Here is a 115,343-nt window from a genome sequence, read left to right on the forward strand (position 1 = left end):
TTCTCCTGAACCTCCGGGAACAAGGCATCATCGTGAAAATGCATAACAAAACTCCAATCAGATGAGAGCTGAGAAAGAAGGGGGACGATCAGAACGGTGCGTCGCCGACTATTCCGGCGCGTTCCATCTTTCGAACTGCAGGCCAATAGTCCTGCACTGCATAGTGTTGCGTTGAACGGTTGTCCCAGATTGCGACGCTGTTCTCGGTCCAGCGCCACCGAACCTGATACTCGGGAATCTGGGCCTGGCTTGCGAGGTAGTTGAGCAAGTTACTCGAGCCAGGAGCGAAGTCGATGCCGTATCGAATGTTCTCCGGTGTGTGGTAATTGACGAGGTGCGTCGCAAACGAATTGACAAAAAGAATCTTCTCGCCGGTCTCGGGATGCGTTCGCACAACGGGATGTTCGGCGTCCGGAAAGCGCTCCTTGAGCTGATGGCGCTGTTCGATCGGCATCCTGGCACCGAAGCTCGATTCGATACTGTGCCGGGCTTTGAGGTCCTTGATCTGGTCCTTGATGCCGGCAGGCAGATTGTCGTATGCCAGTGCCATGTTCACCCAGATGGTGTCACCTCCGACGGGTGGTGTTTCCACACAGCGGAGCACGCATCCCATCGGTGGGTTCACGCGCCACGTCGCGTCGCAGTGATAGGCATTCTCGAAATGCTCCGGCGGACTGTCGAGGTCTTTGTAGATGCGGACCAGCCCGGGATGGTCGGGATCGCTACCCAGCGCGGGATGATCCTCGAGGTCGCCGAAGCGTTGTGCCAGTTCTACGTGCTGCGCCCGGCTGAAGTCCTGGTCACGGAAGAACAGAACCTTGTGCTCGAGCAGGAGCGATTTGATTTCGGCGAACAAAGCGTCGTCGCGAGCGACAACGCCGAGGTCCACTCCGGACAGTTCGGCACCGATGGAGCAGGTCAGCTTCTCGACGGTGATCGACCTGGTGGCCGTATCAATCAGCGTTGCAGTGTTATTCATGACGATTCCCCTTTCGACGGATGGCGTCAGACGGTAAAGACGGAGGAACCGATACTGCGGCCGGATTCCAGATCGTGGTGCGCACGCACCGCATCTTCGAGTGCATACCGCTGATTGATTCCGATCTTGATCCGCCCCTCTTCGACGTGCGAGAAGAGCTCGGCGGCCAATTCGGCGCGCTCCGCCGGATCGGCGATGTAGTCGGCCAAGGCCGGTCGAGTGACAAAAAGAGATCCCTTGACCGCCAACTGCATTGCGTTGATCGGCGGCGTCGGCCCTGATGCGGTTCCGAAGCACACCATCAGCCCTCGGCGTGCCAAGGAGTCGAGTGAGACCTCGAACGTGGACTGCCCGATGCTGTCGTAGACAACCGGCACACCGACACCACCGGTGATCTCCCTGACCCGCGCAACAACATCCTCGCGGGTGTAGATGATGACCTCATCGCACCCGTGCGCCAGGGCAACAGCTGCCTTCTCGTCTGTGGAAACAGTCCCGATCACCTTGATGCCCAGCAGCTTTGCCCACTGAGTGAAGATCAAACCAACTCCACCTGCAGCAGCGTGCAGCAGAACGGTATCCCCTGCCTTCAGCGGGTAGATGCGGCGCAGAAGGTAAGCCGCTGTGAGGCCGCGCATGGTCATCGCTGCTGCCGTCTCGAAATCGATACCGTCGGGCAACGCGATCAGGTCGGCAGCCGGCATGATGCGCTCGGTGCTGTACGCCCCGAGCGGACTGCCGGTGTAGGTCACCCGATCCCCCACACTGAAATCGGCAACACCCGCACCGACCGCCTCGATAGTTCCGGCACCCTCGACGCCCATACCGGCAGGCAATTGCGCAGGGTAGAGGCCACTTCTGAAGTACGTGTCGGCGAAGTTGAGTCCGACGGCGCCGTGGCGAATCCGGACCTCACCAGCCCCGGGCTGACCTACCTCGACCTCTTCCCAACGCATGACAGACGGGGTACCGATCTCATGGAATCGAATGGCGTGTGCCACGATGCTCTCCAATTCTGTGGGCATAGTCGACAAATTCGGTCGAGCTATGTTCGTACGCAACAACTTCCAGAAGTTACTTTCGACTCCGGGGTCGCGATCTGATGTGAACAACACTAGGTGAGATCCGGCTCACATGCTTAACTGTACGAGACACGCAGCACAACATTTCGGGACATTAAGTCAAGAACTAAGGAACCTCGTGAAGCCACTCGCCCGCTATGCGTCGCTCAACCGCTACGTCGACCTGTGTCGCTCGGTCCACATCGATGCCGTCGACCTGATGAGGAGCGTCGGCCTCGCTCCGACAAGCCTGGCCAACCCCGATCAGTGGGTGCCAGCAGCCTCGATTGCCGCGCTCCTCGAACTGTCCGCAACGGAATCCGGGCGCGAAGATTTCGGCCTCCTCCTTGCCGAACTCCGCAGGCTGTCCAATCTCGGGCCGCTCAGCCTGGTCATCAGGGAAGAACCCGACGTCAGGAGCGCACTGGACGTCCTGATCCGGTACGAGCACACCTACAACGAGGCACTGCGCATCCGTCTCACCGAAGTCAGCGGATTGGCCACCCTGCGCATCGGCCTGGAAGTCGGCGATCCTGCGAATTCGAGGCCAACCGCAGACTCGGTCGACACCAGGCAGACCGTCGAACTCGCCGTCGGCGCCACAGTGCAGATCCTGCGGAGCTTTCTCGGGCCTGCCTGGCAACCGGTGAGCGTCGGATTCACACACAGTGCTCCGCAAGACACCAGTACACATCGACGAATTCTCGGCAACGCGGTGGACTTCGATCACGAGTTCACCGGAATCGTGTTCTATGCGAGCGATCTAGATGCCCGCAACGAACTGGCCGATGAGCTACTTCGCCCATATGCACGAGCATTCCTCGACTCGCTTCCCGCCGCGGATTCCTCCGATACCCTCAGCCGCACAAGGGAATTGATCGAAGTGCTGCTCCCCACCGGACGATGCTCCGTCGAACATGTGGCTCGGAGCCTCGGCTTCGATCGGCGAACCCTGCACCGCCATCTAGCAGAATCGGGTGATACCTTCACGGCTGTTCTCAATTCGGTACGCAGTAGCCTCGCGCAACGCTTGGTGTCGAACCCACGCTATTCGTTGACCGACGTTGCCGTGCACCTCGGATTTTCTACTCAAGGCAGTTTCTCGCGGTGGTTTCGCACGCAGTTTTCGATGAGCCCCAGCGAATGGAAAGCCCAGCGCCAAGGGTGAGAACGATCAGCTGACCAGCACAACACCGACCAAGGCGATCAGGGCCACCCAGACCGTCGACAATGCAGCCAACACGAATGGGCGCACTCCGACTCCGCGGATCACACTCAGTCGCACACCGAGCCCGAGGGCAAACATCGCAGCCGCCAACAATGCGGTTTGCACCGTCTTCGCGACGCCGAGAACCTCTTCCGGGAGAATCCCCGTTGAACGCAGCCCCATGAATGCGATGAAGGCCAACGTGAACAGGGGCACCAGCGGCGGCCGCTTCACCTGGAGATTCGAATTGTCGGACATGGCACGTTGACGGATACTCAAGAACGCCATGACCGGCGCCAGCATCAGCACACGCGCAAGTTTCACAATGGTGGCAACACCCAATGCGGTGGCACCGAGAGCACTGCCGGCGGCAACAACCTGCGCAACCTCGTGAATCGACCCACCGGCCCACATGCCCGCGCTGACGTCATCGAGTCCGAAACTCCTCGCCAACAACGGAATTGCCGGAATCATCAACGTTCCGAAGATCACCACCAGCGCTACCGCAGTAAGTAACTCTTCTTCTTTTGCATTCACCACGCCATCCGCGGCGGCCACAGCCGCGGCGCCGCAGATCGAGAAGCCGCACGCAATCAGAATTCGCTGTGTCCACGACAGACCCAAAAGCTTTCCGGCATACATTGTTCCGGCGATGCCAAGAACAACGATCGCCACGACGACGGCGATCACACCCCAGCCGAGCCCGACGATGTCGCTGAACATCAACTGCAGACCGAGCAATGCGATTCCGATTCGCAGCAGTCGTTTAGACGAAAAAGTCAGTCCCGGCTGGAATTTCGCAGGCAGGGTGACAGTATTCGCCACGATCGCGCCGGCGACGATGGCAATCAGCAGCGGACTGACAGCGGAAAAGAGCCGCCCGACCCCCAGCGCGATTGCCGCACCGACGGCGCACAGGGCCACTCCGGGCACGAGCGCAGTGATACTCGCCCACCGCCGCACAGGCGCCGGCGAGGCAACGGCCGGTTTGTCGACCACGGACTTCACATCGCTGTTCACTCGTCCAGAGTCCGTCAGAAATCATTGGTGCGGTAGCTCGATTTCTGCTATCACGGCATATCAATACGATATGTCCGGGTAATTGGGTATAGCCTGAATGCATGACCCGACGCTGGCCGGACCTCACCACACTCGAGCTACTGGTCGGCGTCGATGATCACGGAAGCCTCAGCGCTGCAAGCCGTCTCGCGCATATCGCGCAACCCAACGCCAGCCGTGCGATCAAAGCGCTGGAACGCCAACTCGGTATGCCCCTGATCCACCGAAAATCAACCGGGGCGACGCTAACTCCGCAAGGCACCGTCATCGTCCATTGGGCCCGGCGCGTCCTGGCCAATTCGACACAGCTACTCGACGTGGCCGAAGGAATGCGGACCGAGCGATCGGCGGAGTTGACGGTCTGCGCCAGCATGACTGTTGCCGAACATCTGATTCCGGCGTGGCTGGGCACTTTTCGTGGGTTACACCCCGACGTCACAGTGCATCTGCAGGTCTACAACTCGACGCGTGTCATCGAAGCGATCGACGTGGGAATGTGCGATCTCGGATTTGTCGAATCCCCGACTGTGCCCAGGCACCTACACAGCATCACCGTCGCCCGCGATTCACTCGTAGTCGTTGTCGATCCCGATCACGCATGGGCGCGTCGGCGTAAACCTCTCACCATCGGCGAACTGGCCATGACGCCGTTGCTGGTCCGCGAGCCAGGATCCGGCACTCGGACCACTCTCGATGTTGCGCTTTCGGAATACGAGCGCGCGACGCCCCTGCTCGAGCTCGGTAGCTCGGCCGCCATCCGCACCAGCGTCCTCGGCGGTGTCGGACCGGCAGTGCTGAGCACTCTTGCAGTCAGTGAGCAGGTGAAATCGGGTGACCTTCGGGTTGTCCAGGTGGACGGCCTCGACCTCGCCCGCACCTTGCGAGCCGTATGGCGGCCGCCGCGGCAACTCGAAGGGCCGGCAGGCGACTTGGTGAAGCTGGTGCGGGCGAGTAGTACGCAATTCGGCTGACTATTTTGCCTTTGCTGCAGCCTTGGCGGCTTTCTTGAACTCGCGGACCTCGAGGAGCGTCTGCTCGTCGACCACGTCGGCTATGGACCGCCGTGACCCGTCGAGTCCGTAATCCCCAGCTGCTTCGCGCCAACCGTCAGGCTGGACCCCGATTTGTTTGCCCAGCAGCGCCAAGAAGATTCGGGCCTTCTGATCGCCGTAACCGGGCAGCGCCTTGAGTCGTTTGAGCACTTCCTTGCCGTTCGGATCACCCGACGTCCAGATCGCAGCGGTGTCACCGTCGTACTTTTCGACGATGAACTGGCACACGGATTGGATGCGTTCGCCCATCGACTTCGGGAAACGATGGACTGCCGGCGTCTGCGCGCAAATCTCGATGAACGCGTCCGTGTCCATCTCCGCGATGCGACGGACGTCGAGACCGTCCATGCGATCCGCGAGCTTCTTCGGCCCCAGAAATGCCGTCTCCATCGGAACCTGCTGGTCGAGCAACATTCCGAGCAACAAGGCCAACGGGTCCTCGGAGAGGAGAGCATCCGCTTCGGGGTCGCCGACGAGATTCAGATGAAGTGCCATACATCCGATCCTGCCATGTCAGGCCGGTGTGTCTGCAGCTTCCAGATTCGGCACTGTCCATTTCTTCCAACCGAACACGATCAGCGTCATGGCAGCGGCCACGACAAACACCCACAGATAGACAGCCACCATGGCGATTCGCAGGTAGTCGGGCGAGGGCAACATAAACATTCCCATGCCGATAAAGCGGTCGGTACCCTGCATATCCGCCGCGGGTATCGGCCACGTGTGCGACCAGTTCAGGACGGGTAGGAGGAACACGATCGGCACGACCCAAGCCCAGATCTTCTTCGACGCCATCGCGTAGTGAGAAGCCAGGATCACCAGCGGAACAAACCACACCCAGTGGTGACCCCACGAGAAGGGGGACACGGTTGTGGCGGTGAGCCCGGTCATGGTCAGCCCGAGCAACTTCTGCCCCCTGCGGTGAGCCATCCAGGCAGCTCCCAGTCCGAGACACACGGCCACCACGCTGCACCCGAGAACGAGCACCTTCGACGGCGTCGGCGTATGCGTCAACTGAGCGATCAAACCCGACACCGACTGATTACTCGGTGAGTCGGTACGTCCCACCCGATCGCTGTCGAAGAGCGTGCCGGTCCAGTAGGTCAACGCGTCGTTGTACATCACGATGAAACCCAAAGCCACCGTCGCGGCGAACGTGATCACCGCAGTCACCAAGGCGCGCCACTGCTTCGTGATGAACAGGTACGCCCAGAAGAACGCCGGAGTCAGTTTGACCCCCGCCGCGATCCCGGCGCCGATACCCCGAAGGCGACTTTTTTCGTCCCGGCCCAAATCCCACACGATCAACAGCAGCAGGAAAATGTTGATCTGCCCGAGCCACAGCGTCGTGCGTACCGGTTCCATGAACAGGAAAATGACCGTGGCCAACGCGCTCACTGCATACGTCTTGACGCCGAGGCGGTACCCGAGATATTTCCAGCACAGCACGACCACCGCAAAAAGCGCGACAACATTGAGAACCGTCCACACGACGATCGCCTGTTGAAACGTGAGCACCGCCCACACCGTGAACAGGATCCCCGCGAACGGGGTGTACGTGAACATCATTCCCTGCAGAACCGGACCGTCGTACAACGGCAGTCCCTGCACCACAAAACTGCCGCCGTGGCGGTAGACGTCAAGATCGAGGAAATTGTGGAAAATGCCCCAATAGATCACATCCATCGGAACACCGAACAGAACCATCAGGACTGAAGCAACAGCAAGCACCACGAGAACGACAAAGCCGATCACACCGACTCGCATTATTCGCTGCGGAGTCGCCTGTCGTAATTCAGATGCCCCTGAACTCATCTCCACCACAGCACTTTCCGAAGCATTGACTGCACCCGCCACGTACAACCTCCGGATATGCGCCAATGTCAGGAACTGGTGCACCGAACGCTACAAGAGATGACCGACGCTCACGACTTGGGCGCGCCGTCACAGGCGACTCAGCTTTCGGTGAGACGCGATTCTGTTGCCGCCAACAGGACACACGTCGCGACACCGTCCATGGCTACCTCGAGATCGCCGAGTGAAGGGAAACTCGGGGCCAGACGAATGTTCCGATCATCCGGATCCGTGCTGTACGGGAAGGCAGAACCGGCTGCAGTGAGCGCAATACCGGCATTCTTCGCGAGTTCGATGACGCGCTTTGCCGTGCCGTCGACAACGTCGAGGCTGATGAAGTAGCCGCCCTTCGGCTCGGTCCACGACGCGACCTTCGACGCACCCAACCGATCCTCGAGGATCTTCAGAACCAACTCGAACTTGGGCGCGAGCAATTCGCGATGCTTCTCCATATGTGCGCGAACGCCATCCGCATCACCGAAGAATCGCAAGTGGCGGAGCTGGTTGATCTTGTCCGGGCCGATACTCTTCTTACCGAGGTACTTCTGGTACCACGCAAGGTTCTCGGCAGAGGCACCGAAGAAACTGACGCCGGCACCGGCAAAGGTGATCTTGGACGTCGACGCGAACACCAGCGGACGGTTGGGATGTCCGGCTTCTGCAGCCATCGTCAGAACGTCGTACGACGGTGCGATCTCACCGAACAGTGGGTGAACCGCGTACGCGTTGTCCCAGTACAAACGGAAATCAGGCGCCGCGGCCGGCATCGACGCCAGCTCGGAGACGATTTCTTTCGAATACACCGCACCGGTCGGGTTGGCGTACACCGGAACAACCCACATCCCCTTGATCTGCGGATCCGCGGCAACCAGTTCCGCGATCTTCGCGACGTCAGGACCGTCGTGGTTCATCGGGATCGCGATCATCTCGATGCCCAACGACTCGGTGATCGCAAAGTGGCGGTCGTAACCCGGAGCCGGGCAGAGGAACTTGATCTTCTCTTCGCGCGCCCACGGCTGCGCCGAGTCAGGAGTGCCGTGAAGAAGTGAGAACACCACGTTGTCGTGCATGATCTCGAGGCTCGCGTTGTTGCCGGCAAGAAGGTTGGCAACAGGAATGCCCAGCAGTTCACCGAAAATCGCACGCAGTTCCGGCAGCCCCGTCAAGCCACCGTAGTTGCGGCAGTCGGTGCCACTGCCGTCACGGAAATCACCGTCGCCCGGCAGCGCAAGCAACGCTGCGGAAAGGTCGAGTTGCTCAGGCGAAGGCTTACCGCGAGTCAGATCGAGGACGAGCTTCTGGGCCTGCAGCTGCGAGTACTTCGCGCTCTGACTCTCATGCTCGGAGGTGAGTTCTTCATGGCTCATCAACCCGATCTGGGTTTGGATAGGCATCCGGAGCGGCCTTTCACCGACGAGGCGGGGTCGGGATATGTGAAAAAAATAGAGGACCCCGCGCACCCGGCAGAGCCCGTTGACCCTTGCTGCCTTCCGGCCCTGGGGGAGTTCACAGGATGCGCGCCGCGCGGGATCCAATGAACAGTGTAGACGGCCTTCCGGAACCTTGGGACACCACCCGCCGCGTTTCGGCCGGCAGCCGAATTGCCGCCACATAGCCGCAGGTCAGATACCCGTTTAACGCTTCAGTCGTTCTCTTGGGTATGCTTCTCCACGGAGGATTCGCCTAGTGGCCTATGGCGCTCGCCTGGAACGCGGGTTGGGTTAACGCCCTCAGGGGTTCAAATCCCCTATCCTCCGCCAAAGGAACCCCCTGTGAACTGCTGAGAAGCGGTTCACAGGGGGTTCTTTTTTGCGAGCGTTTTTTGCCGGGTTTCAGGCACGTCGCATGAACGAACCGCCGCCGAAGGGCGGGTCGTCGTCGACCGGTGCCCGGCCAGCTCGTCGCAGCAGATGAGTCTCGGGTACGGCCGGCACCTGATTGAACGCCTCCATTGCCCTGGCGACGCGAGAGTCGCGAAGGAGAGGCGCGCGTAGTTCCTGCGCGGCCGCCGCTGCTGCCGCGCAGGCGGTTCGGTGGGACGCTGTGATCGCGGCGGAGAGTGCAGCGGCGCCGGCCCCGAGGCAACTTTCGGTCAGTTGCAGGTCGGTAATCGCACCGAACGCGTCGACCTCGACGCTGACGGCACCACCTCCGGCATCTGCGCGGGCGCGAACTTTCCCGACCTCGATGTCGACTTGGCGGGCAAGGACAGTCAACTCCGGAAACGAGGATGCGGGCCCGGTCATGGCTGATCGATCTGCACGGGCGCGTTCGGATGATCCGACGCTTCGGGTCGAGGGAAACACGGCGACGACCCGCTCAGGCCCGCTCCTCGTGGATGCTCGTCGAAGACCATCCGATATCCATCCGGCAAAATGGTTTCGGTGCTCGTCGTGTCCCCGGCGGAGTCGTACGTTCGAAACTTCCAGCCCCGCTCAGTCCACAGATTGCGGATCGTATCGCCGAAACCTGGAATGCTCGCAGCGTCAGAAGACTCGAGGAAATACGTCACGCCGTAGTCCACGGATGTGTCCTTCGACAGATTGCTGTCGTTGCACGGGACGGTGCCACCCGGGCTGAGGGTGACTTTTTTGTTCAGCTCGGAATACCGCGTCAGGTAGGCACCCGGCGGCAGTGCCGCGATCGTTTCGGTCAGGTACTCGATCACCTTGGCCTGGGCCTGCGGGCGGGTCAGATTCATGTCGGCTTCCGTCACTTTTCCGTTCTCCGTCGTCGTACACGCCGACAGCAGCACTGCCACCGCGATACTGCTCGAGCCGAATGCTTTACGGCGTCGAGTTGCGTTGGTCATGGCGCTCCTAGTCCGGCGATCACATGGCCCATACCGGCAAGAGCCGGATTGTTGTTTTCCCAGTACTCACTGTGCGCGGCCGGGCTGGGGAGCTCACCCAGCAGACCGGCGTCGATCCCGGTCCCGGGTGCGGATTCGACAACGGTGGCACCGAATCCGATCAATGGAAGATCGTTCGCGGGATTCGCGCCATGCGAGAGACTGCCGAACACGTCCCCAATCATCGGAACCGGATCATTGGCCGCGGCGGTGGCGTATACGTGGCCGCCGACATGTCCGGGATCGATGCCCTCGAGGGAGAGTCCCTCGACCCGGTCCATCCCCACTCCGGGGCTACCCACGAAAAACAGATCGTTCGCGTCGATCGATCGTCCGCCCGAGGCCGCAGCGCCGATCACGGTCGATCCGTAACTGTGTCCGATAACCGTGTTGTGCGAAGGCGTGCCGTCGTGGGATGCACGGAGGCCGTCTTGGAACCGGTCCAGCGATCCGGCCCCACCATCGGCATACCCGTCGAGCCCTGCTTGCGGGATCGTTTGCGGCGCATCGTATCCGTACCAGGTCACCACGGAGGTCGATCCCTCGAGCCCCGCGAACCGTCGCTGGTATTCCGTCGAGTCCAACATCATTTGGGAGCGGTCGATGTCGCCGCCGATGGTTCCCAGGTGGCTGCCGGTGCCAGGTACGAACGTTGCGACGTTCGTCGCGGTGTCGGGATTATTCAGTGCCACGATGGCCCGACCTTCGTCGTCGACACCGAGCAGATACTTCTCCGAATCACCCTCCTCGGCGAGAGTGGGGTCGATCTGGTCGGCGAGGACGCCGTAACCGTCGAGACGCTGCTGCAGGTCCGCGCGTTGCTGCTGCCACCGCTCGTAGTCGCGGCGCGCCTGCTGGTCCGCCTCGTCCACGCTGCCCGCATCCGACGGAATGTTGCGACCCTTGGCCCAATCGGGGTGCCTGCCGTCGAGGTCGGCGAGTTCGGTCGACGTCGACGACTGCAGGTTGCCGAGGTTGATCCGGTTGAAATGATCGCGATCTACGGCTGGCATCCCGTCTCTGTTCCCGATTCCCGGATCGAACGCCGCGAGAGCATCTTTGTCGTTGGGGGACAGCGATTCCCAGAATTCGTTGAACTCCCTCGCACCGACCGGGGGGAACGCGTTGCCGTCGAGGATCGCGGCCACCACCGCGCTCATCGTCTGCTGGGCGCTTGGGGACTGTGCGAGATCAGCGAGGTCTCCTGCTGCCTTCGACAAGGCCGCGGCAGCACCCTCGTCGAGGCTTCCCGCCATGTGCAAGGCCGGAACCAGTCTCGCCTCGAAGCTGTGCGCCTTCTCGTCGAACGCAGCCTGCCCCAAGATGTCGAGTGCAGTGTTACCGCTTCCGTACCGAGGTGCGCTCACTCGACCGTCATCGGCGACAGCCATGCCCTCGGCGATCGCACTGTCCGCAATGTCGATCACCGCCGCCCGCGCCGGCCCCAACGCGGCAGCAGCTTCACTCAACGCGTCGGCTTCGGCGAATACTCCTGTGGTCAGATGTGTCGCGGCAATACTGTCAGCCAAGGCTCGCGCCGACGCTGCAGCCGAGGCTTCGCCTTTCCACTGATCGAGCGCGAAGTCGACCGCGCGATGCGCTGATTCCACAGCGTGCATGAAGTCCCGGTTCTTCTGCTCCAATGCCGTTGCAGCGGCGGCTAAACCAGTCGGATCCCAGGCGCGAACCTGCGAGATCGTCGCCACCTACACGGCCGCCTGGTAGGCGGCCAGCCGGTTCCGGAATGCGACCTCGACAGCGTCGTAGCTGCTCGCACTGGATTGGGCAGCGTCAGCCATCGACGTCAACATCTCCGAGGTAGCGCGGTATCCGGTGGTAATCGGGTCACCGGCCCTCGCGGCGGCCGGGCCGCTCGCCGAATCGGGCATCGCCGCTGCCGCGTCAGCGAGAATTCCCGACACGTCGATGCCGGCAATCACGGCTCCTTGGTTTCTCACCGCGTCGGCCAACGCCCGTAGCGACTCGGCGTCTGCTTGCAGTACTTCGTTCCCCATCTGAGCCCCCCGGCTACGTATCGACGTGCGAAAAGCAGCGTAGCAGCGCATTGCCTGAACCCTGGTCGTTCTTGTCTGCCAGTTCCCGCTCCTCGTGCCCGAAGTGGCCGGGCCGATAGTGATCTGCGACACTGGCCGAAGTCGGTATTGACGGGTTACCGAGACGAGCAGCAACAGGGCGGCACTACATGAGCGTGATTCTCGCGGCGACGGATCAGCCTGCGCTAGCGGAGACCTTCGGCGTCGAACTCGAGCGCGTCGGCCACACCGTTCATCTGTTCGCGTCCGGACGAAACAGCCTCGACGCACTCGGCACCGACAGCTTCGACGTTGCCGTTCTCGATCTTTCACTCCCGGACATCGACGGCTTCGAGGTCGCCCGCCAAATCCGTCTCCGCAGCGAGATTCCGATCATCATGATCGTCGAGTCCCCCGAAGACATCGACGACGCACCACCACAAGTCGCGTCGGATTTCGCCATCAACCCACTCGACGCTCGCAGCCTCGATTCTCGGATAACGAGCCTCCTCCGCAGTACGCCCACCCCACAGACGGACAAGCGAGAGCGCCACGGCGAGTTGACAATCGACCGCCGATCCATGACCGCCACCATCCGCCGTCGACGCCTCGACCTCACGCGAACCGAATTGCGCCTGCTCCTCGAAATGTCGATGCACCCCGGCCACGTCTACTCCCGAACTCAGCTCCTCGCAAAGGTGTGGGGTGAAACGAATTCAACCAAGACTCGCGCCGTCGACGCCAATATTCAGAGCTTGCGGTCGAAAATCGAATCCGACCCGGCCAATCCCAAGTACATCAAGACCGTGCGCGGATTCGGATACAGGTTCGGTCCGATCGACTGACAAGAATCATCGGAAAACCACGGTGTCGGTAGCTCTGGCTAGGTTCGCGAAATGAGCTGGTATCTGCGAGAACTACTGCGTAGTGAAGCTCCCGACTGGCACGGCCCCGGGGACAGTGGTCACGTTCTCGGAAGATGTCCGAATAATCAATCGCCGCCCCGACCCCATCCTGAAGAATCAGTGGCATGACTACAGCCGATATCTCCCCCGCAGATCGCTACCGTGACCTCGCCGCCGGCTTCACCCAGCGGATCGACGCAGTACCTGAGGACCGGTGGGACAACAACTCTCCGTGCGAAGGGTGGACGGCTCGCGATGTGGTCCGGCACGTGATCGACAGCGAACGCGACATGGTCAAGGTCGTCGGCCTCGAATTGGCGCCGGGACCGTCCGTCGACGACAACCCGTCCGCCGCCTGGGCAGCAGTGCGCGATTCGATGCAGGCGATTCTCGACGATCCGGAAAAATCGACCCTCGAATACGACGGACATTTCGGCCGCACCAACCTGGGAGCCACCGTCGACGGTTTTCTGTGCTTCGATCTGGTCATTCACGGCTGGGACCTTGCAGCCGCTACGGGCACCGACACCTCGATTCCGGAAAAGGACGTCGATTGGGTGTCACAGATTGCTGCCGGCCTCGGTGATTCAATTCGTATGGCAGGGGTGTGCGGCCCCGAGATCCCGGTTGCCGATGATGCCGACAAGGCAACCAAACTCCTCGCATATCTCGGCAGGGCCGTCTGAAAAACCACCCCTGACGTGCGGATTGCTTCGATACGCGGGTAATGTCCGTCGCATGCCTGAACGTCGGAAATCAGCCACCAACCCGGACTTGCTGGCCACGGCGCTTTTCGATGTTGCCGCCGAATCAGGACTCGAGAATGCGAGTGTGCGCGAGGTGGCAAAGCGCGCCGACGTCTCGATCGGCGCCGTGCAGCACCACTTCTCGACCAAGGACGAGATGCTCACATTTGCTCTGCGCACTCTGGCAGAGCGAATGCTGAGCCGTCTCACCCAATCCCCAGCCGGAACCGACCCGCACGTTGTGCTGTTCCAGGCTTTGTCACAACTGCTTCCCCTCGACGAGCAGCGCACGCGCGAAGCACACGTCCTCGCCGCATTTGCCATCCGGGCTGTCACCAGCGAATCGTTGGCGGAAATTCGGCGGACGATGCTGTTCACTATTCGCACCGGCATCTGCGCAGTTCTGATCGGAATCAGATTGCCTGAAGCTGAAACCCGCGCAGCGCTGCTCCTCGCAACCGTCGACGGACTCGCACTCGACGCGATAGGCAATCCCGGCATGTATCCGCCGCACTATCTCGAATACGCCCTGGAGAGTCAGATAAAGCTCACCCTCCACGACATGGAAATTCCCGACGCTCTTGTATCCAGGGGCTGACGTGCCGGGATCAGGACGATTTGCACCGAGCCCATCCGGCGATTTGCATCTGGGAAACCTTCGCACTGCCCTCCTTGCATGGCTGTTTGCCCGGACCACCGGTCGCGACTTTCTCATTCGCGTCGAAGATCTGGATCGTGTGCGGCCAGGCGCCATGGAACGTCAACTGAGTGACCTGCGAGCGCTGGGCCTCGACTGGGACGGCGACGTCGTCAAACAGTCCGACCGACTGCCGCGGTACGCGGACGCGATCACGTCACTGACCGATCGCGGGCTGACGTACCCGTGCTTCTGCACGCGCAAGGAAATTCAGCAGGCACCCTCCGCGCCACACGCCCCGGACGGCGCCTACCCCGGAACGTGCCGGAATCTCACTCCTTCCGAGCAAGCCGACAAGCTGGCCTCCGGCCGTAAACCCGCACTGCGCCTGCGTGCCGAGACGACGTCATTCACCGTGCGAGATATGTTGCACGGCAACATATCCGGAATCGTCGACGATGTGGTGCTACTCCGCGGAGACGGGGTTCCCGCATACAATTTGGCAGTTGTGGTCGACGACGGCGCCCAGAACGTCGATCAGGTTGTCCGCGGCGACGACCTCCTGACATCAGCACCGCGCCAGGCCTACCTGGCAACACTCCTGGCCATTACACCGCCGATCTACGCCCACGTCCCCCTCGCACTCAATTCCGAAGGCAAGCGTCTGGCCAAACGGGACGGGGCGGTCACGCTCTCCGATCAACGCGACCTCGGCCGCACCCCAGCCGAAGTTCTGACTCTGATTGCGTCGAGCATCGGATTGGCCGAACCTGGTGAAGTAGTTTCGCCGACGGAATTGGCTGATCGCTTCGATCCACAGAAGGTTCCGGGCGACCCCTGGATCTTCACATCCGTCGATCCCCTGGAGCCCGTCAAGGGATCTTAGACAATAGTTAATCATTGGCAATTGCCGCTGAGTGAAGTACCGTTTCGGCATAGGTGAAGGGAACCAGGACGAGGAGCCCTGGGCAGGTTACAAGCGGGGCTTGCCCTCGACATGACCAAAGCACCCGCTGGAGGGCAACCGCGCGGCAGTGCATTAGTGCGGGAACAGAACGAAAAGGAATCCGCATGGTTCGCGAGCTTCGCGAGGCACTCGACGACCATCAATTCGAAGTGCTGTACCAACCCCAGGTACACCTGGAAACCTCGACTGTTACCGGCTACGAAGCACTCCTACGCTGGCGCCATCCCCTTCGCGGAGTCATCGAACCACAAGATTTCATGCGATCTGCTGAATTGTCCGGCTTGATCATTCCCATCGGATTGCAAACCCTCGACTTGATCTGCGCACACATCTCCCACTGGGATGATCAGTTGAATATCGCGGTGAATTTCTCGCCACGCCAGCTGTCGACCGACAATGCTGCCCGAGAAATAATCGACACCCTTGACCGCTCCGGCACCCCGCACAACAAAGTCATCGTAGAAGTCACCGAACTCGGCGTCGTCGGCCAGAACGCCGCCGCTACGCTGGCGACGCTGCACAAAGAAGGCATCCGGATAGCGCTCGACGATTTCGGAGCCGGCTTTGCGTCCTTTGCGGCTCTGTCGGAACTGCCACTCGATATCCTGAAGATCGACCAGAGCCTCACCTGGGCTCTCAGCGACGCGCAGCACTCGTCCGAGCGAGCATTCATCGTGATGGAGTCCATCGCCGCGATCGCCGACAAACTGGGAATGGAGTCCATCGCCGAAGGCGTCGAGACTGCCGAACAAGCAGCAGCCGTCACTCGCGCAGGATGCACCACAGGCCAGGGTTACTATTTCGGCAAACCCCTCCCCGCCGATGCTCACACCACGGCAATTCAGGAACCGCCGCTCGCAGTCGCATCACCTGCGCAGCATCGACGCTGGCGTTAGACGGAACCCACCGCCACTATGAAAATCACGAATATCACCCACATGGCGATAACCGAGGCACCGACGGCAATACCCGCAATCGCGAGCCCACGCCCCTGCTGGCCTGTTTGTTTAATCTGATTGAGCGCGACGACGCCCAGAATTATCGCGACAATCGCGCCGAGTCCGTAAAAGCAACCGCCGACTATCGCCGTCACCAATGACGCGATCGCAAGGCCGTTCGTTCCCACCGGTTGTACGTACCCACCGAACTGGCTGGGAGGTCCGTACTGCGATGGCTGCTGGTACTGCGGCGGCTGTTGGTACTGCTGGTACTGCGGTGGTTGTTGGTATTGCGGTTGTTGATACTGCGCTTGTGGCTCTGGGGTCGGGGTGTACGACGGCGGTGGATAACCCGGGTACTGCTCGATCGGCGATGGTGTCGCCGGAATCTCCCAATACGACTCCAGTTGTCCCGCAGATTCTCCGTAACCTTCCTGCGGGAGGCTGGGAACCTCGCCATATCCGGGTTCAGGCACGTATTTATCGGGAGATATCTCGCCGTTCTCCCCGGAACTCGTCATGAAACGCAGCCTAAACCACAGGTGACATCAACACACGAGGGCGTAAGTGACACCAACATCTATCGCTTATGGCGGTTAAGGTCGTAATCACTGTCACACTCGAATGCTGTGTCCGGCTTGAACGCTTCGACGCGCATTCACGACTGAGGGGAAACAATGACAACCGGCGGTTACGACCCCAACAAGAATCCGAACGACGGAAACCAATCACCACAAGATCCGTACAGCCAGCCGCAATCACCGCCGCCCGGTAGCTACCCACCTCCCGTCACACCTCCCGGTGGCGGCTACCAGCCGACGGGAGGCTCTCCTGCCGGGCCGCCCCCGGGGAATTACCCGCCTCCCGGTGGATACCCGCCCCCGCAGGGCAACTACCCCCCACCGCAGGGGAACTACCCGCCGCCCGGTGGATACCCGCCGCCGCCTCAGGGCGGGAACTTTCCCCCGCCGCCGCAGTTCAATGATCAGGGCGCTTACGGCGGATCGACGCGACTGCCTTCCGGCGCTCAGCCGGGTGACCTGTGGTTGCGCCTCGCTGCGCGAATCATCGACGGCATCATCGTCGGCATCGTCGCGGCAATTCTCGCAGTCCTGGTCAGTGACGCGGACAGCTTGATTCTGATCTCCGGACTGTTCTCGGGAATCCTGACCTTCGCGTACTTCGTGGGGATGGAAGTAACCCAGGGTTGGACGCTGGGCAAGAAGATGCTCGGCCTTTCGGTGCATGGACCTGCCGGCGCTCCCAAGCCCACACCGCAGCAGTCCGCGATCCGAAATGCGTTCACACTGCTGTCGATCATTCCGATCATCGGCGGTCTCCTCGCGTTTATCGCGTATATCGTCATCGCAGTGACCATCAACAACAGCCCCACCAAACAGGGCAAGCACGACCAACTGGCCGGTGGCACCCAGGTAGTCAAGGGATAACTCAGAGCCCTCGCGAAAGCCCGGCAGTTCCTCGAGGAATTGCCGGGTTTTCTGCTGTGTTCTGGGCAACTGGACGGTCGCCAACTCGCTTGGAGACACCCTGAGGTGCTTGGATTGCGGACGTGACAGCTCAGGATCAGCAAGACTCATCGACTCAAGAGACCAAATTTGCGCACGTCAGCCTCGGTTATTATCCGACGATCGTCGCGCTGTTCACCGCAACGCTGCTGATCTCGAATGTGGCGGCGACCAAGGGGGTCGCCTTCTTCGCGGATTCCGAGTTATCCCTCGGGCCCTTGCAGATCCTGCCCGTCATCACCGACGGTGGCTTCTTCCTCTTCCCACTCGCGTACGTCCTCGGTGACGTTCTCAGTGAGGTCTACGGCTTCAAAGCCACCCGGCGCGCGATCTACCTCGGATTCGGCGCACTGATTCTTGCTGCCGCATGTTTCTGGATCGCTGTGCAACTGCCGTCGGCGGCCTTCTACGAGAACCAGGCCGCCCTCGAAACCGTTGTCGGTGTCATTCCCCGACTCCTGGTCGCCGGCCTGGCCGCCTACCTCGTCGGACAGCTCCTGAACTCCCTGGTCCTGGTCATGATGAAGAAGCGCATGCAGGAGAAGCACCTGTGGGCACGTCTCATCGGCTCGACCGTCGTCGGTGAATTCGCCGACACCCTCATCTTCTGCTCCATCGCGGCCGGCGTCATCGGCATCAGCACATGGGAAGACTTCATCAACTACGTGTTGGTCGGATTCCTGTGGAAAACCCTTGTCGAGATTCTGGTCATGCCGATCACCTACCGCGTCATCGCCTACGTGAAGAAGCGCGAACCGACTTACGCCTGAGTCTGCGGGGCCTTCGGGCCGTAGAACTTTCCGAGCATGTCCGCCTTGAAGTCGTGGAAGTACCCGCCTTCGATGCTGGCTCGGATGTCGTCGACCAGCTTCACGGTGAATCGCTCGTTGTGGATGGTGCAGAGCGTCGACGCGAGCATTTCTTTCGCTTTGAAGAGGTGATGGATGTACGCGCGGGTGTAGTTGGCGCAGGTATAGCAGTCACACTCGTCGTCGATAGGTGTGAAATCACGGCGGAATCGGCTGGTGTTGATGTTGAACCGGCCGGAGCGCACGTAGATCGCGGCATTGCGCGCAACACGGGACGGATTGACGCAGTCGAAGGTGTCTGCGCCGTTCTCGATTGCGACGAAAAAATCGTCCGGTTCGCTGATTCCGAGCATGTGCCGCGGCTTGTGCTCAGGCAGTTCCTCGTTGCACCAACGCACAATTGTGCCGAGGTTCTGCTTCTCGAGGGCGCCGCCGATGCCGTAGCCGTCGAACCCGTACCCGTTCTCGCCTTCGATCGACTCGAGGCCACGGCACGCTTGCCGACGCAGATCCTCGTACTGCGCGCCTTGGATCACGCCGAAGAGAGCCTGATAGGGCTTGTCGGCGCGTTCGGCGGTGAGCTTCTCGTGCTCGTTGATGCAGCGAATCGCCCACGCCTGCGTGCGCTCGACCGATCGCTCCTGGTAACCGCGCGTATTGAGCAGCGTGGTGAGTTCGTCGAACGCGAACATGATGTCGGCGCCGAGTTGATGCTGTATCTGCATCGACACCTCGGGGGTGAACCGATGCTTGCTGCCGTCGAGGTGCGATTTGAACGTGACGCCCTCGTCATCGACCGTCGCAAGACGCTCTTTGCCCTTCGCGATCACGTCGTCGGACTGCACGCCGACGGCTTCCATCGCGAGTACTTTCTTGAACCCGACGCCAAGTGACATCACCTGGAAGCCGCCGCTGTCCGTGAAGGTGGGTCCGTCCCAGTTCATGAATTTGCCCAGGCCACCGGCCTCGTCGACGATGTCGGCACCCGGCTGCAAATACAGGTGGTACGCATTTGCGAGAACCGATTGCGTGCCCAATTCCTTGATCGACTCGGGGAGCACAGCCTTGACCGTCGCCTTGGTCCCGACCACCACGAACGACGGCGTCGCGATATCGCCGTGCGGTGTGTGGATGGTGCCGGTTCGTCCGAGCCGGTCCTCGATTCGCGTCCCCATCGTAAAAATCGACTCGGGACGCTTGTCGACAGCGGGCTCGGGCTGGGTCGGAACTACAGAAGTCACGGACTCAATCCTGTCACAGGACTAAAAATCGCCGTGATCACGGCAGAACGCGCAGCAACAGCATCGATCTTCGATCCGGCCCTGGTCTACTGACCGAACCCGAGCTGTATCGCCGCGCGAGAGTCCCACTCCATACTTCCTCCAGGCATCCTCCGGCTCGACCGGTGTACACCTCCAACCCGCTGACAGGAGCTCAATTGACGAGACAGACCTACAACTTCGTCACCGTCGACGTCACAGAGTCGATCGCCACCGTGACCATCGACAAACCTCCCGCCAACGCGTTCAATCCCAGCCTGATCGCCGAACTTCTGGAGCTACTGCCGGTACTAGCGTCGGACCAGAGCATCCGCGCCATCGTCATGACGGGCACTGGCCGGTTCTTCGTCGCCGGCGCCGACATCACCGTGATGCGCGAGCTGACCGAAGAGACTCAGCGGGCGATGCGCCCGTGGGTCGAGGTACAGCGGATCCTGGAGACGGCTCCCAAACCCGTTATCGCGAAGATCAACGGGCACGCACTCGGTGGCGGCGCCGAACTGACGTTGGCCTGCGACTTCCGCGTTATGGCACAGTCGGCGACCATCGGTTTTCCCGAGATAGGCCTCGGACTGTTTCCGGGTGCGGGTGGCAGCCAACGGCTTCCGCGCCTCATCGGCGCACACCGAGCCAAAGTGCTCATGATCGAAGGCAATCGACTGAGCGCCGAGCGCGCACACGACATCGGCCTGGTCGATGCTGTCGTTGCAGACGACGACCTAGATGCACACTGCGCTGACCTTGCGCGTGAGCTCGCATCGAAACCCACTGCCACCATCGGGATGATCAAACGCATTGTTGACGAGGGAATGTCGTTGCCGCTCGATCAAGCGCTGGACCTCGAATTCGACGCAGTGCTCGAACTGATCAAGACGAACGACGCTGCCGAGGGACTTCAGTCATTCCTCGACAAGCGCTCCCCCATCTTCACCGGACGCTGAAAGCTCCCCCTTTACCGAGAGGCCATCATGCTCAACAGATTTCAAAAGAAATGGGTGGGCGCGATCGCTACTCTCGCCGCCCTGTCGATCGCCGTCAGCGGATGCACCCGTCCCGCTACCGACAACTCCGCGGAAAGTGGTGGCCTGGTACGCATCGCTGTTGGTGTGGACCCGTCGTACGCTCCGATCTTCTTAGCTGACCACGAGGGCATGTTCGAGGCCGCTGGTCTCGACGTCCAGGTCATCCAGACGGAAGGCGGAGCAGCGGGTGCTCAGAACGTTGTAGCCGGAACTTCGGAGCTATCCGGCAATGCCGACTCGACAGCGCTGTCCGTCATGGCTGCCAACCCGAGCCTGCGGGCTCTTGGTGTCTTCCAGGAATCCGACCGGTACTTCCAGGTTGTGCTGCGCAATGGCCTCGAACCGAAGTCGATCAAGACCATGGGCGTCTTCCCCGGTATCGGTCTCTACTTCACGAACCAGTACCTCGCCAGCCTCGGCATCGACCCCGCGACCGTCACACTCGTGAGCACCAGTCCGCCCGAGCAGCCCGCGTTACTGGCGCGTGGCGATATCGACGGCTTCCTGTCCTTCGACCCGTGGGTGACACAGAGTTTGAATACCGGTGGACGCGTAGTTGCCACGACCGGTGATTTCGGCGCCAAGTACGCGCAGTGGATCATCGCGTCGGATAACTGGTTGTCCGCGAACGAAGAAACCGCAGGCAAGGTGTTCAAGGTGATCTCGGAAGCGTCGGCAATCGTGAACTCGGATCCAGATCGGGCGGCAACCGCAATTGCCTCGGCTATCCAGATGGACCCGGCCGAGGCTGCCGACCGGGTGGCCCAAATCGATTTCGGCGGGCGCGGATTCACCGATGACGATGTGGAGCGGGCAAACGAACTGGTTGCGTTCTTCCGCGAGCAGGGCAAGATCTCCGCAGACATCGATCCGTCGGCTGTACTTCTCTCGGGATGGGTCGAGCAGAACGCAGCCTGAGCGGCGTGTGAGAACGGGTCCGGTGGGCAGACCGGAATCATGTCGCCCACCGGACCCGAGAACTACGTTCGACACCAGTCGGTTCGGCGATATCTTTCGATTGAAACGGAGTAGTTGTGGTGCATCCCCCGGTACGGGTCGTAGAGATTTCCAGTCCGTTTGCGCGATTCGCCGGGCGCATCCTGGTCGGGCTGGGTTTCGAGGTCATTCTGGTAGAACCACCCACCGGTGACCCGAGTCGCGCCGAGTCCCAGGGTGATTCGTACCTGCATTGGCATGCGGGAAAGAAGTCGGTGGTTCTCGATCTGGGCGACAGCAACGACCGCGCCGAATTCGACACACTACTTCGCAGCGCGGATGTCCTGCTCGACGGCAGCGCGACCGGCGTTCCGCTAGAGCGCCGAGGCTCCCTCGTGCATGTCCGGGTGACGCCATTCGGCACATCGGGTCCCCGAAGTGAGTGGCAGGCAACCAACCTGACCGTAGCAGCGCTCGGCGGAATGATGGCTCAGGTCGGTGATCCCGAACACCCTCCACTCCTGCTCCCCGAACTCCAGGCTGAGCAGCTCGCCGGAATCAACGCCGCAATCGGCGTGCTGCTCGGACTGCGTTCGCGGTCCACGGGCCAGAACCCGTTGCTGGAGATCAGTGCTCAGGAATGTGTTGCCGCCGCGCTGGAAGCGGGCACTCTTGCCTACATTCACGAGGACCGTGTCCCGCCGCGTCCTGGCCGCGTACATCCACTCGTTCCGCACGGACTGTTCCAGGCCGCCGACGGTTATGTCGGTGGCGGCCTCGGCGGTAGCCCCCGTATGTGGGACGGCATGCTGGCCTGGCTGATCGACAACGACGCCCAGGACGATCTCGACCAACCCGAGTGGTCCGACGCGGTCTACCGAAAGACACACCAGGAACACATCTTCGACGTTCTGTCAGCCTTCATCTCAAAGTGGCCGAAGGAAGAATTTGCAGTCAGCGCCCAGTCTCGCAAGTTGCCGTGGGCAGCGGTCGACCGGCCCGAAGAACTCCTGCGCAACCCACAACTCAACGACCGTGACTTCTTCACTGACGTGACCGGGGATCACGGCACCTACCGCGATCTCGGGTTCGGCTTCGCTTTCCCCGAAGGCCACCGCATCGGAACGCTCGAGGCCGCCCGGTTGGGTCAGCATCAGGAACTCTTGTCCACCAACACGACTGTGGCAGTGCATGAAACTCAGGAGTTCAGTGACACGGGCGCGCTCAGCCTCGACGGTGTCCGCGTGCTGGATCTCACCTGGGTGCTGGCCGGCCCGTACGGCACCCGAATCCTCGCCGACCATGGAGCCGAAGTCATCAAGGTCGAATCGATCGGACGCCCGGACCCAACTCGCTTCGCACCGTTCATGCATCTGTCGCGCGGGCCTCATGACAATCCGAACACCAGCGGGTACTTCAACGACGTCAACCGAAACAAGCGCAGCATCACGCTCGATACCCGATCCGCCGAGGGTCTTTCGGTCCTACGCGACCTGATCAGGAAATCCGACGTCGTGGTCGAGAATTTCAGCTCGTCGGTCATGGACAAGATGGGGCTCGGCTACGAACAACTGCGGGAACTCAACCCGGACATCATCTACGTGTCTATGTCCGGGATGGGTCACACCGGCCCTCGCAAGGACTGGGTATCGTACGCCGACATCGTATCTGCAAGTACCGGATTGACCTCGCTGACCGGTTGGAACGCCGACGATGTTGTCGGAGTCATCTACGGCCACGGTGACATAGTTGCCGGACTGCAAGCAGCAGTCGCGGCGCTGGCAGCTCTCGACTACCGCGACCGGACAGGGCGAGGCCAGCACGTAGACCTGTCACAACTCGAAGCCATGGCAGCGCACATGGGCACCAGTGTTCTCCGAGCGGCTCGCTCACAGTCCCCCGATCCGATCGGCAACAGCCACTGCGAACTGGCGCCGCACGGCGTGTACCCGTGCCACGGCGCAGACCGGTGGTGCTCGATTGCCATCCGCGGCATGACGGAATGGAATACGTTGTGCCGCATCATCGGAGCGGAGCACTGGATCGACAATCCCGATTTCAGGAGCGTGGAGGGTCGCCGAGCCAACCTCGAACGAATCGACGACGCGATCGCCGACTGGACCCGGACTCTGCCACCCGAAACCGTCATGGAGCGCCTGCAATCGGCGGGAATCGCGGCAGGCGCCATCCAGGACGGACGTGACCTGGTCGACGGTGATCCGCATCTGCGGGCACGCAATTTCTATTCCGTACAGGAACACCCCCTCGCGGGAACATTCCTCCACGAGGGCATCCCTGTTCGCCGCAACTCCGAACCCGGTTCGATTCGGCGCGCTGCACCGGTGCTGGGCGCGGACACCGACGACGTCCTGAAGTCGGTCCTCGGCTACAGCGACAAACGGATCACCGGACTTCGCGACCAGTCGATCCTGTCCTGACCGCACTCATATTCGTACAACCATTCACAGATCGCTACAAGGAGACACAATGCGCGCGGCCCGACTCCATCAGTTCGGCACCTCACCGGTAATCGACGACATCGACATTCCCACGCGTGAATCCGGCCAGAGCCTGGTGCGGATCGACGCTGCTGCGCTCGGCCATCTCGACATCACCGTCGCGAGCGGAAACTTCGGAGTCAAGCCGAATCTCCCGCACATCGGTGGAACCGACGGAGCCGCGACGGTAGTCGAATCCGACACGTACGAGCCGGGCACTCGCCTTCTGGTCCGAGGCGGTGGCGTCGGCCTGTTCAAGAACGGTTGCTGGGCCGAGTATCTGGTGGCAGCAGACAAGGCCTTCACACCGTTTGATCCCGCACTGTCGCCGGCCGTTGCGGCAACGTTCTTTCTGCCAAGCACAACTGGCTACGTGGCCGTGAATGACGTTGCGGCCGTTGCAGCCGGCGAACGTGTGGTCGTCGCCGGAGCGTCGGGTGCTGTCGGATCGATGGCAGCGCAGTTCGCTTTGCTCGCAGGAGCGTCCGAGGTGATCGGTGTTGTACCGCGCGAAGATCAAGCTGCCCTGATCCCGGAAGGTGTGCGTCCCGTCGTCGGGCAAGGTGACGAACTGGCCGGTGTGCTGGGATCCGAGCCTACCGTCGACGCATTGATCGACACGCTGGGCGGTGACGGCTTGCCCCATCTGCTGGCAAGTGTTGTCCCCGGCGGCCGGGCGGCCCTGATCGGATACACGTTGGGTAAGAGTCTCACGCTGGACTTGCCGAACTGGTTGCTCAGCGACGTCCGGATCCTGCCCGTCAACATGATTCGCAAGACTGCCCGCCAAGCTGAACTGGCACCCGAGATGATCCGACTGCTCATCGAAGGCAAGATTTCCGTTGCAGTGCAGGAATTTCCGTTGGATGACATCGCAAGTGCACTGCAGTTGATGGGTGAGGGCAAGGTTGCCGGTCGGGCGGTCGTCGTACCCTGAGAGGGATACAATTACGCACCCTACGAGCCATCGGCAAGGAGTCGTTCATGCCCTGCGACACACATGCCATTCCGCGCTCGCTTCCGGATTTGATCCGGAGGCGAGCATTGGAGCGTCCGGAGCACCCGGCCCTTGTCGTCGGCGGGATCACGGTCACCTACCGCAAACTGCTCGAACGCGCTGCGTCGATGGGGTCTGCTCTCCGCAGCGCGGGTGTCGGCCGCGGGGAACGTGTGGCGGCACTGTCCGGCAACAGGATCGAACTGGCAGACCTTGTTCTCGGATGCGCGTGGATCGGCGCGGTGGCCGTTCCGCTCAATACTGCTCTTCGCGCCGACAGTATTGTCAGCGCACTCGAACAAGCTGAAGTGCAACGCATCCTGGTTTCACCCGAATGCGCAAACGTTGTATCCGGATTCGATGGCACCGTGTGGGTCATGGGCGAACCACACGTCCCCACGGCCGGTTTGAATCCGGGTTGTGAACCCGAAGCAGTGGATCCCCTCGACATGGCCGCGATACTCTTCACTTCCGGCACCACTGGTATACCCCGGGGTGTGCGATGCCCGCATGCGCAGTTCCTGCAGTGGGGCAAAAGCGTTGGCGCCTCGTTGGGACTCACTCGCGATGATGTGCTGTACAACTGTCTGCCCCTGTTTCACACCAATGCTCTCAATGCCTTTGTTCAGTCCGTCTGGGCCGGGTCTACTTTTGTCTTGGGACAACGGTTTTCGGTCCGTAATCATTGGAGTGAGGTTCGTGAGATCGGGGCGACTGTCGACTATCTGCTAGGTGCGATGGTTGCGATGCTGATCAACGCGGACCCCGCACTACAGGACCGGCAGCACAACATCCGGATTGCCTTGGCGCCCGCAACCCCTGCGCATCTGATCGAACCGTTTGCCAAGAGATTCGGTGTGGAACTCGTGGACGGATTCGGAAGTACCGAAACCAATCTTGTGATCGGCACGCTTCCCGGAAATCGACGGGCCGGATACATGGGCACCGTGATGAGCGGCTACGACGCTGCGGTGATCAACGACGGTAGCGCCGTACCCGACGGAGTGCCTGGCGAACTGGTTGTCCGCACCACGGTTGCCGGCTCGTGCTCACAGGGCTATCTGGGCGACCCGATTCCGGAGCCAGGCAGTTGGATCCACACCGGCGACAGGGTGATTCGTGATGCAGACGGCTGGTTCCGATTTGTCGATCGCATCAAAGACGTGATTCGAAGGCGAGGTGAGAATATTTCCGGAGCCGAGGTGGAAACAGTTCTCGCGCTGCATCCGTCGATCAGTCAGGTTGCCGTCTTCCCGGTGCCGTCGGAGCTGGCCGAGGACGACGTCATGGCGACTGTAATACTCCGTCCCGGTGCCGATTTCGATCCCATCTCGATTCTGGATTTTGCCCAGCAACAGTTGCCGTACTTTGCCCTCCCGCGGTACATCGACATCGTGGATTCGTTGCCACTCACCGAAACCGGGAAGGTGCAGAAAGCACCGCTGCGCGAGCGGGGCGTTGGCCAACACACCTGGGACAGCGAGAAGAGCAAGTTCAGCGCACGGCGGTAGAGCCTACTTGCCACAGCCGTTGAACGAACACATCACCGGACTGCAAATCGTACGCAGTGCGAGCGGGTCACTCGGTGAATGCGTGCACTTCATGGCATGAAGTTTGCGGGTGATCCCGACGCCTGCTGTGCGCAGGGCCCCGGTGATGCGACTGACGTTGAGCCGAGCCGTCGGCGCTGTCACGGACAACGCACCGGCAAGAGTGCGCGGGCCGCTGAACACCGGTACCGCGACGCTCATGTAACCGAGCCGCGTCTCCTCGACCTCCACCGCGAGCTGTTCCTTACGCATCCGCTCGAGTTGCTGTCGCAGCACACCGACTGACATCGTCGTCCGACTGGTCAAGGCGGTGAAACCCTGCTCGACCACCTCGTCGAAGACCGATTGCGGCGAGAAGGCAAGGATGATCTTGCCGGTGGCGGTGCAGTACAGCGGGAGCCGGCCGGCCACCCGCGACTGCTGATTGAGGCCGCGGTGTCCGATGATCTTCTCGATGTACAGGACGTCGATGCCGTCCCGAACCGCAAAGTGAACCGTCTCCTGTGTCGCCAGCAGCAAGTCCTCCATGTAAGGCAAAGCGGCGTCCCGCAGAATCCGCTGACGTGGCACCAACTGACCAAGCTCGAACAATCGCAGGCCGAGCCGATACTTTGTGCCCGCGCGCTCGAGCAGTCCCCACTCGACCAACTCGCCGGCCAACCTGTGAACCGTGGCTTTCGCGACCCCACTGCGCCGAGTGAGTTCCGTCAGAGACAAGTCACTGTGATCGGTGTCGAAAGCGTCCAAGATCATTCGAGCCTTGCCCAGGACCGAGGACAGCTCACCTGCGGGCTGCAACGGCGCAGCAGCACTTGGCGCGATGGGCAGTACTGATCCGAACCCGACGGATTGTTGTGGAGCGGCCATGAGTGTCCTCCTGAACGATCTGTGACAGCCTGCCGAGCCCGATTGCCACGGGACCGAATCAGTCGGGGTGCTCGTTGGGTGCAGGTGCTTTCGGAACCGACACTATGGTGACCATACGATGAGACGCACGCCACACGGTCCGCTCAGTGAACCCGTCCCGCAGAGTTTACACGGGGCGCCTACCTGCGTAATTCTCCAGAAACATGCGGACGGCGGATGAAATCTGCGGGGCGTGCTCTTCGATGAGAGCTACGGTCCCGGATTCGACGATCTCTGTTTCCACCACTGCCGCTCTCGTCAGATGTGCACGCAGCGGGGCGACATTAGGCATCGAAAAGGGATCTCTCTGCGCGCCGATCAGCAAAACCGGCGCGGTCACCGAACCGATTCTTTCCTCCATGACGTAGCGAGCACAGGCTTTGTGGCCCTCCGCCGGATCAACCCGGTAGGCAAGCGCGTCCCGGATGAACCTGTCGAGCAGCGCGGTGCCGGGTTCCGGGTAGTACGGCCGTCGCATCTCCCACAGACTGGTGAGATGGCTGCCGTCTGCGGCTCGGTCGACGCAGTCGATCCCACCGGGTCCCGAGTGCCCCTCGCGGTAGTTGCGGTCGGCCCACGGGCACGACGAGAGCACGGCGGCGGCTACCCGATCGGGGCGCGATGCCGCCATCTCGAGCGCCACCGCCGCTCCGGTGTGGTGGCCGAGAACCGTGACTCGTTCGACGCCAAGCCCGTCGAGCAATTCCCACGCACCTCGCGCATAGGTCTCGATGGTCTGCGGCCCGGGCACCGGAGCACTGTTGCCGTACCCCGGCATGTCCATCGCGACCACGTGGAAGTCGGCGGCAAGAAGTGGGATGAGCTCGCGGAACTCGTCCGACGAACGGGGTGCCTGATGAAGCAGGAGAATCGTCTCACCCGAACCTTGCTGCGCGTAATGCAATTGCCCGAAGGACGAATCCACGTATCCGAATCGCGTGCAGCTTCCCATCAGAACGCCGCAACCATCGGAGTGTCGACGCCGACAATATCGATCTTTGCCGAACCACCCGGATTTCCGACGGGTTCACCGCGGGTGGGCAAGATGTCGAGGAAGAAGCGCTTGTTGTCTTCCTTGAAGTCCGGGTCTGCCTTGCGGTCGACGGTGATCGCCTCTACCGGGCACGCCAATTCACAAGCGCCACAGTCGATGCATTCATTCGGGTTGATGTAGAGCTTGCGGTCACCTTCGTAGATGCAATCCACGGGGCATTCTTCCATGCATGATCGGTCCGTGTAGTCGATGCATGCTTCACCGATGACAAATGCCATTGCCTAACCCTCCTGTTCCGTAGAGTGTCCGGGAAAGATCTCCGCTTCCGGATCCAGCACGGCCGCAGCGTTGTTCACAGCAGTCGCGGCTTCGCCGAAGCCGACGGCAATCAATCGGACCTTCCCGGGATAATCCGTGATGTCCCCGGCTGCGTACACGCGCGGAACATTGGTTTCCATCCGCGTGTTGACGGCGATATGGCGATTGTCGATCTCCATCCCCCAGTCCATCATCGGGCCCAGGTCAGCGGTGAATCCCAGTGCTGCGATGACAGATTGAGCCGGCAACGTGGACGTGCTCTTGTCCAGTTTGTGGGTGATGTCGACCTCGCCGATCCACCCGTTTCCACGTACCTCCGAGACATCCGCGTTCACAAGAACCTGGACACTGCTGTCCTGAACTTTGGCAACTGTGGATTTGTGCGCGCGGAATCGATCTCGTCGGTGAACCAGAGTGACGGACTTGGCAATCGGTTCGAGGTGGACAGCCCAGTCGAATGCGCTGTCGCCGCCGCCGACGATGACAACGTCTTTCCCCGTGTGCGCCGACAGATCCGGGACGAAGTAGCTCAATCCCCGATTCATGAACTCCGAACCCTTTGTCAACGGACGGGGCGTGAAGGTTCCGATGCCGCCGGTGATGACAACCGCGCCGGCGACCACCACCTGGCCTGTACTGGTGGTGATTCGCACCCGGCCGGCGTCGTCATGCGACAACTCACGAGCCTGCATACCCAGCAAGTACACCGGATCGAATGGGGCAGCCTGGGCAATCAAGCCCTCGATGAGATTGCGTCCCTTGACCGAAGGGAATCCCGCAATGTCGAGGATTGCCTTCTCCGGGTACATCGCACTGACCTGTCCCCCCGGTTCCGCAAGGGCATCGATCACGGCAACGGAGAGGCCGCGGAAGCCTGCGTAGTACGCGCCGTACAGCCCGGCGGGGCCGGCACCAATGATCAGAATATCGACGCCGATCTCGTTGTCGGCCGCCGTGGAAGACGTTGTGTTCACACCCGATACGGTATTGCGCCGACGGACCCTCGCAAATGAAACCGGTCCGCTCAACAGACCTCGGTAACGTTTGCGGGACAACATGAAAAGAGCCCGCCGACCTTTCGGTCGACGGGCCCGTACTCACGAAATTCAGCGCGCGAACACCTCGGGTTCGTCTGCCGCAATCTTCTGGATGATGGTCGAGTAGGCAAACCACCCCACCTTCTCGGTGCCGACAGCCTCGTAGGTCTGCGCAGCGATCTTCTCGTGCAGGACGACCGGATCACCGGCGGCTCGCGCCGCCAATTCTGCCTGCATCGAACGCTCCATCGACACGTACCACCACACTGCGCTCTCGACAGAGGTTCCGACAGTCAAATGGCCGTGATTGGTCAGGATCACCGCTTTGTTCGATCCAAGGGCCGTCGCAATGCGAATACCCTCCTCTTCGTCGAGTGCCACCCCGTGATATTCCTCGTAGATCGAGTGGTCCTCGTGAAAGGCACACGCGTCCTGAGTGATCGGAGCGAGGCGGCAGTGCAGCGAAGAGAAGGCCTTGCCGTTCAGACCATGTGCATGAACAGCTCCGATCACATCGGGACGAGCCTCGTGGACTTTGCTGTGGATGACAAACGCTGCCCGGTTCAGCGGTCCGTCGCCGGAAATCACCGTGCCGTCCGATGCCACATGCAGTAGTTCTTCGGGCTGGACCTGGGAGAAGTGCCGACCGAACGGCGCCGTCCAGAACGTTTCAGGTTCTTCGGGATCTCGGGCCGTGATGTGTCCCGAGATTCCTTCGTCCAAACCGAATTTCGACAGTATCCGATATCCGCCGATGACGGCGGTCTTACGTCGACGTCGTTCGCTCTCGACGTCGACGACCTCGGGCGGGCCGGGAATTCCGGCCTGCTCTGCAATGCTCAGCGGTTTACTCATGCTGCGCTCCTGACTATTTGACGCCGTAGCGGGCGAGGTACCGCGAGGACAGAATTCGGAGAATCCGGTCGAAGATGAAGCCCATGATGCCGAGGACGATGATGCCGACAAACGTCCAGTCGATTCGACCGTAGTTTCGGGCCTGCCAGATCATCGAGCCGATACCCTGGTCGGCGGCGACGATCTCCGCCGACACGATGGTGAGAAAGCTGTTACCCATGGCCAGGCGAGCACCGGTGACGATACCCGGGATCGACGACGGCAAGACCACCGTTTTCATGATCTGCAGCTTGCCCGCACCAAGATTGGCTGCGGCCTGCAATTTGTTCTCGCTGATCGCAACAGTCGCGGCGATCGTGCTGACCGTGACGATGAACACCGAGGTGTAGAAGATCAGAACAACCTTCGACGTCTCACCGATGCCGAACCAGACGACGGCAAGAGTGACAAATGCGATCGGCGGAATGAACCGGAAGAACTCGATGTACGGATCGAGGAGCTGTCGTACGATGGCGATGCGGCCCATCAGAATTCCGACGGGAGCGCCGATCACGACGCCCAGAAACCAACCGATCAGAATTCGCTGACCTGACGCAGTGATCGACGACCACAGAACGCCGCTTTCCCACAGTTCCTGTGCCGCAGACCAGACCTCGGCCGGTGATGCAATCGTGGTCGGTCCGTACCACCATGCCAGGAACGACCAGATACCCAGACCGATTGCCGCTGAAGCGGCATACATCAGTGTCGCCTTGACAATCTTGGATCGCCGCGCCGACGAACGCTTTTGCGTCTGTGTCACCTTTACTGTTCTCACACCGGCTGAACCACCGGTCGCTACAGCCGTCACAGCTCGTCCTCCTCAATGCCTTGGTTCCGCAGCGACGCAACCACTTCTGCCCGAATATCGTCGCGCAGCTTCTCGTAGAGCTCGATCACCTCGGGATCGTTACGGTCCCTGGGACGAGCCGCATTGACCTCGTAGACGCTCTTGATCCGAGCCCGCGGGCCGGCCGACATCACAACCACACGGTCAGCCAATGTCAGCGCCTCGTCGATATCGTGAGTCACGAACACCACGGTGCATCGAGTGTGCCGCCAGATACGGTCGAGTTCGGTCTGCAGAACCTGACGAGTCTGAGCGTCCAACGCACCGAACGGCTCGTCCATGAGAACCAGCGACGGTTGGTTGGCCAGAACTCGTGCGATCTGAACACGTTGCCGCATACCGCCGGAGAGCTGCGAGGGGAACTTTGCCCCGGCGTGGGGCAAGCCGACCATCGCAAGGTACTCGGCGGCGATACTGGCCTGCTCGCTGCGGTTCGCTCCGCGCATCCGGGGTCCGTACGCCACGTTCTGGCTTACGGTCATCCATTCGAATAGCGCTTCGGAACTCTGAAACACCATGCCTGCGTGGCGGTTACTGCCGTCGACGACGTCTCCGTCGCACACAATCTCCCCGGCACTGGGTTCCACGAAACCGGCCATGGACGACAGCAGCGTCGACTTGCCGCAGCCACTCGGCCCGAGCAGACATACGAATTCACCGGGCTGCACGTGCATATCGATTCCGGCGACGATCTCCGCCGCGCCGAAACTGATCCCGAGGTCGACCACGTCAATGGCCACACCCGTGTTCTTTTTACCGGGGCCGGTCGTGCCCGTACTACTTGTTGCGATACTCACTGTGCACCATCCTTGTACCAATCCAGAAGCATTGCCGATTCGAGATCCGGCTGTTCACTGAGAACACCGATCGACTTGTAGAAGTCGACGATCGACTGTGCCGACTCGATATCCGCAGCTTCGAGATTCACGACGGAGAAGTCGATCTCGTCGACCGCGGCAATAGTCTGATCCTCACTGACGTTCACAGCGGTCTTGGTCGCGGACGCTGCAGCTGCAGGATCCGACTCGACCTTGTGCGTTGCTTCGTCGAGCACCTTCGCAACGGTCCGCGCGGTCTCTTCGTTGGCCGACAGCCAGGGAGCCGTCGTGATCGCCCAGTGATGGTAGAACCAGCCGTAGTCTCCGGTGACTGCCACTACGTGGCCGGTGCCCTGATCCAGGGCTGTTGCCGGCCACGGCTCCCACAGAACAAACCCGTCGATGTCGCCGCGGCTGAGCAGCGCGGGCATGTCCGTCGGGGTTGCCGAGATCATCTCCACCGAGCCGGGGGCAATCGAATTGGCCGCGAGATACTTGTCCGTCGAAATCTGGCTCAGACCCGGGACGATGCCCATCTTCTTGATCGCAGCCGGTGAGTCGACGCCGTTCCGCAGCACAACCTTGATGTAGTCGCCCGACGCCTCGTACGAATACATCGCGCGCAACGACGGATTCTGACGCAACTGGGCGATGGTTGTCGTATCGGAGCTACCGGCGATCTGGACCTGCCCGGTCGAGAGTGCGTCGACGGCCTCGCCACCACGACCGAATTGGACAAGTTCGACGTCCAGACCTGCGGCGTCGAACATACCTTCCTGATCCGCCACGAAGAACGGAGCATAGGAAGCGTCGATTCCGACTGCGATACGCAGTGGTCCACTTCCGGCGGAATCAGCTGTGCTTTGCGTCGCCGGGCGGCTGCATGCGCCGGTTGCAACGGTCAGCAGCAGCGCAGCCGAAACAAGAGCAGTCCTTCCAAACTTTGACAGCGAGGCCATCTACTCACACCTTTGTTTGTGATCTGTGCCGCAGTTGCGGGTTGTGGAGAGCAAACCTAGCCGTGCCTACCTGTGACCGAGAACCAACCGGGTCCACCGTGCGGACCGGGGACAGGAACTTACCTGGGCGAAACACCGCACCTGGAGGAACGTGCGAACCGAAATACTGCGGTAACACGGCCTTCGGTCACAATGTCCACCGAATTGTCTGCTTGCGCAGCGCGCCTGCGACATTCTGCGCCGTCATCGAGTAGATCGACGCACGCGCTCCGGCGCTACCCCCTGCAACATGAGGACTCAGAAGCGTCGAATCGAATCCGCGAAGGGGGCTCGAAATCGGCAGTGGTTCAACGTCGAACACATCGAGGGCCGCGCCGCCGATATGCTTCGAACGCAGAGCTCGTGCCAATGCAGCGTCGTCGACAACAGCGCCGCGCGCCACATTGACGACGATCGCGCCGTTGGGCAACTGCGAAATTCGGCCGGAATTGATCAGTCCCCGAGTTGATTCCGTGAGCGGGACGGCGAGCACCAGGACGTCGGAGAGAGGCAACAGTTCCTCGAGCGATACAAAGGTCGCATTCATAGGCTCGCGCGGTCTCGAACGCGCGGTGACGTAGACATCACAACCAAAGGCCCCGAACAACTCTGCACACCGACGGCCGATCGAACCGACCCCTACTACGCCGACCCGGCGCTGCGCCAAGTCGCGACAATCTCGCGTCAAGATGGATTCCTGTGGCCAGGACCCGCCGGTGACCTCGTTGTGCGCCCAGAACATGGAGCGGCACAACGCACCTGCCGCCAGCACTGCCCATTCCGCAACCGATTCCGCGTTGGCGCCGGGTGTATTCGCGACCGGAACCCCGAAGGCGCGCCACGCATCCACGTCGATGAAATTGGTTCCGGCACCTGGCTGTTGGACAAGGAGTAGTTGCCGTCCGAGTTCGGCTTCCTGCTTGCCGAGCGGCAGATCACCACTCCAGTCACCCACCACGACATCACACATCGGCAACAGTGCATGTAGTGCTTCCGTAGTGCGCTCGGGCAAGCGAACTACCTCGGCCTCACTTCCCACGGCGTCACGGATCGCGCTGCCAAGTCCGTTGTCGGCGTCTGCCGTCAGTAGAAGTACTTTCTTCACGAGAACTCCTCAGGGTGAGACGATGACTGTACCTTCGGAAAACGCCAGAGCCGGCCTCCTGATCGAGAGGCCGGCTCTGTTACGCAGCAGTCTGTTTGGTTCTCAGATGGCTGCCTTCGCGCTTGCTGACGCCTTGGCCAGAAACTCGAGGCTCAGCGGGTTGTACTTCGCTGCCTGCTCGTGCTGCGGCCAGTGACCGCACTCCGCGTAGAGCTCGAGCTGAGCACCCGGGATATCCTCGGCCATCTTCTTCGCCTCAGGAACGTCGCCGAACGGATTTTCCTGTCCCCAGACCACCAGGGTAGGCGCCTTGATGAGTGCCATCCGATCCGGGCGCAACAGATTCCGCTGGCGAACCTCCATCTCCTGCAAGGAAAGAAGGTTGTGGATGTTGGCCACGAAGTCGGGCTGGTGGTAGATCCGGTGACGCGCCTGAACCAATTCCTCCGTTGCATTGGCCGGATCGTGCATGAGCAACTGCATGCGGGCGCGGGTCAATTCGATGTCGTCGCTCTGAACGGCCTTCGCTGTCGAGGTCTTGATACGCTCCATCACCGTCGGATTCGCGACGGTACCGCCAGCCGCGAGCAACTGCAACGAGAGGACACGTTCGGGCTGCTCGCTGGCCAGGTAGGCGGCGACCCAACCACCGAGGCTCTCGCCCACCAGGTGCACACGATCCAGCCCGACCGCGTCGAGGTAATTCACCAAATGCTCTACGTAACGCGGAATCTCGTACGGGTAATCAGGCTTACCGGTGTAGCCGTGACCCAGCATGTCGATCGCATGAACCCGGTAGGACTCGGCGTGCGGCGCGATATTGCGTGCAAATGCCTCGAGGTGTCCACTGGTGCCGTGCAGGAAGATCACGGCCTCGTCGCCGGATCCGGCCTGCAGAGAGCGCGTGGGGACACCGCCCGCGTAGACGGTCGTCAACTCGAAATCGAGTCCGGCAAGTTCGTTCCAGATTGTCATGAGAGAAACTTCCTTTGCTGAAGGTGGCAGATTATGTTGTTACGCTGGCTGTTCCAGCTGGATCGAGAACCGCGACGCCCATACCGGTGAGCCACTCGGGAATCGCTTCGTAGGCAAGGCGTTCTCCCGGAATGTAGTCGAGCATGGCCGCCATCATGAGCCATGTCCGTAGCTCCTGCGCACCATTGCCCGCCTCGTCCTCGATCTGCTCCGTCGTGAACTCGGCAAGCTCACTTGCCTTGCCACTGGCAAACAGATCAAGAATTCGGTCATCGAACTCCGGGGTGATCGCGGCATCGGCGGCACGGATGATCTGACGCCGTCGGACGTCGTAGTCGGACCAATTCTCCCGACCGTCCAGCCAGGCTTGAACCATGAAATCCTCGTCCTCACCGTGCGGGTCACGCCAGTCAGGCCAGGGCAGCCGATGGGATAAACCGCCGGAGGCGATCACCACCACGCGGGTATCCGCAGGGTACGACGCAATGGCGTCCCGCAGAGCCTTCGCCACTTCCTCGCATCGCTTGAAAGTCGGCAGCGGCGGCGCGAATACGTTGACCACCAACGGAACTATCGGAACATCGATTCCGTCGAGAAGATACTGAATCGCGTGGGACTGACCGTGATCGATCTGCAATCGAGCCGAGTAGGCAAGATCGAACCGGCCACCTTCGATCAGCTCGTTTGCAAGGTGCCTCGCGAAGTCCACGTCCACCTGCTGCGGGCCCTTGGGTGTACCGGACTCGCCACTGGAAATACACTCGCCGACGCCGAGCGTGAAAGCCGGAATCAGATCCAGCCAGAAACCACGAAAGTGGTTGGAGCCGAGTATCAATACAACATCGGGATTCGCTTCCGCGATTTTCTCCCGGGTCAGATGCAGCGCGTCCCGGAAGCGTTCGGCCTCCGCCTTGTGCGTCGTCTCTTCCCAATGGGTGTTCATCAATGTGCTGTGGGAAGCACCGACACCCAGAACTATCTTCGCCATCAGTCGATTCCTACTTCCTCGAGCGAGCGGGTGACGGTATCGAGGGCCACTCGGATCAGATACTTCGTAAATCTCTCTGCTGCAGCCAGATCGACTGTGTTCATCCCCATCGCGAAGTCCACCTCGAACGGAGCGTCGACCACCTTCGGCATACCCACCCGGATCGTCGGGATGCCGCGGCTGCGCAAGATGTTTGCGTCGGTTGCACCACTGGCGTCGAAGAAGTCCTGATGAGGCTTCCCCTCAGCGGCTTCCCACGCGTCGACGGCCGAGTGCCGCAACCACATCCGCGGATCCGAACCCTCCCCCGGTATTGCCAGCACCTGTTCGACCTCGATCTGTAGATCCAGCGATTGTGCGATGTCCGCAACCACGGCAGTGAGTTCACGTTTGGCGGCGGTGGGCGTCGTCCGTGGACTCAGCCGTAGATCAACGGTCAGGCGCACCTGCTCAGGGGTGAACGACGCTGTTCTCTCCCACCCGCCACGAATATTGGCCACAATTCCTTGCGGCGCAACCAATCCGTCCTGATGCGCCGCTGAGTACTTCGGGAACCATTCCTCCAGTTTCGCGACAACCTCACCGGCCGCGGTAATCGCGTTGCGATACGGCAGCCGGTGGCGAGAACCGACGTAGGTGTGCAGCCCGTGCACCGTGATCTCGAACCAAGCCAGCCCCACTTCTTCCCAGGAGACCGTCCAGCCCGGCTTGGCGATCAGCGCACAGTCCGCCCACACTCCCTGTTCCAGGAGGAACGAGCAGCCGGCGCCCTGACCGGTATTGCGCCGGGGGTTTCCGACACCGGGGCGGGCATTGGTCGGCATACCACCGGCACCGAATCCGAGCACCAGGTCACCGCGGAGTGGAATACCGGCTGCGGCAATTGCTTCGGCCGCTGCGATGATGCAGGCGGCATGGCCTTTCGGATTCGACGCACCTAACCCGATGACGTAGTTCTCGTCGACCTGGGCGTGCGGCGTCAGGTCGGCTCGCAACTCGTTTCCCACCCACGGGAGATCTTCTGCCGGATCACCTGTCGTGACGGTGTCGATCGGCGCATACAGCAACAGATCCGGCCCGGACCCGTCACCGCGCAATCGTCCCCACGAGTTCGCCTGCCGGTCATCGAGATCCATCGTATGGGCCTCGATGCCCGACGCCGTCAAGACCGCCGTGATGTGGCGGGCCAGCGGTGCTTCGTCGCCGGTGGGGCTGGGGATGTCCACAACCCCGGTGGTGAGATCTCGCAATCTCGCGCGATCGACGTTGGCCCAGGCCTGCTCGACCCATTCCCGGCGCGTGTCGTCGAGGCCTGCGAGAGCGTCGGCCCTCGCAGTGGTCATGGATTGACCTGATGTACCTGGGTATTGCTGCGTTCGCCCGCCAACTGCCATAGTTTGGGAACTGCCACGGCAACAGCGGCACCGATAGCGACTGCTGTCAGAATCTTGAACATGCGTTTCTCCTATTCGCTGGTGCCGGTGGGGATCTGGGCGTCGGTGACCGGAGCCGGGCGCGGGGCAGCCGTCCGACGCTCGCGGGTGGGCCGAACCGGCGCCTTGGGGGTGTGTTCGGCCGCGGCGGCGATCTTCTCGGCGTACTCTTCCTCTGCCAGATTTCGCCACGTTGTCAGCGATACGTCGGGTCGGTACAGCTTCTCCGGCGGCGCGTCGGTGACCTCGACCATCCACGCATCCTGCCCGGAAAACTGACCGTGGAACAGCCAGCGGATCGCGCCGAGGTACTTGGCGTAGAACCCCAATTTTGCTGCACCGGAGACGAAGTTGACCATGAGGCCGACATATTTGTGGTTGTCCTCGTCCACCGGCACGTAGAACTCGTAGTGAATGAACTTGGGGTACGTGATGCGCAGGACGCCGGGCATCGACAGCGAAGCAAAACCGGGAAAGTTCTGTGCTGCGATCACAGGATTGACATCCAGACCGGCACCGACGTTTCCGATCTGCGAAATCTGGGTCTCGTCGGGCTTCTTCTTCCACCACCGCTTATTGGTCCAGGTTCCCACGCCCGGGAAGTCGGCCTCCCAGTACACCTCTTCCTGTACCCGGTAAATCCAGCGACCCTCCGGGATGATGCTCGTGATGTTCCACGTAGGCATCGGCTTGAACAAGCGCCACAATGCGGTGCGGTGCAGGTACTTCGCATGTCCCTCGTCGAAACCGTTCTCACATGCGAAGCGCCAGTTACCTTCTCGCGGCTGAATGCGACCGCCGACGATGCCCTTGTTCTCCACGAGTTCACGCGGCAACTGGTCGTCGATGGACGGCGCCGGCTCGTTGGCGATCGGTATGTACACCCACACCAGACCGAGTCGCTCCTCGACCGCATAGGTCTGGACGTTCAGCTTGCCGCAGATCTTGGAATCCGGACCGTCGGTGATGACCGCAGCCAGTTTTCCGTCGGTGAGACGGTACGTCCAGCCGTGGTACGGGCAACTGACGGTGCCCGGGAACTGCTGATCACCCTCGGACAGTGGAACGCCGCGGTGCGGGCACCGATCATGCAGGGCGTACGCCTTACCGGCGTCGCGGATGATCGCCAGCTTTTCACCACAAATCGTGTAGCTCTTGGGATTTTTGGTGATGTGGTTCGACCACGTGACCGGGTACCAGTAACCGCGGTATCCGCTGCCGGCTGCGTTGTAACCCGGCCATGCCGTCCAATCCTGCCGACCGGCCGCTCGCGGCCGCTCGGGCAGCGCGAACGTGGCTTCCGACGCCTCGACACCAGTCATGTGAAGTCCTCTCGACACTGAACGTTTGAATGAAACAGATCTTGGGCGACATCGCGTTCTACGCCAACGGATTCGGTTCGCTCAGCAGACCCGGACCACCACAGCGGTTCCGACAGCACACAGGACACCGTCATCGGAGTGCTCTAGTAGAGTCAAAGTTTTTTTCTCACCATGTATCTCAGTGACTTCACCCGAGACTTCCAGTGTGGTTCCGACAGGAGCAGGCGCACGGTTCTGCCACGACACGGAGACAACGCCTTCATATCCACCGGCAAACTGTGCGGCAGCACGGTGGAAGAGCGTGCCCTGCAACTGAGCCATGACAACCGGCGCGGACAGCTTTTCCGTCGCAGCATAGGAGGCGTCGTAGTGAATACGGTGCGAATTGTGCGTCGACGCCCCGAATCGAAGGACTCGGACCGGATCGCATACCAAAGCGACCGACTCGATCGGTGTGCCGACGACTACGGGTTCGGTCATCGGACGATGAACTTCTCGACGACCTCGGCAAATGCGCCGGACTGCGCACCCCGATAGGTCTTGGTGACCGAAAGCAGCAGAAACTCGTCAGGAGCCCGACCTTTGATCGCCACGGTATCGAGTACCCGCGCTACGGTGACCGGCTCGCCGAACGGGGCTGGTTGCAGGAACGTCACACTCTGCCCGCCTGCCATCAAGCGAACATCGATGCCGTCTGTGCCCGGGACTTCGTCACGAAACATGCCGTCTGATCGGTACTCTCGATCGGATCCGCCCTGCGGACCACGCAAAAGCGAAGGCAGATACATCGGGTGGAGCGCAAATGCCGGGTGCTCCGGGTCCAGAAACCGGGGGTCGGTCTCGGCGGCGGCAACCGCAAAGGCAATCGACTCCGCCGGGCGCACCGTTCCCAGCTCTCGTGTTTCCCGCGTTCCGATCATCGCCTCTGCGCGATCACGCGCGTGCTCGAGTTCTGTTCTCATGCCAGCACGCTAGGCATTCGGAAGTGTCGCAGCCACGAACCGGGTTCGCCTGCCGGACCGCAATACTTCCCATTGCTGTCACCTCGAGGTCAGGTATAGCCATGGCTGATCAACCGAAGAGCTTGTACGCCAAAGCTGATGGCGTCACATTCCACTACTACGACCTCGGCGAGGGCGACCCCACGATTTTCCTGCACGGAGGTGGACCTGGCTGCACCGCGTGGTCCGACTTCGGGCCGGTGGCCCCTCTCTTCGCCTCGGATCGACGGGCGATTCTCGTTGATCTCCTGCAATACGGTCGGTCCGACAAGTGCACCATCACCGGCCCCATGTGGGACTTCCACGCCGCCAAGATGGTTGCTCTGCTCGACGAACTCGGCATCGAACGCGCCGACTTCGTCTGCAACTCGTGGGGCGGCACCATAGCGCTCAATCTCGCGGCAAAGTTCCCGGAACGCGTTCGCTCCCTGGTGATCACGGGCAGTATGCCCGTCTTCTACGGCCCGCTCGCGCCCCTCCCCGAAGATGGCCGTCGCGGCCGCAACGCCCGCGACGTCTACTACGGCGGCACCGGCCCCACCCTCGAAAAACTCCGCACCTTGATCACCAGCCTAGAATGGTTCGACGGATCGAAGTTGCCCGCCGAAACCCTCCAGATGCGATACGAGCAAAGCCTCGACCCCGAGGAAATGGCCTTGGCTGCCTCGGCAGACTCCCCTCGTGGCGATTGGCAGGACCTCACAGCCGAACTCGGCCAGATCCAGGCACCGACGCTCTTCGCCTGGGGAATGCACGACGCGTTCCTCACCCCGGACTACCCGCTCATGCTGGCGCGGATGATCCCGCATGGCCACCTCTACATCATGGACCAGGCGTCGCATCATCTTCAGGAAGAGCGGCCATACGACTACTACAGTGTTGTTTCGGGTTTCCTTGACCAACAGCACAACTGAACGAACGGTAATCGCCCCGACGGGCGGTGCACGGATCCGATTGGTACTGCTTCTCGGAATCCTCACCGCCCTCGGGCCGTTCACCGTCGACATGTATCTTCCTGCGCTGCCGCAGATCACGCAGGAATTCGGCACGTCGGAGACAATGGTTCAGCTGACCCTGACCGGGACGCTTCTCGGTCTTGCGTTCGGTCAGTTGATCATCGGCCCACTTTCCGACATCTACGGGCGTCGACGCCCCTTGCTCGTGGGCACAGTGATTCACGTCGGCGCATCGTTGGCGTGCTTCTTTGCGCCGTCCATCGAAGTCCTCACGACGCTGCGAACCCTTCAAGGTTTTGGCGCCGCGGCCACCGGTGTGATCGCGATGGCGATCGTTCGTGATCTCTTCACCGGACACGATGCGGCGGTGGTACTTTCGCGACTGATGTTGGTCATGGGCGTAGCGCCCATCCTGGCTCCGTCCATCGGCGGGGCACTGATGTCCGTAACACAATGGCGCGGAGTCTTTCTCGCTCTCTTCCTCCTGGGTATCGCCATGATTGCACTCGCCGCAGCGTCACTCCCGGAAACACTTCCACCCGAGAATCGGTCAGGCAAGGGCATCGGCGCGATAGCGCGAAGCTACATTGCACTCGGTCGTGATGCTCACTTCATGGTGTTGGTTCTCGTGTGCGGTCTCGGCCGTGGTGTGCTGTGGTCGTACATCGCGGCGTCGTCCTACGTAATGCAGGAACAGTTCGGTCTGAGCGCCACAGCGTACGGGTTTGCCTTCGCCGGCGGGGCCGTAGTGCTGATCGGCTCGTCTCAACTCAACGTCGTGCTGCTCGGACGGTGGTCGCCGAATTCCATCACGATCTGGGCAATGTGGGGCAGTAGCGTCGTCGGCGCTGCATTTGTTGCCGTTGCTGCCACCGACTCGTTGGGCTTCGTCGGGTTTGCCGTCCCCATCCTGCTGATGCTGTGCGCAACGGGTTTTGTCATGCCCAACGCACCGGCGGTTGCCCTGTCGCGTCACGGAGAAGCCGCGGGCTCAGCGGCCGCGCTGATCGGATTTGCGCAGTTCGGCGCTGCCGCAGTGGTCGCACCGATCGTCGGCCTGCTGGGTAATACCAGTCTTGCAGTGGCCATCTCCATGACCGGGGCTTCGGTTCTCGGAGTGATAGCACTGCTGTGGGTGCGTCGATAGGAACGCTTACGCAGAGCGTTCGAGAACCGACACCTTCCGGCTGATTCCGGCAGCTGCCGCGCGCAACGGCTCGGCAAAGCGCTCGGTATCCATTCGATACCGCGGACTCGAGACGCCGATCGCGGCAACCGCTTCCCCGTGTCCTCCGAAGATCGGTGCGGCGATACTCGACGTCCCCAGCCGAACCTCTTCGCTCTCCACCGCCAATTGCTCCGAGCGAACGGCATCGAGTTGCCTACGTAACCCGTCCTCCGAGTTCACCGTCCGGTCGGTGAACTCGACAAATCCGTTGGTTACCACCGCTCGAAATACGGAATCCGGCGAGTACGCGAGTATCGCCTTGCCGGTGGCCGTCGCATACATCGGCAGCCGGCCGGCCACCCGCGACGGCAGGTCCACACCGTGATGACCGGAGATCTTGTCGATGTACAGAACCTCGAGACCGTCACGAATCACGAGGTGAACCGTCTCCCTGGTTGCCGCATGAAGATCCTGCACATACGTAAGCGACGCCTCACGCAGAATCCGTTGACGAGGCACCAACTGGCCAAGTTCGAAAAGCCGTAACCCCAATCCGTACTTGGTCCCGACTCGTTCCAGCAGGCCCAGTGACACCAGTTCACCGGCTATTCGATGCACCGTCGCCTTCGCAACGCCGCTTCGGTTCGCAAGCTCGGTCAGCGAAAGCGCGCCCGAATCCGCGTCGAAGGAATCGAGTATCAGGCGCGCCTTCCCCAGCAACGAATGCACCGCCGAGCGCCTCCAGTACACAGATTGTGGTCCACCCAGCGGACCAAGTCTGCTTCAGTGTACTTAGGCCTTAGATCTCCGCGCCCACGAACTGACTGTTGTAGAGCCGGTAGTACGCACCCCGCGAGAGCAGCAGCTCCTCGTGGCTTCCCTGTTCCACGATGCGGCCGGCCTCCATCACCACAATCAAGTTCGCATCACGAATCGTCGAAAGCCGGTGAGCGATGACAAAGCTTGTACGGTCGCTGCGCAGAACCGCGGTGGCACTCTGAACCAGCAGCTCAGTGCGCGTGTCGACAGAACTGGTGGCCTCGTCGAGAATCAGAATGGACGGCTGCGCGATGAACGCTCGAGCAATGGTGATCAGCTGTTTTTCACCGGCACTGATGTTGTTGCCCTCTTCGTCGATGACGGTGTCGTATCCCTCGGGCAGGGAGTGCACGAACTTGTCGACGTAGCTCATCTTGGCGGCCCGCTGAATCTCCTCTTCGGTGGCGCCCGGCTTGCCGTACGCGATGTTCTCCCGGATCGTCCCGCCGAACAGCCAGGCATCCTGCAGAACCATGCCGATGCGCGACCGCAGATCGTCACGCGTCATCTTCGCGATATCGATACCGTCGAGAGTGATGCGACCCGAATTGAGCTCGTAGAACCGCAGAATCAGGTTGACCAGGGTGGTCTTGCCGGCACCGGTGGGGCCGACGATGGCAACCATCTGACCGGGCTCGGCCACCAACGACAGATCCTCGATGAGGGGCTGCTCCGGCTTGTAACTGAACGCGACGTCCTCGAATGCCACCCGGCCCTTGGACACGGCCGGGGACTGCGCGTCGGCGGGATCGACGGACTGCTCTTCCTGGTCGAGGAGCGCAAACACCCGCTCAGCGGAGGCAACACCGGACTGCAGCAGATTGGTCATCGACGCGATCTGCGTGAGCGGTTGCGTGAACTGGCGTGAGTACTGGATGAACGCCTGCACATCACCGAGCGTCATCGTGCCGGAGGCCACCCGCATACCGCCGACAACTGCGATGGCGACGTAATTCAGATTGCCGAGGAACATGACAGCAGGCATAACCAGACCGGAAATGAACTGCGCTTTGAAGCTCGACTGGTAGAGCTTCTCGTTCTGCGTGCGGAAACGCTCCTCGACCTCGTTCTGCCGGCCGAACACCTTGACCAACTCGTGTCCGGTGAATGCTTCTTCAACCTGCGCGTTGATGCCGCCGGTGCTCTTCCACTGTGCGACAAAGTGTTTCTGCGAGCGCTTGGCGATGACAGCCGTGACGATGATCGACAGCGGAACCGTCGCGATGGCGATCAAAGCCAGAATCGGCGAGATGACCAGCATCATCACGAGGATCGCGATCACCGTCATCACCGACGTCACCAGCTGACTCAGCGTCTGCTGCAGGCTCTGCGCAACATTGTCGATGTCATTGGTCACGCGCGAGAGAACATCGCCTCGCGCATGAGTGTCGAAGTACCGCAGCGGAAGTCGATGAATCTTCTGCTCGACGTCCTCGCGTAGGCGTCGAACCGTGCGCTGCACGACAATATTGAGCAGGTACGCCTGTAACCAACTGAACAGCGACGCGCAGACGAACAGCAGCAGCACGATCATCAGCACTCGGCCGACCTCGGCAAAATCGATCCCGGTACCGGGGACCACGTTCATGCCGGACACCATGTCCGCGAACTGGTTCTGGCCCTGCTCGCGCAGACCCGCCACTGCTTGGTCCTTGGTAATTCCGGCGGGAAGCTGTTTACCGACAATGCCGTCGAAGATGAGGTTGGTTGCATTACCCAGGATCTTCGGGGCGATCGAAGACAGCACCACACTGACCGTGACCAGAACAAAAATCAGGATGACAGCGGGCTTGTCGGGGCTGAGCCGAGAAAGAAGACGCTTCAGCGAAGGCCCGAAATTCATGGCCTTCTTGGTGGGATCACCACCGCCGGGAGGTCCGATCGGAGGTGAGGAACTCGGCCGATTGCTCATGATGCGTCCTGTACGGCTAGCTGAGAGGCGACAATTTCGCCGTAAGTGGGACAACTGACTTGCAGTTCGTCGTGGGTACCGACACCGACGATGGCACCGTCATCGAGCACGATGATCTGATCGGCTTCGACGATGGTGGAAATACGTTGCGCGACAACGATGATGCAGGCGTCCCGGGTAACGGGCTGCAGCGCCGCTCTCAGTCTCGCGTCTGTCGTGAGGTCCAGGGCCGAGAACGAATCGTCGAACAAATAGATCTGCGGCTTGCGCACCAGTGCCCGCGCAATGGCCAGACGCTGACGCTGACCACCGGAAACCGTCGTACCGCCTTGCGACACCGGGGTGTCCAGGCCTTCCGGCATCGCGCGGACGAAGTCTGCGGCCTGAGCGACCTCGAGGCATTCCCACAGCCACTCGTCGGTGGCGTCGGGGTTGCCGTAGCGAAGGTTGGTTGCGACGGTTCCCGAGAACAGGTACGGCTTCTGCGGAACAAGTCCGATAACGGAACACAGCAGGTCGGTGTCGATGTCGCGGACGTCGACACCACCGACGGATACCGACCCGGATGTGGCGTCGATGAGTCGCGGAATCAGGTTGAGCAGCGTTGTCTTACCGGATCCGGTGCCGCCGATGATCGCGGTGGTTTTGCCTGGTTCGGCCCGGAAAGTGATGTCGCGCAACACCGGTTCCTCGGCGCCGGGGAACTGGAACTGAGCGCCGCGAAGTTCGACGACGCCCGGGTTCTTCAGTTCTCGAATCGGGTTCTCGGGCGGAATGACCGACGACGCTGTATCGAGCACCTCGGAGATACGTTCTGCGCAGACCGATGCACGCGGCAGCATGACGGCCATGAAAGTAGCCATCATGACGGCCATCAGGATCTGCATGATGTAGCTGAGCATCGCGGTGAGCGAGCCGATCTCCATGGCTCCACTGTCGATCTGATGCCCACCGAACCAGATGACCGCGACACTGGTGACGTTGCTGATCAGCATCACCAGCGGGAACATCACCGCCATCAGTTTTCCGACACCGAGCGCCGTTTCGGTCAGTTCGTCATTGGCTACACCAAAGCGCTTCACCTCGGAAGGCTCGCGAACAAACGCGCGGACAACCCGGATACCGGTGATCTGTTCGCGTAGAACACGGTTGACCGCGTCGAGACGACCCTGCATGAGCCGGAAGCCGGGAACCATCCGCGCGATCAAAAAACCCATCGAAATCGCCAGCAACGGCACGCTGATACCCAGAATCCAGGACAGATTCAGATCCTGACGCAGCGCCATGATGATGCCGCCGACGCACATGATCGGAGCCATCACGAGGATGGTGCAACTCATCACGACCATCATCTGCACTTGCTGGACGTCGTTGGTATTTCTGGTGATCAGGGACGGCGCACCGAAATAGCCGACCTCGCGGGCCGAGAAAGTACCGACCTGATGCAACACCGACGCCCGTAGATCGCGTCCGATGCCCATGGCAACACGAGCACCGAAGTACACCGCACCCACGGAGCACAGGATCTGCGTCAACGTCACAAGGAGCATCACCCCACCCGTTGACAGGATGTAGCCCGTATCCCCCTTTGTCACACCGTTGTCGATGATGTCGGCATTGAGACTGGGAAGGTAAAGGGCAGCCATAGTCGAAATAAACTGCAGGACGACAACGCCCGTCAGTTCGCCACGATAGGGCTCTAGGTAAGTGCGCAGCAGCCTGATCAGCATAGTGAGCGAAGGTTACCAATCTCTGCCGACAAGTGCCGCAAGGTTTTTTCGGCCACCGGGAACTCCGACAAAAACACACGTGCCGCAACCGACTTGGAGTCGATTGCGGTACGTGTGTGGGACCCTGCTGTGCAGTTAGGCAGATGTTGCAGCCAATTCCGCTTCCCTGTCGGCGCGGAGTTGCTGGCTCAGCTTCTCACCCTCGATGTCGACGTTGGGCAGAATCTTGTCGAGCCACTTGGGCAGCCACCACGCCTTGTCGCCGAGCAACGCCATGACCGACGGAATGATCACCATACGAACGATGAAGGCGTCGAAGAAGACTGCGGCAGCGAGCGCAAACCCGATCGACTTGATGAACGAGTTCGGCTCCGCGATGAAGGCACCGAACACGGAGATCATGATGATCGCGGCAGCGCTGACAACCCGGGCACCGTGATTGAAGCCGATGGTGACAGCCTGCTTGGCGTTAGCTCCGTGGACGTACTCCTCACGCATGCGCGTCACGAGGAACACCTGGTAGTCCATCGCGAGTCCGAACACCACACCGATCAGGAAGATCGGCATGAAACTCACCAAAGGTTGCGGGTTCGAGATAATTCCCAACCAGCCGTGCTGGAAGATCGCAACCGTGGCGCCGAATGTCGCGAGCACACTGAGCAGGAAGCCCAACGTCGCGGTCAGCGGAACCAGGATCGAGCGGAACACCAAGAGCAACAGGATGAATGCCAGGCCGACCACTACCGCAAGGTAGGGAACCAACGCGTCCTGCAAGGTATCCGAGATATCACCCTCGAGTGCAGTCTGACCTGTGATTCCGTAGCTCACACCGATCGAATCAGCCAGTCCTGCTTCGGCACTGCGGAGACTGCTCACCAACTCCATGGTTGCCGGATCGGTGGGACCGGTTGTCGGAGTGATCAACATCTGCGCGGTATCGCCAGCCTGGTTGACTTTGACGATCTGTGCATTCTGGACGCCGTTCAGCCCCGAGATCGTCGAGACGACCTTCTCGAATGCCTCGCCGGCCGGAACGTCTGCACCCTGTGCGTCGATGACACCGAGCAGCGGACCGTTCTTACCGCCACCGAAGCCCTCGTCGATCAAGTCGTACGCCTGACGCGAACTTGTTGCCGGATCACCCGTTGCCTCCGACGGCAATGACAGGCTCAATCCCGTTGCCGGCAAAGCCAAAGCGCCCAGAAGTACAACGCCGCCGATCAAAGGAACGAGCGGGCGTCGCACGATGGCGCTGATGTAGCGCAGAGCCAGCGTTGGCTTACCCGAATCCTCGGACTCCTGAGCCTTCTTGCCGAGGAACGGAATCTTGCCGGCAAAAGCCTTCCGGCCGAAGATACCCAGGATCGCGGGCAACAACGTCAAGGCGATGAGCACTGCGATGAGCACTGTAAATGCCGCTGCCGCACCCATATCCGAGAGGAACGGGATGCCGACGACACGCAATGCCACGAGGGCGATGATGACCGTCAGACCAGCGAATACGACTGCGGAACCGGCAGTTCCGACTGCGCGTCCGGCGGCTTCCGATCGGTCGTCGGTCAAGGTCAGCTCATGCCGGAACCTGGACATGATGAAGAGCGAGTAGTCGATCGCCACTGCCAGACCGATCATGATCGCCAACGTCGGCGTCATCGATCCGAGGTCCATGAAGCCCGTCGCGACGGTAATACCGAGGCTGCCGATTGCGATGCCGATGATCGCGGTGATCAGCGGAAGTCCAGCGGCCACAAGCGAACCGAACGTGATTGCCAGAACGACGGCAGCGACGGCAATACCGATCAACTCGGTGAGCCCACCGGGCATCTCCGCTTCCTGTGCCGCAGTACCACTGACCTGGACGTTGAGTCCTTCGGCCCGTGCCACATCGGCAGCAGCATTGATCGACTCACGCATTGCCTCATCGGCATCGGTGACAGCGCCGACAAAGGGAACCTCGATGTATCCGACCGTGCCGTCCGCGCTGAGCGGCGACAATGCCGCAGCGTCTGAGCTTGCTTTTGCCTCGGAAGTTCCGGCAGCAGCGGCCTGCTCCTGGAACATCGCCGTCATCGAATCATTGGCGGCAACCGGGTTGACCAACGCCTTCGCGGCCTGTTCCGGCGTCGCCGTAGCCGGATCGACCTTGGCAGCGTCCTCGACCGTGTCGATCGCGCGGATCTGCGCGAGCATGTCGTCCATGGCCTTGACGTTTGCCGGATCAGCCAACGTCGTACCTGCAGGCGCTTGGAGAACATATCGGGCACTCAACGAATCCATAGCGTTGGGAGCGTCCGGGAAACGCTCCGCCATCAGGTCTTGGGCCTGCTGCGCGGGAGTACCCGGAATGTTGAAGGAGTCCTTGGTGGGACCGGACAGGGTCGCAGCCCCGACGCCCATCAGAACCAGGATTATCAACCAAACGCTGAGGACCGCGCCTTTTCGCCGGTAGGCGAACTTGCCGATCCGATAGAGATAGGTGGCCACGACGGGCTCCTTGCTGTTTCGGTGCGTGTACGTGGACAGGTATTAGGTGTGCGTGCTGAAGACGCGGTGTCTCAGAGACGTGGTGTCTCAGAGACGCGGTGGCGGCGCAGGCAACCCTGCACGAATTTGCCGAAAAGCGTCATGGACCAGTTCTTCCGGTCCGGAAGCATCCGACTTTCCGCCGGACCAGATGTCGATCACCGATTTAGCGGCTCCGGCCACCGCTCCGAGGAGAAGTGTCGGGTACAGGTCACGCTCGACATCCGTGCCGGTACGTTCGGCCAATGCCTGAATGACTGCACGGTTGATCCGCTGATGCATGTCCGCAGCATCCCGATAGAGAGCGGGACTCGCGTCCGACAGCATCCAGATACTTGTTGTCTTACTCGCTGTCGGACCGGAGCCAGTCACGATTTCGACCACAAGATCCTCGAGGACGTCGAGAATCGGTTCGTCCGCGGGCCGAGATGCAAGCGCCTCGATCCAGAGAGTTACCGATTCCTCGAAGCTGGCGAGTACCGCCTCCTCCTTGCTGGAGAAGTAGTTGTGGAATGTCCTCGTCGACACTCCAGCCTCGGACGCAATCGCGTCGGCGGTGACGCACTCGATTCCGAGAGCCCGAGCGAGCCGTTCTGCCGCACTGCTGAGTGCAGCGCGGGTTGCCGCCTTCTTGCGGTCTCGGAGACCTGGCTCGGTTATCACTCTCTCCACGTTACGGAACTTGCAGACATCTGCAAGTTTGCAGAGTCATGCAAAATTGTGGATTCCGGCACAGCTTCGCGGCAATTGTCGGGTAGGTCACACTCGCCAGGCTCGCGGATCGGCACCGCCTCGACAAAAGCCACGCCTACACCAGACAATGGTCAAAACGGTTGCCATTGATTAACCAACCGCATGGATTAACCGCTGCGGATCAACCACCCGATCTTGAACAACTGAGGAATTTCATGGACCCACTCCTACAAAGCTGGCCGGTGCCGCCTTCGGTCATGCTGTGGGGATCGAAGAACGGCCCCGGCTCAATGCTGCGGCTCGTCAACTTCACCATCGGGTTCTGCTCGCTCAACTTTTCCCTGGTTGCCTATCTGTTCCTGATCAGCGGCGAAGGCCCCGACCGACAGTTCGCGCGCACCTGGCTCATCGCATTCGCGACCGTAAACCTCATCCCCACTGCCCTTTGGTTCCTCGGAAAAGTTCGCGGGTCGCGCGCTCTGAAACTGTTCGGGATCTGGGCAGATCTGGGAACAGCCTCCGTCATCATCACGTTTACCAGCCACGATGCAGCACTCTTCGGCGCGGTGCTCTTCGTAGCCTCCGGCGCCTACTTCACGTACTTTCTCAACTTTCGATGGCTCGCCTTCCACCTTGCCTTCTCCTGTACGTTCATCATTTCCCTGGCGATCCTCGCCATCACCCGCGGGACGCTGCCCACTGCCGGCGTCATCGCGCGCACCGACGTAATCCTGTGCGCCGTCATCTTCATCCCGGCCACCATCCAACTCGCCTGGCGGCAACTACTCGCACGCGCCAACGGATCGAAAGTCGACGCACTGACCGGCCTCCTCAACAGGCGCGGACTCTGGGACATGGCCGAACGGGTCTGGTCGACCTCACACGCCAACCGCGTCGACGTTGCGGTCGCCGTCGTCGACATCGACAAATTCAAAGCCGTCAACGACGCCTACGGGCACGAAGTCGGCGACACCGTCATCATCAGAACCGGCAACCGACTTCAACAACACGTCAACGGATTCGGATACGCAGCGCGCACCGGCGGCGAAGAATTCACGCTCGTCATGATCGGAACGCCATACGGACTACGCAAACGCATAGCGACTCTGCCCCGCGCAGTTGTCGAAGCCACGGACGCCCCCCCTGGCGACAGTCAGTATCGGCGCCTCCACGATGCCGTTCACCCCAGACGTGGAGCAATTCGACTACACCGCGTTCTCCCGCGCGATAGTCCATGCCGATCATCTGATGTACGAAGCGAAATCATCCGGCGGGAACTCCGCGAATACCGCGCCACTCGACATGACGCGCTTCGACCGATCCGGGAACTGACGTCAGCGCCGCTACAGCCCCCACCGTCAGCGCCGCTACAGCCCCCAACGTCAGCGCCGCTACAGCCCCCAACGTCAGCGCCGCTTCCAGGCCCCCGGATCCGCCGTCAACTGATTCACAAAGTCAGGTAGGTGGCCGTCGGCCACATCCGCCATCGTGACGTTCTCGAGCACCGCGCGAAGATTGACGCGGACCGCTATCCACACATCCTTGAGCTGCGTCGCCGGACCCGTGTAATCGACATCCTCGGGGCGCTCCCCACGGATCGACGCCAACGGACCTTCCACTGCACGGATGACGTCGGCAATCGTGATTTCCGACGCGGGACGGGCAAGCCAGTAACCACCCTCGGGTCCGCGCTTACTCGTCACAAGGCCGCCGCGTCGTAGATCCGACAGAACTGCCTCGAGAAACTTATGGGGGATCACCTGCGACGTTGCGAGAAACTCGGCTTTGGCCGGGCCTGGACCAGCTGCTGCGAGTTCCGCCAACGTTCGCACGGCGTAGTCCACCTTTGCGGTGATGTGCACCGGCAATTCCTACCATTCCCCTATGGAAAGGCGCAAGGGAATGCATCTTCCATGTCGTTACACATTAATGCATAATGTAACGATAAACCCGTGAACGGACAGGACAACTAGCGTGTGGGACACCCTCCTCGAATCTTGGAAGTCTCTCCTGGAACCACTCCATGACCCGGTAGCGCTGGCCATCCCCGCGTTTGCCCTCTTCCTGGTGATCGAATGGGCAGCAGCACGCAAACTCGAGGATCATCCCGACCGCGCCGACGGCCGAGCACACCCCGCGACGGGCGGTTACCGTGGCGTCGACGCCCGCACGAGCGTCCTACTCGGAGTGGTCTCCATCGCGACCAGCGCCTTCTGGAAAGTCCTTGCCCTGATCGGATATTCCGCCATCTGGGTATATCTCGCACCGTGGCATCTCTCACCGAGCGCGTGGTACACCTGGGTGATCCTGCTACTCGGAATCGATGTCCTCTACTACGCGTATCACCGCATCGCACACCGCGTTCGAGTTATCTGGGCAACACATCAAGCGCACCACTCGAGCGAATACTTCAACTTCAGCACCGCCCTGCGGCAGAAGTGGAACAACAGCGGCGAAATAATCATGTGGCTACCGTTGCCGTTCCTCGGAATTCCGCCGTGGATGATCTTCGTCGGGTTCTCCGTCAGTCTGGTCTACCAGTTCTTCGTACACACCGAGCGGGTCGGAAAGCTCTGGCGTCCCATCGAATTCATCTTCAATACGCCATCACACCACCGCGTTCACCACGGGTCGGACGCCGAATATCTGGACCGCAACTACGGCGGAATCCTCATCGTCTGGGATCGGATCTTCGGTAGCTTTGCCGCTGAAACACACCGGCCGACATACGGACTCACGACGCCAGTCGGAACGTACAACATCTGGACACTGCAAACGCGCGAATACGCTGCCATTGCCCGCGATTGGAAAGCGTCGACGTCATGGCGCAATCGCGGCGGCTATGTGTTCGGGCCTCCCGGATGGTCACCGAAAGCCGAACTCACGTCACCAGAATCCACAACCCACTAGCCGCGAGAACCAGCAGGCTCACCGCCAGTACAGCACCCATACCCAAAGCGGGCGTTGCCTTTTCCCCGGCAAAGAGCTCGAGCCGCGCAGACCTCGACCGACGCTCGTAGATCGTGACGGCGACAATCAGGACAGCCGCGATTGCGGGACCGATCATCGCCACCGAACCGAACGGCGGCAACCAGCGCAGGCACGCCACGGCCAAACCGAGGATGGACAGACTTGTACGCACGAATGAGAGCGACGTGCGTTCGGACTGTAATCCCTTGTCAGGAGGGCTGATCGCGCTCCTGCCCGAAGGACTGATTGCGTCGGACGGCTCTACGGTAGTCAAGCTAGTTCACAACCTCGACCACGAGGACGGTCGCACAGATCACCAGAACGATCCCTACTACCGGCGCCATGAGAGGCACCGGCAGTGAGCGTTCAGCTCGCAATGCCCGCTCCGCACTGATCCAGTGGACAAAAGATGTGATGGCAATCAGCGCTCCGCCAACAAGGAGGAGCGCCGCCAGACCGGAGCGAACGCTCTCGTTCAGGATGTCGCCGCCAAAAGCCTCCAGGCCGACGCCCGACGCGATGAACGCAGTCGCGGTGCGCACCCAGGCCAAATATGTCCGCTCGTTTGCGAGAGTGAACCGCGGATCCGGGTCTTCGCCTGAGCGGAACGGCTTCCACAATCGCATTAGTGGGACCGTCCGCCGAGACAACACTCGTACCTGAGGACGCGCCGCGAATTCAAGTTCATGTCCTTAATCTTCCCTGGCGGCGGAAACGCACCGCCATCCGGGCTTGATCAGGACTGGTCGAGCGATACCAGAAAGTCCACGCTGCCACTGCCGTCGACAGTTACGAACCCGAGGGACGGAGGCTGCACACCGAAGTCGGTCCACGTCACCGGAATGGAGCCGGACGCGATCAGCGTGTCACCGGAGTGCAGAACCGTCATGTCCACGGACACCGGCTTGGACTGGCCCTTGAGCGTCAACGTGCCAGGCACCGTCACCGTCGCAGTTGTCCCATCCGTCGGCACCGACGACAGATCCACCGGCGAGTCCATCGTGAACGTCGCCGTCGGATAGGTGCTGGTGTCCATCACGTTGCCCGTGAACTGGCTGTCACGCCGGTCGGAGTCGGTCTTGATACTCGCCACCTGCACGGTCACTTCGCCGGCCGTGAGCTTTTCACCGTCGACCGTCGCATTGCCACTCACCTCTCCTGTGGTGCCTACGACAGTCACACTCGATCCGTTGAGAATCTCGTGCACGGTGTACCCGGCTGCCGTCTGGTTGTCCCCTTGTCCCGCGACGACGGTCCACGCACCGTCAATCGACCCGGACGCCGCCTCGGCACCTTCCGTAGACACCACGGCTGCGGGAGCGTCATCTTCTGCGATGAACTTCCCGTACGCCCACGGCCCCACGAGTAGGGCGAGCACGACCACGACTACTGCTCCGCCGATCCACCACATCTTTTTCATGCGTTCGACGATAGTTGCAGCTTCAACGGATGTCAGGGGTTGCCAACTGTGGGAACTCTGTGAATGTGCTCCGTGACGACTGGGCACGAGAGGTCATCTGCGGCACTTGGTAATGATTTGGTAAAGTAGCACCACGCTTCGAAGGAGGTGTTCACAATGTCGGACCTGGCCCTCCTGAGCGACGACGAGTTGGACGAGCGTCGAATCGCCCTCAGTCAATCACTCACTGCCGCAGCCTATTTGATACCTACCCCGGCGCCGTCGTTCTTCGAGAAATTGAAGCAGGATATCGACGACGCCGCGGCAGAGTGGAATGCGCGACGCTCCTGAGGACGGTCAGCCGCGGGCGCGGACAAACTCCGCGTCCGGATTGCCGGTGCCCGAACCGGAGACCTCGAGGTGGTTGCCACCACCGCGACCGGGCTTGCGCCGAACGATCGCGACGACGAGAAGGAGCACCCCCACCAGCGCAGACACGAGCGGAACCCAGAATTCCGCTATCTTCAGCTGCCGTTCTCCCCGTGCAACCTTGTCGGCAACCTTCTGGATCGACGCGTCGGAGGTCTGGGCCCGGACCTGGGAGAGATCGAGAAGTGGCACCAACGCGCCTCCCGACGCGATATTGAGCACTGCGGTTTGGTTCTGGGCGATGCGGATGGGCGTACCGAAATGAGTGTCGACAGCGGCGTCGAGCATGTTCACCGAGGTGTACGTGAGGGGCACCGGGTCGGGCGCAGCCGCTAGTGCTTGTTCCACTGCAGCCGCCCGGTCAGGCGACAATGCGGAAATCAAGGTCCGCACTATCTCACGCGGCAGTGTGGAGCCATCCCCGCCCGGGACGAGAGCTGCGATTCCAGCCATGACCGGACCCAGAACCGCGGGGTCCACGATGGGAGCGGTTGCCGTGCCGGTGAATTCGTACACCTCGCGCCCCGCAAGCGTCGTTGTTCCGGTGTAGGTGACAGGTTGAGCAGTGCGTGTCACCTGGTCGTAGACGAGCGCGTCGTCGGTGGTGGGGTTCATCGGGAAGGACAGCGTGATTCCGCCGCGTTGGTCCTCGACCGACACTCCGTCCGGCGGGGCGGCTTGGGTGAAATCCTCGCGATTAACCGCAAAAGAGCGGACATCGGTGACGTCACCGCTCGGAAGATGGGTGACCACTGTGCACGTGACGAGCGCGGTATCTCCTACTACCCGATCAACTTTCAACGAGCGGTCAATGGTGATCGGCGTGCCCGCGTCAAGCCCGAAGGTCGTGGGGTCGATCTGGCGGAGTGTGCCCTCGAACAGTGCGCCCTCTTTGGTATCTGCGGGCAGCTTGGACATATTCGGCACAACAACGTACCTGATCACCGCCGCAGCAGTGATCAGCATCAAGCCGACGATAAAGAGCGCAATAGACGAACGGCGCAGGGCCATATGGTTTCTCCTCGGAAAGCGAGCGAATTGCTCAGCCGTGAGCGGTCGGTTGTCCGGTCACTCGACGACGGTTGGTGAACAGCTCATCGCAGGCACTGAATCCACCCGCGGATCGGACGCTGTCAATTGAAAACCGACTCAGCATCGAAATATGTTCTTGTGGAGGGTATTCCACACACGAGCGTGACACAAGACACATTTGAAGAATTGTTTCCGGGTTTGAAGTTCACTCGCAGAGACGATCCAGGCCTCGCGGAAGGCACAGGCATGGCAAGATTGCGGCCCCGACTTCGGAAAGTCGGGGCCGCAATCGCGCCTTATTCAGTTGTACAGACTGGTTTGTTCCGGTCAGCCGTTGTCTGCTGAATTATCTTTCGGGTCAGCGGAATCCGCGGCAAGCAAGCGCTTCGCCGCCAAGCGCAGGCGCCGTTTCACCTCGTGGGCTGACGTTTCCCCGTTCAGCCAACTGCCGACACTGGCGACCCACAGGGTTTCCACCATGCACAGCGCGCGTAACTGCATTGGGCTGCAGCGATGGTCGGGGCCCCACGCTTGAACTGCGGCAATAGAGGTGAAGGGGGTGGACCAGGGTGTTATGTCGGTGACTTCTGCAGAATGTCGGACTCGATCGGGGTCGAACTCGAGCACTGTATTGCCCGCGGCCAGCACGGAGTGTGCGAACCCCGGATCCTTGACCATCGCCACGAAGGCCCGGACAAACACTTCTCCGGCACGACCCTCCGCCGTCCGCTGTCTGGGCGGACGGCGGAGCACGTCCTCGGCCAGAGAGTCCAGTTCTGAACTGACGGCGGCCGTGATCAGCTCGTCTTTGGACGCATAGTACTTGTACAGCGTCGAAAGGGCGGTTTGGGCACGACGAGCGACCTCCCGCATCTGCACGGCTTCGTAGCCACCGGCGGATGCCAACTCACGGGCCGCTTTCACGACTCGCTCGACACGGAATGCCTTCGCCTCAGGTGTGCGGCCATTAACCTTCACTGCGGCCATCCGTGCTGTCCCCAATCGTGTACCGAAATCTGACACTGTCGCATCAGCCACCACGATATCGTCCCGGCCCCAACCCCAGTTCACACGCTCAGCGTCCGGTACTCGTTCTCGCCGAGTATGCGTTGGTCAGCTAGGAACCTGGCTCATGAACAAGGACGGGTGCAGGCCGTCTGCCAACGGTCGGAACTCCCCTTCGACCTTGGCGGCCAAGTCGTCGAGGTCCCATGGCCCGTCTGACGACACCGAGGCAATGACGTCGGGGTTGTTCCACAACTTCACCTCGAGGCCGGAGGCGCCGAGGGTGCGGCCCGACAGCCAATCGGAACCCGTACCGGCGAGGTACGTGACGATGGGCGCAATATTGTCCGGCGAGTCGTTGCCGGGGACTGCATCGAATCCCAGTTGCTTCTCGTCGGGGATGGTTTGTGTCAGTCGGGTGGCGGCACCCGGAGCGATAGCGTTGGCCGTCACGCCGTATCGCGCAAGGGCATTCGCAGTGGAGGCAGTCAAGCCGACAATGCCCATCTTGGCTGCCGCATAGTTCGGCTGACCCGGCGAACCCTGCAGTGCGGAATCGGAAGTGAAGTTGATGATGCGGAAGTGGCCGTCGGGATTCCGCAGCGAACGCCAGTAAGCTGCCGCCGGCTTGATGGTGCTGAAGTGGCCACGCAGATGCACGCGGATGACCGCATCCCAGTCTTCTTCCGGGAGGTTGAAGATCATCTTGTCACGCAGGATTCCCGCAACGTTGACAAGAATGTCCAGCTTGCCGTAGTTCTCCAGTGCGAGATCGACCAGCCGCTGACCGGTCGCGACGTCGGCGATGTCTCCGCCGTCTGCGACAGCGGCACCGCCACCGGCAACAATTTCAGCAGCGACGTCACGCGCCGGTCCCTGGTCCCCGCCCTGGCCGTCCGGTGACGAGCCGAGGTCGTTGATGACAAGCTTTGCGCCCTGTGCGGCGAACAACTTGCTGATCGACGCGCCGATGCCTCGTCCGCCGCCGGTAATGATCGCTACGCGACCTTCGAGTGAACCCATGAATCTTTCCTTTGTTAGTGCCTCGACGAACATCGCGGCGAATCGTTATGGAGTGGAGAGTCAGCGGATTGTGGCGGTGCCCATGTCGATGACGACGTCACCGAGATCGTCGACCGTCCGGAACCGAACGCCTTTACCGTCGTTCCAGATCGAGGTGGTAATCGACTGTCCGGGCAACACGGATTTGGTGAACCGCCCGGACATCCCGGTGAAGCGTTTCGGGTCCGAATCGGCCACAACATGCAGGAGGGCCCGGCCGGCGTAGCCATAGGTGCACATTCCGTGCAAGATGGGAATATTGAACCCGCCGCGGGCACTGAATGCCGGGTCCGAATGCAAGGGATTCCGGTCACCACTGAGTCGGTAGAGCAGCGCCTGGTCCGGTCGAGTCGTGTATGTGACAACGTGATCCGGTTTGCCCGTTGGCAATTCCCATGCGGTCGACGGCCCTCGCTCACCGCCGAACCCCCCGTAGCCTCGTAAGAACAACCCGGACTCGAGAGTTCCCACGATCTGGCCGACAGAGTCGCGGGCAACGGTCTCCGTCATGATCAAGGCACCGGAACCCTTGTCGTAGACGCCGGTGATCGTGCCAGTGGTTTCAACGCGGCCGTCGGTCGGAAGCGGGCCCGTCAGGCTGAGCGCTTGCGATGCATGCAACACCTTGGTGAAGTCCACATCGTCGGGTAGCAAGGAGTCGTCGCCCGACAAAGCCACATTGGCAAAGGTCGGGAGCACCATCTGCTTGATGCCCTCACTGTTCTCTGTGGTGAACTCCAGCTCGTCCAGCGGGTCAGGCTGACCGGCGCCGACACCCAGGGCATACAGCAGTGCGTCTTTCGACGTCCAACTCTTCCAGACAGGTTTGCCGGTGCGTCCGACGAGTGAGCTGTCGATCGGCATGTAGAACCTCGATTTCATCCAAGTGATATTCCGCAGGAGCGGACCGGGGTTACCGGACGGTAAGTGTGATTCGGATCGACGAGAACGCCGAAAACGTTGCCTTACAACGCTCTCCAACTAAAGAGAACACGTTACGTATGTGATTGGCAAGTCTCTCATCCAAGGAGGACAGTTCGATTTTTCGGATTTTCGACCAGGCCTTGACATAAGGGATGAACTGGATCACTCTGGTCGTGACAGAACGCGTTCCGTTTAGGCAAAACTAGCGGAACGTGTTCCTTTAAATGAAACGTAACGGTACGTATTTCTTTACGCGAACAGTAACGGCACATGTTCTTTTTGCAACGCTAACGGACTGAATTCCGTTGAATACCTTCATGAGTTGATCCCAGACCCATACGACGAAAGGACTGTCGATGACAGGGCCTGTACCGGTTCCGACCCCGGCCACCGCTCCCTATTGGGAGGGTGCGCAGCGGGAGGAACTCACGATTCAACGCTGCCAGTCATGCACACAGCACTACTTTTATCCACGACCTTTCTGCCCGCATTGCAACTCCGACGACGTGGTGTGGACCCCTGTCAGCGGCCGAGGCCGACTGGTGTCCTACGTAATCAACTACCGACCGATTCCCCCGTTCGATTCCGAGACCCCCATCGTCGTCGCACTGGTCGAACTCGACGAGGGACCACAATTGATGAGCAACGTGATCGGGGTGGATGCCGACCCCGGGAACCTCCCGCTCGACCTCGCGCTCGAAGTCACGTTCGTCGAACGTGGAGACACGAAGCTCCCCATGTTCACGCCGCTGCAGGAGTCCGCCAGATGACAACAAGCCATGTGACATCTATGCACAACGGAAACATCGTGATCGTCGGTGCGTCGGAGACGACGGAAATCGGTGTATTGCCAGGCATGTCCATCCTCGATCTCCATGCCAATGCCGCCCGCAACGCAATGGCCGACGCAGGCCTCACGCCGGCGGACATCGACGGCGTCGCTACCACCGGCCTGCTTCCGATGGAAGTCAGTCACCACCTGGGTATCACGCCTCATTGGCTGGACGGAACAGGCGTTGGTGGATGCAGTTTTATGCTTCATGTGCGTCACGCCGCGGCCGCCATTGCTTCCGGTGCCGCTGACGTCGTGCTCGTGACGCATGGCGAGTCCGGGCGGTCCCGCGTTGGCGCTCCACCATACTTGACGCCTTTGGATTCCATGACCGGTCAGTTCGAGGCCGTCTACGGCGCAAATATGCCGTACTCGACCTTTACAGTCCCGGCGCTGCGCTTTCTGCATGACCGCGGAATGACGCTTGAGCACCTGGCTGAGGTTGTTGTTGCACAGCGCAACTGGGCCCTCGACAATCCGCGAGCTTTCCGTCGCAAGCCGACGTCTGTGGATGAAGTGCTGTCCGGTCCACCGGTGGCCTACCCGTTTACCCGTGACATGTGCTGTGTGCTCACCGACGGTGGCGGCGCCGTGATCCTGACCAGTGCCGAACGGGCGGCAGACATGCCGGGATCCGATCGGCATGTGTACCTGCTCGGTTCCGGCGAATCTGCCGAAGGCCCACTGGTTTCGCAGATGCACGAGCCCGGATCGTTCCGTGCATTCCGTGATGCCGGCGCCGATGCCTTCGCCACCGCGGGAATCACCCGCGACGATGTCGACCACCTGATGGCATACGACGCCTTCGCCCACGTTCCGCTCTACATGCTCGAGGATCTCGGGTTTGTCGGTCACGGTGAATCGGGAGACTTTGTCGCCGAAGGACATACGTCCAAGGGAGGCCGACTTCCGATGAACACCAACGGCGGTGGAATGTCGTACACACACAGCGGGATGTACGGAATGTTCGCCATCCAGGAGGCGGTCCGTCAGCTACGCGGGGAGGCCTGCGAGCAGGTTCCCGAAGTCGAAATCAGCTTCGTCCAGGGAGTTGGATACTTCTTCGGCGCCGCCGGCAGTTTGGTTCTCTCGAATCGGCGTCCGTGAGGGAAATCTTCTGTCCCAGAACGCAACACCTGCGACGATCAGGAACCTCGTCGACCGAACAAATCACCGCCAGGAGCCACGGAAAGGTACCTGCATGACCACCTCACTTCCATTCACCGATCACCCGGTGACTGCCCCGAACATCGATGTCACAAGTGTCGAGTTCTGGGGTCGGACATTTGCCGAGCGGGACAAGACATTCGCCTGGCTGCGCGAGAATGCTCCGGTGAGCTGGCACAAGCCGATGGAACGCCCGCATTTCAAACCCGACGACAGCGAGAAAGGGTTCTGGGCACTCGTCAAAAGTGCCGATATCGCCTTCGTGAGCCAGAATCACGAAATCTTCAGCTCCGATCAGGACTCGGCGCGGGGTGTAATGTTCCCGCCAATTGACCGCGAAACAGTCGGTGCCCCAACCTTCCTCGTGATGGATCCGCCCTACCACACCCGATACCGCCAGGTAATCAGCTCGGCGTTCACTCCGAAGGCCGTCAAGCGTCTACGCGAGAAGATCGAAGAACGCGCCGAGCAGATCGTCGGCCGAGTCGTCGGTGCGGGCGAGTTCGACTTTGTCGAAGAAGTCGCGTCGAAGTTGCCGATGCTCACTGTCGCCGATCTTGTCGGCGTCCCCGAGAGTCTGGTCGAAGAGTTCGCCAAAGCGGGCGACAACTTCGTCAACGCAGGTGACCCGGACGAATGCCCAGCGGATCTGACACCGGCCGAGTACGCCATGCAGCAGATGGAAAGACTGTCGGAGATCGGCAATGACTTGGTCAATTTCCGTCGTGAGAATCCGGCCGACGACATCGCAACTGCGCTGGCAAACGCCGAGTTCGACGGCAAACCTCTCTCCGAGCTCGAAATCGCCTCAACGATGGTCCTGCTCAGCGTCGCCGGCAATGACACCACCAAACAGACCACCAGCCACACCGCCTTGTCACTGCACAAGAATCCGGACCAGAAGCGATGGCTGACGGAAGACTTCGACGGCCGCATCGCGCAGTCGATCGAGGAGTTCATTCGCCACGCTTCACCCGTCCAGAACTTCGCGCGCACGGCCACTCAGGACTTCGAACTGGGTGGAACTCAGCTCAAAAGGGGCGACAAGGTCGTCATGTTCTACGGCTCGGGAAACCGGGATGAGGACGTCTTCGAGGATCCCCATCGATTCGATTTGCAGCGCAGTTTCACTAACAACCATGTTTCCTTCGGCGGCGGCGGGGTCCACTACTGCCTCGGCCACATGGTCGCCAAAGCCCAACTGCGGGCACTGTACTCACAAATCCTCACCAAACTTCCTGCTATGGAGGTCGGCGAGCCGGTGTACCTCTTCAGCGACTTCATCAACGGGATCAAGCACCTCCCGGTACGCGTATAACAAACTCCAGCAAAGAACAGGAACGACGCTATGAAAATCAATGTTGATCGCGGGCGGTGCACAGGAATCGGAATCTGCGAATCGGTAGCCGAGGACTACTTCGAGGTGGCGGACGACGGTTCACTGATTCTCCACAAGGAGTTGGTCGATGCCGGTGACGAGAACCTCGCCCGGGAGGCTGTTCGTGCATGTCCGGCCAAAGCCCTGACACTCGACGAGACATGATCGTGAACGCAACAGATATCGAACATGGAGCCGGACTGGTTGTCGTCGGGGCGTCACTGGCCGGTCTGCGGGCTGCGGAGTCCGCCCGTCAAGCGGGGTTCGCGGGACCGATCACGCTGGTCGGCGACGAGTTCCATCTTCCCTACGACCGGCCTCCCCTGAGCAAGCAGTTCCTGAAAGACGGCGCCGCGCCCGACTATCACACTTCGGCCGAGGAGCTCGCCGCCCTCGATGTGAAGCTTCGCCTCGGGGCGCCGGCGACGGGACTGGACCCCGCATCGCACCGCGTGCGTGTTGGTGACAACGACTGGCTTCCGTACCAGAAGTTGATCATTGCGACAGGTGCGTCACCACGCTCTCTTCCTGACATGCCGGATCTGGAGGGCGTTGTCGGGCTTCGCACTCTCGATGACGCACTCGCCCTTCGTGAAAGACTCCGCCCTGGAATCAAACTCGTGATAGTTGGCGCCGGATTCATCGGATCCGAGCTCGCCTCGTCCGCCCGAGATCGCGGCGCAGACGTGACGATCGTCGAGGCCGCCCCCATTCCACTCGTCCGTGCAGTCGGCGAGACCGTTGGCCAGGCGCTCGCAAAGCTTCACGAACGCAACGGAATTCCACTCCTGTGCAATGTTCAGGTCGAGGGGCTGATCGGCACCACTCACGTCGAGGCGGTCCGGCTGAGTACCGGCACTTCATTGCCGGCTGAGCTTGTTGTCGTCGGTGTGGGAGCGTCTCCCGCGACGGGGTGGCTGGCAGATTCGGGTATCGAACTGCACCCGGTGGATGGTGGAGTGATGGCAAACGAGTTCCTTCAGACCTCGCTTGAAGACGTCTATGCGGCGGGCGATGTCGTCCACTGGCCCAACCCTGCATTCGACGGACTGTCGGTGCGGCTCGAGAACTGGACCAATGCTGCCGATCAGGCGCACCAGGCTGCCATCAATGCCGTTGCGCCGGAAGATGCCAAGCCGTACGAGACCGTCCCCTATTTCTGGAGCGACTGGTATCAGAGCCGCATCCAGTTCGTCGGCACGGCAGTCGCCGATGAAGTGGTCTTTGCCTCCGGTGATCCTGACACTGACAAATTTGTGGCGCTGTACCGCTCGGGCGATCGACTGGTCGGCGCTGCCACCTTGAACGAACAACGCAAGATCATGAAGCTGCGTCGCATTATCGCAGGTAAAGGCGTCTGGGCAGATGCGCTCGAGCTCGTTAATCCCACGGAGAAGAAATCATGACCACTACCGCAATAGCCGCCGTTCTGCGTGACAGCGAGGGCAAGTTCGAACTCGAGGAAGTGGAGCTCGGGCCGCTGGAGTCGGACGAACTTCTCGTCAAGGTGGTCGGCGCCGGGTTGTGCCACACCGACCTTCTGCTACGGGATCCCAATTTCCTGGCGCAGACCGGGCCGATCATTCTCGGCCACGAAGGTTCCGGCATCGTCGAAGCGGTCGGCAGCGCGGTCAGAGGCGTCGAAGTCGGCGACCACGTGCTGATGAGTTTCGAATCCTGCGGTCGCTGCCGCAACTGCCTTGCCGGAAGCCCTTCCTACTGCGACGAATTCATGTCTCGAAACCTCACGGGGCGCCGCGCGGATCTCAGTACCGGTGCGCTCGATCGGAATGGCAACCCGGTGGCGAACCGGTGGTTCGGGCAGTCGTCCTTTGCCACGCACGCCATTGCAACCGAACGCAATGTGGTCGTGGTCGACAAAGCGCTGCCGCTCGAGCTTCTCGGTCCTCTCGGCTGCGGCTTGCAGACGGGCGCTGGTTCGGTTCTCAACGAAATGAAACTGGCTGCTGGACAAAGTATTGCAGTGTTCGGAGCCGGTGGTGTCGGACTTGCGGCAGTGATGGCAGCCAAGGCTGCAGGTGCCCGTGACATCGTCGTGGTCGACCTGGTCGACTCTCGGCTCGAAACGGCTGTAGAAGTTGGTGCTACCCGAACGGTGCGCGGCGATGCACCGGATCTCGTCGAGGCAATCAAGAACGGCGGGCGTGGACTTGACTTCTCCTTCGAAACGACCGCAGTGACCTCTGTCATCACAACGGCTGTCAGCATCCTCGACACCCCGGGTAAGGCGGTGTTGGTGGGCGGCGGTTCCGGAAAGCTCGACATCGACCCAGTTCTGTTGGCAGGCAAGTCAGTGACGTATGTGCTGGAAGGGAGTTCGGTCCCGCAGGTCTTTCTCCCGCAGCTGGTGGATCTGTGGCAACGCGGTTGGTTCCCCTTCGACAAGCTCGTCCAGACCTACACGCTCGATCAGATCAACCAGGCCGTGGAGGATTCGCTCTCCGGCAAGGCAATCAAGCCGGTGCTGACGCCGGCGCACCACTGACCACGAAATGGATCGAGAATGACCTCAACGGATTCGCTATTCTTTTCTGCCGCAGCAACATCGAACGGACGCGATCTCCCTACCACGGGTAGCTTCGGGGTGATCAATCCCGCGACGGGTGAGGTATTCGCACAGGCACCGTCCGTCACGCCGGATCAGCTCGACGGTGTGTTCGCCGCGGCTCTGACCGCGTACGAATCTTGGCGGTTCGACGACGAATTTCGGCGTGACTCATTGCGCCGAGCCGCAGACGTCATCGAGAGCCGGATCGGCGAACTGGCCCCGATCCTGACGATGGAGCAGGGCAAGCCGCTCACCGATGCCGCAATGGAATTCGGCGTCGCGGCGATGTGGCTGCGCTACTACGCCGATCTCGACATCCCTCGGGAAATCATCCGAGACGATGCCGAGGGCTTCGAGGAGGTCACCCGTCGACCGATGGGGGTCGTCAGTGCCATAACCCCGTGGAACTTTCCGATCGCGCTTGCGATGTGGAAGATCGCGCCGGCACTGCGCGCGGGCAACACTATCGTCGTCAAGCCCTCTCCGTACACACCGCTGGCAACGCTTGCGCTCGCCAACGTCCTTCGTGGCACCTTCCCTGACGGTGTACTCAACGTGGTCACCGGGCCGGATCCGCTTGGCGCAACTATGGTTTCGCACCCAGTTCCGCGCAAAGTCAGCTTCACCGGTTCGACCTCGGTCGGGCGAAAGGTCGCTCTCGGGGCTGCAGACGGCCTCAAGCGCATCACTCTGGAACTCGGCGGAAACGATCCCGCCGTCATTCTCGGAGACGTGGACGTCGAGAAGATCGCACCCAGCCTGTTCCAAAGTGCATTCAACAACAACGGGCAGATCTGTCTGGCCGTCAAGCGCGTGTACGCACACGAAAGTATTCAGCCTCAACTGGTCGAGGCCCTCAGTGAAATTGCCAAATCCGTCAAGGTCGACGAGGGCACTGTCGACGGAACGGTGCTCGGGCCCATCAACAACAAGCCGCAATTCGATCTGGTCAAGAGCTTGGTTGCGGATGCGTTGAACAACGGTGCGAGGGCCGCCGCCGGCGGTGGACCAATCGACCGCAAGGGTTACTTTCATCAGCCGACCATCCTCGACCAGGTCGACGACGGTATGCGCATCGTCGACGAAGAGCAGTTCGGTCCGGCGCTTCCCATCGTCTCGTTCCGAGACGAGGCCGACGTCATCGTCCGCGCCAACCGCGGAGAGTACGGACTTACCGCGTCCGTGTGGTCGGGCGACGCCGAACATGCCGCAAGGCTCGCTCCGCAGATCGACGCCGGTCAGGTCTCGATCAACGGGCATGGCAGCGGTGTTCTACCGCATCTCCCGTTCGGCGGTCACAAGTCCAGTGGCATCGGAGTCGAAAATGGCCCTTGGGGTCTACACAGTTTCACCGAACTGCAGGTGATCACGGGGCCGTCGCGCCACTAGCCGCTATGCGGTCGACCTTTGGCAACCAATGTCCACAGAGTGCTGGACATTGGTTGCCATCGGATTTCCAGTGGTACTTGGAATGCGTGGGCGAACGCACACGTCCGAAAAAATTACGAACACTTCGCAATAGTCACCGATATCCCTCCAGGAAAGAGGACATTCATGTCTACCGTGGTCAACAGCGAGCGCGAGGATCGCCAACAGCCGACGGGCATAGCAATGCCCGGCGCCTGGCTTCTGGGCCAACGTGATCCCAGTCGGCCCGCGATCGTTATGGAAGGCAAGACAACAACTTTCGGTGAGCTTGTCAGTAAGGCCAACCAGCTCAGCAACAAGTTCGCCGATCTGGGGTTGACCAGAGGCGATGTCGTCGCGGGTCTACTGTTGAACGGTACCGAGTTCTACGAAATTACTCTGGCATGCACGCAAAGTGGTTTGTATTTCGTTCCGATCAATACTCATCTGGCGGGACCTGAAGTCGAGTACATCGTGCGCGATTGCGACGCGTCCGTCCTTATTGTTCACGCAGAGCTCGCCGACAAGGTTGTCGGCCGGATAGAGGACGCAGTTCCGCACCGCGTGGTTATCGGTGGCGCGCCGGCCGACTGGTCCAGCTACGAAGCCTTTACCCTCTTCGCCGACGAAACTCCCGCCACCCGCTCGCTGGGCTCGGCGATGATGTACACCTCCGGCACAACTGGCCGACCGAAGGGCGTCCGCCGCCCGATGATCGATGCAACGCCCGAGAGCCCGCTCCAGGCGACCGGTCCGTTCTTCGAGCACGTGGGAATACCCCATGGGCCTGGACGGCATTTGGTGTGCTCGCCCGTGTATCACGCTGCGCCGGGCGGTGTTTCACTTTCTCTGTTGCATGCTGGGCACACGCTGTACGTCTTGCCTGGCTTCGATGCAGAAACGGTGCTTCGAACGATCAGCGACAAAGCCATTACTTCCTCCCATATGGTTCCCACGCATTTTCAGCGGCTTCTCGATTTACCGGCAGGCGTTCGTAACAGCTGTGATATCTCGAGTGTCGATGTTCTTTTTCATGCCGGGGCTCCGTGTCCTCCGGCAACCAAGCGCGCCATGATCGATTGGTTCGGTCCGGTTCTGGTTGAATATCTCGGCTCCACCGAGGGGCTCGTGTGCGTGTGCTCCACCGCCGAGTGGCTCGAACATCCGGGCACCGTCGGGCGACCGGACCCGAGCGCCGTAGTGCTCCGAGGGCTGGACGGAGAGCAGGCTCCCCCCGGTGAAGAGGGCACTATCTATTTCAAGACCAGCCCATTCGAATACTTGGGAGATCCGGAGAAGACCGCTGCTGCGCAGTGGGGCGAATTCACTACGTCGGGAGATGTCGGACGCTTCGACGACGACGGCTACCTGTACATATTGGATCGGCGCGCAGACCTGATTCTCTCCGGCGGCGTGAACGTGTATCCAGCGGAAGTCGAGGGCGCACTGCTCGAACATCCAGACGTTGCCGACGTCGGAGTCATCGGCGTCTCCGACCCGGAGTGGGGCCAACGAGTGGTGGCGATCGTCCAATTGGCGTCCGGATTCAACGACGACGAAGACCTCCGCGCAAAGCTGGACCAACACGTACGTGAGCAGATCGCCGGCTTCAAGCGACCGCGCGAGTACATCTTTGTCGTGGACTTTCCGCGATCGGCCGCGGGCAAGGTGTCGCGCCAAAAACTGCGGGAACTTGCCAACGGTCAGTAGTGACACCCCATGCGTCGGGGCGACCCATCCGCCCGACATAGCTAATAGTCCCCTCACGTTGGCACGTCGACGCAATCTGCGCCGCCTCGTGGACCTTGCAGAATCCACGGAAGATCCTGCTTCCTGCCACGGCTCCCAGGATCGCCTGTGGTGATCGCATTCGCGGGCTCCTGGTTGGTCAGTGACCTCGGTAATCACTGACCAACCAGGAGCCCATGAGTCGTTCTACGCCGCAGCACCGTAATCCGCCTCTCCCGAAGCGAGAATCACGGGCGCTGGCTGCTCAGGCGCCTCAGGGGAGCTTTTGGCGGTGGCGGAGGGATTTGAACCCGAGTTGACCACCAGGGGCAGCCGTTAGCATCACGCCATGGAACTTGGGGTACATTTCGCGCTTTCAGACCACGTGGCAACGGAACTTCTCGACGCACGTGGCGACGACGACAGACTCGATGCGTTGGTCGAGGACATCGAGGAGACAGGGCGCTCCGAGTTCTCATGCGACACGGACAAGGCGTGGGACCCGATCCTGTGCTCCCTCTCCGATGGCGGGTACCAGCGCGCGCCCGAAAACTGGCCGGCATGTGGCGTGATCTTGGGGGACGAGGACCTCAACACGAACACCGACGACCAACTGATTACCTATATGACGCCCAATCGGGTCGCCGAAGTCGCCTCGTACCTGGCGGAAATCACCGAATTCGAGTTCGGCGCAGGCTATGACGCGATGCCGCTCGACGACCGCAACCCGGAGTACGGCGTGGACGAGCGCACGTACGCCTGGGGTTGGCTGCAGGAAGTGGTGGACTTTTTCCAGCGCGCGGCCCGCGACGATCGGCACGTGGTGTTCACCGTGCGGTTCTGACTGCCCACCACTGTCAGCAGGCGGGTCTCGATCGTCCTACTCGTTGTGTCGAGCGACTCTCAACGCAGCTGCAGCACCGGCAAGAAACACAAAAAAGCTCCCCACCTGCGTGAACAGGTGGGGAGCTTTTGGCGGTGGCGGAGGGATTTGAACCCTCGGACGGGGGTTACCCGTCACACGCTTTCGAGGCGTGCTCCTTAGGCCGCTCGGACACGCCACCGTTGGTGACTTTACCGGATGGTGTGCCCGAGACCGAAATCGCCTGGTGGCGGATCGTTAGGTCAGCTTGTCCTTGACGCTGGAAGCAGCATCCTTGACCTTCTCACCAGCGTCTTTGACCGCCGATTTCACCTGGTCGCCTTTGCCTTCGTTTTCGAGGTCTTTGTTGCCGGTGACACTGCCAGTAGCTTCCTTGGCCTTGCCGCCGAGATCTTCTGCCTTGTTCTGAGCTTTGTCTGCGATTCCCACGAGTACTCCCTTGAGTGAACGCGAAACAAATCACCTTCCGGCAATTCGCAGATACCGTGACGGCATCTGTCCTCCACCATGCCTGCGTCTGCCGGTTACTGCCACCCCGATGTGGAATCCGTCTCGCTCGGGAATAGCGGAATCAGCCCCGCTGCTCGCGGAAGAAATCCTCCAAAAGCCCAGCACATTCGTCTTCGAGCACCCCACCGCGCACCTGCGGACGGTAGGTCAATCTTCTGTCCCGAACGACATCCCACAGCGATCCGACGGCACCGGTCTTGGGCTCCCAGGCCCCGAAAACGACCCTCGAGACGCGGGCGAGAACCAACGCTCCGGCGCACATCGTGCACGGCTCGAGAGTGACGGCGAGCGTCGCACCTTCCAGACGCCAACCGTCGCCGTAGATTTTCGCCGCTGCACGCAACGCAAGAATCTCGGCGTGAGCCGTGGGATCGGACGACGCTTCCCGCGCATTGGCCGCACGGGCAACCTCGACGCCGTCCGCGTCGAAGACAACCGCACCAACGGGAACGTCGGAGACCGATGCACTGCGCGCGGCACTGATGGCCGCACGGATCATGCGCTGATCGTCAGCGAGTGACATCTACCGCGGGAGCTTGTCGAGCACGGCAGAGAATTCGGATTCGAATCCGAGTCGCTGCGCGATCATCGCCAACTGCTCGTCGGGGTACAGATCGGTGTCGGCAGTGATCACCGAGAGAACGGGTTCCGGTAGCCCCAGATCAGCCAGGACCGACAGATCTCCCTCTTCCCAGGGCTCGACATTGTCGAGGTCATCTGGATCGATGTCGGGGATTTCAACGTTCAGCGCGTCGAGGACGTCCGCTGCGATGTCGTAGTCGATCGCGGCGGTCGCGTCGGAAATCAGCAGATGCGTTCCCGTCGGCGCAGGCCGCAAGATGATGAAGAACTCTTCGTCGACGTCGATTAGGCCGAAAACGGCACCCGAGCTACGAAGCTCGCGGAGTTCGGTTTCGGCGCTCGACAACGACGTCAAAGCCGCAGAGGTCAAAGCCTTGACCGTCCACTTGCCTTCGTCACGTACCACTGCCACGCCGAAGCCTTCGAACTCCTCCGACTGGTTCGAGGAGGCGCTCTTGTTACTCGCGCGCTGTGCACCCATGGCGCAACGGTAGCCCGGCTAGTGCCCGTGAGTGAAGTCCGCGCCCGGATATGCCAACCTGAACGGGTGTCTGCGACCGATTCTGCCCCTCCCGTCTGCGTCCTCGGCCTCGGTTTGATCGGCGGTTCGCTGTTGCGCGCCGCTGCCCGCGCCGGTCGCGAGGTGTGGGGTTACAACCGTTCGAGCGAGTCGGCCGACGCAGCGCGCGCCGACGGTTTCGAAGCCAACACCGATCTTGCTGCCACTCTTCGGAAAGCTCAGGAGACCGGCGCAATCATCGTGATCGCCGTGCCCATGCCGGCCGTCGACGCCACTCTCGAAGCCATTGCCGCACATGCCCCGAACAATCCGGTCACCGACGTCGTGAGCGTGAAGGGCGAGGTGAAGGCAGCCGTCGAGCGTCGTGGCCTGAGTGCCCGCTTTGTCGGTGGCCATCCCATGACCGGAACCTCCGCGTCTGGCTGGGCCGTTGGCGATGCAGACCTGTTCATCGACGCCGTGTGGGTCGTGGCCACCGACGACGGCGTCGACGCAGATGTGTGGACGCAGGTCGCGGACCTCGCTCTGGACTGCGGTTCCGTCGTCGTTCCGGCCGAATCTCTCGAACATGACCGGGCTGTGGCCCGGATTTCGCATCTGCCGCACCTGCTCGCCGAATCGTTGGCGATCACCGGCGCCGCCGGTGGTGAACTCGCGCTCGGGTTGGCCGCCGGATCGTTCCGCGACGGCACCCGCGTGGCCGGCAGTGCGCCGGGACTGGTGCGGGCAATGTGCGAGGGCAACCGCGATGCACTGCTGGTCGCATTGGACGAGGCTCTCGCTCTACTGCAGAGGGCGCGAAGCGAACTGCACGCGCACGGTTCGACAGCGGAACTCGTCGATGCCGGGTTCGCCGCGCGAGGAGCCTACGAATCGCATGAGCGTTGGGACATCACCGATGTGCGCGTCGGAGAATCCGACTGGATCAACCGGATGCGCGACGCCGGCCGCCGCGGCGGCGTGATCCAGCGACGCAGGTAGGTTCCCGCTGTTGGATCCCGACTGTCAGATCCGGCCGGCCAGTCCTGGGTAATCGAGGATGAATCCTTCGTGGTCGACGGTCACCGTTGCACTCGATACGGGTGACATCACGCTGATGCCGTCGGTACCGCTGCTGTACGTGATGGTTGCGGCTTCGACCCGCAGATCCAGCAGGTTGACGTACACAACCGGAACCTCGACATCTTGGGTGTCGTTCTGCAGCCCGAAACGCCTGATGGGAAGGGTGTTGAAGAACGGGCTGAGGATCACGTCGACGTCGAGCGCGCCGGAGAAGGACGAGCGCTGGTGGTTGGCGCCGTTCTCCACCATCCAGGTTCCCTCTTCGTCTCGGCTGATCGACATCTGACGCTCACCCGCAGCGAGGGCGGTACGCACCGACAACCTGCGCGTGATACCGGCCTCGTCTGTGACCAGGTCATATGAGGCGCTGAATGCGGGATGTTCGCTACACGCGCCACCGATGATCCGGCCTGACGCCTTGATGCGATTTCCGCTCAACTGCACGCGTACCGACTCCATGCGAGGAGCGTTGTGCGCCTGCCAGGTCAATACCGCAGGCCAGGATGCGCTATCGGAAGGTTGGATGCTCACCCGACCACGGTAATGGACGATGCCCTCGAGAGCACTGCTGGCTGGTGATTATTACTGCGATCAAGGACCTTTTCCGCGGCGTCGGTGACCTGCGACTGTGTGTGTAAGGCGATTCACAGCCCGATACGGCCGCCGATACGTGCGGAATGCCGGTGCGCGAAAAGTTGTGGCAAAAGCTGTCGGACTTCTCGAGTAACGTGCTTACAAGTCGGTTCGTGAGGAAGGGTGCTGTGACGTCGTCGCAAAGCATGGTGGGGTTGTTTGCCGGTATCGGTGGGCTTGAGTTGGGTCTGTCGGAGCACGGGTGGAACACCGAACTGCTGTGTGAAATCGACCCGGGCGCCCAGGCAGTTCTCCGTTCCCGGTTCTCGGACGTCCCTTTGCACGGCGACGTCACGAAACTGCGCGCGCTCCCGGCCGATATCGACTTGGTTGCTGCCGGTTTCCCCTGCCAGGACCTCTCGCAGGCCGGTAAGACTGCGGGCATTACCGGCGCCCGCTCGGGCCTCGTCGACGAAGTATTTCGACTGGTCAAGCGCAAAAAGGGTCCACGGTGGCTGGTCATCGAAAACGTGCCATTCATGCTGCAGCTAGGCAAGGGCGCAGCCATGCGGCACATCACCGACGCTCTCGAAGACCTCGGTTACACGTGGGCGTACCGCGTTGTCGACGCCCGGGCATTCGGCCTCCCTCAGCGCCGCCAGCGCGTCATCATGCTGGCATCGCGCACCGAAGATCCCCGCGAAATCCTCTTCGGACAAGACGCCGGTGAGCGACTCGGCGGCGACCCTGCCGATTTCCCGTGCGGCTTCTACTGGACCGAGGGCACCCGCGGACTCGGTTGGGCCGTCAACGCCGTACCGACGCTCAAGGGCGGTTCTTCCGTCGGAATCCCCAGCCAGCCGGCCGTCCGCTTACCTTCGGGTGAGATCGTCACGCCAGGCCTGGTCGACGCCGAACGTCTACAGGGTTTTGATCCCGACTGGACACTGCCGGCCGTCGACGTTCCCGGCCTACGCCACAGCCATCGCTGGAAGCTCGTCGGAAATGCCGTGAGCGTGCGAATGGCGTCGTGGGTGGGTAGCCGTCTGGTCGATCCCATCGAATACGACGCGGAGTACGAGACACCCCTCGAACCTGGCGACGCCTGGCCGAGTGCCGCGTGGGGCCGTAACCGCCAAGCGTTCCGCGTCCACACCTCGACGTGGCCCGTTCAACACGACTACGAGGATCTGAGCGGATTCCTCGAAGACACTCGGTTGCTGTCCGCTCGGGCTACTGCGGGCTTCCTCAAACGCGCACGGATGGGCAACCTTCGCTTCATTCCCGGATTCATCGAGGACGTAGAAAGCCATCTCGAGCGGATGGGCGGATATCCCGAGGCAGTGGCATGAACGGGGCAGTGGCATGAGCGGGGCAGTGACATGAGCGAGGGTTCACTGTTTCCCGAGCCGGAGACCCTGTTTCCGGAAACGCTGTTTCCGGAACCCCAGCACGAACCACTGTGGGACGCATTGCGACTCGCGGGCGACAAACCTGCGGCAGACGCCGACCGCGGCGAGAAGAAGAACTACGCGCAGCGGCTTTCCAATCAACTCGCCCAGACGGTTGCCGACGCCTTGCGCCCGCTGTACCCCAACATCACCCCCACTGCGACGGGCGAAGGCCAGGAAGCGACGGTAGATGTCGCGAAGGGCCGAAAGCGCTTGGATGTCAAGGCACTCGACCCCACACTCGGCTTGATCCTGTGCGTGTCGATCAAGACGTACAACTTCCAGGACTACAGCCCCCGCAGCGGAAAGCTCGGCCGCTGGACCAAGAACATCGTCCGCAATGATCACGAATTGCGTGGCGAGGCAATGGTTCTGCATCAGCGACAGCCCTACAGCGTTCTGGTAGCCGTCATGTTCGAGCCGTACGCCACGTGCGACGACGGCGACCCCACCAAGACCAGCGACACCGGCAAATCCTCGTTCGCCCACCACGTCACGACGCTGTCGAAGCGTTCCGGCCGCGGCAAACGTGCGGTTGTCGGCGTTCCGGGTAAGGCGTGGGTTGATCTGGGCGCCGAGGACACGCGCTACGACCTCTTCGAAAAAGTGTTCATCGGATTGTACGAAACCGATGGCGGCGTACGCTTTTTCGACGTCGACGAGCCGCCTCCCCGCAACGGCCGTCCCACCGAGAGTCAAACACTCTCGTTTGACGATTTTGTCACCATCGTGCACGGTGAAGTGGAGCGTCGCAACAGGTTTGCCCCCACCTGGTCAGACCCGGACGACGGCGACGACTCCGACAGCTGAACCCCACGAAAGTGAAGACAGTGCCCGCGACGGATCCGACAACCAGCGCTCGAATGAGCGCACAGCGTCGACGCGACACCAAACCCGAGATCGCGATCCGGCGCGAACTTCATCGGAGTGGACTGCGGTACTTCGTCGATCGGGCTCCCGTCAAAGGTGTTCGTAGACGGGCCGATTTGGTGTTTCCGCGGCGGAAGGTGGCGGTGTTCGTCGACGGCTGTTTCTGGCACTGTTGCCCGCTCCACGCGACATACCCCAAGAACAATGCGCAGTGGTGGGCGGACAAGTTGGCCGCCAACGTGCTGCGAGACCGGGACACCGATGCACGCCTCGCCGAACAGGGCTGGACCGTCATCCGCATCTGGGAGCACGAAGATCCGTCGACGGCAGCCGAACGCGTCCGGAACACTCTTCTCGCTCCGTAAGCTTCGTGAGGTGAGCGGACTTGGTGGAGCGCGAGTAGTTCTGGCGGGTGCGTTGATTCTCGGTGGAATCGTGTACTCGTCGTGGGTTCTGGAGTTCTTCCTCGACACCGGACTTGATCCGGTGACGTCGTTCCTCAGTGAACTCGACGCGGCAAATCAGAAGTACCGCGACGTGTTCGGTAACGCCGACGTTATCTCCGCCGTTTTGATGTTGGTGTCAGCGACGCTCGGGCTACTGGTTACGGAGCGACGCAAATTCTATGTGGCGGGCTGGATTGCACTGGCTGTGTTCGGCGTTGCCACGATTGCGGACGCGTCGTTTCCGCTGGACTGCTCCGGCCCGGATTGCGCGGCGAGCGAGCCCGGCGGACTACTGCCGCAACTACATCACGTTCATGCTTTGACCAGCAGCGTAGCGGTCTTTGCGATCTTCACCGCGATGATCACGTTCACCGTCGGGGCCTTCCGTTATCGCGAGCATCCGCTGTTGCGCACCGTCGGATTGGGCCTTTTGATCGTGACTTCCCTTGCGACGGTGTGGATGTTGACAACTAACGGCATAGAACTGGCCGGCGGCGGTAATCTGGGCTTGGGAATCGCCCAACGTGCACAGGTTTTGGGAATGTCTTTGTGGCTGTGCACCCTGGGTTGTGCGGTATTGCGGCGACAGGAAAGGTTTTTGAACAGCGATTTCGGGCGATCCTGACATACACGGACCTACCGAAGGGTGTGCCCATGTCACTCGCGTCGACGTTCTTCTCCCACCCACATCAGGCGTTCACCACGGGGTTTTATCGCAACGAGTCGTTCGACTACGAACTGCGAGTCCTCCTCGGACAGGCAACGTACGGCGCCTCCGATACCGGCGAAGTTCTTGCTGCCGTCGCCGAAGTCGGCGACAAAGACCACGAGGGTTGGTACGTCGCGTGGTTCGACCTCGGATCACGGATATTCGAAGAAGCCGAGGAATCCGCGCAGGCCGGACATCCGCGCAGCGCGTCGAGCGCGTATCTGCGGGCAGCGTCGTACTTCGCTGTGGCCGTCAATGCCGTCGACGGACTGACCGACGATTCGGTTCTGGTTCCCACGTTCCGGCATCACCGCGCCGCGTGGGACGGTTTTGTCGACACCACCTCGCACTCCGTGGAGCGCGTGCGGATTCCGTACGAGGACACCACGATGCCGGGGTACTTCTTCCGCCCACCCGGAGACGTGCGACGGCCGACGCTCATCATGGTGAACGGCAGCGACGGCCCCATCAGTTCGATGTGGGTCAACGGCGGCGCCGGAGCGCTCGAACGCGGCTACAACGTGCTGATGTTCGACGGACCGGGTCAGCAGTCCATGCTGTTCGAGAACAATATTCCGTTCCGCCATGACTGGGAAGCTGTCATCACCCCTGTCGTCGACTTCCTGATCGACCGACCCGACGTCGACGCGTCGAAGTTGGCGATGTGCGGCATCAGTCAGGGCGGCTATTGGGTGCCGCAGTCATTGGCGTTCGAGCATCGGATCGCCGCGGCAATCGCCGATCCCGGCGTGGTCGACGTATCCGCGTCGTGGCTCGTTCACATCCCGCGCGGCATGCAGAACTTGCTGGAAGAAGGCAAGTCGGAGGCCTTCGACCGGGACATGGCGATGGGGTTGCGAGCGTCGAAGGAAACGGCCCGCATCTGGCGGTTCCGAGCGCGGCCATACTTAACTGACGGCTACTACAACACTCTGGCCGAGGTACGGAAATACCGCCTCGAACATGTTGCGGGCTCGATCACCACTCCCCTGCTGATCACCGATCCCGAACACGAACAGTTCTGGCCGGGGCAATCGCAACGCCTCGCTTCGCTGTCCGGCGGGCCCACCACTCTGGTTCCGTTCACGGCCGCCGAAGGCGCGAGTTTCCACTGCCAACCGATGGCAAGACGCCTCACCGACCAACGCATGTTCGACTGGCTCGACGAGCAGTTGGGGCTCTAGACGACTGAACCGACCTTCTCCGTACGGTTCAGCAGCGTTGCACACATCGGGAGCAGCAGAACGGTAATTGCGCCGGCCGCCACCAGAATCGACGCATTGGACGACGACATCTGACCGGCACTGACAGCAGCACCGGTGACGGCAACGATCATCGGCAACCCGGTAGCCCCGTACAGCGCGACCTGTGCACTCTCCCGGGTACTGAAAGGCGGTTCGACCCTCTCGAACTTGGTCGTGAAAAACACCGGCACACCGCGAACCACGATGATGAGAACAAGGAACGCCAGCAGGACGGTGGGATTCTCCGCGACCGCCGACACGTCGATTGCCATTCCGGAAGTGATGAAGAAGATCGGAATGAGGAATCCGAAAGCAATACCGTCGAGCTTGATCTCCAACCGCTCGTTGCCGTCGGGCATCAGGCGTCGCAGGATGAAACCGGCCGCAAAGGCGCCGAGAACAACGTCCAGCGAGAATACGGCCGAGAGTGCACCCAGCCCGACCAGCAACAAGATCGTCAGGCGAACCGTGGTCTGTGCTGTGGTGTCCGCGCCGGAACGGACAAGTGTGTGCGTCCACGATCCGTGCGAGATCAGCTTGGTCGGCAGCACCGCAAGAATCACCGCGATCAGCGCGAATGCCGCGAGGACCACCAGCGACATGACAGCGCCACGCGCACCGAGCAATACGGCCATCGCAACAACGGGGCCGAGTTCGCCGACAGCGCCGTGATTGAGGACCGTCCGGCCAAGCCGGGTGTCGAGGATCTTGTTGTCCTTGAGGATCGGCAGCAAGGTACCCAACGCGGTCGACGTCATCGCAATCGCGACCGCCGCTTCAGCGGAGATCACACCCTGCGCCCCCAAGAGCGCGACAATCGCAAATGCCAAAGCGAGGCAGAACAGCCACGTGTACAGCGCTCGCCGGCCACCAGCGCCGCTCAGTTCCTTGCGGTCGATCTCGTAGCCGGCGAGCAGAAACAGCATGCCGAGGCCCAGTTCCCGAAGGATCCCGATGGCCTCACTCTCTGCCGCCAAGTTGAGCGCAAAGGGCCCGACAACCGCGCCGGCGACCAACAGCAGCACAACTTCCGGTACCAGGCGCCGCGGGAACAGGCCCGCGACAAAGGGCGCGAGCGCAGCGATCAGCGCAATCCAGAACAGCGACGAGGCAATTGAGGGCACGGATCATTATCGGGCATTTACGACAGATGTGCCTGCGATTACATCAGCGGCGCGTTACCGCTCTGAGTTATTTTCGCCAGAACAGGTGGTGGGTCATCCCACTCGGGCTTGGCACGATCTCGAGATTGAAACGGTCACGCAGCTCGTCCGGCGACTCCCAGAGACGGAGCCCGGAACCGAGCTCGACCGGAGAAACCGCGACGTGCATGGTGTCGACGAGATCCGCGTCGAGAAACTCCCTGATTGTGGTCACCCCACCGCCGAGCCGGACGTCCTTACCCTGTGCGGCCTCACGGGCCTGCTCGAGCGCGGTCGTCGGGTCTGCGTCGACAAAATGAAAAGTCGTGTCGGAAAGGGTGAACGACGGTCTTGGGTGGTGGGTCATGACAAACACGGGCGTGTGGAATGGCGGCTCGTCGCCCCACCATCCCTGCCACTCGAGGTCTTTCCAGGGTCCACGCTGGAATCCGAATTTGTTGCGGCCCATGATTTCGGCACCGATATTCTGGGCGAAGTCGCGAGAGAAGTAATCGTCGAGCCCTCGACTTCCACCGGGGTCGGTTCGATTCGGCCAGCTGGCCGTGGCTCCGGCCCACGCAAACATATCGCGATGGTCGAACCCGAACGGGCTCTCGAAACTCTGGTTCTCACCCGCGGCGACTCCGTCACTGGAGATGGTGAAGTTCTGGACCCGTAGTAGCTGATTCACTGTGCGCTCCCACACTCTCGATGATGGTCATACGGGAGTTAAGACTCGGAGGAGAGGTGAAACTCATCGGCGGCGGGACTATGCATTAAGCCTGATCGTCCATGAGACCGAGCGTGTCCCAAGCCTGCTCGATACGTCCGGCCGAAAAACGAGCATCGGAGCTTTCGAGCTCGGCGAGGATGGCCTGGACGACAGCGACCATGGCTGTCAGCGACGGAGTCACGTAGATACCCTCGATCGGGGTGATCACGACGTGATCGGCGTATGTGTTCAGGGGTGACGAGTGCAGGTCGGTGAGAACGGCGATAGTCGCGCCCCTTTCGCGTGCAAGACGGGTTAATCCACGCAATGTACTGGTGAGGCGCCAAACATTGATGACGATGACACAGTCGCGTTCGTCCAGGTGTGACACGTGTATCGCCTGCGACGTTGCGGAGCCGGCCGAGAGGCGGATGTCGTATCCGTAGACGGACGCCAGGTAACTGAGTATCTGTGCGGGCCCTGCCCCGGATCCACTGGTGATCAACACGATTCGACGGGCCGCTTTCATCGCGTCGGCAATGCTCTTGATGGCAGTGACGTTGGCCGCGGACGAAACGGCGGCGAGGTTTGCCACATCCTGCCTCAGCATTTGCGCCGCCGCCTCCGTTGATTCGGGGCGCTCGGGATTTGTTGTCACGAGTGAGTCGAGATATTCGGCTCTGAGCGCTTGACGAAGATCGCTCCACCCCTCGAACTGGAGTTGCTGGGCGGTCCGCACAACAGTGGAGACATTCACTCCAGCGCGCTCGGCGACTTCGCGGCCAGATGCATACGAGGCGAACTGCGGCATCTGTGCAAGAACTTGTATTACCCGATCGGCCTGAGCTCCGAGGTTCGCGCGCTCTGCTCGTTGCGCGAGCATCGTCCCAACCGTCACCTCGGAGCGCCTCTTTTCACTGGATCTAATACATGGCATCAAGCGTCGCTGACGACCTGAAACACGTCACTGGTCGCAGTCACGCTATCACCGCAATCTCAGGCCTCCTTGGGGAAACTTCGCATGAACAAAGTGTTGCATGAATCGCGACTATGCATCTAATGTTGCGCGCATCCCAGCCTCGACGCGAGCATTCACGCAGCCCACGGACAACAATCAATCGCTTTCAAGGAGAGACCATGCACACTCGGGTAATAAACGCCCACACGCTCGAACCCTCGACCGGCGAGCGGCAGAAGAATGCCTGGATCGACATCGCCGACGGGCGGATCGTCGACAGCGGGGTGGGGCGGCCCCCCGCTTCGGCCGGTGACATTCGAATCATCGATGCAGGTGGGGGAACCGTCATGCCCGGCTTGGTCGACGCCCACGTCCATATCCTGGTGACGACGACAAATACCGCCGAAATTGCTGGATGGACGCCCGGCTACGCGACTGTCAGAGCGCTGCGCTCGGCGGGCGACATGCTCCGACGTGGTTTCACCACCGTGCGTGATGTCGGTGGCGCCGACCATGGAATGGCCCGTGCTTTGCAAGAGGGCTTGGTCCCAGGGCCTCGACTGATCTTCGGCGGTAAAGCACTATCGCAGACCGGTGGCCACGGAGACTTCCGCTCTCTCAATGACACCTCTGTGCCCTGTTGTCAGCTGAAACCCGACTTCGGACGGATCGCGGACGGCGTTGATGCCGTTCGCCACGCGGCCCGCGACGAGTTCCGCAAGGGCGCGCATCACCTGAAGCTTGTCGTCTCCGGTGGGGTCGCATCCCCGACTGACGAGATCTCAGCGGTCCAGTACACACAGGAAGAGATACGTGCGGCTGTCATCGAGGCTGAGAACCACAATCGGTACGTCACGGTGCATGCCTACCACCCGCGCTCGGTGAATCAGGCGCTGAGAGCCGGCGTGCGATGCGTCGAGCACGGCAACCTCATCGACGACGAGTCGATCCGCCTGCTCGTCGAGAACGACGCCTTCTTGGTCCCGACAATCATCACGTACGAGGCGATGTACGAGGCCGGTGCTGCATCCGGCCTGTCCGCAGGATCACTGAAGAAGCTCGACGAGGTTCGGACAGCGGCCGTCGGCGCGCTTGAACAGGCCCACCGGGCAGGAGTGAATCTGGTCTACGGCACCGACTTGCTCGGGCATCTGCAAACGCGTCAACTCGAAGAGTTCACGATCCGTGCGCGCGTTCAGCCGATCCTCGACGTGATACGCAGCGCCACCAGCACTGCTGCGCGCTTGCTCGGCATGGAAGGAGAGATCGGCACCCTCGCGCCGGGCGCTCACGCGGACCTCCTCGTGTTGGACGGGGACCCGGAGCAGGACCTCACTGTCCTCACCACGCCGGAGCGGTACTTGCGTCACGTGATCCACGGCGGTGACGTCACCGACATCGCTAAGTGATGGACATAACAGCGGAATGTGGAGGCCTACGTCGCCGATAGACATCAGGCCAATCGGATGCATCCGTGTGCATGTGCAGAAATACAAGAAAGCCCCTCACCGGCATCTCTGCTGGTGAGGGGCTTTCTGTTGTGCGCCCGAAGGGATTCGAACCCCTAACCTCTTGATCCGTAGTCAAGTGCTCTATCCGTTGAGCTACGGGCGCATGTTCTGTTGTGTTGCTGGTCTTGCGTGTCTTGCCGTCGTACTTTCTATCATTTCTTACCCGCCGGTCAAAATCACCGGCGTGGCGGAGGCGAGAGGATTTGAACCTCCGGTCCCTCGTAAAAGGGACAACTCATTAGCAGTGAGTCCCATTCGGCCGCTCTGGCACGCCTCCCTGGGGGTTCCGATCCTTTCGGACCGCCGGGACGAAAGATTACACACTTCTCACCACCAAAGGCAAAACGAGTGGTCAGAGCCCTGATTCATGGCGTTATCGCAGGTTGCCGTCGAACCAGTCGAAGATCCGGGTGCGGGCGTCGATGATCGCGGCTGCACAGGGGTCGTCGTCGTCCCGGCCTTCGGGGACTTGTGGTGGTTCGTCCGCTCGATGCTGCAATCCTGCGTAGCTCACCACCAGGGTCGCCACGTCGGCTTTTGCCGTCGCCTCCCTCAGTCTGTTGACGTGCTCGGGTGGAGTGTCGGGATCGTCCTCCCCGTAGAGGGCGAGCCACGGGGCTTGCAGGGACACCGCGGCGTCGAGCAATGCCTGCGCGTCGACGGACAGCGCTTCGACGATCCCACGGGCGGCGACACTCACAGCCGCACCGACGGGACGACTGGTTGCGACGAGCATCGCCGCGGTGCCTGCCGCGTCGAAACCGAGGACGCCGATGGTGTCGGCCGGGACGTCGCGGCCCGTGAGCCAATCGAGGGTCGCGTCGACGTCGGCAAAGAGGTTGTCACCAAAAACATCGCCCTGGACTACCTCGGGTTCACGGTGAAAAAGATGCGGGGCGACGGTCAGCCAGCCGTCGACGGCAAGGGCAGCCATCAACTCGAGGAGTGCTTTGCTGAATTGCCTCGCCTCGTGCAATACGACGATCGCGCCACGGGTCGGGCCGTCGGGTTCCACCACGGTCAGTGGCACAGTGGCGACGCCGCCGTCGGCCACCCGCAGATTCGCGGCATCTCGGAACATTCCCGACATGCTTCCTACTCTGACACGTGGACGGCTCGAGCGCACCGAATCAGAGCGCGCATAATCGGACTGTGACCCCACACATTCGCCCCGACCTCGCTTCGATCCCCGCCTACGTTCCCGGACGCAATTTTCCGGGTGCGATCAAACTCGCGAGCAACGAAACGACACTTGGCCCGCTGCCCAGCGTCCGTGATGCCGTGGCCGAAGCTGTCGGACACGCGAATCGTTACCCCGACAACGGCGCGGTGGCATTGATCGAGACGCTTGCGTCATTCTTGAATGTCGAACCGGCAAACGTCGCTGCTGGTTGCGGCTCTGTGACGCTGTGCCAAGAGTTGGTACAGGTCACATGCGATCCGGGCGACGAGGTCATCTACGCGTGGCGCTCCTTCGAGGCCTACCCGGTGGTGACTCAGGTTGGCCACGCGGTGTCGGTGAAGGTCCCGCTGGCCGAGGATTTCGGGCACGACCTCGGCGCGATGCTCGCCGCGATCACGGACCGCACGCGCCTGATCTTCATCTGCAACCCCAACAACCCGACCGGCAATGCACTGTCGAAAGCGGAACTCGAAAGCTTCCTGAACGCCGTCCCGCCCCGCGTCGTCGTCGCTCTCGACGAGGCGTACTACGAGTACTCCCGATCCGATGCGGACGGCATCGAACTGTTCCGCAATCGCCCGAATGTGGTTGTACTGCGCACGTTCTCGAAGGCGTACGGCTTGGCCGGTATCCGGGTGGGTTACGCGGTGGCCCATCCCGAGATCATCGTCGCGCTCGGCAAGGTCCACACACCGTTCTCGGTGAGCGCGCTCGCGCAGACCGCCGCCATCGCATCGCTGGCCGCAGCCGACGAACTCCTCGCCCGCACCGACGCCGTCATCGCGGAGCGGACTCGCGTTCGCACCGCACTGATCGAGGCCGGCTACACCGTCCCCGAATCGTCGGCGAATTTTGTCTACCTGCCGCTCCGCGAACTCTCTCCCGGCTACGCCGATGCAAGTACCGAATCCGGCATCCTGATCCGCCAGTACGGCACCGAGGGCGTCCGCATGACCATCGGCGATCCGGACGAGAACGATGCCTTCCTCGCATTTGCCTTGACCGACGAAGCCAAGCGTTTGGCGGGAATCGGCGTCAGCGCGTGACACTTGATACATAACTGTTACGCCCAGCCCTAGAATTCGTTCTCGCGGCCAGGCACACTCAGGAAGGTTCGAAACCGGCCCGGAGGAAGGAGCACGAAGTATGACGCGAGGCATCACACGCGCTTGTGCTGTGCTCGCGACTTCTCTCCTCGCAACCTCCCTGAGTGTGACTGGCGTGGCTAGCGCCCAGAGCCCCGATACCGTCTCGGTCCGGTTGCTCGCGTTCAACGATCTCCACGGCAGTCTGCTGCCACCAGAAGGCGAACGCAGCCAAATCATGCAGGCCGACGGTTCGTACACCCCCGCGGGCGGCGCCGCATACCTCGCCGCGTACGTGTCCCAGCTGCGAAACCAAGCGTCGAATTCGTTGCTCTACTCCGTGGGTGACAACTGGGGATCGTCCGCACTGGAATCGTCGATGTTCAACGACGAACCAACAGTCGAACTCCTCAACCGCATGCAGATCAATGCGTCGGCGATCGGCAATCACGAACTCGACGACGGCCTCGCGGAATTCCGTCGGATGGAATCGGGTGGGTGCTCCGCGGAGAACGCCTGCACCTTCAGTCCCACGTTCGGCGGAGCCAATTTTCCGCTGATGGCGGCCAACATGACGTACACCGACGGCACACCGGCAACGCTGCCCTTCACGGTCGACATCGTGGACGGCGTTCCCCTCGGCGTGATCGCGATTGCGGCAAGTAACACAGCTCAGATCGTGGCACCGGACGGCGTTTCGACCCTGAAATTCGGCGACGAGGTCGAAGCAATCGATCGCACCGCGGACGTTCTCGACTTCTTCGGCGTCAAAGCCATCACCGTGCTGTTGCACCGCGGCGACGAACCGGACATTGCGGGTGGGCCAAACGACTGCAACGTCACGTCCGGTCCCGCTCGCGACATCGCGTTGCGCGCATCGCCGAAAGTCGACGTCATCTTTACCGCGGACAGTCATCAGCAGTACAACTGCGAATACCCCGATCCCGCCGGAAATCCCCGCGTGGTGATGCAGGGCGCGTCGCACGGTCGCATCGTCTCCGTCGCGGATGTCGTGATCGACCGCACCACTCGGGACGTCCTGCGCGATCAGACATCGTCGTTCAATCAGATAGTGACACACGATATTTCGCCGGACCCCGACACGGCAGCGCTTGCCGATCAAGCATGGAATGCGGCTGCCGAAGTGGCACAACGTCCCGTCGGCACAATCACCGCCGACCTGACTCGCGACCAGACCTCCAGCGGAGAATCCGCCATTGGCAACCTGATCGCCGACGCTCAATTGGCGGCTGGCACCGCGCGGGGAGCCCAAATCGCTCTGACCAATCCGGGCGGAATCCGCGAAGACCTCGACAACGGAACAGTGACCTACCGCCAGGCCCATGCGGTGCAACCGTTCGGCAACAGCCTCGAGGTGCTGTCCATCACAGGGGCGGCATTGAAAGATGCGCTGGAACAGCAGTTCCAATTTTCGCCGGAATACTTGCCGTTCGAACGAATCCTCGCCCCGTCTGCTGGTTTCACCTACACACTCGACCGCAAGGCCCCCGCCGGGTTACGCGTCTCGGAAATGCGCCTGAACGGCGAAAACATCAACCCGGACACGGTTTATCGTGTTGCGGTCAACAAGTTCCTCGCCGAAGGCGGCGACGGGTTCACAGCCCTGCGCAGCGCCATCGAAACAACCGGGGCGGGCAACGACCTCGACGCCCTGGTTGCCCTGTTCACCTCCGGCTCACCAGTTGCTCCGCCGGCCACCGATCGCATCCGCACGGTCGGCTGAATAGGCATCAGCGAGCCGATTGCCTAGTCTCGACTGGTGATCATCGCGACCCATAACGGCAAGTTCCACGCAGACGACGTCTTCGGCGTATCGCTCCTGAAGCAGCTGTACCCCGACGCCACCGTCGTCCGCACCCGTGACGAGGACGTCCTGAACAGCGCAGACATCGTGCTCGACGTCGGCGGACGCTACGAGCCGGCAGCCGGCCGTTTCGACCACCACCAGCGCGGTGCGGGCGAACGCAACAACGGCATCCTGTACTCGGCCTTCGGGTTGTTGTGGCAGGAATACGGCCTGAAGTTCTGCAACGGCGACGAGTCCGTGTGCCGTCGCATCGACGGCCGCCTGGTCGAGGGCATCGACGCCGTCGACAACGGTCAGGAGATCTACACCCTCAACGAGTTCGGCACCAAGCCATTCGACCTGTCCGCAGTTCTGGATCTGTTCAATCCCATCTCGTCCACCGACGAGGAGTTCGACACACAATTCGAACTCGCGGTTGCGCTCGCAACACAGATCCTGATTCGCTTGCGCGCCAAGTACGCCGGCGACGCGGCGGCTGAGAAGGAGTTCGCGGACACGTACGCCAAAGCGTCGGATCCGCGATTTGTCGTCCTGGAACGCTTCATTCCGCACGGCCGGGCGGCGTCGGCTCAGCCCGAGCTGTTGTTCACGATCTTCCCGAACACCAACGGCGGCTGGTCGATTCAGACCGTCAAGCCGGCTGATTCGAAGTTCGGTTCACGAAAGCTGTTGCCGGAGCAGTGGCGCGGCCTCAACGGTTCGGATCTGGCGGCCGAAACCGGTGTCGACTCGTCTGTGTTCTGCCACAAGGCCGGATTCATCGCTGCCGCGCACACTCGCGACGATGCGATGAAACTGCTGGAATTGGCTCTCGCCGCGTAGACCCTCAGCGGCCGAGCGCGGTTTGTAGCGTCGGCCAGGAATCGTGCAGTGCGTCTTGGTAGTACGGCCACGAATGGGTTCCGCTGTCCCGGTAGGCAAACACTCCCGCGATGCCCAGGCCTTCGAGCCTGCTCTCGAAGGCCTGGGTGCACGAATGGACGAGCGCTTCGAGCGGCCCACCCCGGACAATCGCCGTCGCTCCTTCCATGGTGAGGACTGTGTTGTGCGCTCCTGGCAATCCGGTGCTCGCAGAGCTGTAGATCGTTTTGCCGCGCAACGCCTCCGCATTGCCCGACGGATTGTGATTGCGCCAATCCGGATCCCCGGCCGGCCCCCACATATTCGTGGCGTCGCCGTTCTTGCTGGCAACCGTGGCGCGCACGAAGTCCTGTGAGTACGGCGCCGTGGTGTCGAGACACCCACTGTACGAAGCCAATCCCGTGTACAAGTCCGGATTCCGAGTGATCAGGTTGCCCGCAGCCAGCGCGCCCATGGATACGCCGCCGACAACATTGGTGCCGTTCCCGGCGAATGCCTCATCGATGAGGGGCGGTAACTCTCGCGTCAGAAACGACTCCCATTTGTTCACACCGAGGTTCGGGTCGTCGCTGCGCCAGTCGGTATAAAAACTGCCGGTACCTCCCACCGGTAGAACCACATTGACGTCCTTGTCGGCAAAGAACGCCTCGATGTCGGTGTTCTGCGTCCACGTACTTTCGGTGTATCCCGACTCCGACCCGGCACTGACCCCGTCGAGGAGATAAAACGTCGGGCGAGGGCCCGGCGCCCTCTCGGGGTGCAGAACCTGAACCTGAACTTCGCGGCGCATCGACGCGGACTCGACAAACACTGCACTGCGAGTGGGCGTCAACTGCTCGATCCGTGCGATATGAGCGATCTCTGTCTCGATGTGAGCTATCCCTGTCTCGGCGTGAGCGACAGCTGTATCGGAGTGCGCGACACCGACGAGGCCGAATGCACTTACCGAGAGAATCACTCCGAGTACCACTGACGTCCGCATAAGTGGCCACCTTCTCACATAACGCCGTGTCAGACTGTTCGGTCGTGGCTGCCGATTCGACCGAAGGATTGAGTCGATCAAAAGCCGGGTATGCGTCACTCTTGGCAAGTTCTCCACCGATGCACACACAGGTGTGGATAACTTCATTCACATCCAGCCCACGACTGTGCATAACCTGTGCACAACTACATGAATTACATCAAGGTTATTCCACCTACCTCGACTAACAGGGTTCTACACAGTGTGGATAACTTTGTCCTCAGATTCGCCGAACCGTTGCCGTTTCGGGCGTGTCCATGCAGTTCCGACCCAACGCGACATGATTTGTTCACAAGGAGGCAACTCCCCATACTGAGTCCATGATCTCCGCCCTGTTGGCCGCTGCCGCCGTTCTGGCACTCCTCACACTCGTGCCCGGACCGGACATGGCCGTCGTGACGCAGGCAGCGCTCACCGGCGGTCGATCGTCCGGATTCCGGGTAGCGGTAGGCATCATCAGCGGACTGCTCGTATGGGGCTTGCTCACCGTGCTCGGCTTGTCGGCGTTGCTGGCCGCTTCCGCGGAGGCATACACCGCCGTGAAACTCGCCGGCGCTGCCTATCTGATCTATTTGGGGGCGCGAGCGCTGTGGGGCAGCCGTTCATCCCAACTGCGCAGCGTCGACGCACCGCGTTCGCAGAAGGCCGGGACCTGGAAAACCGGTTTCACCACCAACCTTCTCAACCCCAAAATCGCGGTCTTCTACACCAGCCTGCTGCCGCAACTGGTTCCAGCGGGATGGCCGACGGGTCCGTCACTCGCACTCCTGGTGATCATCCACGCAGCGATCTCCATCGCGTGGCTCAGCGCCTACGTCGTGCTTCTCTCCCGCGCCCGTAGCACCTTCGAGAAGCCGAAAGTGCGGCAGGCACTTGAACGTGTGACCGGCACGGTTCTTCTAGGATTCGGAGCGAAGATCGCGCTGGAAGCGCGCTGAGTCGACACATCAGAGAAGAGCACAACAGTGGGCGCGTGGGGATCGGGACCGTTCGAGAACGACGGTGCGGGGGATTTGATTGCATCCATCGGGCACGGTGATTTCACCTTCGAGTCCGTGGAATGGGCGTTCGAGGACGACTACCTCGAGGTGGACGGCGGCCAGATCGCCGTTGCCTTACTCGAATTGGTGCTCATTGTGCGCGCCGATCGCAAACGGGATCCTGCCGTCGAGGAACTTGATCTCGACGCCTTTGCCGACGCCTTGACCAGCGAGCGGCTCACGTGGCTGATCGAGATGGTGGAGCGCACCATCGCGTCGACCGACTCGGAACTGTTCGAGCTCTGGGACGAGCAGGGACCGGAAGAACTTGCGGCCTGGCGGATCCCGGTTGTCGACGGTCTCGAGGATCTGCGTGTGCTGTCGGTCTGATCTAGGTCAGTAGCCCGCCGACGGATCGATCACGGCAGCGAGGTCCTCACCCGCAGCAAATCGAGCAACGTTGGCGGCCACGTGATCTGCCAGGACGCGCGTGAGCGTCGTAGCCGGGTTGGCGACGTGCGGAGTGATGATCGCGTTGGGCAGCTTCCACAACCGGTGTCCGTCCGGCAGCGGCTCGGGATCTGTGACGTCCAGTGCCGCACCGCCGATCGATCCGGCTTCGAGGGCGTCGACCAGCGCATCCGTGTCGACGAGATTTCCGCGGGCGATGTTCACGATCCAGCTCGACTCCGACATCTGGTCCAGTTCCGCCTTGCCGATCAGATGCCGGGTCGCCGACGTCGACGGTGCAGCGATCACGAAGTGGTCTGCCTTGGACCAGATTTCACCGGTGCGATCGGCCGAGAGCGTTTCGACGGCTCCTTCGACGGGGGTCCCCGAGCGGGTGATCGCGATAACCTCGACCTTGGATGCGGCGAGGTACGGGATCAACGCGCGACCGATTCCACCGCAGCCGACGATCGCCACCGTCGAGCCCTGCAGGGTACCCACTCGCGGATCGAATTCTTCTTTACGCCACGACTGTGCCGCCAATTGTTCGGGGAGAGAACGCACTCCAGCAAGGAGGAGCATCATCGTGTGCTCGGCCACGTTGCCCGCATACGCGCCGGCAGCGGACGTCCAGACCCGCTTGTCGTCGATGACGCCGGCGTCGAACCAGGGCTCGATCCCGGCAAACGGCAACTGCACCCAGCGAACCGAGTCGGGCAGCGACGACGGGAACGTGTCCGGCCCATCCGCCCAGACGACGCCCTCGGCCTCGGCGAGTGGAACGAGCACTCCACCGGCTCGGCGAATCCCGTCCGCAAGGTGAGAATCCTCGACGGGACCGAGATGGATGCGAGGGGTGCTGGTGCCTGTCATGAGAGACGCTTTCTATTCAAGGGAAGTGGCGGTGGGGCGATCAGACGACGGCAGTCATGTCCCCATCACCGTAGAGTATCTCCCGTTCTCTAGCCGTTTGCTTTCGCGATCGAGTCCTTGCCCTCTGCGGCGCCGCCCTTGATGGTGTCGTGCTGGACGGGAACGAACTTCTTCTTCGGTAGCAGGAACAGCCACGTCGCAAACACGAACGGACCGGTACCCGCCGGCAGGCTGATCGGCGCGAAGGCCGAGACCAGGGTGCCGTGAATGACTACCGTCACCAGCACCCCGAAGACCGTGTAGACAAACACACGCCACGACGGGTTGTAGAACACCGACCCCAAGGCGATAGCCGTCAACACCGAGCTGAGCCCGTAGAGGCCGTTACCGATGTCGACGGTGTTTGCGCCGAGCGCAAGTACCGAACCGATCGCTACGGCGGAACCGATGAGGGCGAACACCGCCGCCCACCGGGACGCAACGAGCAAGGCGACCACGAAGATGATTCCGGTGATGGTGTTGTTGATCAGAAATATCTGGGAGACGTTGCGAAACAGTGTGTCCCAGAGGAAGCCGAACGTGATGTCGGCGTGAACCGATGAATCCCCGATGTGCTGCGGGAACTGTGCGGCACTGAGGTCCGACGTTTCGATCCGCAGGAACTGGAAGGCGGCCAGAAGGAAGAACCAGTTGACGAGGTTGAACGGAAAGGTCAGCGCCGGCACACCCCAGGTCTTGAAGACGTTGGCAACCGCAAGAAATGCGATAGTGGACGCCGCAGCACCGACAACCAGGTAAATCCACAGCATCACGCCGCCGGCAAGGAACGTGGGAAAGGCTGCGCCGACCAGGATTCCGTTGTATCCGTACAAACCGATGCGCATCGAATCGTCATCCGAATGCAGCAGCATCCCGGTAACCGTGGACACCACCAAACCCACTACCGCGCCGATCGCCACGGTGATCGTGTCGGCGGCTATCGCACCCCAGAAAATACCGATGAGAAACAGCAGTCCGGTCAGGGCATTGCCCTGAAACATCACCTGCCCGGAGCCCTTGAGGTTGGTGTCGATGAATCGCAGCACGACGTTCTTGTCCGCGATATCGTCCCAGGGTTTGGTGATGGTGGTCATCGCACATCCCTCACACTTCTTCTCCCGGCGAACCGCGTCATCCCCAGAGCGGGACGGGCGGAATAGTGGTATCCAGAACCGACTTTCGAACGAGCGCCCAGAAATCACGGACCTTGGCTTTGACCGGTTCGCTCTCGGGACCCAGGACCTTGAAGATCAACCCGGCATCGTTCGGTAGTCGGCTCGCACCCGAGAAGACCTTCCCGTCGGGTCCCGGAACAACCTGTTCCAGTATCTCGTCGGCATTCTCTTTCGGAGTGAGCAGAATGACGTTGCCGAAGACGTCGTACTCCCCCGTGATTCCCTTGTATCGCACCGGGAAACGCTGCGGTTCGATCACCAGTTTCTCGGTGAAGAGATCCGCTCCGTCCGGGCGCCGCGCCTTGATCAGGGTGGAGTACAGGTCGTAGACAAACAGCTCCGTATCGGACTGGGCGCTCCTGTGGTACTTACGGCCGGGCATCACAATTTCCGAAAATAGCAGCGTTGCAGACGGATCCACCGTGACATCGGTGCGTGCGAAGTACCTCGCATTGCGGTGCGGGATAGTCACACCCGGCATCAGTTCGAGATACGAATTCTCAGCCAAGGTCACCTTCTGCAACTGCGACGCATGATTCGCATCCATTTGATGCACCTTGGTTGCCGACTGTGTCGTGACGTGCGCCAAGGATCCGGGTTCCATGTCGATGGTCAGGAACAGCCGATCACCCTGCAGCACACTGCCGGACGTCGAGATCATGTAGACGCACGGCATTGCCGGCAACGCTTCGTCCCAGTACAGCGCTTGTTGAACAAGTAAAGGCGTCTTCCGATACATGTCCCGGAGAATCGTCTTGTCGCCGCGATCGACAAAACGCATCTCGAGCACCCCGGTCTTGCCCACCTTGCCGGCCGGGGCTTGCTTCGGCTGATCCTGGTACTGGTCGAGTTCCGGAACGGTCGGGATCGGCCCCGGGAGCGACCGCGCGGCCCCCGAGGCAGCTGGAGCGCTCACTTGGCGCTCGCTCCCACTTCCTCTTCGTCGAAGAGGACACCGTGCACGATGAGGTCCACCACTTCCTTGATTCCCTCGCCGGTCATGCAATTGGTGAAGACAAACGGCTTGTCACCGCGCATTCCCTTCGAGTCTCGATCCATGACACCCAGATCGGCCTTCACGTACGGTGCCAGATCCGTCTTGTTGATGACCAGGATGTCCGACTGCGAGATCCCGGGTCCGTTCTTACGCGGAATCTTATCTCCCGCAGCTACATCGATGACGTAGATGAAATAGTCGACGAGAGCGGGACTGAACGTCAGAGTGAGGTTGTCACCACCACTTTCGATGAACACGATATCCGTGTCCGGGAACGTGCGTTCCATGTCCTCGACCGCCGCGAGGTTCATACTGGGGTCCTCGCGAACGGCGGTATGGGGACACGCACCAGTCTCCACTCCCACGATACGTTCTTCCACGAGAACACCTTTGAGTGCCTTGCGCACATGCTTGGCATCCTCCGTGGTAACCACGTCGTTGGTGATGATCAGTACACTGGTTCCCCGCTTCACGAATTCCGGCGTAATCGCCTCGATGAGGGCAGTCTTGCCCGAACCCACAGGACCGCCGATTCCGATGCGCGTTGTCTTCTTCATGATTCTCCTTCTAGTTCATGAACATTCGGACATGTGCCTTGACGTGAACCGCTGCCAGAATGTCGATCATCGGGGAAAAGTTGGACATGTCATCAAGCCCGTACTCGCGAACGGCCGCATACTCGCCGTCGGCGGATTGATTCACCTCGAACAGAATCTCCTGCGTGGCAAGGTGATCTACCCGAACGATACGGAGCGCCGCACCGAGCAACGTCATCGCCACACCGTACTGATGAACGGTAAAGGCATCATGCTCCGGAGAACCCATCTCCGCGAAGGCAATTCCGAGACCCGCCGGATACGTGCCGGGGGTTTCTCCAGCCTCGATCGCCGATAGCCACTTGCCGAACAACGTCTCACCGGCGAGTCGGCCGCCGAGCTCCGCCAGTTTCTTACCCATCCGGGTAGTCATCGTTCGGGACTCTTCGTTGAGTTTGCGTTCGATCACGGCATGATCCGCCGCCAGAATCGCCGAGAAATTACCGCCCGACGCCCCCCGGTGGGCGGCCAGCACGGCGATACCATCGCATGTCGCACCCTGATGCGCGGCCGAGAGAACAAATTCCCGCAACGACGGAGCATCGGTGACAATTCCTTGCGCCACGGCCGATTCCAACCCGTTCGAGAACGAGAAGGAACCGACCGGGAACATCGAATCGGAAAACTGCATCATCCGCATCGCACGGTTGATGCTCAGCTGCGACCCTTCACACGAGGGGGTCATGGGTATGCCCCTCACCCTCGCGCGCTGCCGCACCGAACAGTCGGCGTGCCTCGTGCGGAGCAATGTAGGGAATGACCTCGGAGCCAGGAATGAAGGTGTACTCGATGCCCTCGAACGCATGGGTGCGCATCACCGAACCCATGACCGCCTTGTCTACCGTCAGCGGAACATAGACCTTCATTCCCTTCACCACTGCCGGCCAATGCTGGTTACCCACAGCGTGACCCAACTCGAGACACGTCTGGATCATCTTCTCCGGTGTCACGTCGAGCAATGCACTGAGGTCGATCTCGAGAACGTCCTTGAGGTTGATCCGCGCGACAACGACGGTGTTCTCCGGCTCGTCCCACAGCAGAATGTCGCCGTCCTGCAACTGAACACCGCGGTCGAGTGACACCGCCAACTCACGTCCGCCCACAGTCGTGCGTCGCAACCGGCTCTTCTGCGCTTCCCACTGATCGAGTGAAAGTACGTCGATTACTGCCTTCTCGAGTCGACCGGCCCACTCTTCGTCAGTCTCCTTCCCGAGCAGCGCGTCGACTCGAGCAGGCTTGCCTGTCGGCGCCGTCATCTCGCCGTGAGTGTGTGCGATTGTTTCAGACACAGGAGTCCCCTAACTGAAGAAGTAAAGTTGGTTCAGGCGAATGGATTCGGCCGGTTCGACGTAGGCGTGAACGCCGTCCGCCGTCACCGCGAAGGTCTCCGGATCGACCTTGATCTCCGGAGTGGCAGAGTTTCGCACGAGGTCGCGTTTGGTCACGGTGCGAGTGCCCTCGACGGCAAGAACTTGACGCTCGAGTCCTAGTCGATCCTTGATGCCGTCATCCAACGCGGCCTGGGACACAAACGACACCGAACTCTCGGGCAGGGCCTTACCGAACCCACCGAACATCGGCCGGTAGATCACCGGCTGCGGGGTCGGTAACGATGCGTTCGGATCTCCCATGGCGTGCCAACTGATCATTCCGTTCTTGATGATCATTTTAGGCTTCGCACCGAAGAAAGCGGGTTCCCAGAGAACAAGATCCGCCATTTTTCCCGGCGCGATGGAACCAATGACATGGGACAACCCGAATGTCAGGGCCGGGTTGATCGTCGTCTTCGCGACGTACCGTAGGACCCGGAAGTTGTCGTGCGTCTTGGAGTCCTCCGGCAGCTTTCCCCGGGCACGTTTCATGCAGTCGGCTGTCTGGATCGCCCGGAGCCAGTTCTCCCCGACACGGCCCATTGCCTGCGAGTCGCTCGAGAACATCGAGATGACCCCCATATCCTGCAGCACGTTCTCCGCACCGATCGTCTCCGCGCGAACGCGTGACTCGGCAAACGAAACATCGGACGGCACTTTGGGATTGAGGTTGTGACAAACCATGATCATGTCGAACAACTCGGCTTGCGTGTTGATGCCGTACGGCAACGTCGGGTTGGTCGACGCTGGAAGAACGTTGTCCTCACCGGTCACCCTCAGGATATCCGGTGCATGGCCGCCGCCGGCGCCCTCACTGTGATAGGTGTGAATGGTGCGGCCCTCGAATGCTGCAATGGTGTCTTCGACATAGCCGGCCTCGTTCAACGTATCCGTGTGTATGGCAACCTGAACGTCCATCTCGTCGGCCGCACGCAGCGATGCCCGGATCGCGGCTGGTGTTGCGCCCCAGTCCTCGTGGACCTTCAATCCCGCGGCACCTGCCTTGATCTGCTCGATCAAAGACGGATAGCCGGACGAGTTGCCCTTACCCAACATGGCGATGTTGACGGGAAGACCCTCATTGGCCTTGAGCATCATCTCCATGTTCCAGATACCCGAGGTGATGGTGGTGCCGTTGGTACCGTCCGACGGCCCGATACCGCCGCCGATCAGCGTCGTCACACCACCACTGAGCGCGTGGTACGCCTGCTGAGGAGAAACGAGGTGGACGTGCGGATCAATACCAGCGGCAGTCAGAATCAGCTGCTCACCGGAGATGGCATCCGTTGCCGGTCCCGTCGTGAGTCCCGGCGTCACCCCGTCCATCGTGCTCGAGTTGCCGGCCTTGCCCCACCCGACGATTTTGCCGTCCTTGATACCGACATCGGCTTTGACGACGCCGATCGTGGCGTCGAGGATCACGACGTTGGTGATCACCAGATCGAGTGCGCCATCGCGACTACACGACGCCGGATCCTGGCCCATACCGTCGCGCAGAGTCTTGCCGCCGCCGTAGATCGACTCATCACCGATGGTTCGAAGATCTTCCTCGACCTCGATGTACAGGTCCGTGTTGCCGAGCCTGATCTGGTCACCTTTCGTGACACCGAACAGGCCCGAATACTCTTGCCGTGAAATGCTTGTCATGAGTATTGCTCTCCTTCGGCCACCGTGAACGAGGCTCAGTCGGATTGTGGTTCGGACAAGAAGCCGAGCTCATCTGCAAGAGCGACGGCACGGGGCAAGCGCGGGCGATACGCGGCGTGCGTGGGAGCCCAACCGTCCACCAAACTGTTGAATCCGTGGGCGCGCTGCTTGCCGCCGAACGGCACCAACGTCACTTCCTTCTCGTCTCCCGGTTCGAAGCGCACGGCGGTACCGGCCGGGATGTCCAGACGCCAGCCGAACGCCTTCTCGCGATCGAAGGACAATGCTCGATTGACCTCCATGAAGTGATAGTGCGACCCCACCTGAATGGGCCGGTCACCCGTATTTCGCACACGCAGCTTCAGACGCGGCCGACCTTCGTTGATCTCGATCGGTTCATCCCGCAGGACGTATCCCCCGACCGGAACCTTCTTCTCGTCGCCGGAATTCTTCTTCGATGATTTTGTTGCCATCTTCGGGTGCTCCTGAGTTGGTCTTTCAGCCTGAGTTCGTTACGGCTACTGGATGGGCGAATGCACGGTGACGAGGCGGCTGCCGTCGAGGAAGACCGCCTCGACCTGCACGCGCGGAATCATGTCCGCGACACCGTCCATGACGTCGTCGACGGTCAATGCGTGCGACGCGTCCGCCATGACTTCCTCGAGAGTTTTCCCCTCGCGAGCACCCTCCAATGCAGCCGCCGTGATGACAGCTACCGACTCCGGGTGATTAAGCTTGAGCCCCTTTGCTTTTCGTCGCAGAGCCACGTCAGCCAACATGAGGATGGTCAGCTTGTCGAGTTCTCTCGGTGTCAGATGCATTCCGACAACTCCTTCTCGCTCATACTCTTCACTTCCGTGTGGTCAGCTGGAAAGCTGGTCAGGTCCCGGTACCGGGTGCGCTCGACCCCGACAACGGTTCCGCGGCTTGCTGCACAAATCCGCTCCTCCTTCCGAGGGAGTGCCGGTTGATTGCGTCGAGCACGGCTTGGGCGCGGTCGGACGGTACAAGAACTTCGACCCGCAATCGGTCGGTGAAGACGACGTCGTTGCGTTGGCCGCGGAACTTGAGAGAATCCGAATCACTCGCGGACACATGGGCTTCCGAAACCACGATCGACTCCGCTCCCGCAGCCAGCAATGCCTCACGCAACTTCTCCGACTCGATGGTCTGGAGGACCGCAGTGATCAGTTCATGCTTCGGCGCATCGGGATGTGGAGCAAGCTTTTCTCCGTCGGCTACGACTCCCCCGTCGAACCCGGTCGATTGCGGTGCTCCACCTGCTTCGACAAACGCCGGGTTGTAGCGGTATGCGTCCATGCCTTGCTGACGACGGTCGATATTCACCTGGTCTTTCGGAGCCAGCTTGAGCCCGATCGTCTTCTCGATTCCCATGGCGATCAACCAGGTCACGACAAACGAGAAGGCGATGACGGTGATCAGAGCCAAAGCCTGCTCACCGAGTAGACCGAGTCCGCCACCGAACAGAAGTCCGTCGCGGCCGATCGGGTTGATCGCCTTCTCTGCAAACAAACCGAGAAGCAGCGATCCGAGGATGCCGCCGACAAAGTGGACGGCGATGACGTCGAGTGCGTCGTCGAACTTGAAAATGGACTTGAGCGCCAATCCGAAGTGGCAGATCAATCCGGCAAGCACACCAATTGCCAAGGCGGAGAACGTACTCACGAAGCCCGCGCAGGGTGTGATGGTCGCCAAACCTCCGACCGCGCCGGTGATTCCACCGATCGCCGTGGCTTTACCCTCGGTGTATCGCTCGATGACCAGCCAGACGACCATGCCGCCGGCAGCGGCAATGTGAGTGTTGATCAAGGCTTGCGCCGCAACACCATCCGCAGCCAGACCGTCGCCGGCGTTGAAACCGAACCAGCCGAACCACAAGATGCCAGCGCCGACCAGAGCCAACGGAACGGAGTGAGGAACGGCTTCCGCGTTCGGCCAGCCCGGGCGTTTACCGACAACCAACAAGATCGCGAGTGCTGCGGCGCCCGCCGACGCGTGGACGACGATTCCGCCGGCCCAGTCCTGCGCCCCACGGAGCGCCAACCAGCCTTCAGGATTGAAGAGCCAGTGGGCGATCGGGGGATAGACGACGATCGACCACAGAACAAGGAGAACAGCCCACCCCAACGGCTTGAGACGGTTTGCCGTGGCACCGGTGATCAAAGCAGGCGTGATGATCGCGAACATCATCTGATAGGCGACAAACGCCAAGGTCGGGACTGCAACAGCCCCCTCGATCAAGTGGAATCCCGGCGCGGCGGCGGTGTGAATGTCCTGCAAGCCGAAGAGTTTCAAGTCGCCGAGAAAGCCGGATCCCCAGTCGCCGCTGAACGCAAAGCTGTAGCCGAAGACAACCCAGGTGATGGACACCAAGCCGAGCGGAACCAGGTTCTGCTGCAACATCACCAGCGCGTTACTGCCGCGCACCAATCCAGCGTAGAAGAACGCGAGACCTGGAACCATAAAGAGGACAAGCCCTGCGGAAATGAGCACCCAGGCCGTGTCACCACTATTTATAACGGGTTCGGCGAGCATCGGTAAAACCACCTCCGAGTAATAAGACCGTAATAGGTCTCGATTTTTCTCGTTACGCGTACGAACGACGGTGCGCGGTTAACACCGACAGCGAATGTCCAACCGAAGGCGCCGGTGCCATGGTTGCACATTTCGTACCGAATGGTGGGGTTGCTCTCCTCTGCCAACTTAGGGAGAGTTCCTGAATTCGGAGTCGAAACAGTAACGGACAGAACTTATTTCATTCTTTCGGTCACCGAACAATAACAATAGTCAGTCAGCACAGTTACGGCGCGACACCGCATCGCGGCGCTTCTCTAATATGCTTTCGATTGCAAAACATCGAAGTGGAAATAAAAGTTGCCCAAGACCACGTCAATACCTATCCGAATGGTCAGGTAATTACGCGAATTAGTGGCCTAACTGTTCAGTTGAGCATCCACAAAATCCGCGATTCATTCTTGAATACCCCCGCAAGGTTGCGTACTGCAACAAATAGATTGAACCGTGTCTCTGCAGCTGGCGACAAAAAAGTCCCCCACCTGCGCAAGCAGGTGAGGGACTGTTGGCGGAAGCGGAGGGATTTGAACCCCCGGTGGGTTTAACGCCACGCTCGCTTTCAAGGCGAGTGCATTCGGCCGCTCTGCCACGCTTCCGTGGGCGATACTATCCGGTGCACTCGCGAACTGTGAAAACGGCTCCCCGTTACTCAGCGATCGCCGATGGCCGCGTCAACCTTCGAGAAGACGTCTGCCAGCACTTCCAGTTCATTGGGCGTCAACAAATCCACGAGATTTTTGCGCACGCCGGCGACGTGGGTGGGTGCGGCAGCAGCGAGGCGTCGTCGGCCCTCGTCGGTGATCTGCGCGAGCACGCCACGCCCGTCCTCGGCGCAGGTAGTGCGCTCGACTATGCCCTGAGACTCCATGCGACGGATCTGGTGCGTGAGGCGGCTACGAGAGGACAGGACACCGTCTGCCAAGTCACTCATCCGAGTTGAACCGTCCGGGGCTTCCGACAACATCACGAGGATGCGGTAATCCGCCAACGAGAGATCATGCGAATCCTGCAGCTCCCGGTTCAAGACCTCCATGAGCCGCTGATTGCCGTCCATGTAGCCGCGCCAGGCACGCATCTCGGCAGGCGTCAGCCACGGAGTCTCTTGCTGCGCGGGCAGCATTTCCTGCTGCGAAGGCAGCATTTCCTGCTGCGAAGGCGACGTTTCCGCCGGTACGCTGGACGGCTCCCGGAGTACGGGTGCCTCGTCGGTTGTAGTGTCAGTTGTCACGGCTCCCCAGTTTAGACCTGCATACGCCACATTCAGTCTTCTTCACAGGCCTGAAGTCCTGAAGCGGCCAAGGGCGCTAATGTCCGGAAGTGGCCACCAATAGGGACCTGTCGATTTCCCCCACCGACGACACCCCAGCCAGTCCCATCGTGAGATCGAAATCGGCGAGCAGGCTCCGCAAAGCATGGCGGACGCCGTCCGCTCCGGCCAATCCCAAGGCGTATACCCACGGCCGCCCGTACAAAACCGCCTTTGCTCCGAGCGCCAGCGCGATGATCACGTCCGCACCACAACGAATACCCGAATCCATCAGGATGTCAGCTTCGTGTCCGACGGCCGACGCTATGGGCCCCAACGCGTCCAACGCGGATATCGCCCCGTCCACCTGACGACCACCGTGGTTGCTCACGATGATTCCGTCGGCACCGGCCGCAACCGCGGCGCGAGCGTCGTCGGGATGGACAATTCCCTTGACCGCGATCGGAAGTGACGTCCACTGGCGAAGTTTCGCAATATCTGCCATCCGAACGGCGTGATTGCCGAACAGCGACACCCACGTCAGAACCGCAATCTGCAGTGCCTCCGCACTTTCCTCGGGCGGTGTCGCCAACTTTGCACGGAAGACCGGATCGGACAGATAGTTCGCGATGCCTTTCGCCCGCAGGAACGGCAAGTGCCCCAGTTCCAGATCCCTTGGACGCCAACCCATGCCGGGCGTATCGGCCGTCACCACGATGGCCTTCGCTCCCGCGATGTCAGCACGGCGGACAAGCGATTCGGCAAGCTCGTCGTCCGCCGGCCAGTACAACTGGTACCACCAGTTATCTCCCGACACCGCGCCGACATCTTCGATGGTCGACGAGGCCGCAGTCGACAAAACCGAGCCGATACCCAATTCCGACGTGACCGAACCGACCGCAACCTCTGCGTCGTCGTGTACCAAGCCGAGCACTCCGACCGGCGCGGTCAAAATCGGCGCAGCCAAACGCGTACCGAGCACCTCGACGCTCAGATCACGGGCATCGGGCGCAGCGGTACCTCGAAACATGCGTGGCACTATCGCGTGCTTCTCGAACGCCCGGAGGTTCGATGCTGCGGTGCGTTCGGTCGAAGCGCTGCCCGCGATATATCCGAAGGCTTCGGGTGAGAGTTGCTCACGCGCGGCAGCTTCCAGCCCAGCCGCTGTCATGGGCAGCGACGGGACGGTGCCGCCCAGGCCGCTCAGGTAGATCTCGTTCTGCATGTTCCCGAAGTAAGTCACGACAGCGACGGTAGCGCCAAACCCTCCTATTGCGGGGCGATTCGCTAGCGTCGTATCCATGTACGCCATCACTATCGACCAGCCAGGCGGCCCCGAGGTCATGACCTGGGCGCAGCAGCCCGATCCGGAAGTGCCTCGCGGGCATGTCCTGGTTGACGTCGCCGCGACCGCCGTCAACCGAGCCGACCTCCTGCAACGCCAAGGTTTCTACCCGCCGCCACCCGGCACGAGTGACGTCCTCGGACTCGAATGCTCCGGCGTCGTCAGCCAGCTCGGCGAAGGTGTCACCGGATGGGCCGTCGGCGACGAAGTGTGCGCACTGCTTGCCGGTGGCGGATATGCCGAGAAGGTCGCAGTACCTGCGACACAACTCCTTCCGGTACCCGAGGGAGTGGATCTGCGAGTCGCTGCTTCCTTGCCGGAAGTCGCCTGCACGGTCTGGTCCAACGTGGTCATGCGCGCCGGACTGCGCCGCGGACACACTCTGCTGATCCACGGGGGCGGCGGCGGAATCGGAACTCACGCCATCCAGGTCGGCAAAGCTCTCGGTGCGCGAGTTGCCGTGACCGCCGGCTCGGAGGAAAAACTGGCGCGCTGCCGTGAGCTGGGCGCGGACATCACGATCAACTACCGCGAACAGGACTTTGTCGCCGCTCTCGCCGAAGCCACCGACGGACACGGCGCGGACATCATCCTCGACAACATGGGAGCGTCGTACCTGGGCCGGAACGTGGACGCCCTCGCGGCGGACGGGCACATCGTCGTCATCGGGATGCAGGGCGGACGCAAGGGCGAAGTCGACATCGGCAAGTTGTTGGGGAAACGCGGAAGCATCACCGCGACGGGCCTACGTGGGCGTCCGATAACGGGGCCAGGCGGAAAAGCCGAAATCGTGGCCGACGTTCGAGCCAAACTGTGGCCGTTGATCGCCGACGGTTCCATCCAACCGGTCGTTTCCATTGAGCTTCCGATCGCCGAAGCACCGTTAGCTCACCAATTGCTGGATTCGCCCGAAACGGTAGGCAAGGTCATCCTCACCGTGAAGTGACGTAACAGGTACGAGATCAGCCGAGCGTGCCGAGTTCGGCAACAAGTTGGTTGATCTCGTATCGCGTCGTATACGGCGCCAACCCGATCGTGACTGCGCCACCCTCGTCGTTGACACCCAACGCGTCGAGGAGGCGTGAATTGCCGTGAGTGCCGCTCATGACCGCAATCCGCTTGTCTGCGAGATGCGCTGCCACCTTGTCGGCAGCCGTACCGTCGAGCGTGAAGCTGACCGTCGGAACCCGCGTCGGGGCATGCCCGATGACCATGACATTCGACAGCGCGGACAGGGACCGCAGCAGGTGCTCGAAAAGGCCGTCTTGATAGTTCTGCAGTGAACTGATCGACGTTTCGAGGCGCTCGCGGCGACTGCCAGTGGCCGATTCATCGAGGCCTGCGAGGAAATCGATCGACGCGGTGAGCCCGGACAGCAGCGCGAACTGATGCCCACCCACTTCGAGACGTTCGGCACCACGCGCGTACGGGTTGAGCGAGACGGCGGGGATACGGTCGAGCAGGCCGGGATCGCGGAACACCAGGGCACCAACCTGCGGACCACCCCAGGACGGCGCACTGACCGCGATGATGTCGGCGCCGAGTTCGGCCATATCCAAATGCGCGTAGGGAGCAGCACCAACAGCGTCGACGACCATGAGGCCGCCGAATTCGTGCAGCCGATCCGCCGCAGCACGCACATTGGGCGCCGAACCCACGATCGGCGAAGCCGCAGTCAAAGCTACAAGTCGCGTCGTGGAGGTAATAAGCTCGTTGAACTGCCAACTAGGTAGTTCGCACGTCTCGATTTCAACTTCCGCCCAACGCACCTGTGCGCCGTACCGACCGGCGACGCGCAGCCAGGGCGCCACATTTGCTTCTTCGTCGAGCCGGGAGAGCACCAGGCCGGTACCGAGGCCCAGTCGCGAACTCAGAGACTCCGCCAGCCAGGCCAGCAGGACCGCCCGGTCCGAGCCCAGGACAACACCCGCCGGATCACCTCCGACGAGATCTGCAACGGCGGAACGAGCACTGTCCAGGATTGCCGCGCTACGACGGTTCGAGACGTGCCGACCGGACGACGACGACGCGGCTGCCCGGAATGCGGTGGACACTGTCCGAGAGACTGCGTCGGGAATCTGCATACCCGCCTGCGGGTCGAGGTGGATCCAGCCGTCACCGAGTGAGGGAATCAATCCCCGAACGCGGGCAACGTCGTAAGCCATGCTCGACACTCTAGGGGCATGCGGCTCTGTAGTCGAAGGCAGACACCGAAATACCCGTCAGTACAGTTACTTTTCGGTTACCTTTTCGGGGTTAAGTGCAGTTTGCCGCCCTGACACGACAAGATGGAGCTATGAACAAGCCAGAGGAAGAACGGATACTGGTCATCGGCCCCGACGGCGCGGAGACAAACGGCGCGGAGACGAACACCGATCGGCAAGACGCCAGGGAGCCCGAAGGCGAATCGATCGCCGACATGGTCGAGCAGCCGGCCAAGGTCATGCGAATCGGCACGATGATCAAACAGCTCCTCGAGGAAGTGCGCGCCGCACCGCTCGACGACGCCAGCCGAGTACGGCTCAAGGAAATCCACCGATCCTCGATCCGCGAACTCGAGCAGGGCCTCGCACCGGAACTCCGCGAAGAACTCGAACGGTTGACACTGCCCTTCACCGACGACTCCGTTCCGACCGACGCAGAACTGCGGATCGCACAGGCACAGCTGGTCGGATGGCTGGAAGGCCTCTTCCACGGCATTCAGACAGCACTGTTCGCCCAGCAGATGGCGGCACGTGCCCAGCTCGAACAAATGCGTCAAGGTGCACTACCTCCGGGCATGAGCATCGGCGTCCCGCACACACCGGGGAACCCCGGGCACCCCGACCAACAGTCCCCCGGCACCGGCCAATATCTGTAACTCCGGCCACCACAACACCCGAGGAAAAGTTCGCACTGCACCGGGGCCGGTAGGCTCGACCTCCGTGTCAGCATCCGCAACCGAATCCGAGACGTCGGAGCAACCTGTGCCCGTGTCCGACTCCCAGACCTTCCATCGCGCTTTCAAAGACCTGCGCGATGGACTACGGCAGCGCGAGTTGTGGCTGAGCCTCGGTTGGCAGGACATCAAGCAGCGGTACCGCCGGTCAGTGATCGGCCCCTTCTGGATCACCATCGCCACCGGTGTCCAGGCCGCGGCGATGGGCCTCCTGTACTCCGCTCTGCTGAACATCCCGCTCAAGGAGTTCCTGCCGTACGTCACGGTCGGGTTGATCGTCTGGAACCTGATCAGCGCCAGCATCCTCGAGGGCTCCGAAGTCTTCATTTCCAACGAGGGCCTGATCAAGCAGCTGCCGTCGGCGCTGAGCGTGCACGTGTATCGCCTGGTGTGGCGTCAAGTGCTGTTCTTTGCGCACAACTTCGCGATCTACATAGTCCTCCTGTTCGCGTTCAGCATCTGGCAGAACATGAGCTGGACGGCGCTCGCGGCAATACCCGCATTCGTGCTGATCGTGGCGAACACACTGTGGGTATCGATCGTGTTCGGCATCTTCTCCACGCGGTACCGCGACATCGCACCCATCCTCGGCAGCCTCACCCTGCTGCTGTTCGTGCTGACCCCCATCATGTGGACGACGCAGGCTCTCAAAGATCAGGGCGGGCAAGCCGCAGACCGAGTGAAGCTTGCCGAACTCAACCCGCTGTACCACTACCTCGAGATCATCCGAGCACCACTTATCGGAGCCGATCAGCAGGCATACCACTGGTACATCGTCATCGCCCTCACCGTTGTCGGCTGGGCCGTCGCGCTCCTGGCACTCCGCAAGTACCGGGCACGCGTGCCCTACTGGGTCTAGAGGAAAAACACATGAGTCAGCCAGTCAGCATCCACACGCAGAACGCGTGCGTCGACTTCCCGATCTTCGACGCCAAATCCCGCTCGCTCAAGAAGGCTTTCCTCGGTAAGGCCGGCGGATCCATCGGCCGCAACGACTCCGATGTTGTTGTCGTCGAAGCTCTCCGCGACATCACGATGACCCTCAAAGAAGGCGACCGCATCGGACTGGTCGGCCATAACGGCGCCGGCAAGTCCACCTTGTTGCGACTCCTCTCCGGGATCTACGAACCGACCCGCGGAACGGCAACCATCCGTGGTCGCGTCGCCCCGGTCTTCGATCTCGGTGTCGGTATGGATCCCGAGATTTCCGGCTACGAGAACATCATCATCCGGGGCCTGTTCCTCGGTCAGACTCGCAAGCAGATGCTCGCGAAAATGGATGAGATCGCCGAATTCACCGAACTCGGCGAGTACCTCTCGATGCCACTGCGCACCTACTCCACCGGCATGCGCGTGCGCGTCGCCATGGGTGTTGTCACCAGCATCGACCCGGAAATTCTGCTCCTCGACGAAGGCATCGGCGCCGTCGACGCGGAATTCATGAAAAAGGCCCGCGTACGCCTGCAGAAACTGGTCGAACGCTCCGGCATCCTGGTTTTTGCAAGCCACTCCAACGAGTTCCTCGCCCAACTGTGCAACAGCGCGATGTGGATCGACCACGGTCAGATCCGCATGCACGGTGACATCGAAGACGTCGTCCGTGCTTACGAGGGCGACGACGCCGCCGAACATGTCCGCCACGTGATCAGAGACATGGAACGGGAGACGCCCGCGTGAGCACACCCGAGAAGATCATCGGGGTCGTCGTCACACACAAGCGTCGTGAACTGCTCGCCGAATCGCTGAAGGTGCTCAGCACACAGACCCGGCCGCTCGATCACCTCGTTGTCGTCGACAATGCCGACGAAGACGCGGTGCGTGAACTGGTCGAAGGCGCTTCCCTGCCCACCAGCTACATCGGTTCGAAGCACAATCTCGGCGGTGCCGGAGGATTTGCCCTGGGCATTCTGTATGCATTGTCACTCGGCGCAGACCGGGTTTGGCTCGCCGACGACGACGGTCGCCCCGAGGGACCCGAAGTCCTCGAAACCCTGCTTGCCTGCGCGCTGCGACATGACCTTGCCGAGGTCTCCCCCGTCGTCTGCGACATCGACGATCCCGACCGCCTGGCGTTCCCCCTGCGCCGCGGCACCTCGTGGCGTCGGTTGCGTAGCGAACTCGACACCTCCGAACTCGGCGACGAGGACCTTCTGCCGGGGATCGCATCCCTCTTCAACGGCGCATTGTTCACCGCCGACGCCATCGACGCTGTCGGTGTTCCGGATCTTCGGTTGTTCGTCCGCGGCGATGAAGTGGAAGTGCACCGTCGACTCGTACGATCCGGCCTGAAATTCGGCACGTGCCTGAAGACCGCCTACGTACATCCCAACGGCGCCGAGGAATTCAAGCCGATTCTCGGCGGGCGGATGCACACGCAATACCCGGACAACGATACGAAGCGCTTCTTCACCTACCGCAACCGTGGGTACATCCTTGCACAGCCCGGAATGCGCAAACTGCTTCCGCAGGAATGGATTCGGTTCGGCTGGTACTTCCTGATCACGCGGCGCGATCCCGCAGGTCTGCGCGAGTGGATGCGACTGCGCAAACTCGGCCGGGAAGAGAAGTTCGAGCGCCCGAGTTAATTTAATTCGGTTGCACCGCTCTGCCACCGTCTGAGACGATTCTGCACCGACGCATGGTGCGTCCTGAGATTTTCGAGGAGTGAGTATTGATGACTGTCGTGTTCTGCACCTATCGCACCGTCAATACTCACGATTCTTCGTACTCGAGGACACCTTCACCATGCCAGAAAACAGCACATTACTGACCGAATACGGTTGGAACGCAACACTTTCGGAAACATTCGACGCACTGCTTGTCAATTCACCTGACACGGAACCTGGGCGCGTCATACGCGTGGACCGCGGCCAGTGTGACGTTGCCGTCGCGACCGGTACCGTCCGCGCACTCAGTGGCAGCAATTCGCTGTGTACCGGCGACTGGGTTGCAGTCTCCAAAGTCACGCGCGCCAACACAACGCCCGCCAACACCACGCCCGTCAACACCACGAGTGAGACCGAAACACCCACGGTTACTTCGATACTCCCACGATCGAGCAGCATCGTTCGGTCCTCCGCATCCGGAAAGTCCGAAGGTCAGATACTGGCCGCGAACGTCGACACCGTCGTCATCACCACGGCGTCGGACGGCGACGTCGACCTCGGGCGCATCGAGAGACTACTCGCACTCGCATGGGAAAGCGGCGCAACACCGGTCGTCGCGCTCACCAAAACCGATGCAGCTCCTGACATTTCCGCCGTTCTTATCGAAGTTTCCGCCGTCGCACCCGGCGCAACAGTGCTCGCCGTCAGCGCCGAAACCAGCGAGGGAATGGACATACTCGACGCAGTTCTGGACGGCACCGTGGCGATACTCGGTCCTTCCGGCGCCGGCAAATCAACTCTTGCCAATGCGCTCCTCGGTGATACCGCCGCGAGCTGCGTACTCGAAACAGGCCGGGTGCGGGCCGGCGACGGCAAAGGACGCCACACCACCGTGACAAGAGAACTGATTCCGTTTTCCGGCGGCCGGACGCTCATCGACACTCCGGGGCTGCGGGGCGTCGGCATGTGGAACGCCGGCGAGGGTATCGACAAGACGTTCCCCGAGATCGAGGAACTGATCTCGGCCTGCCGGTTCTCCGATTGCGCACACAACTCCGAGCCTGGGTGCGCGGTCGTGGGCGCACTCGAACGCGGTGATATCGACGAGCGGAGACTCAGAAGTTATCGGAAACTACAGCGGGAGAACGCGTGGAACGCCGCACGCAGCGACGCCCGTCTGCAGGCGGAACGCACGCGAGAGATCAAGGTGCTCTCCCGCCGCATCAAGGATCATTACCGGGGCCGAAGGCAGTAGCGGCCGAACCCTGGCAGCATGGGAGTGATCCCGACGAGAGGTTGCCATGTTCGAGCAGTTCCGTTCCAGCGCCAGGACCAAGCTTCAGCGTGCGGTATCCGAGGTGATCGAGAACGCCGACCGCCATAATGCCGAGCGCACACGGCAGATTCTCGACGAACTAACGCGCTCGCACGACGAACTGGCCGGGGCCCGCGAAGATATCGCGGGCCTTCGGAGCAGAATCGACGAACTGGAATTCCGCCAACGCCGCGACCTTGCCTACGCAGTCGATTTGGAAGCAACCGCGTCGAGCGCGTCGTTCATCCTGGAACACATGCGGGTGGCGCAGACGTTCGGTCATCCTCACGACACACTGCGACACGCACTGAACTTGGTCGAGATTCCAGGAATGGCACTCGAATTCGGCGTCGCATCCGGAACGACTCTGAAGATCATCGCCGACGAATTTCACGAACGTGATGGCATCGTTGCCGGCTTCGACGTGTTCTCCGGGCTACCGGAAACATGGCGAACCGGATTTCCGGCCGGTGAGTTCGCCCAGGAATCTCTCCCCGAAGTACCTGGGGCACAACTCGTTCCAGGACTCTTCGAGGAAACGTTACCGACATTCCTCGATCAGGAACGTGAAACCGTGGCGTTCCTGCACGTCGACGCCGACCTCTACTCGTCGACCAAAACAGTGCTCGATCTCCTGGGAGACCGCCTAGTCCCGGGATCGATCATCGTGTTCGACGAATTCTTCAACTACCCCGGGTGGCAGAACCACGAATACCGGGCGTGGACGGAATACGTCACACGCACCGGCATCTCCTTCGAGTACGTCGGTTACACCTTCGACAACGAACAGGTGATAGCCAAGATAGTCAGGTGAGAGTCACTTCTCGTACAGGCGAGCCCAGTTCTCGCGGCTGGTGAGCTGCGGGAACTCCCGGGCGAATGCCTCAGCGACACTTGGTGCTTCGGCCAGGAATCGCTTGATCACGCCGGCAAGGCGACCACTCATCTCGGCAGCCGTCTCACTGTCGAAGCGGCGTTCACGCACGCCACCCTGCGAAGCGTCGGTCACGAAGACATGATCGAAGCGTCCGACGTGCCACCACTGCGCATCCTCGTAGGAGATCGCCACCGGACCCCGCTCGAGCTGGTTGCGAGCCTGCATCACAGCGCGTTTCGCAAGAACGAGATCGGTCCACAGGCCGGTCTTGGGACTGGGCGCAACGCGGCGAATCGGCAGCCTTCCCGGCAACTCAGACGCCGGACGAGTCACCGTCTCCGGGAACCGCTTTCGCTCCTGGTTGATCGTCGCCAACGCCTTCTGCCCACCGTCGGCCAGGCCCGCCGGGCCTTCGAGGAATCCCTCGATCGCCCGGATTTGTGTGTGCGCGAGGCCGTACTGCAAACCGACGATCGAATGCGAAATATCCCGGGCCAGTTGCTTGGCCAGTGTCTTCGGCGCAAAACCCGGATCGAGTGACGCGGTGATCAGACCGTTGCGAGTACTGAAGTAGTGGGCAAAACCGTCGACGTCCTTCCAGTAGAAGTCCGCATGCCAGACGGCAGCCGACGGCAACGTGATGGTCGGAATTCCGGCCCGCCCGGCGCGCAGGCTGTACTCGACGTCGTCCCACTGGAAGAACACCGGCAGGGGCAATCCGATGCGCTCGATGGCTTCAGCCGGGATCAGGCACGTCCACCAGCCGTTGTATTCGGCGTCCACTCGGCGTTCCGGCAGCTTCTCGAGCACGCTCCGGTTACGGACTCCGTGCTCGTCGGTCGGCACACCGCGCTGAAGGGTGCCCAGATCGACGCGTTCACCCGAAGCCAACAAGTAGTCGGGATTGAACAGGAAAAGCATCTGAGCGCCGATCAAGGCCGGTTCCGTTGTCATGTTCGCAAACGCACTCAGCCGAAGGACCGATTCCGGTTCACACAGAATGTCGTCGTCCATCAGAATCACGTCGGAGTGCGGTCCGGCCTCCGAAGCCTCGTACAGTCCTCGCGTGAAACCGCCGGCACCGCCCAAATTCGCCTGCCGCAGGTACTGCAGACGCGATCCGAACTTCTTCGACACTTCCTGGAAAAGCTCACGGCTTTCCACCGGATCGGTGCCCTGATCGACGACGTACAACGCGTCGAGCAACCCCAACACGCGTTCGTCGGACGCAAGAGCCTCGACGGTGCGCGCACAGTCGTCGGCGCGGTTGAACGTGCAGATCGCTACCGCTACCGGCCGGATCAGCTTCGGTGAAACGACGGACCATTCGACGTCGTCGACAACTGCGCCGCCGCCCTGCGCTTCGAACTGCAACCACAGCGCGCCGCCGTCGACAAAAGTGTCGAGAGGCGCCGTCATGGAAATCTGCTCGGTTCCGGTAACAACGACATTGGTCACGATACGACGGTGACCACCGATGTCGGACGCCTGAATTTGAACGCGGCAGGCCGTCTCGGCTACGACGCGCGCGGTGACGGTGACCTCGGTGACAGCCGTCCACCGCTGCCAGTAGCTGGCCGGAAATCGACCGAAGAAAGTATTGGTGTGCGCAACAGCTCCGGGCTGAAGTCGCAATTCGAACCGAGATCGTGTCGACATGCCGACCTTGGTTACGGCGTACAACTCGTCACTGGCGACGGGAGAGGTTCCGGTGAACAACGTGCGCTGCGCTACCAGGCGATCCGAGCTCGCACGATGTTCGATCAACTCGACCCCGCTGTCGGACTGCCCGGTGTCGGACTGGCCATCGGTCACTTTCACGGTATCCACACCTCGCAGGGTATCGCGAACCCGCTCACCCCTGCCGCAAGCACCAGGCCACGCTGGTTCTACCCGCGGTACCCCTGGCCGGCCACAGCGGCCAGCTCCTTCTTTCGCCGGCGAAGCGACAACAATCCGTTTGCCATTTGAATGACGTCCTTGGGCGAAATCCGGCTTGCATGCGCGAGGTGATCGTCACTGAGACGAATCGGAACCTCCACAGGGCGCACGCCCGCCAATTCCAGCGCGTAGTCCAGTTCCGTCGTAAACAGAAAACCTCGCTCGGCCAAAGCCGGCGCGATCTGGCGCACCAAGGTGCCGTCGACGATGAACGTTCCCTGCGGATCACCCGTCCGGGTACCCAATATGGCTCGTCGAAGGGTGGCAAATCCACCGGTCATGATCGCTCTCAACAGGCCACGCTGCACCTCGGATTCCGCGTGGGCCTTCGAACCGATGACCACGGGAGGAACAGACCCCAAATCAGCCATCACACGGTTCGCGCCTTCGATGTCGCCGAAACCGAACGGCAGATCGTCCGCGGTGAGCAACACACGCTCTCCCCGTGACGCGATGATTCCCGCGCGCAGTGCCGCACCCATGCCTTTGTCACTGGTCATGGGACGGAAAGTCACGGCCGGCCAGGACCAGGCAGCCGACAACGCGGCACACACGTCCGCAGTGTTATCCGTGGAACCGTTCTCCACGACGATGATCTCGACGGGGTTGGTGCTCTTGGCAGGGTTGGCGCTGAAGTACTCGGCGAACTGTCGCACCGTCGACTCCAGTACCTCACCTGAGTTGTATGCGGGGATGACCACCGAAAGCTCCGGCGTAGCTGATTCCCCACGAACGGGTTCCGTCCGCGATGTCGCCACGTGCCGATCTCCTTCTTCCCCGACTGCAGTTCGAACTCGTCGGAATACTACGCTCCAAGGAAATGGGCTCCGAGAAACAGGGCTCCGAGAAACAGGGCTCTGAGGGACAGGGCACGCCCCGGGCTCCGGAGTACAGCCATCGACTCGACGACGAAAGCACATCGTGAAATCTGACTTGCCGCTTGCTCAACGCGTAGTGCCGCCGATTCTGCTCGCCGCTCTGGTTTCGATCGTCGCGGCAATCCCACTGATTTCCAATCGCTGGTTCTACTACTGGGACGACAGTGCAGCAGCTTTCACGCCGGGATGGCACACGATCGGCGAACGAATTCTGTCCGGTTCGTGGCCGACGCTCATTCCCGAATTGTGGGCCGGTGGAAACGTCACCGCCGAAGCCCTTTACGGGACATACAATCCCGTGATCCTTCTGGATTCGGTTGCCATCGCGCTCATTCCGAACCTCGGCATCGGGATCACGCTCGTCAAAATGCAATTCATGGCGATACTTGCCGTCGGTGTCTACCTCGTGGCTCGGCAGTACGGCGCAAACCGGTCGATGGCATTCATCGCCGGATTTGCCATGCCATTCGCCGGTTACACGCTCTACTTCGACGCTTCCAGTTGGGCATCCGGACTGATCGCCTTCGCGTGGATCCCTCACGTGTGGTGGTCGACGCGGGCCAGTGCACTCGGGCGCGTGAATCCGCTGGTACCGATCGCATTCGGCTATCTCGCGATGACCACCGGCAACCCGTACGGAGCGGTTGGGGTCGCTGTCGTCTATATCGCCGTCATCGCGGAATGCATCGCGATCAAACGGGCAGGCAGTATCCGGTCACTTCTCATCAGTGCCACGGCGATCATCATGATGTCGCTGATCGTGTACCTGCCACTTCTGTTCACCACCGGCGTATCCGTGCGCACGCAGTCCGGCATCGCGAACGACGGCTCGCTACGCCCCGATCTCGGTGATCTGATCAACGTTTCAGGACCTTCCAACCAGCCGTACGTCACGGCATTTGCATCACCTGCCATGACGATTCCCCTGGTCTACCTGGCTTGGTTCCTGATCCCGCTTGCTCCCTGGATTCGATGGAGTTCGCTCAAGACGCTGGGGCGTCACAGTGTTTCGCTCTTCGTCTTCGGCGGAATCTACGTGGTGCTGCTTCTCGGCCCGTCGAATCTGTGGCTGTTCCGTTGGCCGGCAAGACTTCTCGAATACGGCCAACTGCCCGCCATCGTTGTCACGGCGGTTGCTCTGTCCGCAGGCTTGCAGCGTGATCGAATCCGCGCGCGATCGATCATCACCGCAGGATTGTTGGCGCTCCAGTTCTATCTCGCCTGGTCGAATGTCCCCGAAGACATCGGCATTCACTTCGCATCGCTGCTCATCACCGTGGTTCTGACGGCCGTCGCTCTGATCGTGGCCTACCGGAAACCCCGCTACCTGGCAGGTGCACTCGCGGCCGGCATCGTCGTAGTGCTCAGTGCCCAGACAAACTTCTGGTTCACCGGAAACTACAACGTCACACCGTGGAAGTTCCCGCGGCAGATCGCGTTCCTGGAGTCGAAATTCGAAGACCGATACCAAGGAACAACTTTCGCCATCGCCGATCCCGTCAACATTCCGCTCGACAACCAAACCGGACAGTGGGGAGATTTGCTGTTCGGAAATGCCTGGCAGCCTGCGGGCGTCGACGCCGTAAACAGCTACGCGGGAATCAGCTACAACGACTTCGTTCAAGCCCTGTGCCTGAACTACTACGGCGGCGTCCAGTGCCCCGACGCAGTCGATCGACTACTCGCCGAGTCACCGGGCACCGGCGTGTCCTGGCTCGACGCGATGCGCATCGATACCGTCGTCGTTCAGAATTCCGGACCGTACGGTGGAAAAAACGCACTCGACGCCCTTCCCGAGAGCCACTGGACCGTCTCGCCCGATCGCGTCGTCACGGTCGGCCGCCGCACCACCGATCACCAGTGGCCGGACGGTCGTGTCTCCGCAACCACACCGGGACTCGATGTTCAGGGCGACGCCGCCGCAACGGACACCCGGGAAACCGTCGAGTACACCGGATCAGGCACGGTCACCTTCGCCCTGCTCGCCTGGCCCGGCTGGACCGCAACCGTAGACGGGCAGTCGGTGGAAACGAAGGCCAGCCCCGGCGGCTTGTTGCAAGTCGATCTACCGCCGAGCGCCGACGCCGGATCGGCACTCACCATCGAATTCGCCCCGCCTGGAAGCACATTCGGATGGGGCATCGCCGGCGTCGGGCTACTGGTCGCCTTGTCTCAAGGCGCCTGGGCGTTCCGAACGCGGCGCAATCAGGAAGAAAGCGTCGCAGCGAGCGCAGATTCCGTGACTTCGTGAACCGCACGGTGAGCGGGCAGAATTGACGCCCGCTCACCGTCCGCATCACCCGTTCCCTGCACCAACCCGAGGAAATGCGTCAACTGCGCTGCCAGCGGCTCCTCGCTGTAACGGATCGTCGGAATCTCGATGACCGTCTGCTGCTGGTAGCCGTCCCGATCGGTGGGCATGTTGTCGTCGATGTGACGGTAGATCGTGATGTCGCGACGAAGCAGATCGATCTCGATGAGTCGATCAGCCTCGAGCAATGACAGTTGGCGGATCTTGCGCTGGCTGATTCGGCTGGCCGAAATAGTCGCCACCGCACCCGAATCGAAACGCAGCACAGCGTCGGCGCAATCTTCCGACCGGTTCTGCACGGAAGTCGGATGGAAGTATCCGAACTCGCCTTTAGCCAAACTCGGCTCCGAACCGGCAAATCCGATAGCCAAGTCGATGTCGTGAATCAACAAGTCTGTCGCGACGCCCGTCGGAATGCGAGAAACGAACGGAGAGTGACGAATACCGTTAACCTGCCACACATCGCCGGAGAACTCGCGTGCAGTGCGAACAGCTGGATTGAAGCGTTCGAGGAGACCGCACATCAGCGGAACACCGGACGCGCGTGAACGATCGACCAAGTCGACGCTCTGCTCGTATGTCGCGGCCAACGGCTTCTCCACCAGAACGGGCTTACCCAGATCGAGAACCCGTCCGGCCAACTCGTAGTGGGCCGGTGTGGCTGCGGCGATCACCACAGCGTCGATACCGTCGAGTGTGTCGAAATCCGCAGCCCAGCGCGTATCGAACCGCTCCGCAACAGCTTTGCCCTGTTCCTCGCGCGGCTCGATCAACAACTCCAACTCGCACAAAGCCGACTGCGCGATGACACGCGCATGCAGCGAACCCATCTGACCGGAGCCGACAAGGGCAATACGGGGCTTGCTCGTGGTCATTTTCAGGCCTCCATAGCGCCGCGTACTGCGGCAACGATCTGATCGACGTCTCCGGCGGACAATGCCGCGTGGACCGGAATACTCAAGCACCGCGACGCCACCGACGTCGCAACCGGCGTGTCCTCGATCACCACACGGGGATGTTCGCGGTAGCACTCGTAGTCGTACACAGCCTTGGGGTAGTAGATCCCGCTGCCGATGTCCTTCGCTGCGAGACGCTCGCTCAATTCGTCGCGAGAAATCGGTGCGTCCTCGGCCAACAACAAGGTGAACTGGTGCCAGACATGTCCGCGGCCGGACAGCTCAGCCGGCAGGATCAGCCCGTCGACATCTTTCAAACCGACTCGTAAGGTTTCCGCATTGCGTCGACGCGCCTCGACCTGCTGCATGTACGTCGCCATCTGCGGCAGCGCCAAGCTTGCCTGTAGATCGGTCATCCGGTAGTTCTGGCCGACCATCTCGTACTGGTAGCGAGCCCGCATACCCTGGTTACGCAGGACACGAAGTCGGTCGGCTGTCGCGTCGTCGTCAGTGGTGATCATTCCGCCTTCGGCGGTCGTGAGGTTCTTCGTCGCGTAAAACGAGAAGCAGCCCAACCCGAAACTGCCGGCGCCGCGTCCCTCGAATGTCGCACCGTGAGCTTGAGCGGCATCCTCGACGACGGTCAGGCCATGCGTCGTGGCCAACGGCATCAACGCCCCCATGTCAGCCGACTGGCCGTACAGGTGGACTGGCATCAGCACCTTCGTACGATCGCCGATTCTGGCTGCAGCGGCAGCGGGGTCCAGATTGAAATCGGACTCGGAAATGTCGGCGAACCTGGCCGTCGCACCGGCCTCGAGAATCGCATTCAACGTGGCAACAAATGTGAACGGCGTGGTCAGAACCT

At 61.3% G+C, this 115,343-nt stretch carries 114 protein-coding genes, 5 tRNA genes and 1 other RNA gene (1 of these 120 running past the window's edge); 49 read left to right on the top strand and 71 right to left on the bottom strand.

The window, feature by feature from the left end; all coding sequences use genetic code 11:
- Window positions 1–88 precede the first annotated feature (88 nt).
- Window positions 89–979: a TauD/TfdA family dioxygenase gene (locus FEZ60_RS20170; RefSeq protein WP_045066482.1), complete on the bottom strand. Its 891-nt coding sequence runs from the start codon at window positions 977–979 to the stop codon at window positions 89–91.
- A 26-nt stretch (window positions 980–1,005) separates the two neighbouring features.
- The gene (locus FEZ60_RS20175) at window positions 1,006–1,980 is read right to left on the bottom strand and encodes a quinone oxidoreductase (protein ID WP_033235209.1); all 975 of its coding nucleotides are present in this window, start codon (window positions 1,978–1,980) and stop codon (window positions 1,006–1,008) included.
- A 199-nt stretch (window positions 1,981–2,179) separates the two neighbouring features.
- Here FEZ60_RS20175 and FEZ60_RS20180 point away from each other — a divergent pair, with 199 nt between their 5' ends.
- Window positions 2,180–3,208 (top strand): AraC family transcriptional regulator, encoded by a 1,029-nt coding sequence (locus FEZ60_RS20180; RefSeq protein WP_172936860.1) that lies wholly within the window; start codon window positions 2,180–2,182, stop codon window positions 3,206–3,208.
- Between the two features lie 6 nt (window positions 3,209–3,214).
- Here the strand turns inward: FEZ60_RS20180 and FEZ60_RS20185 are convergent, their stop codons facing one another.
- Window positions 3,215–4,267 (bottom strand): putative sulfate exporter family transporter, encoded by a 1,053-nt coding sequence (locus FEZ60_RS20185; protein WP_092805765.1) that lies wholly within the window; start codon window positions 4,265–4,267, stop codon window positions 3,215–3,217.
- A 101-nt stretch (window positions 4,268–4,368) separates the two neighbouring features.
- Between FEZ60_RS20185 and FEZ60_RS20190 the strand changes: the two genes are divergently transcribed.
- The gene (locus tag FEZ60_RS20190) at window positions 4,369–5,277 is read left to right on the top strand and encodes a LysR family transcriptional regulator (protein ID WP_095887695.1); all 909 of its coding nucleotides are present in this window, start codon (window positions 4,369–4,371) and stop codon (window positions 5,275–5,277) included.
- Here the strand turns inward: FEZ60_RS20190 and FEZ60_RS20195 are convergent, their stop codons facing one another.
- The 4 genes from FEZ60_RS20195 to ffs form a co-directional block, all read right to left on the bottom strand.
- Window positions 5,278–5,853, bottom strand: coding sequence for an HhH-GPD-type base excision DNA repair protein (locus FEZ60_RS20195; RefSeq protein ID WP_033235040.1), 576 nt, complete (start codon window positions 5,851–5,853; stop codon window positions 5,278–5,280).
- Between the two features lie 18 nt (window positions 5,854–5,871).
- A complete protein-coding gene (locus FEZ60_RS20200) occupies window positions 5,872–7,215 on the bottom strand; it encodes a glycosyltransferase 87 family protein (protein WP_346343389.1) in 1,344 nt (447 codons plus the stop codon).
- A 98-nt stretch (window positions 7,216–7,313) separates the two neighbouring features.
- Window positions 7,314–8,606: an aminotransferase class I/II-fold pyridoxal phosphate-dependent enzyme gene (locus tag FEZ60_RS20205; protein WP_033235042.1), complete on the bottom strand. Its 1,293-nt coding sequence runs from the start codon at window positions 8,604–8,606 to the stop codon at window positions 7,314–7,316.
- A 43-nt stretch (window positions 8,607–8,649) separates the two neighbouring features.
- An RNA gene (gene ffs / locus FEZ60_RS20210) (signal recognition particle sRNA small type) lies at window positions 8,650–8,749 on the bottom strand.
- 135 nt (window positions 8,750–8,884) lie between these two features.
- Here ffs and FEZ60_RS20215 point away from each other — a divergent pair.
- Window positions 8,885–8,972, top strand: a tRNA-Ser gene (locus tag FEZ60_RS20215).
- 72 nt (window positions 8,973–9,044) lie between these two features.
- Here the strand turns inward: FEZ60_RS20215 and FEZ60_RS20220 are convergent.
- From FEZ60_RS20220 to FEZ60_RS20235, 4 genes are read right to left on the bottom strand one after another with little or no spacing between them, the layout of a single operon-like run.
- Entirely contained in the window at window positions 9,045–9,458 is a 414-nt protein-coding gene (locus FEZ60_RS20220) for a YbaB/EbfC family nucleoid-associated protein (RefSeq protein ID WP_033235052.1), read from the bottom strand.
- Window positions 9,455–10,024, bottom strand: a complete 570-nt coding sequence (locus tag FEZ60_RS20225) for a hypothetical protein (protein ID WP_045066473.1) — start codon at window positions 10,022–10,024, stop codon at window positions 9,455–9,457. The genes FEZ60_RS20220 and FEZ60_RS20225 overlap by 4 nt, the downstream gene beginning before the upstream one ends.
- Window positions 10,021–11,769: an alpha/beta hydrolase gene (locus tag FEZ60_RS33150; RefSeq protein ID WP_051730577.1), complete on the bottom strand. Its 1,749-nt coding sequence runs from the start codon at window positions 11,767–11,769 to the stop codon at window positions 10,021–10,023. Before FEZ60_RS33150 ends, FEZ60_RS20225 begins: the two co-directional genes overlap by 4 nt.
- Window positions 11,770–12,078, bottom strand: a complete 309-nt coding sequence (locus FEZ60_RS20235) for a hypothetical protein (RefSeq protein ID WP_172936861.1) — start codon at window positions 12,076–12,078, stop codon at window positions 11,770–11,772.
- A 188-nt stretch (window positions 12,079–12,266) separates the two neighbouring features.
- Here FEZ60_RS20235 and FEZ60_RS20240 point away from each other — a divergent pair, with 188 nt between their 5' ends.
- The 5 genes from FEZ60_RS20240 (at window position 12,267) to FEZ60_RS20260 (ending at window position 16,247) form a co-directional block, all read left to right on the top strand.
- Window positions 12,267–12,941, top strand: a complete 675-nt coding sequence (locus tag FEZ60_RS20240; RefSeq protein WP_033235055.1) for a response regulator transcription factor — start codon at window positions 12,267–12,269, stop codon at window positions 12,939–12,941.
- Window positions 12,942–13,126: 185 nt separating this feature from the next.
- A complete protein-coding gene (locus tag FEZ60_RS20245) occupies window positions 13,127–13,687 on the top strand; it encodes a TIGR03086 family metal-binding protein (protein ID WP_045066469.1) in 561 nt (186 codons plus the stop codon).
- Window positions 13,688–13,739: 52 nt separating this feature from the next.
- The gene (locus tag FEZ60_RS20250) at window positions 13,740–14,345 is read left to right on the top strand and encodes a TetR/AcrR family transcriptional regulator (protein ID WP_045066468.1); all 606 of its coding nucleotides are present in this window, start codon (window positions 13,740–13,742) and stop codon (window positions 14,343–14,345) included.
- A 1-nt stretch (window position 14,346) separates the two neighbouring features.
- Window positions 14,347–15,270 (top strand): tRNA glutamyl-Q(34) synthetase GluQRS, encoded by a 924-nt coding sequence (gene gluQRS, locus FEZ60_RS20255; protein ID WP_172936862.1) that lies wholly within the window; start codon window positions 14,347–14,349, stop codon window positions 15,268–15,270.
- Between the two features lie 185 nt (window positions 15,271–15,455).
- Entirely contained in the window at window positions 15,456–16,247 is a 792-nt protein-coding gene (locus FEZ60_RS20260) for an EAL domain-containing protein (RefSeq protein WP_045066463.1), read from the top strand.
- Here FEZ60_RS20260 and FEZ60_RS20265 read toward each other — a convergent pair.
- Window positions 16,244–16,810 (bottom strand): DUF4190 domain-containing protein, encoded by a 567-nt coding sequence (locus tag FEZ60_RS20265; RefSeq protein ID WP_172936863.1) that lies wholly within the window; start codon window positions 16,808–16,810, stop codon window positions 16,244–16,246. The genes FEZ60_RS20260 and FEZ60_RS20265 overlap by 4 nt on opposite strands.
- Window positions 16,811–16,966: 156 nt before the next feature.
- Here FEZ60_RS20265 and FEZ60_RS33155 point away from each other — a divergent pair, with 156 nt between their 5' ends.
- Together FEZ60_RS33155 and FEZ60_RS20275 are read left to right on the top strand one after the other, a co-directional pair.
- Window positions 16,967–17,737, top strand: a complete 771-nt coding sequence (locus FEZ60_RS33155) for an RDD family protein (RefSeq protein WP_095887689.1) — start codon at window positions 16,967–16,969, stop codon at window positions 17,735–17,737.
- A 122-nt stretch (window positions 17,738–17,859) separates the two neighbouring features.
- Window positions 17,860–18,585, top strand: a complete 726-nt coding sequence (locus FEZ60_RS20275; protein ID WP_033235061.1) for a queuosine precursor transporter — start codon at window positions 17,860–17,862, stop codon at window positions 18,583–18,585.
- Here FEZ60_RS20275 and tgt read toward each other — a convergent pair.
- Complete coding sequence (gene tgt, locus FEZ60_RS20280; RefSeq protein WP_045066865.1) at window positions 18,576–19,799, bottom strand: tRNA guanosine(34) transglycosylase Tgt; 1,224 nt, start codon at window positions 19,797–19,799, stop codon at window positions 18,576–18,578. The genes FEZ60_RS20275 and tgt overlap by 10 nt on opposite strands.
- A 263-nt stretch (window positions 19,800–20,062) precedes the next feature.
- Between tgt and FEZ60_RS20285 the strand changes: the two genes are divergently transcribed.
- The 5 genes from FEZ60_RS20285 (at window position 20,063) to FEZ60_RS20305 (ending at window position 26,868) form a co-directional block, all read left to right on the top strand.
- Window positions 20,063–20,845: an enoyl-CoA hydratase-related protein gene (locus FEZ60_RS20285; RefSeq protein WP_172936864.1), complete on the top strand. Its 783-nt coding sequence runs from the start codon at window positions 20,063–20,065 to the stop codon at window positions 20,843–20,845.
- A 54-nt stretch (window positions 20,846–20,899) separates the two neighbouring features.
- A complete protein-coding gene (locus FEZ60_RS20290; RefSeq protein WP_257013322.1) occupies window positions 20,900–21,844 on the top strand; it encodes an ABC transporter substrate-binding protein in 945 nt (314 codons plus the stop codon).
- 116 nt (window positions 21,845–21,960) lie between these two features.
- On the top strand, window positions 21,961–24,300 hold the full coding sequence (locus tag FEZ60_RS33160; protein ID WP_033235065.1) for a CoA transferase: 2,340 nt from the start codon (window positions 21,961–21,963) through the stop codon (window positions 24,298–24,300).
- Window positions 24,301–24,349: 49 nt separating this feature from the next.
- The gene (locus FEZ60_RS20300) at window positions 24,350–25,297 is read left to right on the top strand and encodes a zinc-binding alcohol dehydrogenase family protein (RefSeq protein WP_172936865.1); all 948 of its coding nucleotides are present in this window, start codon (window positions 24,350–24,352) and stop codon (window positions 25,295–25,297) included.
- Window positions 25,298–25,344: 47 nt separating this feature from the next.
- Complete coding sequence (locus FEZ60_RS20305; RefSeq protein WP_172936866.1) at window positions 25,345–26,868, top strand: AMP-binding protein; 1,524 nt, start codon at window positions 25,345–25,347, stop codon at window positions 26,866–26,868.
- A 3-nt stretch (window positions 26,869–26,871) separates the two neighbouring features.
- Here the strand turns inward: FEZ60_RS20305 and FEZ60_RS20310 are convergent, their stop codons facing one another.
- The 15 genes from FEZ60_RS20310 to FEZ60_RS20380 form a co-directional block, all read right to left on the bottom strand.
- Window positions 26,872–27,774 (bottom strand): IclR family transcriptional regulator, encoded by a 903-nt coding sequence (locus FEZ60_RS20310; RefSeq protein ID WP_033235068.1) that lies wholly within the window; start codon window positions 27,772–27,774, stop codon window positions 26,872–26,874.
- 166 nt (window positions 27,775–27,940) lie between these two features.
- Complete coding sequence (locus FEZ60_RS20315) at window positions 27,941–28,765, bottom strand: alpha/beta fold hydrolase (protein ID WP_172936867.1); 825 nt, start codon at window positions 28,763–28,765, stop codon at window positions 27,941–27,943.
- Window positions 28,765–29,085, bottom strand: coding sequence for a ferredoxin family protein (locus FEZ60_RS20320; RefSeq protein ID WP_033235070.1), 321 nt, complete (start codon window positions 29,083–29,085; stop codon window positions 28,765–28,767). The genes FEZ60_RS20315 and FEZ60_RS20320 overlap by 1 nt, the downstream gene beginning before the upstream one ends.
- 3 nt (window positions 29,086–29,088) lie before the next feature.
- Complete coding sequence (locus FEZ60_RS20325; RefSeq protein ID WP_033235071.1) at window positions 29,089–30,099, bottom strand: NAD(P)/FAD-dependent oxidoreductase; 1,011 nt, start codon at window positions 30,097–30,099, stop codon at window positions 29,089–29,091.
- Window positions 30,100–30,231: 132 nt separating this feature from the next.
- A complete protein-coding gene (locus FEZ60_RS20330; protein WP_261984518.1) occupies window positions 30,232–31,128 on the bottom strand; it encodes a class II aldolase/adducin family protein in 897 nt (298 codons plus the stop codon).
- Window positions 31,031–31,819 carry an ABC transporter permease gene (locus FEZ60_RS20335; protein ID WP_230590189.1) on the bottom strand — a complete coding sequence of 263 codons (789 nt, stop codon included), beginning with the start codon at window positions 31,817–31,819 and terminating at the stop codon, window positions 31,031–31,033. The genes FEZ60_RS20330 and FEZ60_RS20335 overlap by 98 nt, the downstream gene beginning before the upstream one ends.
- A 44-nt stretch (window positions 31,820–31,863) precedes the next feature.
- Window positions 31,864–32,703, bottom strand: coding sequence for an ABC transporter ATP-binding protein (locus tag FEZ60_RS20340; protein ID WP_051730580.1), 840 nt, complete (start codon window positions 32,701–32,703; stop codon window positions 31,864–31,866).
- On the bottom strand, window positions 32,700–33,683 hold the full coding sequence (locus tag FEZ60_RS20345; protein WP_141485437.1) for an ABC transporter substrate-binding protein: 984 nt from the start codon (window positions 33,681–33,683) through the stop codon (window positions 32,700–32,702). The genes FEZ60_RS20340 and FEZ60_RS20345 overlap by 4 nt, the downstream gene beginning before the upstream one ends.
- A 187-nt stretch (window positions 33,684–33,870) precedes the next feature.
- Window positions 33,871–34,827 (bottom strand): NAD(P)-dependent oxidoreductase, encoded by a 957-nt coding sequence (locus FEZ60_RS20350; RefSeq protein ID WP_172936869.1) that lies wholly within the window; start codon window positions 34,825–34,827, stop codon window positions 33,871–33,873.
- Between the two features lie 102 nt (window positions 34,828–34,929).
- Window positions 34,930–35,802, bottom strand: a complete 873-nt coding sequence (locus FEZ60_RS20355) for an alpha/beta hydrolase (protein WP_172936870.1) — start codon at window positions 35,800–35,802, stop codon at window positions 34,930–34,932.
- Window positions 35,803–35,833: 31 nt separating this feature from the next.
- Entirely contained in the window at window positions 35,834–36,790 is a 957-nt protein-coding gene (locus FEZ60_RS20360) for a catechol 1,2-dioxygenase (RefSeq protein ID WP_033235077.1), read from the bottom strand.
- The gene (locus tag FEZ60_RS20365; RefSeq protein WP_033235078.1) at window positions 36,790–38,133 is read right to left on the bottom strand and encodes a peptidase dimerization domain-containing protein; all 1,344 of its coding nucleotides are present in this window, start codon (window positions 38,131–38,133) and stop codon (window positions 36,790–36,792) included. Before FEZ60_RS20365 ends, FEZ60_RS20360 begins: the two co-directional genes overlap by 1 nt.
- Window positions 38,134–38,255: 122 nt before the next feature.
- Window positions 38,256–39,545 (bottom strand): aromatic ring-hydroxylating dioxygenase subunit alpha, encoded by a 1,290-nt coding sequence (locus tag FEZ60_RS20370; protein ID WP_172936871.1) that lies wholly within the window; start codon window positions 39,543–39,545, stop codon window positions 38,256–38,258.
- Between the two features lie 81 nt (window positions 39,546–39,626).
- A complete protein-coding gene (locus FEZ60_RS20375; RefSeq protein WP_095887685.1) occupies window positions 39,627–40,025 on the bottom strand; it encodes an acyl dehydratase in 399 nt (132 codons plus the stop codon).
- Window positions 40,022–40,507 carry a MaoC family dehydratase N-terminal domain-containing protein gene (locus tag FEZ60_RS20380; protein WP_033235081.1) on the bottom strand — a complete coding sequence of 162 codons (486 nt, stop codon included), beginning with the start codon at window positions 40,505–40,507 and terminating at the stop codon, window positions 40,022–40,024. Before FEZ60_RS20380 ends, FEZ60_RS20375 begins: the two co-directional genes overlap by 4 nt.
- 101 nt (window positions 40,508–40,608) lie before the next feature.
- Here FEZ60_RS20380 and FEZ60_RS20385 point away from each other — a divergent pair, with 101 nt between their 5' ends.
- Both FEZ60_RS20385 and FEZ60_RS20390 read left to right on the top strand, forming a co-directional pair.
- Window positions 40,609–41,460 carry an alpha/beta hydrolase gene (locus FEZ60_RS20385; protein ID WP_095887684.1) on the top strand — a complete coding sequence of 284 codons (852 nt, stop codon included), beginning with the start codon at window positions 40,609–40,611 and terminating at the stop codon, window positions 41,458–41,460.
- The gene (locus FEZ60_RS20390; RefSeq protein ID WP_051730592.1) at window positions 41,441–42,649 is read left to right on the top strand and encodes a multidrug effflux MFS transporter; all 1,209 of its coding nucleotides are present in this window, start codon (window positions 41,441–41,443) and stop codon (window positions 42,647–42,649) included. The genes FEZ60_RS20385 and FEZ60_RS20390 overlap by 20 nt, the downstream gene beginning before the upstream one ends.
- A 6-nt stretch (window positions 42,650–42,655) precedes the next feature.
- On the opposite strand, the gene FEZ60_RS20395 is transcribed toward FEZ60_RS20390, so the two are convergent.
- The 5 genes from FEZ60_RS20395 to FEZ60_RS20415 form a co-directional block, all read right to left on the bottom strand.
- Window positions 42,656–43,399, bottom strand: a complete 744-nt coding sequence (locus FEZ60_RS20395) for an IclR family transcriptional regulator (protein WP_092805710.1) — start codon at window positions 43,397–43,399, stop codon at window positions 42,656–42,658.
- 70 nt (window positions 43,400–43,469) lie between these two features.
- Window positions 43,470–45,401, bottom strand: a complete 1,932-nt coding sequence (locus tag FEZ60_RS20400; RefSeq protein ID WP_033235084.1) for an ABC transporter ATP-binding protein — start codon at window positions 45,399–45,401, stop codon at window positions 43,470–43,472.
- The gene (locus FEZ60_RS20405; RefSeq protein ID WP_033235085.1) at window positions 45,398–47,131 is read right to left on the bottom strand and encodes an ABC transporter ATP-binding protein; all 1,734 of its coding nucleotides are present in this window, start codon (window positions 47,129–47,131) and stop codon (window positions 45,398–45,400) included. The genes FEZ60_RS20400 and FEZ60_RS20405 overlap by 4 nt, the downstream gene beginning before the upstream one ends.
- A gap of 135 nt (window positions 47,132–47,266) precedes the next feature.
- Window positions 47,267–49,615, bottom strand: a complete 2,349-nt coding sequence (locus FEZ60_RS20410) for an MMPL family transporter (RefSeq protein ID WP_033235086.1) — start codon at window positions 49,613–49,615, stop codon at window positions 47,267–47,269.
- 87 nt (window positions 49,616–49,702) lie between these two features.
- Window positions 49,703–50,317, bottom strand: coding sequence for a TetR/AcrR family transcriptional regulator (locus FEZ60_RS20415; RefSeq protein WP_033235087.1), 615 nt, complete (start codon window positions 50,315–50,317; stop codon window positions 49,703–49,705).
- A 245-nt stretch (window positions 50,318–50,562) separates the two neighbouring features.
- Between FEZ60_RS20415 and FEZ60_RS20420 the strand changes: the two genes are divergently transcribed.
- On the top strand, window positions 50,563–51,810 hold the full coding sequence (locus FEZ60_RS20420; RefSeq protein WP_242484737.1) for a diguanylate cyclase: 1,248 nt from the start codon (window positions 50,563–50,565) through the stop codon (window positions 51,808–51,810).
- On the opposite strand, the gene FEZ60_RS20425 is transcribed toward FEZ60_RS20420, so the two are convergent.
- Window positions 51,754–52,209: an Rrf2 family transcriptional regulator gene (locus tag FEZ60_RS20425; protein WP_033235089.1), complete on the bottom strand. Its 456-nt coding sequence runs from the start codon at window positions 52,207–52,209 to the stop codon at window positions 51,754–51,756. The two genes, FEZ60_RS20420 and FEZ60_RS20425, sit on opposite strands and share 57 nt — an antisense overlap.
- 112 nt (window positions 52,210–52,321) lie before the next feature.
- On the opposite strand from FEZ60_RS20425, the gene FEZ60_RS20430 reads away from it, so the two are divergent.
- On the top strand, window positions 52,322–53,257 hold the full coding sequence (locus FEZ60_RS20430; RefSeq protein WP_172936872.1) for a sterol desaturase family protein: 936 nt from the start codon (window positions 52,322–52,324) through the stop codon (window positions 53,255–53,257).
- On the opposite strand, the gene FEZ60_RS20435 is transcribed toward FEZ60_RS20430, so the two are convergent.
- From FEZ60_RS20435 to FEZ60_RS20445, 3 genes are all read right to left on the bottom strand, one after another.
- On the bottom strand, window positions 53,229–53,591 hold the full coding sequence (locus FEZ60_RS20435) for a DUF202 domain-containing protein (RefSeq protein ID WP_202026362.1): 363 nt from the start codon (window positions 53,589–53,591) through the stop codon (window positions 53,229–53,231). The two genes, FEZ60_RS20430 and FEZ60_RS20435, sit on opposite strands and share 29 nt — an antisense overlap.
- Before the next feature lies 1 nt (window position 53,592).
- Window positions 53,593–53,943 (bottom strand): DUF202 domain-containing protein, encoded by a 351-nt coding sequence (locus FEZ60_RS20440; protein WP_045066442.1) that lies wholly within the window; start codon window positions 53,941–53,943, stop codon window positions 53,593–53,595.
- Between the two features lie 110 nt (window positions 53,944–54,053).
- Window positions 54,054–54,737 (bottom strand): YceI family protein, encoded by a 684-nt coding sequence (locus tag FEZ60_RS20445; RefSeq protein WP_045066440.1) that lies wholly within the window; start codon window positions 54,735–54,737, stop codon window positions 54,054–54,056.
- Between the two features lie 156 nt (window positions 54,738–54,893).
- Here FEZ60_RS20445 and FEZ60_RS20450 point away from each other — a divergent pair, with 156 nt between their 5' ends.
- Window positions 54,894–55,067, top strand: coding sequence for a hypothetical protein (locus FEZ60_RS20450; RefSeq protein ID WP_165826333.1), 174 nt, complete (start codon window positions 54,894–54,896; stop codon window positions 55,065–55,067).
- A 6-nt stretch (window positions 55,068–55,073) separates the two neighbouring features.
- On the opposite strand, the gene FEZ60_RS20455 is transcribed toward FEZ60_RS20450, so the two are convergent.
- The 4 genes from FEZ60_RS20455 to FEZ60_RS20470 all read right to left on the bottom strand — a co-directional run bounded on the left by FEZ60_RS20455 (window position 55,074) and on the right by FEZ60_RS20470 (window position 59,126).
- A complete protein-coding gene (locus FEZ60_RS20455) occupies window positions 55,074–56,156 on the bottom strand; it encodes a porin PorA family protein (protein ID WP_141485431.1) in 1,083 nt (360 codons plus the stop codon).
- A gap of 348 nt (window positions 56,157–56,504) precedes the next feature.
- Window positions 56,505–57,215, bottom strand: coding sequence for a TetR/AcrR family transcriptional regulator (locus FEZ60_RS20460; RefSeq protein WP_141485430.1), 711 nt, complete (start codon window positions 57,213–57,215; stop codon window positions 56,505–56,507).
- Between the two features lie 75 nt (window positions 57,216–57,290).
- Window positions 57,291–58,205: an SDR family NAD(P)-dependent oxidoreductase gene (locus FEZ60_RS20465; protein ID WP_045066436.1), complete on the bottom strand. Its 915-nt coding sequence runs from the start codon at window positions 58,203–58,205 to the stop codon at window positions 57,291–57,293.
- A 60-nt stretch (window positions 58,206–58,265) separates the two neighbouring features.
- A complete protein-coding gene (locus tag FEZ60_RS20470; RefSeq protein ID WP_233364875.1) occupies window positions 58,266–59,126 on the bottom strand; it encodes a MaoC family dehydratase in 861 nt (286 codons plus the stop codon).
- Window positions 59,127–59,524: 398 nt separating this feature from the next.
- Between FEZ60_RS20470 and FEZ60_RS20475 the strand changes: the two genes are divergently transcribed.
- From FEZ60_RS20475 to FEZ60_RS20515, 9 genes are all read left to right on the top strand, one after another.
- Entirely contained in the window at window positions 59,525–59,938 is a 414-nt protein-coding gene (locus FEZ60_RS20475; protein ID WP_033235097.1) for a Zn-ribbon domain-containing OB-fold protein, read from the top strand.
- A complete protein-coding gene (locus FEZ60_RS20480; protein ID WP_033235098.1) occupies window positions 59,935–61,107 on the top strand; it encodes a thiolase in 1,173 nt (390 codons plus the stop codon). The genes FEZ60_RS20475 and FEZ60_RS20480 overlap by 4 nt, the downstream gene beginning before the upstream one ends.
- Window positions 61,108–61,201: 94 nt before the next feature.
- Window positions 61,202–62,485, top strand: a complete 1,284-nt coding sequence (locus FEZ60_RS20485) for a cytochrome P450 (RefSeq protein ID WP_045066434.1) — start codon at window positions 61,202–61,204, stop codon at window positions 62,483–62,485.
- A 30-nt stretch (window positions 62,486–62,515) separates the two neighbouring features.
- The gene (locus tag FEZ60_RS20490) at window positions 62,516–62,710 is read left to right on the top strand and encodes a ferredoxin (protein WP_045066431.1); all 195 of its coding nucleotides are present in this window, start codon (window positions 62,516–62,518) and stop codon (window positions 62,708–62,710) included.
- Complete coding sequence (locus FEZ60_RS20495; RefSeq protein WP_172936873.1) at window positions 62,707–63,951, top strand: FAD-dependent oxidoreductase; 1,245 nt, start codon at window positions 62,707–62,709, stop codon at window positions 63,949–63,951. The genes FEZ60_RS20490 and FEZ60_RS20495 overlap by 4 nt, the downstream gene beginning before the upstream one ends.
- Entirely contained in the window at window positions 63,948–65,051 is a 1,104-nt protein-coding gene (locus FEZ60_RS20500; protein WP_172936874.1) for an NAD(P)-dependent alcohol dehydrogenase, read from the top strand. Before FEZ60_RS20495 ends, FEZ60_RS20500 begins: the two co-directional genes overlap by 4 nt.
- Before the next feature lie 18 nt (window positions 65,052–65,069).
- A complete protein-coding gene (locus FEZ60_RS20505; RefSeq protein WP_045066426.1) occupies window positions 65,070–66,503 on the top strand; it encodes an aldehyde dehydrogenase family protein in 1,434 nt (477 codons plus the stop codon).
- Between the two features lie 165 nt (window positions 66,504–66,668).
- Complete coding sequence (locus tag FEZ60_RS20510) at window positions 66,669–68,231, top strand: AMP-binding protein (RefSeq protein WP_202026363.1); 1,563 nt, start codon at window positions 66,669–66,671, stop codon at window positions 68,229–68,231.
- 367 nt (window positions 68,232–68,598) lie between these two features.
- Window positions 68,599–69,093, top strand: a complete 495-nt coding sequence (locus FEZ60_RS20515; protein WP_033235101.1) for a DUF1877 family protein — start codon at window positions 68,599–68,601, stop codon at window positions 69,091–69,093.
- A 129-nt stretch (window positions 69,094–69,222) separates the two neighbouring features.
- On the opposite strand, the gene FEZ60_RS20520 is transcribed toward FEZ60_RS20515, so the two are convergent.
- The 4 genes from FEZ60_RS20520 to FEZ60_RS20535 form a co-directional block, all read right to left on the bottom strand.
- Window positions 69,223–69,313: transfer RNA gene (locus FEZ60_RS20520), tRNA-Ser, on the bottom strand.
- 56 nt (window positions 69,314–69,369) lie between these two features.
- On the bottom strand, window positions 69,370–69,561 hold the full coding sequence (locus FEZ60_RS20525; RefSeq protein WP_033235102.1) for a CsbD family protein: 192 nt from the start codon (window positions 69,559–69,561) through the stop codon (window positions 69,370–69,372).
- 142 nt (window positions 69,562–69,703) lie between these two features.
- Complete coding sequence (locus FEZ60_RS20530) at window positions 69,704–70,165, bottom strand: nucleoside deaminase (protein ID WP_033235103.1); 462 nt, start codon at window positions 70,163–70,165, stop codon at window positions 69,704–69,706.
- Window positions 70,166–70,705, bottom strand: coding sequence for a tRNA adenosine deaminase-associated protein (locus FEZ60_RS20535; RefSeq protein ID WP_033235104.1), 540 nt, complete (start codon window positions 70,703–70,705; stop codon window positions 70,166–70,168).
- Between the two features lie 48 nt (window positions 70,706–70,753).
- Between FEZ60_RS20535 and FEZ60_RS20540 the strand changes: the two genes are divergently transcribed.
- The gene (locus FEZ60_RS20540; protein ID WP_045066853.1) at window positions 70,754–71,725 is read left to right on the top strand and encodes a prephenate dehydrogenase; all 972 of its coding nucleotides are present in this window, start codon (window positions 70,754–70,756) and stop codon (window positions 71,723–71,725) included.
- 24 nt (window positions 71,726–71,749) lie between these two features.
- On the opposite strand, the gene FEZ60_RS20545 is transcribed toward FEZ60_RS20540, so the two are convergent.
- A complete protein-coding gene (locus FEZ60_RS20545) occupies window positions 71,750–72,337 on the bottom strand; it encodes a putative glycolipid-binding domain-containing protein (protein ID WP_072782699.1) in 588 nt (195 codons plus the stop codon).
- Window positions 72,338–72,585: 248 nt separating this feature from the next.
- Here FEZ60_RS20545 and dcm point away from each other — a divergent pair, with 248 nt between their 5' ends.
- The 5 genes from dcm to FEZ60_RS20570 are packed head-to-tail and all read left to right on the top strand — an operon-like array spanning window position 72,586 to window position 77,039.
- The gene (gene dcm / locus FEZ60_RS20550) at window positions 72,586–73,731 is read left to right on the top strand and encodes a DNA (cytosine-5-)-methyltransferase (RefSeq protein ID WP_172936952.1); all 1,146 of its coding nucleotides are present in this window, start codon (window positions 72,586–72,588) and stop codon (window positions 73,729–73,731) included.
- 30 nt (window positions 73,732–73,761) lie between these two features.
- Window positions 73,762–74,640 (top strand): hypothetical protein, encoded by an 879-nt coding sequence (locus FEZ60_RS20555; protein WP_045066418.1) that lies wholly within the window; start codon window positions 73,762–73,764, stop codon window positions 74,638–74,640.
- A 20-nt stretch (window positions 74,641–74,660) separates the two neighbouring features.
- Window positions 74,661–75,065 (top strand): very short patch repair endonuclease, encoded by a 405-nt coding sequence (locus tag FEZ60_RS20560; protein WP_033235108.1) that lies wholly within the window; start codon window positions 74,661–74,663, stop codon window positions 75,063–75,065.
- Between the two features lie 10 nt (window positions 75,066–75,075).
- Window positions 75,076–75,771 (top strand): DUF998 domain-containing protein, encoded by a 696-nt coding sequence (locus FEZ60_RS20565; protein ID WP_045066414.1) that lies wholly within the window; start codon window positions 75,076–75,078, stop codon window positions 75,769–75,771.
- Window positions 75,772–75,800: 29 nt separating this feature from the next.
- Complete coding sequence (locus tag FEZ60_RS20570; protein ID WP_045066412.1) at window positions 75,801–77,039, top strand: prolyl oligopeptidase family serine peptidase; 1,239 nt, start codon at window positions 75,801–75,803, stop codon at window positions 77,037–77,039.
- On the opposite strand, the gene FEZ60_RS20575 is transcribed toward FEZ60_RS20570, so the two are convergent.
- From FEZ60_RS20575 to FEZ60_RS20585, 3 genes are all read right to left on the bottom strand, one after another.
- Window positions 77,036–78,223, bottom strand: a complete 1,188-nt coding sequence (locus tag FEZ60_RS20575; RefSeq protein ID WP_045066410.1) for a cation:proton antiporter — start codon at window positions 78,221–78,223, stop codon at window positions 77,036–77,038. The genes FEZ60_RS20570 and FEZ60_RS20575 overlap by 4 nt on opposite strands.
- Window positions 78,224–78,290: 67 nt before the next feature.
- Window positions 78,291–78,932 carry a dihydrofolate reductase family protein gene (locus FEZ60_RS20580; RefSeq protein ID WP_033235111.1) on the bottom strand — a complete coding sequence of 214 codons (642 nt, stop codon included), beginning with the start codon at window positions 78,930–78,932 and terminating at the stop codon, window positions 78,291–78,293.
- 85 nt (window positions 78,933–79,017) lie between these two features.
- A complete protein-coding gene (locus FEZ60_RS20585) occupies window positions 79,018–79,851 on the bottom strand; it encodes an SIS domain-containing protein (RefSeq protein ID WP_172936875.1) in 834 nt (277 codons plus the stop codon).
- A 239-nt stretch (window positions 79,852–80,090) separates the two neighbouring features.
- Here FEZ60_RS20585 and FEZ60_RS20590 point away from each other — a divergent pair, with 239 nt between their 5' ends.
- Window positions 80,091–81,320: an amidohydrolase family protein gene (locus FEZ60_RS20590; RefSeq protein WP_172936876.1), complete on the top strand. Its 1,230-nt coding sequence runs from the start codon at window positions 80,091–80,093 to the stop codon at window positions 81,318–81,320.
- A 132-nt stretch (window positions 81,321–81,452) separates the two neighbouring features.
- Here the strand turns inward: FEZ60_RS20590 and FEZ60_RS20595 are convergent.
- From FEZ60_RS20595 to FEZ60_RS20605, 3 genes are all read right to left on the bottom strand, one after another.
- Window positions 81,453–81,525, bottom strand: a tRNA-Arg gene (locus tag FEZ60_RS20595).
- Between the two features lie 82 nt (window positions 81,526–81,607).
- Window positions 81,608–81,699 (bottom strand) — tRNA-Ser (locus FEZ60_RS20600).
- 96 nt (window positions 81,700–81,795) lie between these two features.
- Window positions 81,796–82,512, bottom strand: coding sequence for a dienelactone hydrolase family protein (locus FEZ60_RS20605; RefSeq protein WP_045066405.1), 717 nt, complete (start codon window positions 82,510–82,512; stop codon window positions 81,796–81,798).
- 62 nt (window positions 82,513–82,574) lie between these two features.
- Between FEZ60_RS20605 and hisC the strand changes: the two genes are divergently transcribed.
- From hisC to FEZ60_RS20620, 3 genes are all read left to right on the top strand, one after another.
- On the top strand, window positions 82,575–83,651 hold the full coding sequence (hisC, locus tag FEZ60_RS20610; protein ID WP_045066851.1) for a histidinol-phosphate transaminase: 1,077 nt from the start codon (window positions 82,575–82,577) through the stop codon (window positions 83,649–83,651).
- A gap of 100 nt (window positions 83,652–83,751) precedes the next feature.
- Window positions 83,752–85,434 carry a bifunctional UDP-sugar hydrolase/5'-nucleotidase gene (locus FEZ60_RS20615; RefSeq protein WP_045066403.1) on the top strand — a complete coding sequence of 561 codons (1,683 nt, stop codon included), beginning with the start codon at window positions 83,752–83,754 and terminating at the stop codon, window positions 85,432–85,434.
- Window positions 85,435–85,470: 36 nt separating this feature from the next.
- Window positions 85,471–86,340 (top strand): MYG1 family protein, encoded by an 870-nt coding sequence (locus FEZ60_RS20620; protein ID WP_045066402.1) that lies wholly within the window; start codon window positions 85,471–85,473, stop codon window positions 86,338–86,340.
- Between the two features lie 4 nt (window positions 86,341–86,344).
- On the opposite strand, the gene FEZ60_RS20625 is transcribed toward FEZ60_RS20620, so the two are convergent.
- The gene (locus tag FEZ60_RS20625) at window positions 86,345–87,361 is read right to left on the bottom strand and encodes an alpha/beta hydrolase family protein (protein ID WP_172936877.1); all 1,017 of its coding nucleotides are present in this window, start codon (window positions 87,359–87,361) and stop codon (window positions 86,345–86,347) included.
- Between the two features lie 359 nt (window positions 87,362–87,720).
- Between FEZ60_RS20625 and FEZ60_RS20630 the strand changes: the two genes are divergently transcribed.
- Window positions 87,721–88,338: a LysE family translocator gene (locus FEZ60_RS20630; RefSeq protein ID WP_033235118.1), complete on the top strand. Its 618-nt coding sequence runs from the start codon at window positions 87,721–87,723 to the stop codon at window positions 88,336–88,338.
- Window positions 88,339–88,365: 27 nt separating this feature from the next.
- Window positions 88,366–88,770: a DUF4259 domain-containing protein gene (locus FEZ60_RS20635; protein ID WP_033235119.1), complete on the top strand. Its 405-nt coding sequence runs from the start codon at window positions 88,366–88,368 to the stop codon at window positions 88,768–88,770.
- A gap of 6 nt (window positions 88,771–88,776) precedes the next feature.
- On the opposite strand, the gene FEZ60_RS20640 is transcribed toward FEZ60_RS20635, so the two are convergent.
- From FEZ60_RS20640 to FEZ60_RS20700, 13 genes are all read right to left on the bottom strand, one after another.
- On the bottom strand, window positions 88,777–89,703 hold the full coding sequence (locus tag FEZ60_RS20640; protein WP_172936878.1) for a D-isomer specific 2-hydroxyacid dehydrogenase family protein: 927 nt from the start codon (window positions 89,701–89,703) through the stop codon (window positions 88,777–88,779).
- Between the two features lie 89 nt (window positions 89,704–89,792).
- The gene (gene yut, locus FEZ60_RS20645; RefSeq protein WP_033235121.1) at window positions 89,793–90,836 is read right to left on the bottom strand and encodes an urea transporter; all 1,044 of its coding nucleotides are present in this window, start codon (window positions 90,834–90,836) and stop codon (window positions 89,793–89,795) included.
- Window positions 90,837–90,873: 37 nt separating this feature from the next.
- Entirely contained in the window at window positions 90,874–91,833 is a 960-nt protein-coding gene (locus FEZ60_RS20650) for an urease accessory protein UreD (RefSeq protein WP_045066392.1), read from the bottom strand.
- Window positions 91,830–92,471, bottom strand: a complete 642-nt coding sequence (ureG, locus tag FEZ60_RS20655) for an urease accessory protein UreG (RefSeq protein ID WP_033235122.1) — start codon at window positions 92,469–92,471, stop codon at window positions 91,830–91,832. Before ureG ends, FEZ60_RS20650 begins: the two co-directional genes overlap by 4 nt.
- A 10-nt stretch (window positions 92,472–92,481) precedes the next feature.
- Window positions 92,482–93,195 (bottom strand): urease accessory protein UreF, encoded by a 714-nt coding sequence (locus tag FEZ60_RS20660; RefSeq protein WP_172936879.1) that lies wholly within the window; start codon window positions 93,193–93,195, stop codon window positions 92,482–92,484.
- Complete coding sequence (gene ureE, locus FEZ60_RS20665) at window positions 93,179–93,799, bottom strand: urease accessory protein UreE (RefSeq protein ID WP_230590192.1); 621 nt, start codon at window positions 93,797–93,799, stop codon at window positions 93,179–93,181. Before ureE ends, FEZ60_RS20660 begins: the two co-directional genes overlap by 17 nt.
- Before the next feature lie 9 nt (window positions 93,800–93,808).
- The gene (locus FEZ60_RS20670) at window positions 93,809–95,527 is read right to left on the bottom strand and encodes an urease subunit alpha (protein ID WP_033235125.1); all 1,719 of its coding nucleotides are present in this window, start codon (window positions 95,525–95,527) and stop codon (window positions 93,809–93,811) included.
- A 35-nt stretch (window positions 95,528–95,562) separates the two neighbouring features.
- On the bottom strand, window positions 95,563–96,000 hold the full coding sequence (locus FEZ60_RS20675) for an urease subunit beta (RefSeq protein ID WP_033235126.1): 438 nt from the start codon (window positions 95,998–96,000) through the stop codon (window positions 95,563–95,565).
- 45 nt (window positions 96,001–96,045) lie between these two features.
- On the bottom strand, window positions 96,046–96,348 hold the full coding sequence (locus FEZ60_RS20680) for an urease subunit gamma (protein WP_033235127.1): 303 nt from the start codon (window positions 96,346–96,348) through the stop codon (window positions 96,046–96,048).
- A 58-nt stretch (window positions 96,349–96,406) separates the two neighbouring features.
- A complete protein-coding gene (locus tag FEZ60_RS20685) occupies window positions 96,407–98,083 on the bottom strand; it encodes an ammonium transporter (RefSeq protein WP_202026366.1) in 1,677 nt (558 codons plus the stop codon).
- Window positions 98,084–98,628: 545 nt separating this feature from the next.
- Window positions 98,629–98,718 (bottom strand) — tRNA-Ser (locus FEZ60_RS20690).
- Window positions 98,719–98,771: 53 nt separating this feature from the next.
- The gene (locus FEZ60_RS20695) at window positions 98,772–99,242 is read right to left on the bottom strand and encodes a MarR family transcriptional regulator (RefSeq protein ID WP_033235227.1); all 471 of its coding nucleotides are present in this window, start codon (window positions 99,240–99,242) and stop codon (window positions 98,772–98,774) included.
- A gap of 184 nt (window positions 99,243–99,426) precedes the next feature.
- A complete protein-coding gene (locus FEZ60_RS20700; protein WP_172936881.1) occupies window positions 99,427–100,671 on the bottom strand; it encodes an alpha-hydroxy-acid oxidizing protein in 1,245 nt (414 codons plus the stop codon).
- On the opposite strand from FEZ60_RS20700, the gene FEZ60_RS20705 reads away from it, so the two are divergent.
- The gene (locus FEZ60_RS20705; RefSeq protein ID WP_172936882.1) at window positions 100,670–101,659 is read left to right on the top strand and encodes an NAD(P)H-quinone oxidoreductase; all 990 of its coding nucleotides are present in this window, start codon (window positions 100,670–100,672) and stop codon (window positions 101,657–101,659) included. The two genes, FEZ60_RS20700 and FEZ60_RS20705, sit on opposite strands and share 2 nt — an antisense overlap.
- 16 nt (window positions 101,660–101,675) lie before the next feature.
- Here the strand turns inward: FEZ60_RS20705 and FEZ60_RS20710 are convergent, their stop codons facing one another.
- Window positions 101,676–102,878, bottom strand: a complete 1,203-nt coding sequence (locus tag FEZ60_RS20710) for a cysteine desulfurase-like protein (RefSeq protein WP_033235130.1) — start codon at window positions 102,876–102,878, stop codon at window positions 101,676–101,678.
- A 131-nt stretch (window positions 102,879–103,009) separates the two neighbouring features.
- On the opposite strand from FEZ60_RS20710, the gene FEZ60_RS20715 reads away from it, so the two are divergent.
- From FEZ60_RS20715 to FEZ60_RS20740, 6 genes are all read left to right on the top strand, one after another.
- Entirely contained in the window at window positions 103,010–103,573 is a 564-nt protein-coding gene (locus FEZ60_RS20715) for a bacterial proteasome activator family protein (RefSeq protein WP_033235131.1), read from the top strand.
- Between the two features lie 64 nt (window positions 103,574–103,637).
- Window positions 103,638–104,510 carry an ABC transporter permease gene (locus tag FEZ60_RS20720; RefSeq protein ID WP_095887661.1) on the top strand — a complete coding sequence of 291 codons (873 nt, stop codon included), beginning with the start codon at window positions 103,638–103,640 and terminating at the stop codon, window positions 104,508–104,510.
- A gap of 11 nt (window positions 104,511–104,521) precedes the next feature.
- Window positions 104,522–105,328 carry an ABC transporter ATP-binding protein gene (locus tag FEZ60_RS20725; protein ID WP_033235133.1) on the top strand — a complete coding sequence of 269 codons (807 nt, stop codon included), beginning with the start codon at window positions 104,522–104,524 and terminating at the stop codon, window positions 105,326–105,328.
- Window positions 105,325–106,236: a glycosyltransferase family 2 protein gene (locus FEZ60_RS20730; protein WP_095887660.1), complete on the top strand. Its 912-nt coding sequence runs from the start codon at window positions 105,325–105,327 to the stop codon at window positions 106,234–106,236. Before FEZ60_RS20725 ends, FEZ60_RS20730 begins: the two co-directional genes overlap by 4 nt.
- A 160-nt stretch (window positions 106,237–106,396) precedes the next feature.
- Window positions 106,397–107,512 (top strand): ribosome small subunit-dependent GTPase A, encoded by a 1,116-nt coding sequence (rsgA, locus tag FEZ60_RS20735; protein WP_172936883.1) that lies wholly within the window; start codon window positions 106,397–106,399, stop codon window positions 107,510–107,512.
- A gap of 46 nt (window positions 107,513–107,558) precedes the next feature.
- A complete protein-coding gene (locus FEZ60_RS20740) occupies window positions 107,559–108,386 on the top strand; it encodes a TylF/MycF/NovP-related O-methyltransferase (protein ID WP_033235135.1) in 828 nt (275 codons plus the stop codon).
- Between the two features lie 3 nt (window positions 108,387–108,389).
- Here the strand turns inward: FEZ60_RS20740 and FEZ60_RS20745 are convergent, their stop codons facing one another.
- Both FEZ60_RS20745 and FEZ60_RS20750 read right to left on the bottom strand, forming a co-directional pair.
- Window positions 108,390–110,270, bottom strand: coding sequence for a glycosyltransferase (locus tag FEZ60_RS20745; protein ID WP_317819756.1), 1,881 nt, complete (start codon window positions 110,268–110,270; stop codon window positions 108,390–108,392).
- Window positions 110,271–110,338: 68 nt separating this feature from the next.
- Window positions 110,339–111,148 (bottom strand): glycosyltransferase, encoded by an 810-nt coding sequence (locus FEZ60_RS20750; protein WP_172936884.1) that lies wholly within the window; start codon window positions 111,146–111,148, stop codon window positions 110,339–110,341.
- Between the two features lie 163 nt (window positions 111,149–111,311).
- On the opposite strand from FEZ60_RS20750, the gene FEZ60_RS20755 reads away from it, so the two are divergent.
- A complete protein-coding gene (locus FEZ60_RS20755; protein ID WP_172936885.1) occupies window positions 111,312–113,519 on the top strand; it encodes a hypothetical protein in 2,208 nt (735 codons plus the stop codon).
- Here FEZ60_RS20755 and FEZ60_RS20760 read toward each other — a convergent pair.
- The gene (locus FEZ60_RS20760) at window positions 113,474–114,454 is read right to left on the bottom strand and encodes a Gfo/Idh/MocA family oxidoreductase (protein ID WP_033235138.1); all 981 of its coding nucleotides are present in this window, start codon (window positions 114,452–114,454) and stop codon (window positions 113,474–113,476) included. The genes FEZ60_RS20755 and FEZ60_RS20760 overlap by 46 nt on opposite strands.
- Before the next feature lie 2 nt (window positions 114,455–114,456).
- A protein-coding gene (locus FEZ60_RS20765; RefSeq protein WP_172936886.1) for a DegT/DnrJ/EryC1/StrS family aminotransferase crosses the window boundary here: on the bottom strand, window positions 114,457–115,343 show its 3' portion. 214 nt of this gene lie beyond the right edge of the window; 887 of the gene's 1,101 nt are visible here — the last part of the coding sequence; the start codon falls outside the window, past its right edge — the gene reads right to left on this strand; its stop codon occupies window positions 114,457–114,459.

This window comes from Rhodococcus sp. MS16 (genome assembly GCF_013277795.1).
GTDB lineage: Bacteria > Actinomycetota > Actinomycetes > Mycobacteriales > Mycobacteriaceae > Rhodococcus_F > Rhodococcus_F globerula.

Coding starts and splice junctions, on each gene's coding strand:
- FEZ60_RS20170 (WP_045066482.1), bottom strand. CDS start 979: ATGAATAACACTGCAACGCTGATTGATACGGCCACCAGGTCGATCACC.
- FEZ60_RS20190 (WP_095887695.1), top strand. CDS start 4,369: ATGACCCGACGCTGGCCGGACCTCACCACACTCGAGCTACTGGTCGGC.
- FEZ60_RS20195 (WP_033235040.1), bottom strand. CDS start 5,853: ATGGCACTTCATCTGAATCTCGTCGGCGACCCCGAAGCGGATGCTCTC.
- FEZ60_RS20205 (WP_033235042.1), bottom strand. CDS start 8,606: ATGCCTATCCAAACCCAGATCGGGTTGATGAGCCATGAAGAACTCACC.
- FEZ60_RS20220 (WP_033235052.1), bottom strand. CDS start 9,458: ATGACCGGGCCCGCATCCTCGTTTCCGGAGTTGACTGTCCTTGCCCGC.
- FEZ60_RS20225 (WP_045066473.1), bottom strand. CDS start 10,024: ATGACCAACGCAACTCGACGCCGTAAAGCATTCGGCTCGAGCAGTATC.
- FEZ60_RS20235 (WP_172936861.1), bottom strand. CDS start 12,078: ATGGGGAACGAAGTACTGCAAGCAGACGCCGAGTCGCTACGGGCGTTG.
- FEZ60_RS20240 (WP_033235055.1), top strand. CDS start 12,267: ATGAGCGTGATTCTCGCGGCGACGGATCAGCCTGCGCTAGCGGAGACC.
- FEZ60_RS20245 (WP_045066469.1), top strand. CDS start 13,127: ATGACTACAGCCGATATCTCCCCCGCAGATCGCTACCGTGACCTCGCC.
- FEZ60_RS20250 (WP_045066468.1), top strand. CDS start 13,740: ATGCCTGAACGTCGGAAATCAGCCACCAACCCGGACTTGCTGGCCACG.
- FEZ60_RS20260 (WP_045066463.1), top strand. CDS start 15,456: ATGGTTCGCGAGCTTCGCGAGGCACTCGACGACCATCAATTCGAAGTG.
- FEZ60_RS20265 (WP_172936863.1), bottom strand. CDS start 16,810: ATGACGAGTTCCGGGGAGAACGGCGAGATATCTCCCGATAAATACGTG.
- FEZ60_RS33155 (WP_095887689.1), top strand. CDS start 16,967: ATGACAACCGGCGGTTACGACCCCAACAAGAATCCGAACGACGGAAAC.
- tgt (WP_045066865.1), bottom strand. CDS start 19,799: ATGGGGACGCGAATCGAGGACCGGCTCGGACGAACCGGCACCATCCAC.
- FEZ60_RS20300 (WP_172936865.1), top strand. CDS start 24,350: ATGCGCGCGGCCCGACTCCATCAGTTCGGCACCTCACCGGTAATCGAC.
- FEZ60_RS20305 (WP_172936866.1), top strand. CDS start 25,345: ATGCCCTGCGACACACATGCCATTCCGCGCTCGCTTCCGGATTTGATC.
- FEZ60_RS20310 (WP_033235068.1), bottom strand. CDS start 27,774: ATGGCCGCTCCACAACAATCCGTCGGGTTCGGATCAGTACTGCCCATC.
- FEZ60_RS20315 (WP_172936867.1), bottom strand. CDS start 28,765: ATGGGAAGCTGCACGCGATTCGGATACGTGGATTCGTCCTTCGGGCAA.
- FEZ60_RS20320 (WP_033235070.1), bottom strand. CDS start 29,085: ATGGCATTTGTCATCGGTGAAGCATGCATCGACTACACGGACCGATCA.
- FEZ60_RS20345 (WP_141485437.1), bottom strand. CDS start 33,683: ATGGCCTCGCTGTCAAAGTTTGGAAGGACTGCTCTTGTTTCGGCTGCG.
- FEZ60_RS20355 (WP_172936870.1), bottom strand. CDS start 35,802: ATGACAATCTGGAACGAACTTGCCGGACTCGATTTCGAGTTGACGACC.
- FEZ60_RS20360 (WP_033235077.1), bottom strand. CDS start 36,790: ATGGCGAAGATAGTTCTGGGTGTCGGTGCTTCCCACAGCACATTGATG.
- FEZ60_RS20365 (WP_033235078.1), bottom strand. CDS start 38,133: ATGACCACTGCGAGGGCCGACGCTCTCGCAGGCCTCGACGACACGCGC.
- FEZ60_RS20370 (WP_172936871.1), bottom strand. CDS start 39,545: ATGACTGGTGTCGAGGCGTCGGAAGCCACGTTCGCGCTGCCCGAGCGG.
- FEZ60_RS20375 (WP_095887685.1), bottom strand. CDS start 40,025: ATGACCGAACCCGTAGTCGTCGGCACACCGATCGAGTCGGTCGCTTTG.
- FEZ60_RS20380 (WP_033235081.1), bottom strand. CDS start 40,507: ATGAGAACAGAACTCGAGCACGCGCGTGATCGCGCAGAGGCGATGATC.
- FEZ60_RS20385 (WP_095887684.1), top strand. CDS start 40,609: ATGGCTGATCAACCGAAGAGCTTGTACGCCAAAGCTGATGGCGTCACA.
- FEZ60_RS20400 (WP_033235084.1), bottom strand. CDS start 45,401: ATGAGCAATCGGCCGAGTTCCTCACCTCCGATCGGACCTCCCGGCGGT.
- FEZ60_RS20405 (WP_033235085.1), bottom strand. CDS start 47,131: ATGCTGATCAGGCTGCTGCGCACTTACCTAGAGCCCTATCGTGGCGAA.
- FEZ60_RS20420 (WP_242484737.1), top strand. CDS start 50,563: ATGGACCCACTCCTACAAAGCTGGCCGGTGCCGCCTTCGGTCATGCTG.
- FEZ60_RS20440 (WP_045066442.1), bottom strand. CDS start 53,943: ATGCGATTGTGGAAGCCGTTCCGCTCAGGCGAAGACCCGGATCCGCGG.
- FEZ60_RS20445 (WP_045066440.1), bottom strand. CDS start 54,737: ATGAAAAAGATGTGGTGGATCGGCGGAGCAGTAGTCGTGGTCGTGCTC.
- FEZ60_RS20450 (WP_165826333.1), top strand. CDS start 54,894: ATGTCGGACCTGGCCCTCCTGAGCGACGACGAGTTGGACGAGCGTCGA.
- FEZ60_RS20455 (WP_141485431.1), bottom strand. CDS start 56,156: ATGGCCCTGCGCCGTTCGTCTATTGCGCTCTTTATCGTCGGCTTGATG.
- FEZ60_RS20465 (WP_045066436.1), bottom strand. CDS start 58,205: ATGGGTTCACTCGAAGGTCGCGTAGCGATCATTACCGGCGGCGGACGA.
- FEZ60_RS20470 (WP_233364875.1), bottom strand. CDS start 59,126: ATGAAATCGAGGTTCTACATGCCGATCGACAGCTCACTCGTCGGACGC.
- FEZ60_RS20475 (WP_033235097.1), top strand. CDS start 59,525: ATGACAGGGCCTGTACCGGTTCCGACCCCGGCCACCGCTCCCTATTGG.
- FEZ60_RS20480 (WP_033235098.1), top strand. CDS start 59,935: ATGACAACAAGCCATGTGACATCTATGCACAACGGAAACATCGTGATC.
- FEZ60_RS20485 (WP_045066434.1), top strand. CDS start 61,202: ATGACCACCTCACTTCCATTCACCGATCACCCGGTGACTGCCCCGAAC.
- FEZ60_RS20490 (WP_045066431.1), top strand. CDS start 62,516: ATGAAAATCAATGTTGATCGCGGGCGGTGCACAGGAATCGGAATCTGC.
- FEZ60_RS20495 (WP_172936873.1), top strand. CDS start 62,707: ATGATCGTGAACGCAACAGATATCGAACATGGAGCCGGACTGGTTGTC.
- FEZ60_RS20500 (WP_172936874.1), top strand. CDS start 63,948: ATGACCACTACCGCAATAGCCGCCGTTCTGCGTGACAGCGAGGGCAAG.
- FEZ60_RS20505 (WP_045066426.1), top strand. CDS start 65,070: ATGACCTCAACGGATTCGCTATTCTTTTCTGCCGCAGCAACATCGAAC.
- FEZ60_RS20510 (WP_202026363.1), top strand. CDS start 66,669: ATGTCTACCGTGGTCAACAGCGAGCGCGAGGATCGCCAACAGCCGACG.
- FEZ60_RS20515 (WP_033235101.1), top strand. CDS start 68,599: ATGGAACTTGGGGTACATTTCGCGCTTTCAGACCACGTGGCAACGGAA.
- FEZ60_RS20530 (WP_033235103.1), bottom strand. CDS start 70,165: ATGTCACTCGCTGACGATCAGCGCATGATCCGTGCGGCCATCAGTGCC.
- FEZ60_RS20535 (WP_033235104.1), bottom strand. CDS start 70,705: ATGGGTGCACAGCGCGCGAGTAACAAGAGCGCCTCCTCGAACCAGTCG.
- dcm (WP_172936952.1), top strand. CDS start 72,586: ATGGTGGGGTTGTTTGCCGGTATCGGTGGGCTTGAGTTGGGTCTGTCG.
- FEZ60_RS20555 (WP_045066418.1), top strand. CDS start 73,762: ATGAGCGAGGGTTCACTGTTTCCCGAGCCGGAGACCCTGTTTCCGGAA.
- FEZ60_RS20570 (WP_045066412.1), top strand. CDS start 75,801: ATGTCACTCGCGTCGACGTTCTTCTCCCACCCACATCAGGCGTTCACC.
- FEZ60_RS20590 (WP_172936876.1), top strand. CDS start 80,091: ATGCACACTCGGGTAATAAACGCCCACACGCTCGAACCCTCGACCGGC.
- FEZ60_RS20605 (WP_045066405.1), bottom strand. CDS start 82,512: ATGTCGGGAATGTTCCGAGATGCCGCGAATCTGCGGGTGGCCGACGGC.
- FEZ60_RS20615 (WP_045066403.1), top strand. CDS start 83,752: ATGACGCGAGGCATCACACGCGCTTGTGCTGTGCTCGCGACTTCTCTC.
- FEZ60_RS20625 (WP_172936877.1), bottom strand. CDS start 87,361: ATGCGGACGTCAGTGGTACTCGGAGTGATTCTCTCGGTAAGTGCATTC.
- FEZ60_RS20630 (WP_033235118.1), top strand. CDS start 87,721: ATGATCTCCGCCCTGTTGGCCGCTGCCGCCGTTCTGGCACTCCTCACA.
- FEZ60_RS20640 (WP_172936878.1), bottom strand. CDS start 89,703: ATGACAGGCACCAGCACCCCTCGCATCCATCTCGGTCCCGTCGAGGAT.
- yut (WP_033235121.1), bottom strand. CDS start 90,836: ATGACCACCATCACCAAACCCTGGGACGATATCGCGGACAAGAACGTC.
- ureG (WP_033235122.1), bottom strand. CDS start 92,471: ATGAAGAAGACAACGCGCATCGGAATCGGCGGTCCTGTGGGTTCGGGC.
- FEZ60_RS20660 (WP_172936879.1), bottom strand. CDS start 93,195: ATGACCCCCTCGTGTGAAGGGTCGCAGCTGAGCATCAACCGTGCGATG.
- FEZ60_RS20670 (WP_033235125.1), bottom strand. CDS start 95,527: ATGACAAGCATTTCACGGCAAGAGTATTCGGGCCTGTTCGGTGTCACG.
- FEZ60_RS20675 (WP_033235126.1), bottom strand. CDS start 96,000: ATGGCAACAAAATCATCGAAGAAGAATTCCGGCGACGAGAAGAAGGTT.
- FEZ60_RS20680 (WP_033235127.1), bottom strand. CDS start 96,348: ATGCATCTGACACCGAGAGAACTCGACAAGCTGACCATCCTCATGTTG.
- FEZ60_RS20685 (WP_202026366.1), bottom strand. CDS start 98,083: ATGCTCGCCGAACCCGTTATAAATAGTGGTGACACGGCCTGGGTGCTC.
- FEZ60_RS20695 (WP_033235227.1), bottom strand. CDS start 99,242: ATGCTGCCCGCGCAGCAAGAGACTCCGTGGCTGACGCCTGCCGAGATG.
- FEZ60_RS20705 (WP_172936882.1), top strand. CDS start 100,670: ATGTACGCCATCACTATCGACCAGCCAGGCGGCCCCGAGGTCATGACC.
- FEZ60_RS20700 (WP_172936881.1), bottom strand. CDS start 100,671: ATGGATACGACGCTAGCGAATCGCCCCGCAATAGGAGGGTTTGGCGCT.
- FEZ60_RS20710 (WP_033235130.1), bottom strand. CDS start 102,878: ATGGCTTACGACGTTGCCCGCGTTCGGGGATTGATTCCCTCACTCGGT.
- FEZ60_RS20715 (WP_033235131.1), top strand. CDS start 103,010: ATGAACAAGCCAGAGGAAGAACGGATACTGGTCATCGGCCCCGACGGC.
- FEZ60_RS20725 (WP_033235133.1), top strand. CDS start 104,522: ATGAGTCAGCCAGTCAGCATCCACACGCAGAACGCGTGCGTCGACTTC.
- rsgA (WP_172936883.1), top strand. CDS start 106,397: ATGCCAGAAAACAGCACATTACTGACCGAATACGGTTGGAACGCAACA.
- FEZ60_RS20740 (WP_033235135.1), top strand. CDS start 107,559: ATGTTCGAGCAGTTCCGTTCCAGCGCCAGGACCAAGCTTCAGCGTGCG.
- FEZ60_RS20760 (WP_033235138.1), bottom strand. CDS start 114,454: ATGACCACGAGCAAGCCCCGTATTGCCCTTGTCGGCTCCGGTCAGATG.